This window comes from Pseudomonas sp. GM41(2012) (assembly GCF_000282315.2).
Taxonomy (GTDB): Bacteria; Pseudomonadota; Gammaproteobacteria; order Pseudomonadales; family Pseudomonadaceae; genus Aquipseudomonas.
In genome coordinates, this window is the sequence record NZ_AKJN02000008.1 from 801699 (window position 1) to 916485 (window position 114787).

The window sequence follows — 114787 nt, forward strand, 5'->3', positions numbered from 1 at the left end:
TGGCCGAAATCGAAGGCGCCGACCTGGCTCAACGCACCTACGGCATCGTCGGTGCCGGTGAAGTGGGCGGCCGGTTGGTCAAGGTGCTGCAAGGTCTGGGCTGGAACGTGCTGGTCTGCGATCCGCCAAGGCAAGCCGCAGAAGGTGGCGATTACGTCAGCCTCGAACAGATCATCGAGCAGTGCGATGTCATCAGTCTGCACACGCCGTTGAAGAAACACGGCGCCCAGTCGACCTGGCATCTGCTCGATAAAAACCGACTGAGCCAGCTCAAGTCCGGCACCTGGCTGATCAACGCCAGTCGTGGCCCGGTGGTGGACAACGCCGCTCTGCGCCAAGTGCTGCTGCAACGCGAAGACCTGCAAGCTGTGCTGGATGTCTGGGAAGGTGAGCCTGAGGTCGATGTGGCCCTGGCCGAACTCTGCGTGCTGGCGACGCCGCACATTGCCGGTTACAGCCTCGACGGCAGACAGCGTGGCACCGCGCAGATTTATCAGGCGTATTGCGATTTTCTCGGGCAAACCGCCCGGATCAACTTGAACGATTTGCTGCCCACACCCTGGCTGTCGCAAGTGACCTTGAACGCTAACAGCGATCCGGCCTGGTCGCTGGCCATGTTGTGCCGTGGCGTGTACGACCCGCGACGCGACGATGCGGATTTCCGCCGCAGCCTTGTAGGCAATGTGAACGAACAGCGTGCGGCGTTCGATTCACTGCGCAAACATTATCCGTTGCGGCGTGAGATTGATGGGTTGCAGGTGCGGATCGAGGGGGATTCGCCTGAGTTGCAGAAGATCGTGGCGGCGTTGGGTGCTTCTGCTGTCTGAGCATCGAGTCGGCCCCTTCGCGAGCAGGCTCGCTCCCACATTTAATCTCAGTCGTATACAGACGCTATATCCACTGGAGATCACTGTGGGAGCGAGCCTGCTCGCGAAGGGCCGCACTGCAATTTCTGGATCAGCAGCCATAAAAAACCCGGCCATCAGAGGCCGGGTCAAGAAGACGGTGGCTATATCACTTTTGTTCGGCAGGCTTGACCAATCGCTTTTCCAGTTCGCGGCAAGCGTCCTGGATCATGTCTTCAGTGATCGGTACTTCGCGCCCATCCTTATCGATAATTGAGCAACCCAGAGACTGGTCTGGCTGTGTGCGGATCACTTCAATCTTGTCTTCGCTGCTGTTTTGCAAGGACATGGCCTGTCTCCTCATCAGGTTGTGTGCTTACTATAGAACCGCCACGTGACCGGGCTGTGACAACTCCCTGCGATCTTTCCGGCGGAAACATCAGTCCACCAGAAATATGGCTGCGTTGCCACCCGGACTTTAGACCAATACCGTCTAGGACGTAGTCTTTGCGGTCATATTTATCCTGACTCATTATGATTTACAGCGTTCAATCCCATTGACCGGTGTAGGCTTGATCGCGTCAAACCCTACTGGTTGCGCCATCGAATGATCTCCATCCTCTCATCCCGTCAACGGCGCGCCATGCGCCTGGCCCTGCGTTTCATCGCGCCTTATCGCTGGCCGGCCGTCGGTGCCTTGCTCGCATTGATCGTCACGGCGGGCATCACCTTATCCATGGGGCAAGGGATTCGCCTGCTGGTGGATCAGGGCTTCATGACCCAATCGCCGCATTTGCTCAACCAGTCCATCGGCTTGTTTATGTTGCTGGTGGTCGGGCTGGCGATTGGCACCTTCGCGCGTTTTTACCTGGTCTCATGGATCGGCGAACGCGTTGTCGCGGACATCCGTCGTCAAGTGTTCAACCATCTGATCTATCTGCACCCAGGATTCTACGAAGACAACCGCAGCTCCGAGATCCAGTCGCGGTTGACCGCTGACACCACGCTGCTGCAATCGGTGATCGGCTCTTCGCTGTCGCTGTTTTTGCGCAATCTGTTGATGGTGATCGGCGGGATCGTCCTGTTGTTTATCACCAACCCCAAACTCACCAGCATCGTGGTGGTCGCGTTGCCGTTGGTGATCGCGCCGATCCTGATCTTCGGCCGTCGGGTGCGTAGCCTGTCGCGCCTGAGCCAGGACCGGATTGCCGATATCGGCAGCTATGTTTCCGAAACCCTGGGCCAGATCAAAACCGTGCAGGCTTACAACCATCAGGTCCAGGATGAGCAGCGCTTTGCCGCAACGGTGGAGGAGGCCTTCAACACCGCTCGCAAGCGGATCTTCCAGCGGGCCTGGCTGATTACCCTGGTGATCGTACTGGTGCTTGGCGCGGTCGGGGTGATGCTCTGGGTCGGCGGAATGGATGTCATTGCCGGGCGGATTTCCGCGGGCGAGCTGGCGGCGTTTGTGTTTTACAGCCTGATTGTCGGCAGTGCATTCGGTACGTTGAGCGAAGTGATCGGTGAACTGCAGCGTGCCGCCGGCGCCGCCGAGCGGATTGCCGAGTTGCTGCGCTCGGAAAATATCATCCGGCCACCGACCACTGACCTGGTGACCTTGCCTGAACGGGTAAAGGGTGACCTGGTGTTGCAAGACGTGCGTTTTTCCTACCCATCGCGCCCCGAAAGCTATGCGGTCGATGGTTTGAATCTGACGATCAATGCCGGCGAAACCCTCGCGTTGGTCGGGCCGTCCGGTGCCGGCAAGTCGACGGTGTATGACTTGCTGTTGCGCTTTTACGACCCCGCCGCAGGACGCATCCTGCTCGATGGCGTGCCACTGACTCATCTCGATCCGTTGGACCTGCGCCGCTGCTTCGCCCTGGTCTCGCAATCCCCGGCGCTGTTCTTTGGCAGCATCGAAGAGAACCTCCGCTACGGCAACCCGACGGCCACCCTGGCCCAGGTTCAGGAGGCGGCGAAAATCGCTTACGCCCACGACTTCATCGAACAAATGCCCAACGGCTACCAGACCCACCTTGGCGACGGTGGCCTCGGTTTGTCCGGCGGCCAACGTCAGCGCCTGGCCATCGCCCGGGCGCTGCTGGTGGATGCGCCGATCCTGCTGCTGGACGAAGCCACCAGCGCCCTCGACGCCCAGAGCGAACACCTGATCCAGCAAGCCCTGCCGAGCCTGATGAAAAACCGCACCACGCTGGTCATCGCCCACCGACTGGCCACGGTGAAAAACGCTGACCGGATCGCGGTGATGGATCAGGGGAAACTGGTAGCGGTGGGGACGCATCAGGAATTGATTGCGAGCAACACGCTGTATGCGCGGTTGGCGGCGTTGCAGTTCAGTGATGGCAAGGCTGAACTCGACATACACCCGTAGGCACTACCGCACCCCTTTTTGGAAGATGCGCTAACTCCTGTAGGAGCACGGCTTGCCGGCGATGGCGTTTTTGAGATCGCCATCGCGAGCAAGCTCAGCTCCTACAGACGTGGATTATTGATCGTCAAAATAGCGCTCATGCCAATCCACCAACGGCTGCGGTGAGTTGAGCTTCTGGCCGTAGATCACTGAGTACGACAGCACGTTTTGCACGTACTGGCGGGTTTCGTCGAACGGGATGCTTTCCACCCAGACGTCGAAGCTCAGGTGGTCCGCACCGCGCAGCCACTGGCGCACGCGACCGGGGCCGGCGTTGTAGGCGGCGGAGGCGAGGACGCGGTTGCCGTTGAACTGGCTGTGGACCTGGCTCAGGTAAGCGGCGCCGAGCTGGATGTTCTTGTCCGGATCGAACACTTGCTGCGGCGAGGCCAGTGGAATGCTGAACTTGCGCGCGGTTTCCTTGGCAGTGCCGGGCATCAGTTGCATCAGGCCGCTGGCGCCGACGCCGGAACGGGCGTCGTCCATGAAAGCACTTTCCTGGCGGGTGATGGCGAACACCCAGCTCGAATGCAGGCCACGAACCTTGGCTTCGCGCACCAGGGTTTCGCGGTGGGCCATCGGGAAACGGATGTCCAGGTCGTCCCAGTACTGCGCCTGACTGATGGTGCGGATCGCCGGGAAATACCATTTCAGGTCGTAGGCCAGTTTCGCCTGGGCGACCATTTCGTCGCGGCTGAAGTGGCGGCTGACGTGGTACCACTCGCGGCGACCATCGACGATTTGTCCGCGAGCATGAAACTCAAGCGCCCGACGCACGCCTGGGGTATTGCGGACCTTGTTGATCAGCGCCTGGCTGAGCACCAGCGGTTTGTTGTTCAGCGAGTAGGGCGACTGTGAGCGATCCGCCGCGAGGAAACCGTAAAAATCACGCTCGCGGGCGAGGCCCTTATACAGCGTCTGCGCTTCCGGGTTCTGCGGCTGCGCCAGTTCCAGGCTGCGGGCCTGCCAATAGCGCCAGCGATTGGTGGTCGCCAGATCCTGCGGCAGACGGCGAGTCAGCTGATAGGCATCGTCCCAGCGGGCCAGGCGCAGTAGCAGACGCAAACGCCATTCGGACACCGTGTTGTCACGCAGTTCCGGGTCGTACTTGGTCATCACGTCCAGCGCGCGGCTGTCGAAACGTCGTGCGAGGGTCAGCCCGATTTCCCGGGCGATGGCCACTTTTTCGTCACGCGAGAAGTGCATGCTGCTGGCATAACCGTCGAGCAGGTCCATGGCCTTGTCCGGATCTTGCTTGGCCAAGCGGCGCAGGCCGAGGCTGACGATGTCAGACATCGGTTCATCGGCCGGGGTGAAGCGCGACGGCTGGTTGAGCAGCTCGGGTTTTTGCGCCACATCAATCAGCAAGCGACCGCGAGGGGCGAGGGTGGTCAGGCCGTTGACCAGGCTGTTGGCCAGCGGATAGTTGCGCGCCTGGGCGGCAAGTTTGGTGCGCTCCCAGCGTTTCTGCTCGGTCAACTGGCCTTCGGCAGCCCATTGCCCGAACAGCGCATCGCACGCTTCGGGTTGGGATTTGCCGGTCAGCCAGAGTTTATTGGTGTTGGCGTAACCTTCGGCTTTCTGGTTATGCCCGATCTGATACTGCGCGTTCAGGCAGTCCAGTTCGGTGAAATTGAGCTTGGGGTCGTAGTACCTGACGAAAGTCGCCCAGTCGCCGCGTTCGGCCAGCCAGCGCAACCAGCGCAATTTCATCCAGTTGGCCTGGGGCAGGTCACCGTGCTCGGCGAGGAATTTCTCGATTTCGGCATTGCTTGCGGTTTTAAGGCGAGCGGTCAGTTCGTCATACGCCAGGTACGGCTCCAGCGGGTAATCGCTGAGGGCCTGGCTGTAACGGAAATAAGGACCGGTATCCCCCTTGGCGAGGGCACGCTTGGCTTCATCGTAATACTGGCGCTGGGTGGACAGGTCCACCGCCTGGGCGGTTTGAACGGCAGTGGCAGAAAGAAGAAAACAGGATAAAAGACTGAAAAGGCGACTGCGCATGAGACGTCCGGGCAGAGAAATCATGACAAGCGCGGGCAATGCCCGCGCTGAATTGTCTGTAGCTTAGCCTTTTGCCAGCAACGGGCGAAAGCTTTGCCGGCCTGTCAGCATCAGTTCGCAACATTTGTCATGCAGAGTGTCGCGAAGGTGAAATTGCCGGCCTTCTGAAGCCTCAAGTCAGGTAGAATGCGCGCCCGGTTTTTGGAGAAGCTCATGACCCTGCTCAAATTCAGCGATGTGTCCCTTGCTTTCGGCTCTACGCCGTTGTTGGACAAGGTGTCCTGGCAGATCGCCCGTGGTGAGCGGGTGTGCATCATCGGCCGCAATGGCACTGGCAAGTCCAGCATGATGAAGCTCGTCAAGGGCGACCAGAAGCCCGATGACGGCTCCGTTTGGCGCGCACCCGGCCTCAAGATTGGCGAATTGCCGCAAGAATTGCCGGTAGCCGACGAGCGGACCGTGTTCGACGTGGTGGCCGAAGGCCTGGACGGTGTCGGCGAACTGCTCGCGCAGTATCACCACCTCAGCCAGAACATCGTCACCGACGCCGACCTGGACAAGTTGATGCACGTCCAGCACGACCTCGAAGCCCGTGACGGCTGGCGTTTGCAGCAATTGGTCGACAGCACATTGAGCCGTCTGCAGTTGCCGGCCGACAAGACTCTCGCCGAATTGTCCGGGGGCTGGCGTCGTCGCGTCCTGCTGGCGCAGGCTCTGGTTTCCGAACCCGATCTGCTGCTGCTCGACGAACCGACCAACCACCTGGACATCGGTGCAATTGCCTGGCTCGAAGAAGCGCTGAAGGATTTCCAGGGCGCCGTGCTGTTCATCACGCACGACCGTTCATTCCTGCAGAACCTTGCAACCCGCATTCTCGAACTGGATCGCGGTGGCCTGATCGACTGGAACGGCGACTACGCCAGCTTCCTCGTGCACAAAGAAGCCTCCCTGGCCGCTGAAGACACCGCCAACGCGCTGTTCGACAAAAAACTGGCCCAGGAAGAAGTCTGGATCCGCCAGGGCATCAAGGCGCGCCGCACCCGTAACGAAGGCCGCGTCCGCGCCCTCAAAGCCCTGCGTAATGAGCGTAGCGAGCGTCGTGAGCGCACCGGCAAAGCCAACATCCAGCTGGATACCGCTGACAAGTCCGGCAAGCAGGTGATGGTCCTCGAGAACGTGAGTTTCGCTCACCCGGGCGGCCCGTTCCTGATCAAGGACTTCTCGATGGTCCTGCAGCGCGGCGACCGCATCGGTCTGCTGGGTGCCAACGGTACCGGCAAGACCACCTTGCTGAAACTGATGCTCAACGGCCTGCAGCCAACCAGCGGCACAGTGGAAGAGGGGACGCGCATCGACGTGGCCTACTTCGACCAGTTGCGCCATCAGCTGGACCTGGAAAAGACCGTTATTGACAACGTTGCGGAAGGTCGCGACTTCATCGATATCGATGGTCAGAGCCGCCACGTGCTGAGCTACCTCGGCGACTTCCTGTTCAGCCCGCAGCGTGCCCGCACGCCGGTGAAGGCGCTGTCAGGTGGTGAGCGTGCGCGTCTGTTGCTGGCGAAACTGTTCAGCAAGCCGGCGAACTTGCTGGTTCTCGATGAGCCGACCAACGACCTCGACGTCGAAACCCTCGAGTTGCTGGAAGAGGTCTTGCTGACCTTCAACGGCACCGTGCTGATGGTCAGCCACGACCGGGCATTCCTCGACAACGTGGTCACCAGCACCCTGGTCTTCGAAGGTGAAGGCAAGGTTCGCGAATACGTCGGTGGTTATCAGGACTGGCTGCGTCAGGGCGGCTCGCCGCGCCTGCTGGGCGTGACCGAGAGCAAGTCCGGCAAAGCCGACCTGACCTCCGCTGTCGTGACGGCCGAAGTTGCGCCAGTCGCTGCTGTAGCCGAAGCGCCGGTGGCGAAGAAGAAACTCAGCTACAAGTTGCAGCGTGAGCTGGAAATGTTGCCGGGTCAGATCGAAGTCATGGAGCAGCAGATCGCTACCGTTGAGGCACAAATGGCCGATGCCGGTTTCTATCAGCGTCCTGCTGCCGAGACCGCTGCAGTGATCGCTCAGTTGGAGCAGTTGCAGGCTGAGCACGACGTAATGGTCGAGCGTTGGGCCGAGCTGGATGCCTGATTGATCCCGCTATAAAAAAGCCCGGCTTCACTCACGTGAATGCCGGGCTTTTCGTAGGAGCTGCCGAAGGCTGCGATCTTTTGATCTTCAAGAAAGCCAGAATCAAAAGATCGCAGCCTTCGGCAGCTCCTACAGGGGTGTTGTGTTGTCAGCTTTTGATCAGGCGCACCGCGAGCACATCACAGGGCGCACCATGCAGCACGTCATTGGCAGTCGAGCCCAGCAGCAATGCCAGGCCGTGTCGGCCATGGCTGCCCACCACGATCAGGTCGCAGGTTTGTTCCTTGGCCAGGTGGTGGATCTCCTGGCGTGGCTGACCGTAGGTCAGGTGGCTGTATTCCTTGGAGAGTTCCGGATACTTCACGATCAGTCGGTCCAGGCGTTCCTTGGCCTGATCGAACTGCTGTTGTTGCAGTTGTGACAGGTCCATGGGGACGTCGCCGCCAAAGGCCATGGCCATTGGCTCGACAATGTGCACCAGGGACAATTTCGCCCCGTTACTCACCGACAGTTCGCGAGCGCGGTGGATTACAGGATCGCACTCTTCGGTTAGATCTACAGCGACCAGAATGTGGTTGTAGGGCATGAGGTGCTCCTCCTGAGGGTTGCAATATTGGTAAGTATGGCTGGTTTCAAGCGCATTGTTTTCAAAGTGACCCAATGCGCTCATCAAGAATCGGGAGTACAGATATGACGGTCTGGATAGTGGTGTCAATCCTGTTGGTGGTACTGAGTCCGCTGGCATGGTTGCGACCGTCGCGCCACCAGAGCGGCCGCATGGCCCTGCGGATGGAGGCGCGACGCATCGGATTGGCGATGCAGTTGGCGCCTCAGGACTGGCCGCACTGGTTGAGCAAGGAGCCGCCGAGCCCTTGCGCCCAATACCATCGACCACGGCGTGGCAATCGGCCGGCATGCTGGTGTTACTGGCAAAAAGCGCCGGGTGTCTGGGTCAATCAGTGGCAGGAGGTCTGCGAGGAGCCTGCGTTGCTGATTCATTTCGAAAAGTTGCCAGACAACGTCTACAAGGTCGAAGCAGACAAGCAGATGATCACGTTGTATTGGGGCGAGAAGGGCGAAGCGACGGTTTTGCAGGATATTGATGCGGTGCTGAAGGCGCTGGCATAAATCGCGGAAATTTCGCGCCGCAATGGCGCGAAACGTCTGGCAGACAGGCAATAAAAAGCCCGACATCATCATCGGGCTGGAGTTGGCCAGGCAGGCCGGTAATTCTGTGTGGCGCTGATATTACGCTGGGCGTTCGCCAAAAGCGTTGATGTTTTTTTCCTCAAGGTCCCGCCAGCGTAGCCTGTTAAACAAAGGCTGCAGTGAATTAGGGCGACTTTTCTAACTATTGATCCTATGAATGGCTTCACATGCAGCCGCGTGTTGCAGGTCTTCGTGTTACGGAAATGACCGGAAAGTCGCGTTTCAACCCGTATTTTGGGCGATTGACAATTGTCGGAAATTCCGTGAAGGTGACGTACCCAAATCAAACGGGCGTATGAATTGAGCGTTTGTATTACAAACAGCTCCTACAGAATCCCGACTATCGCGTTGGCGGGTGTGCCGGGTGAATGGGCGTAGCATTGACGTTAAACGTCCCTGCCGAGCCATTCGCCTGCGTCCGACGTGTACTGTTCAGCTTCCATATCGTGGAGATCAGTTGATGATTTACGAAGGTAAAGCCATCACGGTTAAGGCTCTTGAAAGTGGCATCGTCGAATTGAAATTCGACCTCAAGGGTGAGTCCGTCAACAAGTTCAACCGTCTAACCCTGAACGAACTGCGTCAGGCCGTAGACACCATCAAGGCAGATGCTTCGATCAAGGGTGTGATCGTCAGCAGTGGCAAGGACGTGTTCATCGTCGGCGCCGACATCACCGAATTTGTCGAAAACTTCAAGCTGCCTGATGCAGAGCTTGTTGCTGGCAATCTGGAAGCCAACAAGATTTTCAGCGATTTCGAAGACCTCAACGTCCCGACTGTCGCCGCGATCAACGGCATCGCCCTGGGTGGCGGTCTGGAAATGTGCCTGGCGGCGGACTACCGCGTCATGTCCACCAAGGCCAAGATCGGTCTGCCGGAAGTCAAGCTGGGCATCTACCCGGGCTTCGGCGGTACCGTGCGCCTGCCGCGCATTATCGGTGCCGACAACGCCATCGAATGGATTGCCGCCGGCAAGGAAAACCGCCCTGAAGACGCGCTGAAAGTCGGCGCAGTCGACGCAGTGGTTGCCCCCGAGAAACTGCAGGAAGCTGCTCTGGAGCTGATCAAGCGCGCCATCTCCGGCGAGTTCGACTACAAGGCCAAGCGTCAGCCGAAGCTCGAAAAGCTCAAGCTCAACGCCATCGAACAAATGATGTCGTTCGAAACCGCCAAGGGTTTCGTGGCCGGTCAAGCGGGCCCGAACTACCCGGCACCGGTCGAAGCGATCAAAACTATCCAGAAAGCCGCGAACTTCGGTCGCGACAAGGCGCTGGAAGTCGAAGCCAATGGTTTCGTCAAACTGGCCAAGACCTCTGCCGCGCAGAGCTTGATCGGTCTGTTCCTGAACGATCAGGAGCTGAAGAAGAAGGCCAAGGCCTACGACGAAATCGCCAAAGACGTGAAGCAGGCTGCCGTATTGGGCGCTGGCATCATGGGTGGCGGTATCGCTTATCAGTCGGCCTCCAAAGGTACGCCGATCCTGATGAAAGACATCAACGAGCACGGCATCGAGCAAGGTCTGGCCGAAGCTGCCAAATTGCTGGTGGGCCGCGTTGATAAAGGTCGCATGACCCCGGCGAAAATGGCCGAAGTGCTCAATGGTATTCGTCCGACCCTTTCCTACGGTGATTTCGGTCACGTCGATCTGGTCGTCGAAGCCGTTGTCGAGAACCCAAAGGTCAAGCAAGCCGTTCTGGCCGAAGTCGAAGGCAAGGTCAAAGAGGACACCATCCTCGCGTCCAACACCTCGACCATTTCCATCACCTTGCTGGCCAAAGCCCTCAAGCGTCCGGAAAACTTCGTCGGCATGCACTTCTTCAACCCGGTGCACATGATGCCGCTGGTTGAAGTGATCCGTGGCGAGAAGTCCAGCGAAGTGGCCGTTGCCACCACCGTTGCCTACGCCAAGAAAATGGGCAAGAACCCGATCGTCGTCAACGACTGCCCGGGCTTCCTGGTCAACCGCGTGCTGTTCCCGTACTTCGGCGGCTTCGCCAAACTGGTCAGCGCCGGTGTGGACTTCGTCCGTATCGACAAGGTCATGGAAAAATTCGGCTGGCCAATGGGCCCGGCGTACCTGATGGACGTCGTCGGCATCGACACCGGCCACCACGGTCGCGACGTGATGGCAGAAGGCTTCCCGGACCGCATGAAAGACGACCGTCGTTCGGCCATCGACGTGCTCTACGAAGCCAAGCGTCTGGGCCAGAAGAACGGCAAGGGCTTCTATGCCTACGAGACCGACAAGCGCGGCAAGCAGAAGAAAGTCGCCGATCCGTCGGTACTGGAAGTGCTCAAGCCGATTGTCTTCGAACAGCTTGAAGTCACCGACGAAGACATCATCAACTGGATGATGATCCCGCTGTGCCTGGAAACCGTGCGTTGCCTGGAAGACCGCATTGTCGAAACCGCTGCCGAAGCCGACATGGGTCTGGTCTACGGTATTGGTTTCCCTCCATTCCGTGGCGGTGCGCTGCGCTACATCGACTCGATCGGTGTTGCAGAGTTCGTTGCCCTGGCTGACCAGTACGCTGATTTGGGCGCGCTGTACCACCCGACCGCAAAACTGCGTGCAATGGCCAAAACCGGCCAGCGGTTCTTCGGTTAAGCGCCCCCAACTAGAGTGAGAGTGAATATATGAGCTTGAATCCTAGAGACGTCGTGATTGTCGACTTCGGTCGTACTCCGATGGGCCGCTCCAAGGGCGGCATGCACCGCAATACCCGCGCTGAAGACATGTCGGCGCACCTGATCAGCAAGTTGCTGGAACGCAACGTCAAGGTTGATCCGGGCGAAGTCGAAGACGTGATCTGGGGCTGTGTGAACCAGACCCTGGAGCAGGGCTGGAACATCGCCCGCATGGCGTCCCTGATGACTCAGATCCCGCACACCGCTGCCGGCCAGACCGTCAGCCGTCTGTGTGGCTCGTCGATGAGCGCTCTGCACACTGCTGCGCAAGCGATCATGACCGGCAACGGTGACGTGTTCGTGGTTGGCGGCGTCGAGCATATGGGTCACGTGAGTATGATGCACGGTGTCGATCCGAACCCGCACATGTCCCTGTACGCGGCGAAAGCCTCGGGCATGATGGGTTTGACCGCTGAAATGCTGGGTAAAATGCACGGCATTAGCCGCGAACAGCAGGACGCTTTCGGCGTGCGCTCCCACCAGCTCGCTCACAAGGCGACACTGGAAGGCAAGTTCAAAGACGAAATCATCCCGATGCAGGGCTATGACGAGAACGGTTTCCTGAAACTGTTCGACTACGACGAAACCATTCGTCCGGAAACTACCCTGGAAAGCCTGGCGGCTCTCAAGCCTGCTTTCAACCCTAAGGGCGGCACCGTGACAGCGGGTACTTCGTCGCAAATCACCGATGGTGCTTCGTGCATGATCGTGATGTCGGCGCAGCGTGCACAAGACCTGGGCATTCAGCCTCTGGCGGTGATTCGTTCGATGGCGGTGGCAGGTGTGGACCCGGCAATCATGGGCTATGGTCCAGTACCGGCCACACAAAAAGCACTGAAGCGCGCGGGTCTTGGCATTAACGATATCGACTTCTTCGAGCTCAACGAAGCTTTCGCCGCACAGGCCCTGCCAGTGCTGAAAGATTTGAAAGTACTCGACAAGATGAACGAGAAGGTTAACCTGCACGGCGGTGCGATTGCCCTGGGTCACCCATTCGGTTGCTCCGGTGCGCGTATCTCCGGCACTCTGCTGAACGTGATGAAGCAAAATGGCGGCACCTTCGGGGTAGCTACCATGTGCATTGGTCTCGGCCAAGGCATCTCCACCGTCTTCGAACGCATTTAAGCGTTTCGTCGAAGGAAGCCGGGGCCAAGTGCCCCGGTTTTTGTTTTTCTGAATTTATTTTTTGTTTTTATTTTTGAAAGATTTGAGCGAGGGCCAAACCATGCCGATACAACCTGGGCTCTACCAACATTACAAAGGTCCGCAGTACCGCGTATTCAGTGTTGCGCGGCATTCGGAAACCGAAGAAGAAGTGGTCTTCTACCAAGCCCTGTATGGCGATTACGGCTTTTGGGTGCGTCCCTTGAGCATGTTCCTGGAGTCGGTCGAGGTTGACGGCGAACAGGTGCCTCGCTTTGCTTTGGTGCAAGCCGAACCGAGCCTTTTTTCCAAGCCATAAGCTGAGTTCGCGCAAGACCCTGCGCTTGACCTCACCTTGTAGCCACTATATATAGCGGTGCCGCGTCAGGCGCCAACCGCCTTTCACTTCTAGAATTCAGGAATTTTCTGATCCATGGGCAAATCGCTGGTCATTGTGGAATCCCCGGCTAAGGCCAAGACCATCAACAAGTATCTGGGTAACCAATACGTGGTGAAGTCGAGTATCGGCCATATCCGAGACCTGCCCACCAGCGGTTCGGCTAGCGCCAGCAAAGAGCCAGCCGCCAAGCGCGGCAAGGCCGCCGCGGGTGAAGGTCCGGTGCTCACGCCGAAAGAGAAAGCGCGAAAGCAGCTGGTCTCGCGCATGGGTGTCGATCCCGATCATGGCTGGAAAGCCAAGTACGAGATTCTCCCGGGCAAGGAAAAGGTCATCGAAGAGCTGCGCCGGCTCGCCAAAGATGCTGACACCATCTATCTCGCAACCGACTTGGATCGCGAGGGGGAAGCCATTGCCTGGCACCTGCGCGAAGCCATCGGTGGTGATGACAGCCGCTACAAGCGCGTGGTGTTCAACGAAATCACCAAGAAGGCGATTCAGGAAGCCTTCTCCAAGCCGGGCGAGCTGGACATCGACCGTGTAAACGCCCAGCAGGCGCGTCGTTTTCTCGATCGCGTGGTGGGTTACATGGTTTCGCCGCTGCTGTGGGCCAAGGTCGCCCGTGGCCTGTCCGCCGGTCGCGTGCAATCGGTTGCCGTGAAGCTGGTCGTTGAGCGTGAGCGTGAAATCCGCGCGTTCAACCCGGAAGAGTACTGGGAAGTTCACGCCGACCTCGGCACCGCCAAGGGCGCAACCGTGCGCTTTGACGTGGCTCGCGAGAAAGGCGAAGCCTTCAAGCCGCTTAACGAAGCCCAGGCCATGGCTGCGCTGGAGAAGCTCAAGGCTTCCAGCTACAGCATCGTCAAACGCGAAGACAAGCCGACCAGCAGCAAGCCGTCGGCACCGTTCATCACGTCCACCCTGCAACAGGCTGCGAGTAACCGCCTGGGCTTCGGCGTGAAGAAAACCATGATGATGGCCCAGCGTCTGTACGAAGCCGGCTACATCACTTACATGCGTACCGACTCCACCAACCTCTCGGTTGATGCCGTGACGATGGCGCGTACTTATATTGAAGGCGAGTTCGGCAAGAAGTACCTGCCGGAAAACCCGAATGTCTACAGCAGCAAGGAAGGCGCACAAGAGGCTCACGAAGCGATTCGTCCCTCCGATGCCAATACCGAGCCAAGCAAGCTGTCGGGCATGGAGCGTGATGCTGAGCGGCTCTACGAGCTGATCTGGCGCCAGTTCCTCGCTTGCCAGATGCTGCCGGCCCAATACCTGTCGACCACTGTCACCGTCGGTGCCGGTGACTTCGAGTTGCGCGCCAAGGGCCGCATCCTGAAGTTCGACGGTTATACCCGTGTCATGCCGCAAATCGCCAAGCCTGGCGATGACGACGTGTTGCCGGACATGGCTCAGGGCGACGCGATGAAGCTGATCAAGCTTGATCCGACCCAGCACTTCACCAAGCCGCCGGCGCGCTACTCGGAAGCGAGCCTGGTCAAAGAAATGGAAAAACGCGGCATCGGTCGTCCTTCGACCTACGCGGCGATCATTTCGACCATCCAGGATCGTGGCTACGTAGCGCTGCACAACCGTCGTTTCTACTCGGAAAAGATGGGCGACATCGTTACCGAGCGTCTGGCCGAGAGCTTCTCCAATCTCATGGACTACGGCTTCACCGCCGGCATGGAAGAGAACCTCGATGACGTGGCCCAGGGTGAGCGCGACTGGAAAAACGTACTCGACGAGTTCTACGGCGACTTCAAGAAGAAACTCGAAGTAGCTGAAAGCGCCGAAGGCGGCATGCGCGCCAACCAACCAGTAATGACTGACATTCCGTGCGTATTGTGCGGGCGTCCGATGCAGATTCGTACGGCATCGACTGGCGTGTTCCTTGGTTGTTCGGGTTACAGCCTGCCGCCGAAAGAGCGCTGCAAGGCCACCGTCAACCTGGTGCCGGGCGACGAAATCGCGGCGGACGACGAGGGTGAATCGGAATCGCTGGTGCTGCGTGGCAAGCACCGCTGCCCGATCTGCAGCACGGCGATGGACGCTTACCTGCTGGATGAGAAGCGCAAGCTGCACATCTGCGGTAACAACCCGGATTGCTCTGGCTACGAAATCGAAGAGGGCACTTATCGCATCAAAGGCTACGAAGGTCCGAGCCTGGAATGCGACAAGTGCGGCAGCGAGATGCAGCTCAAGACCGGTCGTTTCGGCAAGTTCTTCGGCTGCACCAATGCGACGTGCAAGAACACCCGCAAACTGCTGAAAAGCGGCGATGCAGCACCGCCGAAGATGGATCCGGTGAAGATGCCTGAGCTGAAATGCGAAAAGGTCAACGACACCTACATCCTGCGCGACGGTGCTTCCGGCCTGTTCCTGGCGGCTAGTCAATTCCCGAAAAACCGCGAGACGCGTGCTCCGCTGGTCATGGAAATTGTGCCGCACAAGGATGAGATCGATCCGAAGTACCACTTCCTCTGCGAAGCGCCGAAGAAAGATCCGGATGGCCTGCCAGCTGTGATCCGTTACAGCCGCAAAACCAAAGAGCAGTACGTACAGACTGAAGTCGACGGTAAGCCGACTGGCTGGAAAGCGTACTACGACGGCGGCAAGTGGACGGTTGAAGACAAGCGCCCGGCGAAGACTGCCAAGGCTTAAAAGGCGCTGTACACAAAAGGCCGCATGACAACCCTCGGGTTTTCATGCGGCCTTTTTGTTTTGTGCTTGCGGGAAGCGGAGCTGATCCACGACACTGTCTGACCTGCGTGAAGCAATTATTTCGTTGTGGAGGCTGCCGTCATGGCCCACGAACTCTATACCCGTACCAACCAGAAGATTTACTTCGCCGGCCTGTCGCTGGAAGCGCTCGCCAGAGCCGAAGAGGGGCGGGCGATGAACTCCCTGGCGCTGATCCAGGCCGGGCGCGAGTCGGCCCTGTTTCACCTGTACGGTGCGTTGCTGGGACTGTGCCATGAAATCGCCGGTTTCTATCGCTTGCCTCAGGCCAGTGCGCCTCGGGCCGAGTTATTGCTGACGCGCGAGGTGCTTGAAGCCATCGCGATTCCGGAAATGGCCGAGATGGTCGAGTTGGCCAATAATTCGGAAACCTGGCTGGCCAAACTGCTGGCAGCCCATGCTGCGCTGTTTCAGCCGCCACGGGCGCCGCACAAGCCTAAGGGTGATGTGACGCAGCCGCTGATCCTGGCCGTTAACCTGGATGAAGAAGAGTCTCCGCAAGAGTTGAGTCGGGAAGAGCTGGAGAGCTGGCGTCAGAACCTCAAGGGGCTGGCGATTCGGTTTCGCGAAGGCCTGAACGAGTGCTGAGCACATAATCGCATCGGACACTACGTTACGTCGGTCACTTCAGGGATGAGTCATGTCTTCCATTTTGCACAACAAAAAACTACGTCAGTTATTTAAACAGTTAGACGCCCGTGTCGAAGCGGCAACCAGTACCGCAGATCTGCTTGAGGTGATAAAGCAGCTCCGGGCTTTTGGTGCGCCGCTGGCGTTCGATAACGCCACACCCAGACTGTTCCTTTATATCGGTTTGGGGTTGATCGCCGCCACCGTTCTTTTCGTACCTTTTGTCGTGCTGGGCATCGCTTTTCTATTGGGTGGCTGGCTTGTGATGGACCACAGGTCCGGTGTGATCGACGCACTTTCCAAAAAAATCACCCATAAATCTTCAATGATCACCTATGGGTTAAGGGCGTCGTTCAACCCGGATGTGCAAGTGCTGAAGAGTTTGGGTGGGGAGTTCAAGGACTTCCATCGAGGCTCCTACAGCCGACAGATTTTGAAATCGGTTCAAGGTACTTACCTTGGCGCGGTTCATGAGTTGCCTTTTACTTGCCAGTACTTGCAGTACGTTGATCGCGAAAGTTACAAGACCACCGTGCCAGACGGGGCAGGCGGTACCAAGGTTGAAACCAAGACGGTTGACCGCGAGTTTGACCGGTACAGCCTGGTACTGGATTTTCCGTGGATCGAGAATGTGGCCGTGCGCGGCGACAAGCATTGGGAGGTGGATCTTGAGGAGACTCTGGATACAGCATCCAGTGAATTCAATAGTGCGTTTCGCCTGACAGGCAGTACCCAGATGGCCTGTGCCGTTTTTGCCAAGCCCGCGACGGTACTGCACCTACTACAGCTTCATCAGCAATTGAGCGACTTCAATCTGGAGTTCTCGGAACATGGGCGGCTGTGCCTGAGTTTCAGCGATGCTGGATTGCTTGCGCCCAGCGCAACCGAGGGGCTCCAAAATCTGCAGGCCTTTGAGCAGCAAGTCGAGACGGGTATTCGCTTGCCTCGTCTGGACCTCTTGCTGTTATGGGTCCATCGATTGGCCGAGTTGCATGACGATAACTTCGCGCTTTCGCCGAAACCTTTAAAAAACATGGAGTATTAGACGATGGCGTTGTTATTGATTATCGCGGTGGTAGTCGGGATTACCTTCTTGACCTGTTACAACCGAATCATTGGGCGACATAATCGGGTTCAGCGCGCCTGGGCCGATGTCCTGGTTTATGAGCGGCAGAAAACCAGGGTGCTCGATTTGCTTGAGCAGCAGGTTGCAGGTTTCAAGGAGTACGAAGGTGCGCTGCTGGAAAAGATCACAGGTCTGCGCTCGGCCATCGGCAAACTGCCACAAGAGGCGAACGGGGACGCTCTACAGCCAGTGCAAAAGGGAACACGGGAATTGCTGGCGGGATTGACCGTGGCATTTGAAGCTTATCCAGAGCTCAAGTCCAATGAGTTGGTTAACAACTTCATGCGGGAAATCACTGAGCAGCAAGAAAACATCGGTGCGGCCATTACCATCTTCAATGGCGCGGTAGAGGTGTTCAATAACTCGATCCAGATGTTTCCTAACTCCTTTGTTAATGGCTGCCTCAACAAAAAATCGATAATCATTCCATTTTCCGACTCCCAGGCTTCCGCAGCATTTGAGTACAAGCCGAATTTTTAAAGGTGGGTGACGACAGGCTCGGTCAGTCTGGAATGTTCGCAAAAAGGTTTTTTGTAGCGGCTGGCTGATTACCGTTCCTCAAGATCCCGAGCGAAGCCTGGCCGATGCCTATATAATCCCCGCCTTTCGTGGAGAACAGACCTTTATGCCAACGTCCTTTCTAGAAATTGTCGAGTTACCAGACGGCCGTATCGAGCTGCGCAGGGCTGAGGACGAGGGTTCTCTGGTTACTTTGGATTTCTCCGAGGATGCCAAAGCGTTCCTGCAGGGCCAGCACGTGGAAGTCGCCAAGGCGATGTTGAGCGTTGGCGTTCAGATGGCCGGACGCTTGGTTGAAGGCGATTTCAATACGGACGAGGCGTCTCGGGTTCTTCATTGATCCCGCCCGTCGGTTTTTTGCTGATATCGCTACAGGTTGGCTTCTCTATCCTTGGAGAAGCCCCGCGCTGTTCAGCGCGCGCATTGTTTGTCAGTTAACCCAATCGAATGTTCAGGCTTTGTGCGTCCCCGATCCGGGCGGCGCTGATCAACTGTTGCCGTGAAGTTGTGCTCAATGGGTTGAGCCAGCTGACCACCGTGTGGCTGCGTCCCAGACGCAAGGCCTCGCAGGTCAACTGCTGAGCGCTCTGAGTGCCGCGCGGTTGCAGCAGCAGGATGCGTTCGCGGTTAAGGCCGGCGTCCCGCAACCAGGCCTGGGTCAGGCTGGCGGGCGGAGCGATCAGCGTCAGCCAGCGCGCGTCCTGGTCCTGGCTCAGTTCCCTGAGAATCGGTGCGAGAAGGTTCAGGCAGTTCCCGGCTGCACCACGCAGCGACAGCTCACTGAAGACTTCGGGCTCTGCGCTCCAGGGCGACTCGACCACGTCTTTCAGGATCGGCGCCAATGGCTGCACCATGAAAGCCTCGAACAACGGCAGTTGGGCTTGTTGTGATGTGTGTGGGAACTGCATAAAGCCTCCTTTAGCGGCGAATGACGCCGACACTCAAGCCTTCGATCACCAGTTCCTGATCTTTCAGGTTCACTTCGATAGGGGCGAATTCAGGGTTTTCGGCAATCAACCAGACCTTGCTGCCATCGCGCTTGAAACGCTTGACGGTCACTTCGTCGCCGATCCGCGCCACTACGATCTGGCCGTTGCGGGCTTCGCGGGTGGTGTGCACTGCCAGCAGGTCACCGTCGAAAATCCCCACATCCTTCATGCTCATGCCGTGAACCCGAAGTAGATAGTCGGCGCGAGGATGGAAGAACGACGGGTTGATGTTGCAGGACTCTTCGATGTGCTGCTGGGCGAGGATCGGAGCACCGGCAGCCACTCGGCCAATGATCGGCAGGGTGGACTCGTCGGCCTTGGCTTCGAAGCCGGGGATGCGAATACCACGGGAAGCACCGGGCGTCATCTCGATCGCACCCTTGCGGGCCAGCGCCTTGAGGTGTTCTTCCGCCGCATTGGGCGACTTGAAACCCAGTTCCTGAGCGATTTCCGCGCGGGTGGGCGGGTAGCCGTTGTCTTCGAGGCAGCGTTTGATGAAGGCCAGAATCTCTGCTTGGCGTGGCGTCAGCTTTAGCATATTGATCGCTCTGTCTTTTTATACAGTGACTGGGATTATATACAGTGAAACGGTCTTGGCAATGCTCCTTTTTTTGCCGACCGCCAGACGGTCGATGAGCCTGCTGATTCACGCTTGCGAGTTGTATGGTTAAATAGATGACCGACCATTCCCAAAACGAACCGTCAGGCTTGACAAGGCCTGGGCTGAAACGTATGTTTCAAACAAGTGTTTGTCAGGCGGAGTAGCCATGGCCCAGTCGGAAACCGTTGAACGCATTCTTGATGCTGCCGAGCAATTGTTCGCGGAAAAAGGTTTTGCTGAAACCTCATTGCGTCTGATCACCAGCAAGGCCGGTGTCAATCTGGCGGCGGTGAACTATCACTTCGGTTCGAAGAAGGCGCTGATCCAGGCAGTTTTCTCGCGCTTCCTCGGGCCGTTCTGCTTAAGCCTTGATAAAGAGCTCGAGCGGCGTCAAGCCAAGCCGGAGAACAAGCCGACGCTTGAAGAGCTGCTGGAAATCCTTGTCGAGCAAGCCTTGGTGGTGCAACCACGCAGCGGCAACGATCTGTCGATTTTCATGCGTTTGCTGGGCCTGGCTTTCAGTCAGAGCCAAGGGCACTTGCGGCGCTATCTGGAAGACATGTACGGCAAGGTGTTCCGTCGCTACATGATGTTGGTCAACGAAGCTGCACCGCGTATTCCGCCGATTGAGCTGTTCTGGCGTGTGCACTTCATGCTCGGCGCCGCCGCGTTCAGCATGTCCGGTATCAAGGCCCTGCGCGCAATTGCCGAGACCGACTTCGGCGTTAACACCTCCATTGAGCAAGTAATGCGTCTGATGGTGCCGTTTCTGGCAGCAGGCATGCGCGCCGAAACCGGTGTGTCCGACGCGGCCATGGCCACTGCGCAGCTGCGTCCGCGCAGCAAATCAACCCCGGTTGCCGCCAAGGTTTAACCGCACACGGGTGGGCGCGGCAGCTGACATCCGCTAAGCTAGCCGCCCATGCCGACTCTCGTTCTGAACCCGCTCCCCATTTTTATCGCCGACCTGCCGGGCACAGCCCATGGCGGCGATTTCGTGCGAGCCGGGTTTATCGTTATCAAGGAATCTCTATGACTGCTGGCCTGCAAGGCTCGTTGATGGTGGACGTCGCCGGTACCTGGCTGACGGCTGAAGATCGCCAATTGTTGCGCCAGCCCGAAGTGGGTGGCCTGATCATTTTCGCCCGCAACATCGAACACCCGCATCAGGTGCGCGAGTTGAGCGCCTCAATCCGCGCCATTCGCCCCGATCTGCTGTTGGCCGTCGACCAGGAGGGCGGCCGGGTTCAGCGTTTGCGTCAGGGCTTTGTACGACTGCCAGCCATGCGCGCCATCGCTGACAACCCGAATGCTGAGTACCTCGCCGAACAGTGCGGCTGGATCATGGCGACTGAAGTGCTGGCCGTCGGTCTCGATCTGAGCTTCGCTCCGGTGCTGGACCTCGACTTCCAGCGCAGCGCCGTAGTCGGCACCCGTTCATTTGAAGGTGATCCCGAGCGAGCAGCGTTGCTGGCGGGAGCCTTCATTCGCGGCATGAACAGCGCCGGCATGGCCGCCACCGGCAAGCACTTTCCGGGTCACGGCTGGGCCGAGGCCGATTCCCATGTTGCGATCCCTGTTGATGAGCGCAGCCTCGACGAAATTCGCGCCAATGACCTGGTGCCGTTCGCCCGATTGAGCAAGCAATTGGCTGCGGTCATGCCAGCCCACGTGATCTATCCACAAGTCGATTCCCAGCCTGCCGGCTTCTCCCGCCGCTGGTTGCAGGACATCCTGCGTGGCGAGCTGCAATTTGACGGCGTGATCTTCAGCGATGACCTGTCCATGGCCGGTGCCCACGTGGTCGGCGATGCTGCCAGCCGTATCGAAGCGGCGCTGACGGCCGGTTGCGACATGGGCCTGGTGTGCAACGATCGCGCGGCCGCTGAACTGGCCCTGAGCGCCGCCCAGCGTCTGAAGGTCAAGCCGTCCGAGCGCATCGCGCGGATGCGCGGCCAGTCGTACGCCAGCACTGAATACCGTCAAGACCCGCGCTGGCTGACAGCCGTGGGCGCGCTCAAAGATGCTCAACTGATTGATTGAGGACTTTTCGTGATGACGGTTTACGCGATTATCGGCGGCACCGGCCTGACTCAACTCGAAGGTCTGAGTATTCGTCAGTCGCTGGCAGTGGACACGCCGTACGGCGCGCCTTCGGCTGAAGTGCAGATTGGCGAGTACGCCGGCAAGGAAGTGCTGTTCCTCGCGCGCCACGGTCATCCTCACCGTTTCCCGCCGCATCAGGTGAACTACCGCGCCAACCTCTGGGCGCTGAAGCAGGCTGGCGCCGAAGCGATTCTCGCGGTCAACGCCGTGGGTGGGATTCATTGCGCGATGGGTACCGGACATTTCTGCGTGCCGCATCAGCTGATCGACTACACCAGCGGTCGCGAACACACCTATTTCGCGGATGATCTCGAACAGGTCACACACATTGACTTCAGCTATCCCTACAGCGAGCCACTGCGTCAGCAGTTGATTGCGGCGCTGGTGGCCGAAGGTGTCAGCTACAGCGGTCATGGCGTGTACGCCTGCACTCAAGGGCCACGGCTGGAAACTGTCGCTGAAATCGCCAGGCTGGAGCGCGACGGATGCGACATCGTCGGCATGACCGGGATGCCGGAAGCGGCATTGGCTCGTGAGCTGGAACTGGATTACGCCTGTCTGGCGCTGGTCGTAAACCCGGCGGCGGGCAAGTCGACGGCAGTGATTACCATGGCCGAGATTGAGCAGGCGTTGCGTGACGGGATGGGGAAGGTGAAGTCGATTTTGACTCGGGTGCTTAGAGGCTGAGCGGTCGCACACCGAGTTGACCCCATCGCGAGCAGGCTCGCTCCCACATTGGATCTGTGTTTGCCGACAACAATGGAGGCAAAACTAAACTAATGTGGGAGTGAGCCTGCTCGCGATGGCGATCTACCTGTCGCCGCTACTTTTCGAGCTTGTCCGGCAGCGGCGCAAACAACGCTTCAATATCATCACTCTGCAACTTCCAGTCCCCGGTCTTGCGTCCATCCAGCACGCCAGCCGCCAAGTCGGATTTTTCCTTCTGCAGATGCTGAATCTTCTCTTCCACCGTGCCCCTGGCAATCATCTTGTAGACGAACACCGGTTTCTCCTGACCAATGCGATACGCCCGGTCAGTCGCCTGATTTTCCGTCGCCGGGTTCCACCACGGATCGTAGTGAATCACCGTGTCGGCTTCGGTCAGGTTCAGGCCGACGCCACCCGCCTTCAGGCTGATCAGAAAGATCTGACGCTTGCCGCTCTGGAAGTCTTTGACCGGGGCGCGCCGGTCGCGAGTCTGCCCGGTCAGCAGTGCATAATCGACTCCGCGTTTTTTCAGCTCATCTTCAATCAACGACAGCATTGAAGTGAACTGCGAGAACAACAGAATCCGCCGACCTTCATCGAACAATTCCTCAAGCATCTCCATCAGGCTGTCGAGCTTGCCCGACGTGCTGCCGCGAGTGGGCAGGGTGGCATCGTTGACCAGACGCAAATCGCAGCAGACCTGACGCAGTTTCAGCAGCGCCTCAAGAATGATGATCTGGCTGCGCGCCACGCCCTTGCGGGTGATCTCGTCGCGGACTTTCTTGTCCATCGCCAGGCGCATGGTTTCGTATACGTCGCGCTGGGCTTCGTTGAGTTCGACCCAATGGATGATTTCGGTTTTCGGCGGCAACTCGGTGGCCACTTGTTCCTTGGTTCGACGCAGCAGGAACGGTTTTATCCGACCGTTGAGGTGCTGAAGTCGTACTTCGCTGGCGCGCTTTTCGATCGGCACGCGGTAATCGCGGTTGAAGCTTTTTACGTCACCCAGCCAGCCGGGCAGCAGGAAGTGAAACAGTGACCACAGCTCACCCAGGTGGTTTTCCAGCGGCGTGCCGCTCAGGCACAGACGCTGACGGGCATTCAATTCGCGGGCTGCGTGGGCGGCCTTGCTGTTGGGGTTCTTGATGTATTGCGCCTCGTCCAGAACCAGCACGTGCAAAGGCTGCGCGGCGAGACGTTCGACGTCCTTGGGCAGGAGCGCATAGGTGGTCAGGATCAGGTCGTAATCGGCCAGCGTGTCGAAATGCTTTTTGCGACTGGCGCCGTACAGCGCCAGCACTTTGAGTTGAGGTGTGAAGTGCGCCGCTTCATCCAGCCAGTTGGGGATCAGGCTGGTGGGCATCACCACCATGCACGGCCGATCGAGGCGTCCGGCGTTCTTCTCACTGAGAATATGCGCCAGGGTCTGTAGGGTTTTGCCCAGACCCATGTCGTCCGCGAGAATCCCGCCGACTTCCAGTTGTCGCAACGACTGCATCCAGCTCAAGCCTTCCAGCTGATAGGGGCGCAAAGTCGCGTTCAAACCGTCCGGTGCAATCGCGGTGAAGTCCTTGATGTCCCGCAGCCGCTGGGCAAAGGTGCGAATTTGCTCGCCGCCCTCCCAAAGCAGCGGCAGGTCTTCCAGTGGATTCAGTCGCGTGGCATCGGCCTTGCTCAGGCGCAGCGTCGTTTCGCCGGGCCCTTGCAGGTAGAACTCGCCGAGGGTCGCCAGTACCGGTTTCAATCGGCCGAAGGGCAGGGCGACTTGCAACGGGCCGTACTCGGAGTTCGGGCGGTTGGGAATGTTCACCAGGATCAACTCGTCGTCGCGACGTCGGGCCAGTCGCTCCGGGTTGAGGATCTCGGTGTGAGAGCGCATCAGGTTCAGCAGGATCGGCAGCAGGCTCAGCCGTTCGCCGTTGACGATGATTCCCAACTCCAGATCGAACCAGTCACGCTCCGGTGCCTGTTCTACGGTGGCGTACCAATCATCCACGGCAGTCAGGTCGAAACCGAAGTCTTCGTCGATCTGCAATTCCCAACCCTGGGTACGCAGCTTCGGCAGTTCATTGAGGGTGAAGGTCAGCCAGGCGCTGTCGTTGACCATCTCGAAAAGTTCGCCGGCGCTTTCCGGCAAGGCCTTGCTTTGCCGGGTGGCGACTTTGAAACCGAGGATTCGCAGCTGCTCCCTGTAGGTCTGTTCGACTTCCGGGTGGCGTTTTATCCGTAACGTTTGCGTCTCCTGACGAATCAGAATGTCGGCGTTCTTCTGCCCGGAAACGTATTCATCCAGATAGCTGAATGACAACGCCGCGCGATGCTGAATGTAGCGCTGCATCTTGCCATTGCGCGGTTCGAAGGCGCTGAACTCGATGCTCGCCAGCCACAAGCGCGGCACCGGTTGCACGTTATCCACCAGCACTTGCGGGGCCTTCGGGCTACGGTTTTCCAGTACAGCTTGAAGTTTCTCGAGCAGCTCGGCGTCTTGCGCGGCGGCTGGGTAGGCCAGGGTTTCCTGCACTTTCAGTAATACCGCTGCGCAATGTTTGCAGTTGCTGTGGACCGGGCAGGTGCAGGTGGCGTCAATCATCAGCAGCGTGGCTTTGGCTGACTCGCGCAGGCGAATGGTCTGACGGTAAACGTTACCGCCAGAGCCCTCGCAGGCGGCAATGATCGTGGCGTCGCCGGCCTCGACGATCCTGACGCGGTTCTCCAAAGCGTAGCGACGGCCACGCTCCAGGCTCTGTTCCTTGAATCGGCTGACCCAGGAAGGTGCCAGGGGTTTGCTCAGGGTCGCTGACATAAGGACTCAATCAGTCCGGAATTTCTTCGGGGACTGGCCGAGGCGCAGGGGCAGTCAGCGAGGTGATCTTGATCAACATGCCCAAGTGGCCGTTGTCGAGGAAGTTCAGCTGGCCGTTCTTGGTGTGGCTTTCCTGGTTCATGCGTTCGCTGGCGGTGACCATGCCATTGGCGTCGATCTGGTTGACCCAGAAGTCGGCGTCGACGTCGGTGAACCGTCCCAGTTTCATGCTCAGTGTGCCCTCGATCGGGAATTGGCCGAACTGTTCTTTGCCCTCGCTAATTGCAACTTTGCTGGCTTCTTCGCCAAGGTTCTGTTGCCAGGCCTTGTGCAGCAACACCGTGTATTCATTGCTGGCGGTGAGTTTTTCCACTTCAGCATTGAGGCTCGGTGTGCGCAGGCTGTCGGGGTTGATGGGCTGGGCTCCGGCAGCCCAGTCTTCCGGCGCGGCGCGGCTGACGATAGCGGGCACGGCGTTTTGGCGGACCAGAATCATTTCTATCTGATAGAGGTCATCGGCAAACGTCGTCGGCGCAACCAGGGTCATCAACAGGATCAGTGAGCGAAACAGGCGCATGCGGCGTCCTTCAAGCAGTTTTCGGAATGAGGTGCTCAAACAGCGCCTCTACAGTATTAAAGCGCTCTTCCGGGCGCTCCATCGGCACCTGGAATTTAAACATCGTGGCGCCTTCGAATTTGTAGCGTTTGGGCTGGCTCTGGATCAGTTTGATCAGCGTCAGCGGGTCGACCGGGGTTTGCGTCGCGAACTCGATTCGGCCGCCTTGCGGGCCGCCGTCGACTTTCTTGATGCCCAGTAGCTCGGCCTGCAATTTCAGCGCGGTAATGCGCATCAGGTTCTTGGTCGGCTCCGGCAACAGACCGAAACGATCGATCATCTCCACCTGCAAATCCTTGAGGCCTTCCTCGTCGGTGGCCGAGGCGATGCGTTTGTAGAGAATCAGTCGGGCGTGTACGTCCGGCAGATAGTCCTCGGGAATCAACGCCGGTACCCGCAGATTGACTTCCGGGCCACCGCCGAGCGGTTGATCGAGGTTCGGTTGTTCGCCCTTGCGGATCGACTTCACCGCGCGTTCGAGCATTTCCATGTACAGCGTGAAACCGACGGCCTGGATCTGCCCGCTCTGCCCGTCGCCGAGCAATTCACCGGCGCCACGGATTTCCAGGTCGTTGGTGGCGAGCACGAAGCCCGCGCCGAGGTCCTGGGTATTGGCGATCGCTTCCAGACGTTTTTCGGCGTCAGGCGTGATTTGCTGGCGCGGCGGCGTCAGCAAATAAGCGTAAGCCTGGTGGTGACTGCGACCGACCCGGCCGCGCAACTGATGCAGCTGCGCCAGGCCGAACTTGTCGGCACGCTCGATAATGATGGTGTTGGCGCTCGGCACGTCAATGCCGGTCTCGATGATGGTCGAGGCGATCAGCACGTTGAAGCGCTTGTGGTAGAAGTCGCTCATCACTTGTTCGAGATCGCGTTCGCGCATCTGCCCGTGGCCGATGCCGATCCGTGCTTCCGGCACCAGTTCGGCGAGGTCGGCGGCGCATTTCTCGATGGTCTTCACATCGTTGTGCAGGTAGTAGACCTGACCGCCACGCAACAGCTCACGGAGCAAGGCCTCTTTGACCGTGCTCTTGTTCTGCTCCATGACGAACGTCCGTACCGACAGGCGACGGGCCGGCGGCGTGGCGATGATCGACAGATCGCGCATGCCCGACACGGCCATGTTCAGCGTGCGCGGAATCGGCGTGGCGGTCAGGGTGAGAATGTCGACTTCACTGCGCAGGGCCTTGAGCTGTTCTTTCTGACGGACACCGAAACGGTGCTCTTCGTCGATGATCACCAGCCCCAGGTTTTTGATTTTCACGTCGTCCTGCAGCAGCTTGTGCGTGCCGATGACGATGTCGATCTTGCCTTCGGCCAGATCCGCAACCGCGGCGTTGACCTCCTTGGTCGATTTGAAGCGGCTCATCACTTCCACGCTCACCGGCCAATCGGCGAAGCGGTCGCGGAAGCTGTTGTAATGCTGCTGGGCGAGCAGGGTGGTCGGCACCAGAATCGCCACTTGACGACCGCCGTGTACCGCGATGAACGCGGCGCGCATCGCCACTTCGGTCTTGCCGAAACCGACGTCGCCGCAGACCAGACGGTCCATCGGTTTCGGCGCGAGCATGTCGGTGCGCACGGCGTCGATGGTGGTTTGCTGGTCCGGGGTTTCTTCGAACGGGAAGCCGGCGCTGAAGGTCGCGTAATCGGCTTTCGGGTCGGCGAACGCATAACCTTCGCGAGCGGCGCGGCGGGCATAAATGTCGAGCAACTCGGCGGCCACATCGCGCACTTGTTCGGCGGCTTTGCGTTTGGCTTTCTGCCAGGTCTCGGAGCCGAGGCGGTGCAGCGGGGCCAGGGCATCGTCGCTGCCGGTGTATCGGGCGATCAGGTGCAGGTTGGCCACCGGCACGTAAAGCTTGGCGTTTTCGGCGTATTCGAGGGTCAGGAATTCAGCGGCCTGACTATCGATTTCCAGAATCGTCAGCCCGAGATAGCGACCGACGCCGTGATCGATATGCACCACCGGCGCGCCTTCGCGCAGCTCGGTAAGGTTTTTGATCACGGCATCGTTGTTGGCGTCGGCGCGTTTCTCGCGGCGACGGCGTTGCATCACGCGCTGACCGAACAACGGGCTTTCGGCAACCAGGGCTAGCGCCGGGTCGTCGAGCACCAGACCTTCGTCGAGCGGCGCGATGGTGATCGCCAGGCGCTCCTTGCTCGCGACGAAGTCCGGCCAGCTGTCGACGGTTTTCGGTCGCAGCTTCAAGCGTTCCAGCAATTCCAGCAGCACTTCACGACGGCCCGCGGATTCGGCGGTAAACAGCACGCGACCGGGGAACTCGTCGAGGAAACCCGCAAGCGCCGCCAACGGTTGGGTAGCCTTGGCTTCGATGGCCAGGTTCGGCAACTCCCGAGCGGGAAAGCGCTCGCGGCCGACGCCGGTTTCCACGTCCTGTTGACTGGCGACCACGCGCGGCCAGTTTTTCAGGCGCGCAAAGCAATCTTCCACCGGCAGGAACAACTCGGCCGGCGGCAATAAAGGACGGGCCGGATCGACGCGGCGTTCTTCATAGCGATTGCGCACGTCGTTCCAGAAGTTTTCCGCCGCTTGCTCGATGCCCGGCAAGGAAAACACTTGCGTTTCCTGCGGCAGGTAATCGAACAGCGTGGAAGTTTCATCGAAAAACAGCGGCAGGTAGTACTCGATACCGGCCGGTGTAATCCCGCTGCTCAAATCCTGAAAGATCGGGCAGCGACGGAAGTCGACATCGAAACGCTCACGGAATCGCGCCTTGAAGCGGGTGACCGCATCCTTTTGCAGCGGAAACTCTCTCGCTGGCAGGAGGCGAACCGTTTCAACCTTGTCGATGGAGCGCTGGTTTTCCGGATCGAAGGTGCGAAGGGTCTCGATTTCGTCGTCGAACAGGTCAATTCGGAAAGGCAGTTTGCTGCCCATCGGGAACAGGTCGATCAACGAGCCGCGCACGGTGAATTCGCCATGCTCGTAGACGGTATCGACGTAGCGATAGCCGCTGGCCTCAAGCCGGGTGCGCATTTGCTCGACATCGAGCTTCTGGCCGATGTCCAGCACCAGGCTGCTGCCGAGCAGGAATTTGGTCGGCGCCAAGCGATGCAGGGCCGTGGTGATCGGTACGACCAGAACGCCATGACTCAGCTCCGGCAACCGATACAGGGCGGAGATTCGCTGGGAAATAATGTCCTGGTGCGGCGAAAACAGATCGTAGGGCAGCGTTTCCCAGTCCGGGAAATGCAGCACCGGCAAATCCGGGGCGAAGAAACTCAGCTCCTGTTCCAGCCGTTCGGCACTTTGGCTGTCGGCGGTCAGCAGCAGGGTGAAGCGCTTGGCAGCGCTGGCGGCCTCGGCAATAGCCAGGCTCAGGGCGGCACCGGGCAGGTTGCCCCAGTGCTGTTTACCTGCCGCGGCAGGGAGAAGCGGTAGACGCAGAACGGGCACGGAAGGTTGAGCTCCAAGCGTTGCGACAAAGTCGGTAATTGTAGCGGTCCCGGGTGCCGCCTGTCAGTTGCAGATGTGTCTATTACGCAGGTTGGGCGAAATGTAGTGGTAAAGACAAAATCGGCCCGTTTTTTAGTAAAAAAGACTGAATATGTAGTGGCAAAACGACTGAGTGTTACGGAGGGTTACAGACAAGACAGCGTTGTCTCCCAAAAAATGACTGCGCTGCAGGCCACGGTTTTATTGGGCTTGAGCCGTGCGTCATTTTTTTGAAGCGGATTTTGTTACTGGTCGCGCGACAAGCGCGCATTGCTACGGGAGGCACTCGGCGGCATAATGTAGCCCCTTTTTTCTGCCCCTACATGTGGAAGGTTCCCGTGACTCAGAAGCCCGACCAGTGTCTTGGTGAATGGATCGACCGTGAAGCACTCGCAGAAGCGATGATTCCGCTTATCGGTCAGCTCTACCGCAATAACAACGTGGTGAGCTCGATCTATGGCCGCAGTCTGATCAACCAGTCTGTCATCGCGATTCTCAAAGCTCACCGCTTTGCTCGCCATCGCCAGTCCGATGACAGCGAATTGTCCGTCCACGAAACATTCCCGCTGCTAAAGGCAATGAGCGAGCTCAAGCTCGGCGCTGCTTCGGTAGACCTGGGCAAGCTAGCAGTCAAGTTCAAGGCTGAAGGCAATGGCCGCACTGCCGAGCAGTTCGTCCGTGAAGAACTGGCTGACGTCGTTGGTCAGCAAAATGTTGCCGCCCGCAAAGGCACCGACGTTGTTCTGTACGGCTTCGGTCGTATCGGCCGTCTGCTGGCGCGCATCCTGATCGAGAAAACCGGTGGTGGCGACGGCCTGCGTCTGCGCGCCATCGTTGTCCGCAAGGGCGCCGAAAACGATCTGATCAAACGCGCCAGCCTGCTGCGCCGCGATTCGGTACACGGTTCGTTCAATGGCACCATCACCATTGATGAAGCCAACAACACCATCACCGCCAACGGCAACCTGATCCAGGTTATCTACGCGAAAAACCCGACTGAAGTGGACTACACCCAGTACGGCATCAAAGACGCGCTGCTGGTGGACAACACCGGTGTATGGCGTGACGCCGACGGCCTGGGCCAGCACTTGGCTTGCCCGGGTATCGATCGCGTTGTTCTGACCGCGCCTGGCAAAGGCAAGCTGAAGAACATCGTTCACGGCATCAACCACGGTGAAATCACCGCTGATGACAAGATCGTTTCCGCGGCTTCCTGCACCACCAACGCCATCGTGCCGGTGCTCAAAGCCGTCAACGACAAGTTCGGCATCATCAACGGTCACGTTGAAACGGTTCACTCGTACACCAACGACCAGAACCTGATCGACAACTTCCACAAAGGCGATCGCCGTGGCCGTAGCGCCGCGTTGAACATGGTGATCACCGAGACCGGTGCTGCCACCGCTGCTGCCAAGGCGCTGCCTGAGCTGGCCGGCAAGCTGACCGGTAACGCGATCCGCGTTCCGACGCCTAACGTGTCGATGGCCATTCTCAACCTGAACCTTGAGAAAGCCGCCACCCGTGAAGAGATGAACGAGTACCTGCGCTACATGGCGCTGCACTCCGATCTGCATAAGCAAATCGACTACGTCAATTCGCAGGAAGTGGTTTCCACCGACTTCGTTGGCTCGCGCCACGCAGGCGTGGTGGACGCTGAAGCAACCATCAGCCAAGACAACCGCGTTGTTCTGTACGTTTGGTACGACAACGAATTCGGTTACAGCTGCCAGGTGGTTCGCGTGATGGAAGACATGGCCGGTGTAAACCCGCCTGCATTCCCGCGCTAAGCGTTAGCTGCACATGAGAACGCCCCGACTTTGGTCGGGGCGTTTTTGTTTGTGTGGTTTGTCAGTTATAGGTGTGTTGTTTGTATTGGCCTCATCGCGAGCAGGCTCGCTCCCACATTTGATCTGCGGCGCACACAAATCCAATGTGGGAGCGAGCCTGCTCGCGAAGGCGATCTGTCAGGCGCCGCCGACCACAGCTGCCTGCGCCGTCCGCAATTCATGACGGTTGCCACGGAACAACACCAAGGTTGCAATCAGCCCCAACACCGCCGCGCCACTGAGCCAGATCCCCGGCGCAGCCTTGTTGTCCAGCACATGAATCAGGTACGTACACGCCGCCGGCGTAAAACCCCCGAAGGTCGCGGTTGCCAGGCTGTAGGCCAAAGAGAATCCAGTTGTACGAACTTCCACCGGCATGATCTCGGTAAGCGCCACCACCATGGCGCCGTTGTACGAGCCATACAGGAACGACAGCCACAACTCGACAATCAGCAGGTGGCTGAAGCTCGGGTTTGCTACCAGCCATGACAAGGCAGGGTAGGCGGTGAGGATCGCCAGAATCGTCGCCGCCAGCAGTAAGGGTTTGCGTCCGATCCTGTCGGAAACAGAACCCATGACCGGCAACCAGAAGAAGTTCGACAGGCCGATACATACGGTCACCAGCAAGGCGTCCAGATCCGACAAATGCAACTCGGCTTTACCGAAGGTCGGGGTGTAAGCGGTGATCAGGTAGAACGACACGGTGGTCATTACCACCAACGCCATGCCGGCGATGACGATGCCAAAGTTCTGCCCAATCGAACGAACGATGTCCCGCAGGGTAGGGCGATGTTTGCGCGCCTGGAATTCCGGCGTTTCTTCCAGCGAACGACGAATCACGAAGATCACCGGCACAATCATGCAGCCGATAAGGAACGGCACGCGCCAGCCCCAGTCGCCCATTTGTTCGGGGCTGAGCCAGTGGTTCAAACCCACGCCGAGCAGGCCGGCGAACACGACCGCCGCTTGCTGACTGGCGGACTGCCAACTGACAAAGAAGCCTTTGCGGCCCGGGGTGGAAATCTCGGCGAGGTAGACCGACACACCGCCCAGTTCCACCCCGGCCGAGAACCCTTGCAGCAAGCGACCGAACAGCACGATCAGCGGCGCCGCAACGCCCAAAGTGGCGTAACCCGGCACGCAGGCAATCAGCACCGTGCCAGCCGCCATCATCGCGAGGGTGATGATCAGCCCTTTGCGTTGACCATGGCGGTCGATATAGGCGCCGAGGAAAATCGCCCCCAATGGACGCATCAGGAAGCCTGCCCCGAAGGTGGCCAGGGACAACATCAGGGAGGCGAAAGCGCTATCGGCAGGGAAGAAGGTTTTGGCGATGGCCGTGGCGTAAAAGCCGTAGACCATAAAGTCGAACATCTCGAGAAAGTTACCGCTGACAACGCGAAAAATCGCTTTGCCTTTGCTCGTGTCTGAAGACATGTGTAGGTACTCACGCTGGTAAATCTTGTTTGAAACGCTGCACCTGTGGGAGTGAGCCTGCTCGCGATGGCGTGGGGTCAATCGGCATTGATGTTGGCTGACACACCGCTATCGCGAGCAGGCTCGCTCCCACAGGTTTCGCGTTTGACTGACGGGCGCTGGCAGACCTCGCTCTCGTGCGCTCTGAAGCCCATAATGGCGGGCGCGGTTTTGAGGGGGGATGAAGATTTGTTAACTGGACGGTGGACTTGGATCGTGATGCTGGCCGGTGTTTTGTCCGGTTGTGGCAACGGCGACAGCCTGGAACGCTTCGACGGCCCGACCATGGGCAGTCGTTATTCCATTCAATACGTAAGGCATTCCTCCACGCCGGGGCCGAAAGCGGTGCAGGCCGAAGTAGAAAATATCCTCGCTGAAGTGGATCGACAATTCTCGACCTATCGCAGCGACTCGGTTATCGAACGCTTCAACGCACTACCGGCCGGCCGCTGTCAGGTCATGCCTGGTCCGGTGCTCGAATTGATCCGTGTGGGCGAGCAACTGTCTTCGCAAAGCGAAGGCTCCTACGACCTGACCGTGGAACCGCTGCTCAATCTCTGGGGCTTTGGCCCGCAGGGCCGTGAGGAAAAAGTCCCGACTGCCGAAGCGCTCGCCGAAGTCAGGCAGCGCGTCGGTCATGCGCACCTGCGCATCGACGGCGATCAGTTGTGCAAGGACGCCGCGGTCGAGGTCGACTTCAACAGCATCGCCGCCGGTTACGCGGTCGATACAATTGCCGCAAAACTCGAAGCAATGGGCATCCGCAATTACCTCGCCGAAGCCACCGGCGAACTCAAGGCTGCCGGCAAAAAACTCGACGGTTCACCGTGGCGCATCGCTCTGGAAGAGCCCCGCGACGACCAGCAAGTAGCCGAGCGCATCATCGCCGTCGACGGCTACGGCGTTTCCACTTCCGGCGACTACCGCAACTATTTCGAGCAGGACGGTCGGCGTTATTCCCACACCTTCGATGCCCGCACCGGGGCGCCGGTCCTACACACCCTGGCGTCAGTCACGGTGATTCATCCTTCAGCGTTAATGGCCGATGGCTTATCGACGCTGTTGCTGATTCTGGGGCCCGAAAGGGGTTGGGACTATGCCGAAGCGCATGACATCGGTGCATTCTTTGTGATTCGTGCCGATACAGGATTCGTCACACGAACCACGCAGGCTTTTGAACGCCTGAGTGGCGGAAAAACCGAGTGATCGCGGCGATTCAAGCAGCAAAGACTGGCGTTGTAGTGCAGGCAAAACTAGCCTACGACGCGACCAAGGGTTAATGTGCGCGGCGTTGACGCTTATATAGACTGTGTCCGGGTTCTGCACTGGCCCCAAATTGTTCCTTCACGCCGCAGATCGGCGTGATTTAGCCGCAGGTGCCGAGGGCGCCGCGGCCTGTTCTGAGGAGTATGCATGGCTGTCTACAACTACGACGTGGTGGTGCTGGGTTCCGGCCCGGCGGGAGAAGGCGCGGCAATGAACGCCGCCAAAGCAGGGCGCAAGGTGGCGATGGTCGATAGCCGTCGCCAGGTCGGCGGCAACTGCACCCACCTGGGCACCATCCCGTCCAAGGCACTGCGTCACTCAGTCCGGCAGATCATGCAGTTCAACACCAACCCGATGTTCCGGGCCATTGGTGAGCCACGCTGGTTCTCGTTCCCGGACGTGTTGAAAAGCGCTGAAAAAGTCATCTCCAAACAAGTCGCATCGCGCACCGGCTACTACGCCCGTAACCGCGTTGACGTGTTCTTCGGCACCGGCAGCTTCGCTGACGAGCAAACCATTGAAGTGGTCTGCGCCAACGGCGTGGTCGAAAAACTGGTGGCCAAGCACATCATCATCGCCACCGGCTCGCGCCCTTATCGTCCGGCGGACATCGATTTCCACCACCCGCGTATCTACGATAGCGACACCATCCTCAGCCTCGGCCACACCCCGCGCAAACTCATCGTTTACGGCGCCGGCGTGATCGGTTGCGAGTACGCGTCGATCTTCAGCGGTCTGGGTGTGTTGGTTGAGCTGGTGGATAACCGCGGTCAGTTGCTCAGCTTCCTCGACTCGGAAATTTCCCAGGCGCTGAGCTATCACTTCAGCAACAACAACATCACGGTTCGCCACAACGAAGACTACGACCGCGTCGAAGGCGTGGATAACGGCGTGATCCTGCACCTGAAGTCCGGCAAGAAGATCAAGGCCGACGCCTTGCTCTGGTGCAACGGCCGTACCGGCAACACTGATCAGTTGGGTCTGGAAAACATCGGCGTGAAGGTCAACAGCCGTGGCCAGATCGAAGTCGACGAGGCCTACCGTACCTGCAAGCCGAACATCTACGGCGCCGGTGACGTGATTGGTTGGCCGAGCCTGGCCAGTGCTGCTCACGACCAGGGTCGTTCGGCCGCTGGCAGCATCGTTGACAACCAAAGCTGGCGCTTTGTCAACGACGTGCCAACTGGCATCTACACCATTCCGGAGATCAGCTCGATCGGCAAGAACGAGCAGGAGCTGACTCAGGCCAAGGTGCCGTACGAAGTGGGCAAGGCGTTCTTCAAGAGCATGGCGCGTGCACAGATCGCCGGCGAGCCTCAGGGCATGCTGAAGATTCTGTTCCACCGCGAAACCCTGGAAGTGCTGGGCGTTCACTGCTTCGGTTATCAGGCGTCGGAGATCGTTCACATCGGTCAGGCGATTATGAACCAGCCGGGCGAACAGAACACGCTGAAGTACTTCGTCAACACGACGTTCAACTACCCGACCATGGCCGAAGCCTATCGGGTAGCGGCATACGATGGTCTCAACCGGCTTTTTTGAGTGGCTCCGGCCGGTGGCCTGAGCCGGCCGGGGAGACCGATTTCAGCAATTCTCGAGCGTGGCGCTGGCCAAACCGGGAAAGTCTGTAATCAGGCTGTCAACGCCGAAGTCGGCGAGTCTGCGCATTAGCGCGGGCTCGTTGACTGTCCATACCGACACATGCAGCCCCTGACGCTGCGCCTTCTGCAGGCGTTCCGGCGTACACAAAGTCCAGTTAAGCGCCAGAATCTCACAGTCATAGCTTTGCGCGACCTTCAACGGGTCGAGCCAGGCGTATTCGGCGACCAATCCGCGGGACACATCCGGCACGAAGTCCAGCGCAGCTTTCAATACTTCCCGCGAACTCGAGGTGATCGTCACCTTGTCGAGCAGGCCGAAACGCTGAGCCATTTCGCGAATCGCCAGCACGGTTGTCGCGGCGCGGGTGCGTGAAGCGCTTTTGACTTCCAGTTGCCAGTGCTCGAAATCGCATTTCTCGAACAGTTCTTCCAGCGTTGGAATCGGGCACGGTTTGATCCAGCCCGGGCCGCCTGTGCGCGCATCGTAGGTCACCAGCTCGGCCGCCGTGTGCTCGACGACTTTGCCGCGACGGTCGGTGGTGCGCTTGAGTGTCGGGTCGTGGATGACCATCAGCTCGCCGTCCATGGACAGGTGCAGGTCCAGTTCGCAGCGGCGCACGCCGTGCTTGAGGCATTGCTGAAAACTGGTCAGTGTATTTTCCGGTGCTTCGCCCTTGGCGCCGCGATGGCCGTAGATGAGAGTCACGGTTCTTCCTTAAATTAAATGCCTGATTCGTTTTGTTCGCGGGCCAGACGTCGTTCCTGGGCCTGCTTCTGCAAAATGTAGCGGGCCAGCAATTGGCGCTGGGCATCGGTCGGGTACTCGAACTCGGTACCGACGTCGTAGCCGTCGCCTTTACGATCGCAGTGGGTGACGCGAGCCCGCAACAAGAGTCCAAGGGCTTGCGGCATCAGCACCAGTTTGACCGACAGGTGCGCGCCCTCGGCAATGGGCGTCGGATGCTGAAACTCGATCCCGCCTTCGGAAATAATCACCGGCTGCGGCTCGCCGATCTGCCCGAGTACGGTGATTGCGATCACCTGGCTCAGCAAATCGATGCGTTTATTCTGGGATTTCAGGAATGCGGCGAGGTTGCGGTCGCGCTCACTGATCTGGCGCAACAGGTGCTGCGACTCGAATTCGCTCAGGTGCAGTTCGCTGAGCAAGTTGAACAGAGGGGACGCATCCTGCAACACTTCCTGGCCTGCGGCTTCGGGAGCGGACAGGGTCCGAATTTCCAGTGCGATCGTGTCCTCGATACGGTAGTATTCGCGGCGATCTTCTTCATCTAATGTCGACATGGCGAACCCATGGTAGCGGCGGTGGTCTGAGTGTAAAGCTGGTTATCGACCCCCGCCACAAGGACGTTCCTTTTCCCTCCGAACAAGCCCCGACATGTTCAGACCTCTCTTCGTATTTATTGGCACGCGTTATACCCGTGCAAAGCGCCGCAATCATTTTGTGTCATTCATTTCCCTGACCTCGATGATCGGACTCGCCCTTGGCGTGGTCGTGATGATCGTGGTGCTGTCGGTCATGAACGGCTTCGATCATGAGATGCGCACCCGCGTGCTGGGCATGGTGCCCCACGCGACCATCGAGTCCGGTGAGCCGATCAGCGACTGGCAAAGCCTGGCCGCCAAGGTCAAGCAGAACCCGCAGGTGACGGCCGTTGCGCCGTTTACCCAGATGCAGGGGTTGCTGACCAACAACGGCAAGGTGTCCAAAGTCCTGCTCAATGCCATCGACCCTGCGCTGGAACGGCAGGTCTCGATCATTGATAACTTCATGCAGCAGGGCAAACTCGATGACCTGGCGCCGGGCAGTTTCGGTATCGTCATTGGGGACAAGGCCGCGGCGAAGTTGGGTGCGGCGATCGGCGACAAGCTGACGTTTGTGGCGCCGGAAGTCACCGTGACCCCGGCCGGGATGTTCCCGCGCATGAAACGCTTTACCGTGGTCGGCATTTTCCATGTCGGCGCCGGTGAACTGGACGGCTACCTGGGTATCACCAATCTGCAGGATCTGGCCAAGCTGCATCGCTGGAAACCGGATCAGGTCCAGGGCATCCGCCTGAAATTCGACGATTTGTTCCAGGCGCCACGCGTCGCGTGGACCATCGCCCAGCAACTTGGCGAAGACCATTTCTATGCCCGCGACTGGACGCGCACCCACGGCAATCTGTATCAGGCGATCCGCATGGAAAAAGCCATGATCGGTTTGCTGTTGCTGCTGATCGTCGCTGTTGCCGCGTTCAATATCATCTCCACGCTGGTGATGGTGGTGAACGACAAGAAGGGCGACATCGCGATTCTGCGCACCCTGGGCGCCACGCCGGGTTCGATCATGGCGATCTTCATGGTGCAGGGCACCGTCATTGGTGTGGTCGGGACGCTGATCGGCGCCGTGGTCGGGATCTTCGCCGCGCTGAACGTCAGCGCCGCGATCTCGGCCCTCGAAGGGCTGATCGGGCACAAATTCCTCAACGCCGACGTGTACTTCATCGATTACCTGCCGTCGCAAGTGCAGAGCCAGGATGTGTTGATGGTCTGCGCCGCCGCGTTGGTCCTGAGTTTCCTCGCCACCCTGTATCCAGCCTGGCGTGCCGCGCGCACCCAGCCTGCGGAGGCGCTACGTTATGAGTGAGTTGGGCATGAGTGATAAAGCAATCTTGAGCTGCCGCGACCTGGGCAAATCCTACGAGGAAGGCCCGGAGTCGGTAGAGGTTCTGGCCGGTCTGCAACTGGAGCTGCATCCGGGTGAACGCGTGGCGATCGTCGGTACCTCGGGCTCGGGCAAAAGTACCTTGCTCAACCTGCTGGGCGGCCTCGATACTCCGACCAAGGGCAGCGTCTGGCTGGCCGGCGAAGAGCTGTCGGCGCTGAACGAAAAGGCTCGCGGTTTGCTGCGCAATCGGTCGCTGGGTTTCGTTTACCAGTTCCACCACTTGCTGCCTGAGTTCACCGCGCTGGAAAACGTCTGCATGCCGCTGCTGATCGGCAAGACGGCTATCCCGCAAGCGCGTCAGCGTGCGACGGCATTGCTGGAGCGGGTAGGGCTGGGCCATCGCCTGGAACACAAACCGGCCGAATTGTCCGGTGGTGAACGTCAGCGTGTGGCCATCGCCCGCGCCCTGGTGAACAACCCAGGCCTGGTAATGCTCGACGAACCGACCGGCAACCTCGATTCCCACACCGCCCAGGGCATTCAGGATTTGATGCTGGAACTCAGCACCTCAATGCGCACGGCGTTCCTGGTGGTGACTCACGACATGAACCTGGCTCGCCAGATGGATCGCGTCCTGCATTTGCAGGAAGGTTACCTGACGCCCATCTGATTGACCGAAACCCGACGTACTGAACAGTACGTCGGGTCTTTTATTTTTATACGGTGCCCAGCGAATGTTCAGACCGTTATCGATCTTTATCGGCGCGCGCTATACCCGCGCCAAGCGCCGCAATCGCTTTGTTTCCTTCATCTCGATGACCTCGATGATCGGTCTCGCCCTGGGCGTGCTGGCGATGATCGTGGTGCTGTCGGTGATGAACGGCTTCCAGCGCGAAATGAGCTCGCGCATCCTTGGCATGGTGCCTCACGCGACGATCGTGGGCGTCAATCCGATCGATGATTGGCAGCCCGTTGCTGCGGCGGCCATGAAGAATCCTGAAGTGACGGCCGCCGTTCCGTTCACCGAGATGGAAGGCATGCTGTCCTACAAGGGGACGATGCAGCCGATCCAGGTCAGCGGCGTTGATCCGGCGCTCGAAGGCAAGGTGTCGATCGTCGCCCAGCACATTGTTCAGGGGCGTCTCGATGCCTTGAAGCCGGGTGAGTTTGGCGTGGTGATCGGCGAGATCACGGCACGCCGCTTCCGCTTGAACGTGGGCGACAAGATCACCCTGATCGTGCCGGAAGTCAGCACTGCACCGGGTGGCATCACCCCGCGCATGCAGCGGTTGAATGTGGTCGGCGTGTTCAAGGTGGGCGCCGAACTGGACGGTTCCATGGCGCTGATCCACGTGGCCGATGCCGCGCAGATGCAGCACTGGGCGCCGAATCAGGTACAGAGCGTGCGCCTGGCGGTAAAGGATTTGTACGCTGCGCCGAAGGTTTCCAGCGATATTGCTGGCGGCCTGGGCAGCGCTTACAAGGCTGATGACTGGACTCACACACAGGGCAGTCTGTTCAGTGCGATGAAGATGGAAAAAACCATGATCGGTTTGCTGTTGCTGATGATCGTTGCCGTGGCGGCGTTCAACATCATCGCAACCCTGATCATGGTGGTGAACGACAAAGGTGCGGACATCGCGATCCTGCGGACCATCGGCGCCACGCCGCGGCAGATCATGGCGATCTTCATGGTGCAGGGCACCGTGATCGGGGTTGTCGGTACGTTGATTGGTGGTGTGCTTGGCGTGATTGCGGCGCTGAACGTCAGTGAGCTGGTGGGCTGGATGGAGCGGGTCAGCGGGCAGCACATCTTCACTTCAGACGTGTACTTCGTCAGTAACCTGCCTTCCGAACTGCAGGGGGCGGATGTGCTGTTGATCTGCTCCGCCGGGTTCATCCTGAGCTTCCTCGCCACCGTTTACCCGGCGTGGCGTGCGGCGAAAGTCGAACCGGCTACTGCGTTGCGGTATTCGTAAGCCGTTATACCGCCATCGCGAGCAAGCTCGGCTCCCACAGGGTTCGGAGTCGGTCACACATTTGTGACTCAACTCGGTCAAGTGTAGGAGCCGAGCTTGCTCGCGATGAGGCCGGCCCTGCTGGCCTCAATCCCCCTTGGGCAACTCAATCACAAACCGCGTCCACCCGTTATCCGATTCACAACGAATCTGCCCGCCATGGGCGCGGATGATTGACTGAGTGATCGCCAACCCCAATCCCGCATGTTCACTACTGCCTTCCTGGCGTGCCGGATCAGCCCGGTAGAAGCGATCAAACAATCGCGGCAGCAACGCCCCGTCAATTCCGTCGCCACTGTTCTCAACGATTACATTCAACCCCTCAGGCTGATCAACAATCCGCACCCGAACCTCGCCTTCGACCGGCGTAAACCGCAATGCGTTGTCCAGCAAATTGGAGAGCGCCCGCCGCAGCATGCTGCGATCACCTTCCATGCGCGCACTGCCTTCACGACTCAACCTGACCTGAGCGTCCTCCGCCAACGGCGCAAAAAACTCCAGCAACAGATCCGCTTCTTCCGCCAGCTCCAGCGGTTCGCGCTTGGGCATCAACAGCCCGTGGTCGGCCTTGGCCAGGTACAACATGTCGTTGACCAGTTGCGCCATCCATTGCAGCTCTTCGAGATTGCTGTGCAGTGCTTCTCGGTAATCTTCAATGGGCCGTGGGCGGGTGAGGGTGACCTGGGTGTGAGTCAACAGGTTCGACAACGGCGTGCGCAATTCATGGGCGATGTCGGCGGAGAAGGCCGATAGCCGCTGAAAAGAGTCGTCGAGGCGTCCGAGCATGGCGTTGAAGTTGTGGGCCATTTCCGCGAGTTCTGGCGGCATGTTTTTTTCGGGCAAGCGTGCATTGAGCGATTGCGCTGAAACGCCGCAGGCAACCGCACTCATGCGTCGTAACGGCCGCAACCCACTGCGTGCTGCCCAGGCACCGAGCAGGGCGGTGGCCAGTGCCGACAAACCGACGGTCAACCAGATCAGGTGCTGCATGCGTTGCAGAAAGTGCTGGTGATGGGTGATGTCCAGCAGCAAGGTCAACTGCGGTGAGTCGGGTTTGTCGAGGTACAACGGAGCGTTGAGGACGCGGTAGTCGGTACCTTCGCTGCTCACCGTGGACAAACCCGACTGGGTAGGCAATTGCTGGGGCAGGCGCGTCGAACTGTCATACCAGCGCTTGCCGTCGCTGCCGGTGATCCGCAGCGACAGATCAGCCTGTCGGCTCAATTCATCGGCCAGTTTGACTTCGCTTTCACTCGATTGAATGTCATGAAGTGCTCGACGCAACCCAATCAACTTGCCGTCCAGCAGCTGTTGGTCGAGTTCAACGAAATGCGCTTCACTGGCCCGACTGAACAACACCCCGGCAAACAGCGACACCACGGCGGTGCACGCCGCAAACAGCAGCGCCAGGCGACTGCTCAATGAAAGTCGACGCATCAGGCGGGGCGCTCTTCAAGGACGTAACCCATGCCACGCACGGTGTGAATCAACTTGTTGGGGAATTCATCGTCGATCTTCAGGCGCAAACGACGGATCGCTACTTCGATGACGTTGGTGTCACTGTCGAAGTTCATGTCCCAGACCTGGGACGCGATCAACGACTTGGGCAGGACTTCGCCTTGCCTGCGCAGGAGCATTTCCAGCAGGGCGAATTCCTTGGCCGTCAGGTCGATGCGCTGACCGCTGCGTTCGACCCGACGGCGGATCAGGTCAAGGCGCAAGTCCGCCAGTTGCAGGCTGGTTTCCTGGGGTGTGGCGTTACCACGGCGCAACAGGCTGCGGACCCGGGCCAGCAGCTCGGAGAAGGCGAACGGTTTGACCAGGTAGTCGTCGGCGCCCAGTTCGAGGCCGTGGACTCTGTCCTCCACCGCGTCGCGCGCTGTCAGAAACAGTACCGGCGTGTCGAGGCCGGCACCGCGCACCGCTTGCAGAATCTGCCAGCCATCGCGACCGGGCAGCATCACATCGAGAATCAACAGCGCGTAATCGCCGGTCAGCGCCAGTTGCTGGCCGGTGCTGCCGTCCGCGACCAGTTCAGTATTGAAACCGGCCTCGGTCAGGCCTTGGCGCAAGTAGTGGCCAGTTTTCGGTTGGTCTTCGACGATCAGCAGTTTCATGGGCGACTCGAGGCAATTGAAACGAACGCTTTATACCGTGGGCGACGGTAATACAGGTCAACCTGACAAAGTTGTAATCTGGCTGTCAGGTTGCGGGCAGTCGCCGCAGTTTAGAGTTTTCCACAGGCTGAACCTTATCTTGTTGGAGTACGACTATGTTTTTGCGCAAATCACTGGTGCGCGTCGCGTGTTTGCTGGCGCTGAGCTCGCCGGCGTGGGCTGCCCCGGCGCATACCTACGACTTCGGCCAACCGGCCCCGGCGGCCAAGGCGACTCGCAGCGTTGAAGTCGTCATGGGCGACATGTCGTTCACGCCCAAGGCGATTGATATCAAGGCCGGTGAGACGGTTCGTTTTGTGTTGGTGAATAAAGGGCAGTTGTTGCACGAATTCAACCTCGGTGACGCGACAATGCACGCCAAACATCAGCAGGAAATGATGAAGATGCAGCAGAGCGGCATGCTCATGCCTACAGGCATGAAGGAAATGGACCACGGCGCCATGGCCGGTATGGGGCATGGAATGAAGCACGACGACCCCAACAGTGTGCTCGTCGAACCGGGCAAAACCGCCGAGCTGACCTGGACCTTCACCAAGGCCACCAACCTGGAATTTGCCTGCAACATCCCCGGTCATTACCAGGCCGGTATGGTCGGCAAGGTGACTGTCAGTCAGTAAGCACTCAAAGGCGGGAGCAAAGGCTGGTAGAATCCGCTGATTCTTCAGTCAGGTTTCCGCCATGCATCCCGCAGCCGAACACTCGCCGCTGGGCAAATCCAGCGAATACATCGCCACCTACATGCCGTCCTTGCTGTTCCCGATCCCGCGCACCGCGAAATGGGCCGAGCTGGGCCTGACGGCTGAAACCCTGCCGTACAAGGGTGTGGATTTCTGGAATTGCTTCGAACTGTCGTGGCTGTTGCCGTCCGGCAAGCCAGTGGTGGCGATTGGCGAATTCAGTATCCCGGCGGATTCGCCGAATATCATCGAATCGAAGTCGTTCAAGCTGTACCTCAACTCCCTGAACCAGACACCGTTTGCCGATACCGCGAGCCTCGAAGCGACGTTGGCGAAAGACCTGTCGGCCGCTGCCGGTAAACAGGTCGGCGTGCGGATTCGCAGCCTGAAGGACGTCGAAGCCGAAGGCGTCGTGGCGTTGCCGGGCGTGTGCATTGATGATCTGGATATCAGCGTCAGCAACTATGAGCATCCGCGCCCGGAACTGCTGCGTTGCGATGAATCGCGCATCGTGGAGGAGAGCGTGCACAGCCATTTGCTCAAATCCAACTGCCCGGTCACCAGCCAGCCCGACTGGGGCAGCGTGGCGGTGGAATATCGTGGCGCGGCGCTGGATCACGCCAGTTTGCTGGAATACATCGTGAGCTTCCGTCAGCACTCGGACTTTCATGAACAGTGCGTGGAGCGGATCTTTCTCGACCTGCAACGGTTGTTGAAACCGGAGAAATTGACGGTGTATGCGCGGTATGTGCGGCGCGGAGGGTTGGACATCAACCCGTATCGCAGCACTGAAACCGTTCAACTGCCAAACCACCGTCTGGTTCGCCAATAAAGAACCCCTGTGGGAGCGAGCCTGCTCGCGATGGGGCCAGCACATTCAACATTGATGTTGACTGACACTTAGCCATCGCGAGCAGGCTCGCTCCCACAAGGGATTGCATTGCAAATCCCGGATATGAAAAAGCCCCGCTATCACTGGCGGGGCTTTTTTGTATTCGGCGGGTTCAGATCCCCATGTTGGCCAGGGCTTGCACGATGTTGCGCAAGGTGCCAGCAAGGGTCGGGTGTTCGATTTCGAAGCGTTCAACGGCCAGGTTCACATTGTCGGCGAGGCTGGAGTCCTGGGTTTTGGTTTCGAGTTCCAGTTCCAGTTCGATCTGTTGCATCAGCGCGTGCAGGTCTTCGCGCTCGGCTTCGGTCAGCGGTGGATTCTGTTCCAATTGCTCGCGCAGAGTATTGAGTTGTTGTTGCAGTTCGCGGGCAGGCATGGCGTTCTTCCTTTTATCGATAGGCACTGGCATAGACCGCAGCAGCACGCCAAAGGTCTATGGCTTGCCCTTTAGATTAATCCACTCGCGCGCAACCTGCATGATCTCGATCAGGGCTTTTCGCCCTTGAGCCGGCGCAGACTGATGTCGGCCAGGCAGGTGTCGAGTTCACCGAGGTGATCGATCACCGAATGCACACCCAGGCCGAACAGTTGCATCGTTGCCTTGCCGCGTTTGAATTCCCGTTCCTGCTGAGTCAGCGCCTGCCACTCGTTGGGCGCCAGGCCGCAGAGTGAGCCGCAGGACGCCAGCCCAATTGTCCACAATCCGGCATTGAGCCCCGCTTGCAGCAATCGTGGTTCGCCGCTGACCAGCACGCAACCTTCCAGTCGTTCGACATTCAACGTCATCAGGGCTTGCCAACAGGCATGCGGTGCCGGCCATGGATTGTTTGTTTCGGGGTGTTGCGAGGGTTTGATCCATGAAGGCAAGGCAGCGGCCAGGGAATGGCTGAGGGCAGGGGGGAGTTCATCGAGCCAGGCACAGGGAATCTGCTGATGTTGCAAGCTGCGCAGGCTATCCAGCGCGCCGGGCGTAGCCTCAGCGTGTATGGCAGAGGGGATGCCCTGTGCGCGTGTGCGGGCACCGAAATCCACCAGGCAACCACTGAGGCCGAACAGGACGGCGGTCAGGCTGGGCGCAATGTGGGGCAAGGTTTCGGCGTGCGGCATATCAACGTCCCTGAAATAGCCTCAAGGCTAGGGCGCGACAGTGACAGTTGAGTGACACTGAAGTGAATCGCTCACAATCATCGCCAATGATCCGCAGGCTGCCTTGTGCGTGGTGCTGCCTAAAGCGGCTTTTCCGTCTTATACTAGCTCGCTTAACGCTTGGGCCAAGCGCCCGCGCCAGTACAATCCAAGGAGTTTTTCTATGCGCTGGAGCAATCATCTAGCTCAGTGTTGTGTGTTTACCAGCGTATTGCTGGTTCCGTTCGTTGCACAGGCAGCCTCGGAAGACGACCCTTGGGAAAGCATCAACCGCCCGATCTACAAGTTCAACGATGTGCTCGACACCTATGCGCTGAAGCCTTTGGCCCAGGGTTATCAGTTCGTGACGCCGCAGTTCCTTGAAGACGGCATCCACAATATGTTCCGCAACGTCGGTGACGTCACCAACCTTGCCAACGATATCTTGCAGGCCAAACCGGCCGCCGCAGGCGTCGACACCGCACGCTTGATCTTCAACACCACCTTCGGCTTGCTGGGCTTCTTCGATGTGGGCACCAAGATGGGCCTGCAACGCAATGACGAAGACTTCGGCCAGACCCTCGGCTACTGGGGCGTAGGCAGCGGTCCTTACGTGATGTTGCCGTTGTTGGGGCCAAGCACGTTGCGTGACGCGCCGTCCAAGTATGTCGACGGCTATACCGGGCCGTACCCGTACATCAACGACATTCCCGTGCGTAACTCGATCTTCGGCCTGAACCTCATCGACACCCGCGCCAGCCTGCTGTCCAGCGAGAAGCTGATCACCGGCGACAAGTACACCTTCATCCGCAATGCGTACTTGCAGAACCGCGAATTCAAGGTCAAAGACGGCCAGGTCGAAGACGATTTTTGATCTCGACCGGTAAAACGAAGAAGGCGGCCCAGTGGGCCGCCTTCTTTCGTTTGGCTTTCCTGACCGGTTTGGCTCGTGGGTTTTGAACCTTCCATTTCGTTACGGTTTTGCCGGTTCTTATAACTCCCGGTGATTTGAAATGGAAAGACGTCAAGCGACCATCGGCGTGAGCTTGAAACGCCCCGCGGATGGGAGTACCGTCTGCGCCTTAGAAGGGCACCTCTGGTGTACCTGTGTGTAGGGCAAACGCTCGAAAACAGTGCAGCAGAGAGGCTAGAAAGCGAATCCAGTAGTGTGAGCCGGGACAAAGCCCCTGCCTGCTACGCCAACCTAATTCTGGCGCCGTTTGCCCACATGCCAAAAACCAGTGCCACGCTGCTGATAATCGATGATGACGAAGTAGTGCGCGCGAGCCTCGCCGCCTATTTGGAAGACAGTGGTTTCAGCGTCTTGCAGGCCAGCAATGGCCAGCAGGGTCTTCAGGTATTCGAGCAAGACAAGCCCGACTTGGTCATCTGCGATCTGCGCATGCCACAGATGGGCGGACTCGAACTCATTCGCCAGGTCACCGAGCTGTCACCACAAACCCCGGTGATTGTGGTTTCGGGCGCCGGCGTGATGAACGACGCGGTCGAGGCCCTGCGCCTGGGCGCTGCGGACTACCTGATCAAGCCTCTCGAAGATCTGGCTGTGCTCGAGCACTCTGTGCGCCGGGCCCTGGATCGTGCGCGCCTGCTGCTGGAGAACCAGCGCTACCGCGAGAAGCTGGAAAAGGCCAACCGCGAGCTCGCCGCCAGCCTGAACCTGCTCCAGGAAGACCAGAACGCCGGTCGCCAGGTGCAGATGAACATGCTGCCGGTCAGCCCCTGGACCATCGACGAGTTCCAGTTTGCTCACCAGATCATCCCGTCGCTGTACCTGTCGGGTGATTTCGTCGACTACTTTCGTGTCGACGAGCGTCGGGTAGCCTTCTACCTGGCGGACGTTTCCGGTCATGGCGCCTCTTCAGCCTTCGTTACCGTGCTGCTGAAGTTCATGACCACGCGCTTGTTGTTCGAGTCCAAGCGCAGCGGTACATTGCCGGAATTCAAGCCTTCAGAGGTCCTTGGTCATATCAACCGAGGCCTGATCAGTTGTAAGCTGGGTAAACACGTCACAATGGTCGGTGGAGTCATCGACGAGGAGACAGGTTTGTTGACCTATAGCATCGGTGGTCATTTGCCGTTGCCTGTGTTGTACACGCCAGACAGTGTTCGTTATCTGGAAGGGCGTGGTCTGCCGGTAGGCCTCTTCAACGAAGCCACCTACGAAGATCACGTACTGGAGCTGCCGCCGACATTCAGCCTGACGCTGATGTCCGACGGCATTCTGGACCTTTTGCCAGAACCTACACTCAAAGAAAAAGAAGCGGCTTTGCCTCAACGGGTCAAGGCAGCGGGCGGCAGCCTGGATGGTCTGCGGCAGGTTTTTGGATTGGCCACGCTAGGGGAGATGCCGGATGATATCGCCCTGTTGGTGTTGAGCAGGAATCTTTAATGAGTACCGGTAGAATCCAGTTCGCCGAGCAGGATGGCACCTTCGTCCTGAAGTTCGTCGGTGAAGTTCGCCTGACCCTGTGTTCGGCGTTGGATGCGACTATTGAGCGGATCTTCACGGCGTTGAACTTCAACGCAATCGTGATCGACCTGACCGAAACCCGCAGCATCGACAGCACCACGTTGGGCCTGCTGGCCAAGCTGTCGATCCTGTCGCGGCAAAAGGTCGGCTTGCTGCCGACCGTGGTCACCACCCACGAAGACATCACCCGTCTGCTGCAGTCCATGGGCTTCGAGCAAGTGTTCAACATCGTTGACCGCCCGATCCCGTGCCCTGAGTGCCTGACCGACCTGCCAGACCAGGATCAGTCCGAAGAAGTGGTGCGGATCAAAGTGCTCGAAGCACACAAGATCCTTATGGGCCTGAACGACTCCAATCGTGAAGCGTTTCATGATCTGGTGAATGCCCTCGAGCGTCATTGATTGCTTGAAGTGATGTGGGTTCGAAGGCCCCATCGCGAGCAGGCTCGCTCCCACATTAGTCTTGCGTCGAACACACCATCCCGGCTCCCCCAAAAATCTCCTGTGGGAGCGAGCCTGCTCGCGAAGGCGCCATAACAATCACCATATCTTTTAGCGCGAAGCCACTACCCAAATTCAACGCAAAAAAAGGGCGAACCCATTAAGGTTCGCCCTTTTTGCATTTTCTTACTGGATCACAGCTTGGCTTGCAGCAACGCCTCAAGCTTTTCCTGGTCACGAGCGAACTGACGAATACCCTCAGCCAGTTTCTCGGTCGCCATCGCGTCCTCGTTGGACAACCAACGGAACTGCGCTTCATTCAAGCTCAAGCGGGCTTCACCAGCATGACCCGGCGCCAATTTGCGTTCCAGCTTGCCAGTGTCCGCCGCCAGCTTATCAATCAGATCCGGGCTGATGGTCAGACGGTCGCAACCGGCCAGTTGCTCGATCTGATTCAGGTTACGGAAGCTCGCACCCATGACCACAGTCTTGTAGTCATTGGCCTTGTAGTAGTTGTAGATGCGCGTCACCGACTGCACGCCCGGATCATCCGCGCCGGTGTAGTCGTTGCCATTGGCCTTCTTGTACCAGTCGTAGATGCGACCTACGAACGGCGAAATCAGGAATACCCCGGCGTCAGCACAAGCCGCAGCCTGAGCGAACGAGAACAGCAGCGTCAGGTTGGTCTGAATGCCTTCCTTTTCCAGAATTTCGGCAGCGCGGATGCCTTCCCAGGTGGAAGCGATCTTGATCAGCACGCGGTCACGGCCAATGCCGGCCTTGTCGTACAGGTCGATCAGACGGTGCGCACGCTTCAATACGGCGTCAGTGTCGAACGACAGGCGCGCATCCACTTCGGTGGAAATACGGCCAGGGATCACTTTCAGAATTTCTTGCCCTACCGCAACGCCGAAACGGTCGCTGGCCAGGCCCACATCGCCCTTGCAGTCGCTGACGCAAGCGTTCAGCAACTCGGCATAACCGGGAATGGCCGCCGCTTTGAGCAGCAGGGAAGGGTTGGTGGTAGCGTCCACGGGTTTAACGCGAGCGATAGCTTCGAAGTCGCCGGTGTCGGCAACTACGGTGGTCATTTGTTTGAGTTGTTCCAGCTTGGAAGTCATGGGCGTGCTCTGTCCTATGGGTCTAATGACATTACCCGAGCGCTGACAGCCACTCAAGGGTGCGTGTACGTATCGAGGGCCCCAGCGGCAACAACCTGAAAACGGCTGTTTGAATGGCGGGGCGCGGTATCGGTAAATACGATGCCAAATCAGACCACAGGTTCAACCTGGGTGACCATTAGCGCCCAGAAGGTCCACAGTCATGACTTCAGTTCGCCAATACGTCTCGGAAAACGTCAGGGCGAATAGCGGCGATATGAAGAAGTGATCGTGCAGCCCCAGAAGGGGACCGTCGTCCTTGTTCCCACTCCTGCAGAGTGCGTACGGAAACGCCCAGCAGCTCCGCAAACTTCGGTTGCGATAGACCGGTTTTGCTGCGGGCCTCTGCAGCCTCGGTTACTTCAACTTTGTGAACGTCGCCGTGTACGCCGGCTTTGACTTCAAGAATCGACGCCAACAGTTCTTCGCCAATATTGCGTTTGGCATCCCGTTCCATCAGTTCTTTTTCAGTTAGGGGCATGATTCAGCTCCTTTGCGATTTTGCGCAGTATATGCGCGGGGATGTTCTCTGTGGCGCCTTTGCCGTAGATCAGCAATGTGACCAAGGCGCCGCTGGCAAGTTGCGCGATGTAGATAATTCTAACCGCGCCACTTTTACCGCGACCATCCATGCTCCAGCGCACTTTTCGGCATCCCTCCGAGCCGGGGATCACTGCGCCTGCGTCCGGATTGTTCGCCAGATAGGACATGAACGCACCACGTTCTTCTTCAGTCCAGTAATCCGGCCAGAGTTTTGTAAATATCTTGGATTCAATGATTGTCAGCATGGTTGCGATCATACGTCTTTGACGTAGTGGCTGACAATTGGAGGCTAATTGCCTTTTATTAGATCCGGCGACGGGTTCGGGCTCACAACTCTTATCGTCTTGGACCGCTTGCAGATAAGACCTTTGAGCGCATGAACCGAGCCCGTCTTGGCCAAAAATTCAACGCTGCCGTCTCGCAACGTTACAAATTCGACGTGATCACCTGCGGCCAACCCGAGCGAGGTGCGAACCTGCGCCGGAATGGTAATTCGTCCTTGCGTCGTTAGCCTCGCAGTTGCCATCAATGACACTCCATTAACGTAGCTAGGGATTTTCCGGTTACCGCCCCTCCAACAACTCCGCCGCCTGATCCAGCAACACCAAAGGCTCTTTAGCCTTGTGAATATCCACCGACAACAACTGCCGAAACTTCCGCGCGCCCGGAAACCCGGTGCCCAGCCCCAGCACATGCCGAGTGATGTGGTGCATCGAGCCGCCCGCATCAATATGCGCCGCTATATAAGGCCGCAACTGCGCTAGCGCCTCCGCCCGGCTAATCACCGGCGCCGTGCTGCCGAACAGCTGCTGATCCACCTCAGCCATCACATAAGGATTGTGATAAGCCTCACGGCCCAACATAACGCCGTCGAACGTCTGCAAATGCTCGTGACAGGCTTCCAGCGTCTTGATCCCGCCGTTGAGAATAATCTCCAATTCCGGAAAATCCGTTTTCAACCGCGCCGCCACGTCATAGCGCAAAGGCGGAATGTCGCGGTTCTCCTTCGGCGACAACCCCTCCAGAATCGCAATCCGCGCATGCACCGTAAAACTCGTGCACCCGGCATCCCGAACCGTGCCGACGAAATCACACAATTCCTCGTAACTGTCCCGCCCATTAATCCCGATGCGATGCTTCACCGTCACCGGAATCGACACCGCATCGCGCATCGCCTTCACACAATCAGCCACCAACTGCGGATGCCCCATCAGGCACGCACCGATCATATTGTTCTGCACCCGATCACTCGGGCAGCCAACATTCAGATTCACCTCGTCGTAACCGTGCTCCTGCGCCATGCGCGCACACATCGCCAGGTCCAGCGGCACACTGCCGCCGAGTTGCAGCGCGAGCGGGTGTTCGGCTTCGTTGTGACGCAGGAAGCGGTCGTGATCGCCGTTGAGCAGCGCGCCGGTGGTGACCATCTCTGTGTAGAGGAGCGCGTGCTTGGAGAGCAGGCGCAGGAAAAAACGGCAATGGCGATCGGTCCAATCCATCATCGGGGCGACGGAGAAGCGGCGGGAGAGCGGGGCGGGTGTGGCGGTGATTGGGGGCATTGGCGGTTCTGAGATGGGTGAGGCTGGGAGGTGGGGAGTTTATCAGGATTGGGGTTGCAGGGTTTAGGCGAGCCTTGTTGCGATTGTTCAGGGCATCTGAGCAATCGCATGGGAGGAAATCGACTGGATCGCTACGAATAAATAAGTCTGTCCCCATTTTTGTTATTTTTGTTCATGCTCAACGAATTATCGGAATCACCGACGCGGGTGATGAGGGACTGATCGCGCTGGCCGCTTGCCAGGCGTATATCAGGGAAACTCTTCGTTGAGTACTGCGTAATGCACCCTTTCGGAACAGTTGGATGAGTTGCTTTACTCAAGAAAATGTCTAGTCTGTGGATATTTTTAAGGCGGTGAGTAGATTGAAAGAATTAGCATCAGTAAAGGGAGAAACGATTTCTGGTGTAAGAGGCGTTTCTGATGAAGAGTATGCGATTTACCGGGCGCACAGAGACGTGTTATCGAGTTTTAGTAGGGATTATGAGCTTTTAAAATTGGTCCTTGAGGGGCATCAAGATTTTTGTCAGGGTCTCGTTGATGTTAGTGGTTCGATGATTGGCGAGGTTAATATGATTAACCAAAATCATCTACATATACTGACATTTAAGACGAGCAGATTGATGCTTAATTTATTAGGATCAGTTCGGACGTTCCTTGATCATGCTCAAACGTCTGTATCTCGAAGGTATGGCTCCGCATCTGAGCAAATGGCGTATTTTAAATCTTTGACTGCGTTTCAGTTTGATAATGTTTTTTCCTATCGTTTTTTGTATAAGTTAAGGAATTACACGCAGCATTGCGGTATGCCCCCAGTGGGGTACTCTGTTGATATTGTTCCTGATGACGGCCTTAGAATGGATCTTCATTTTATTCGAAAGTATTTACTGGAAGAGTATAAAGAGTGGGGGGTCGTGGTAAAAAAAGAACTTGAATCCAGTGAGGGGCCTCTATCTGTATTAGGTCTTCTGGATGAGCATGTAAAAAGTGTGATTGGTATTTTTCTTGATTTTTATGATAAGTACAATTATGAAGAGGTGGGGCGGAGTAAGGGCTGGATGTGTGAGTTTCTTTCTGATTTGAGTCCTGATGATAAGTATTGTTTTCTAGGTGCTGAGCCTAAAGAAGTTCAAGGTGCTGAGGGCATGTCGTTCAAAATTGAGTGGGTGCCTACATTTATGGTTCGAGACGTACTGTGGGTTGAAGAGCAACTCAGAGTTGGGGGGCGGCGATAATCCCTGGGACTTAAAGCATGTTAAGGGTCGTTGTAGATCGAGAGATTGTTACGAGTTGCATATGTGCAAATTTCTATGGGGCAAGAATGGGGCAAGCCGTACGCCAATCTATGCCATTTAATGCCAATTGAGCGGAATTTCTGATTTTTAAGATAGCCCTACAGCCCTTGTTTTCTGGGCTGTAGGGCTTTTTTGCGTTAATACTCCAACATAATTGGCGTATGTTAGATACTAATTAGTTAGCGTTATTGATGAATATGCCGTCAGTTGATCCAAATCGAAAGGCTCGCGAACTCACCAGTCAATCGTTTGATGTTGGCGTGACCTATGGCCATTCCGACACTTGTCAATGTAAAAGATTTAATTTTTGAATTCTCCCATGAGTCAAAAACAGTCTCCATGAATGGGCGGATCGAGATGCACTTTTCTCGTATTTCCGGGTTACTCATTTTGCCCATGCTAAATAGTTCAATTATCTTTTCCTGGTCTTCTGTGCTGATATTGTGGTTGTTAAGATTTTGGTTCAGCATTGTAAGGTTGTTTGCGCGAACTTGGATCTTAGAAGAATCGTTTAGGCACGGTATAAAAAAATTACTATCAAGCCCAATTGAAATTTCTCTGCTTACAATTTCGCTTTGCTCAAAACCTTTAAGGAATAGTCCGCTGTAGTGGTGGTCAAGTATGTGCTCAAGCGGGGCTTCACCCGCTTCGATGCTGCCGCATCCCGTGAAATCTAAGTGTTGGTAACAAGCGTCATTTTTTACCAGCTTTGATGAAAAAGGCAGTACGTACCTATCCAAGTACTCTCCAAGTATTTGGTGATTGCCTATCCATTGACTTTGCGTGTACCTGAATAAAAAAATCATTGCCAATACTGCTAACTGTGAATCAGTAAGCTTTGGTGCCGTAGCAAGAGATTCGTTTAGAACGATTTGGAGAATGTCTCTCTGTTCTTGCTTGCTTCGATCAACAAGGAGATCGACCAGCAGATCGCCTAGATCCTTATCGCCGTTTCTAGCGTACTCTCGTTGCACGGTAAACAGTGCATGCTGAAAGTCTGGATCCTGACCCTTCCCAAAACCGTTAGGATTTTCCTGCTGGAGTTTCGTGAGGAAGTCTTCTGTGATTTCTTGTGCACGAGCCTTGGCAGTTTCCATGGCCGGACCTGCCAGCTGGAAAAAATTTGCTCGAAAAACATCGAGCGCTACATCGCGCACTTCTGAATATGATAGGCCGGTTTGGGTAATGAGGACGTCCCGTCCTGCCTGGATTGCAGTTGCGCCGTCTTCGACACTCTGATCTTGATTTGCTCCGAACATGCCTTGCCTCACTTCCTTATTTTTACGTCGCGGCCTGCTTGATAGGCGGTTGAGTTCGCGCCGACTTTCTGCGACTGGGTCGCCTCGGCCTTCTTGTCCGCAATGAACGCTCCTAGCAAAGTAGCAAGCGACACGATGGCTGCAGTGACGGAATCGAAGCCAGGCTTCATGATCACCCAGGCTACGCAGGCGACGAAAGCGGCAAAAAGAACGAGTTTGACAACGATGCGCATGATTGGAGTCCAATTTTAATTATTGATTGCGGGATTCTAGGGAGGGCGCTTAATAAAAGCACGTGCGGTACGCAGATGCCTTAATTGTCGTGGTACAAAATTGGTACGGATAAAATTGAAGGTTGCTGTAAGCCTGTGTTCTAAAGGGCTTTACGGTAAGTTGGTCCAATCCATCATCGGGGCGACGGAGAAATGGCGGTAGGGCAAGGCGGGTGTGACGGTGATTGGGGGCATTTACACGGAGCTTCTTTTCGCTGCCAGCTTCCGTGAATCCGAAGGGGCGTCCGGGTAGGGCGCCCCTTTGTGACGTCAGGACGGTTCAGCATCCATACGCCGCGCAACGACATCCAGCACATCACAACCATCGCGCAACGGTATGCAACAAAGCATTGCGAAGTCGCTGAGAATCACCGAGTCCGTGGTGATGTCACCGCGCATCGCGAGGTTTTCGAGGATCTGCGTTACCGCGCCAATTCGGTAGCGTGCGGTGCTAAGCAGTGAGTGTAGCGGTTGGGTGGTGTTTACATACAGCGAGGGAAGGTCGTCGGCGTTGCTGGTTAAAGCCATAAATTCTTTCATGAGTGATTCCATGTAGGAGAAAGACCTACCACTCAATCGTCGCCAAACAATAGGGTGGTAGCTGTGCGCGGGTTGGCGAACCGGACCATGGTAAAACCGGCAGACCCTAAGGTCTCCCACGCACAGCCACCAAAAAAAGGTAGCCAAGTGCGTTCAAAAGCGCTCCGAGAACTACTCGGAGGCTTCTGTACCAGGTCATCGAGTCGCCAAACCCGACACGCCATTTGGGCGTGGACCGGACTATAGGCTTCGTGACAAAGGCACAGCAATGCGCAAGTGTACGGACAATTCCCAGAGTCGTGTAGGACGGTGCTCTTTTGACAGTTTGTCTGGGGAACACCCTTTTTTTGCGTCAGGAAACCGCGGTACCTGAACCAGCGCTGTCGCCCAACAAAGTTTCATAATTCCTGGCGGGCTAGTGGCATAGGATGACTCCTTAAGGTCACCGCGCTTCCAACCCACAGGAAACTGAAAAATGATCTCGAATCTCTTAAAAGTCGCTCTGATCGCCGGCGCATTGCTATTGAGCGCCTGTTCGGGGGCAAGCACCCATAGCGAGTATTCGGAAGCCAACCTGCCGTCTGCCGGTTTTGGTCCGGGGCCTACCAACAACCCCAATAAGATGAATTTCCATGGCAGTGCGCTCGGCAACAGCTTCGGCGAGTACAGTTCGGGGTTGTTGCACGACGATTAACGGCGGAAGTGTTTCCGCCGTTTTGCGTTTTGCCTGATGTGCCGGGTGCTTTGGCGAAGAGGCGACTGCTGCGCAGTCGGACGCAGGCTTCGCCAGCTGGTGCATGGATCGGGTAGGTGGCGGCTATTTGGGCTCGGGCGTGGCTATCCACTGACTCAAAACTTTCTGGTAGTTGCCTGTCACCTTGGCCAGGTGTAGCCACTGATCGACGTATAACTTCCAAGTCATGTCATCGCGCGGCAGCAAGTAAGCCTTCTCGCCATACTGCATGAATTGCTTCGGGTTCACCGCGCACAGACCGGGTTTGAGTTTCTGCTGATAGAGCGCTTCCGAAGCATCGGTGATCATCACGTCAGCCTTTTTGTCCAGCAGCTCCTGGAAGATGGTCACGTTGTCATGAAGGCGCAATTGCGCCTTGGGCAGGAAGGCGTGAACAAAGGCTTCGTTGGTGCCGCCGGCTGGTTCGACCAGGCGAACCGAAGGCTGGTTGATTTGCTCGACGGTCTGATACAGCGCCTGATCTTCGCAGCGCACCAGCGGGATCTTGCCGTCGACGTCCAGCGTGGTGCTGAAGAAGGCCTTTTTCTGGCGCTCCAGCGTGACCGAGATGCCGCCGACGCCGATGTCGCATTTACCCGCGAGCATGTCGGGCATCAGGGTTTTCCAGGTGGTCTGCACCCACTCGACTTTGACTCCCAGGCTGTCGGCCAGCGAGCGGGCCATGGCGATGTCGATGCCCGAGTATTCGCCGTCTTCGGCTTTGACGGTATAGGGTTTGTAGTCGCCTGTTGTGCACACGCGCAGTTGGCCTTGTTGGATGACGTTGTCCAGATGCGATTGCTCTGCCTGAGCGGCAAACGATAGAGCGAGCAGGCCACCGAGCATCATTGTGCTTTTTATGTTTTTCATTGTCGTCGGGCTTTTGTGTGGAGTGGGTTTGACGGAGATGGAGTGTAGTGAAATGGTTTTCCCACGGGAGTGCTTTTTTAGCTTCAAGAAAACGTGGTCAGTCCCGATACCGTTGTGGTGGAGTTACCCGCTATCTCACTAGAGGTGAGGCACGATAAGTTCTGTGTCGATACAATCACTGCCGATCAATTTTGACTAAGGCGACGCCCTTGGATGCCGTAACAAATTTTGTGCTTACCCGGGCATTACCTGTAGCCAAAGAGGTTATTCGGGATTTCATTGAATTCTCGCGCAATAGCGATGCTTATTACGATAGGCAGGGAAAAAGTAATGTTCCTTGCGGTAAAGCCGCGCTGTTCGGCCTGATGATGGCGACGATGCTGATGGTGCTAGGCATTCCTGGATTGAGGCGGGCGGGAGTGGACGTCAGTACCGAGTTTTTGCTCCTGGGGGTGGTTCTCAACTGGATGCTGCTGGTGCTCTACGGCGGTATGTATTGGCTGGGAGGCAAGATCCTGTTCGGGCGCGGCGGTAGTTTTGCCACGATCAATTCGTTCTTCTTTCTTTCCGTTTTTCTGGTGTTTCTCAAAGTGATTGAGATACCCACTCGGTCCATGCGATTCAGTGCAATGGTGGCAAGTTGCACGGGAGATAGCGATTTCGCCGTCAGAGCAAGCCAAGCTATCTCGGGTGACCGCTCGTTACTGATAACCGAGTTTCTGGTGTTTGCAGGTTATCTCGTGTTCTTTTACAAAGCCTATCGCATGCAACGGGGCGTGCATGAGTTTGGCCGGGTACGGGGTTTTGTGTCCATGTTGGTTGGGTCACTATTGCTGATTGGTGTTGTGTCATTTGTTCAGGAGCCAGGTATGCGCATCTTGGTATGCGGGTACGTGAAGGGAGGGTAATTCGGCCACCCTCATAAAATGGGCAACCTCTACAGGTCGCCCACCTCCATTTCCGGACTCAACGTCCCTAACCAAGCCACCAACCCCACAATCAACACCGCCGCTGCCAATTCAACCACCACGCTGCGCCGCAACGTATTCGCTGCCACCCGATACTGGCCCTCACGCAACGACCGCTGCAAAAACGGCCCCAGATGAAACCGGTTCAACGCGGCGAGCACCAGCATCCCGGCAAACAACGCGATTTTGATGGACAGCAAAATCCCGTAGGTACTGAGCAATACATCGTCGAGCGTTGGGCCCACGATGAACAGGTAATTCACGATTCCCGTGACCGTGATGACGGCCACGATCACTGCACCCACCCCTTCAAATTGACGGACGGCCCGAGCCAGCAATCTGATGCGTTCTTCGGTTTGCAGCGCGTTGATCTTTGCCATCAAGGCAAGCGCGACCAGCGCACCGAACCAGGCCCCCGAAGCCAGCAGATGCGAGATGTCAGTGATGAAATGCCAGTAACGACGATCACCTTCATCCATCGCCCCGTGACCGCTCCAGGCGAGGCTGGCCAAGGCGATAGCGCCGGCAAAAGACGCGATCAGCAGGCTGAATCCGGGCGCACGTTGATTGAGCATCATCGCCAAACCGCCGACAACCAGCGCGACAATGCGCACGACCCAGGCCAGCCCGACATTCGTCTCAAACACCATCATCTCGATATGCGGGCGCAACTCGGCAAAGTCCGTCTCACCGCTCATGGCGCTCGCCATCATCACCATGCTGGCGATGGAAAACAGCGCACCCAGCAACGCTGCCCCCGTCAACATCGACCGAAACGGCAACACCGCGCCCGATATCCGTTCCTGTCCTTTAAGGCTATAGAGTCCAAACAGCGCCAGCCCAAACAACAGCATCAAATCCACATACAACCCAAAGCGCAGTGCAATGCTGACCGAGTCGCTCATCAATCACTTCACTTTGAACGTAACGTTGCCGGTGATCGGGTGTGTGTCCGAGGACACGGCGCGCCATTCGACTTTGTAGGTGCCGGCAGGCAGTGGCGAAAGCGGTGTGATGACCATGGTTTTCGGATCGCTACCCCCAGAGACTTTGGCTTTCATCGGCATGGGGGAGTGCGCCATGCCGGGCATTTCGGTCATGACCAATTTTGCGCCGGAGAACTGGGTCATGAGGTTTTCCGAGAAGTGCAGTTCGACGGTGCCGGGTGCCGCGCCATCCGCACCTTCGGCCGGGGTGGAGGACAGCAGTTTCGGGTGCGCTTGAGCGAGCGCGCTCATGAGCAGTCCAATGGCAACAGCGGTAGTTTTAATCATGCGCATGCAAGGCCTCTTACCGCTTTAAGCGGTTGTTTTTTTGGTTGTTGAGTTAATGCGTTTAGAACCACAGGCGAACACCGAGGACCAGGCGTGCTTCGCTGCGGTCTTCACCTTCGTCGTTGGCGTAGTCGGCGGTTTTGCCGTAGGTGCGGTTCCAGGTCACGCCGATGTAGGGCGCGATTTCCCGGCGGATTTCATAGCGCAGTCGCAGGCCGGCTTCAGTGTTGGATAACCCGGAACCGATCCCCCGTTGCGGATCGTTTTTGCCGTAGACGTTGAGCTCGGCGGTCGGCTGCAGGATCAGCCGGTTGGTCAGCAGGATGTCGTAGTCGCCTTCCAGTCGTGCGGCGGTTTGGCCGCCTTCGCCGATGAAGGCGGTGGCCTCGGCTTCGAAGTTGTACAGCGCCATCCCTTGCACGCCGAGCGCGGCCCAGGTTTGCGGGTCGCCGGGTTTGAAGTCCTGGCGAACGCCGGTCACCACGTCCCACCACGGGGAGATTGCGTGGCCCCACAGGGCCTGGATTTCGGCGTCTTCGGTTTTACCGTTGGTGCGTTCGCCTTCGGAGCGCAGCCACAGGCGATCGATGTCGCCGCCGATCCAGCCGGAGAGATCCCAGGCCAGGGTGCTGCCGTCGTCAGCGTCCTGCCATTCGAGTTTGTCGGCGAGGAAGTAGTAGTTGAGCGCGGTGTCATGCACCTTGTGACCGGACGGACTGGCATACGCGGCGGCGCGGTCGGCATCGGTCAGCGCCGGGATCGGCGTGCGGCTTTCGGTCGGCGCGGCGGGCTGCATCTGGCCGTCGTCCATGCTTTGCATTTGGCTGTGGTCCATGCCCGGCATCTGGCTGTGATCCATGTTCTGCATGTCGTCGGTGGCGGCCATCGCCGAAGAGAGTGTCAGGCTCGCGGTCACGAGTGCCAAAGAGAGGGGAGTGAGTCTGGTCATGGTTAGGCGCCTCATTCTTCCACCCGAACTTCACGGAACATGCCCATTTCCATGTGGTACAGGAGATGGCAGTGATAGGCCCAACGGCCGAGCGCATCGGCGGTGACCCGATAGCTGCGTCGGGAACCGGGCGGCATGTCGATGGTGTGTTTGCGCACCATGAACTCACCGTTCTCGTCTTCGAGGTCGCTCCACATGCCGTGCAGATGGATCGGGTGGGTCATCATCGTGTCGTTGACCAGCACCACCCGAACCCGCTCGCCGTATTTGAGGCGCACAGGTTCGGCGTCGGAGAACTTCACGCCGTTGAACGACCAGGCGAATTTCTCCATGTGGCCGGTGAGGTGCAGTTCGATGGTACGGCTCGGGTCGCGGCCGTCCGGGTCTTCGAAAGTGCTGCGCAGGTCGGAATAGGTCAGGACGCGGCGGCCGTTGTTGCGCAGGCCGAGGCCGGGATCGTCGAGTTTGGGGGTGGTGGTCATGGCTTGCATGTCCACCAGTGGGTTGTCTTTTTCCGTCTCGGGATGGGACTGCATGCCGGGCATGGCCATGGTGCTGTGATCCATGCCCGCCATGCTGCCGTGATCCATGCCGCCCATGCCCATGTCATCCATGGTCACCAGCGGTCGAGGGTCCAGCGACGGTACCGGCGCGGATAAACCCGCCTTCGCTGCAAGCGTGCCGCGTGCAAATCCCGTCCGATCCATCGACTGGGCGAACAAGGTGTAAGCGGCTTCGGTCGGCTCGACTATCACATCGAAGGTCTCCGCCACCGCAATGCGAAACTCATCGACACTCACCGGTTTGACGTGCAGCCCATCCGCAGCGACCACCGTCATTTTCAGCCCGGGAATGCGCACGTCGAAGTAGGTCATGGCGGAGCCGTTGATGAAGCGCAGGCGCAGCTTCTCGCCCGGCCGGAACACGCCCGTCCAGTTCGAGTTCGGCGCCTGGCCGTTCATCAAGTAGGTGTAAGTTGCGCCGCTGACGTCGGCCAGGTCGGTGGGGTTCATCTTCATTTCGGCCCACATCTTTCGGTCGGCGACTGTGGAACCCCAACCTTTCTCGCTGACGTCGTGGATGAAATCACCCACGGTGGGCTTGTTGTAGTTGTAGTAATCGGATTGCTTTTTCAGCGTCTTCATCAGGCCGACCGGATCTTCATCGGTCCAGTCGGTCAGCATCACCACGTAATCGCGGTCGTACTGGAACGGCTCCGGTTCCTTGGCGTCAATCACCAGCGGCCCGTAAACGCCGGACTGCTCCTGAAAACCCGAATGGCTGTGGTACCAGTAAGTGCCGTTCTGCCGGACCTTGAACTGGTAAACGTACATGCCATCCGGCTCGATGCCGTGAAAGCTCAGCCCCGGCACGCCGTCCATGTTGGCCGGCAGCAAGATGCCGTGCCAGTGAATGGAGGTGTTGGCGTTGAGCTTGTTCTTCACCCGCAGCGTCACCGTGTCACCTTCGCGCCAGCGCAGCAGGGGCCCGGGAATACCGCCGTTGATGGTCATCGCGGTGCGCGGGTTGCCGGTGATGTTGACCGGGATTTCGCCGATGAGCAGGTCGAAATTGGTGCCCGCCAAAACCTGAGGCTCGCCAGGACTGGTGACCGCCCAGACAGGCGTGCGCCATAACCCGAGGCCGCCGAGGAGCCCGCCCGCGGCCAGGCCCTTCACGAAGGTGCGTCTTGATGTGTTGGAATGCATTCCGTTTTCCCGGTCCGTCAGCGTGGAGAGAGCTTGACGACGAGGCTAACGGGCAGTGCCTTTCAGCAGGCTGAGGCGGGGATTACAGTTTTGACAGGTTCATGCCGTCTTTATTGGCGTGTGCCGGGCGTTGACGCGGCGGCCACAGTGCCGCCACCGCAATTGATATACGAAGACGACTTCAACCAGCGTTGATCCGGATAGTAAGAAAACAACAACTGCCCGTCTTTCATCGAATCAATCAACTTATGCGCAATCGCCGGCCGCACAGCCGGACAACCCAGGCTTCTACCGATCCGGCCATTCGCTCGGGCAAGAACCGGACTGACATAGGGCGCCCCGTGAATAACGATCGCCCGCTCATATGCGTTGTCATTGAACCCCGGCTCCAGACCTTCCATGCGCAAGGAATAACCGTTCTGGCCGACGTAGCTCGATTGGGTCCGATACAGGCCAAGGCTGGTGGCAAAGCTTTCATTCTGGTTGGAGAACTTGACCGCCATGTTCTCGCCGCTGTTGCGACCGTGGGCGACCAGTTCGTGGAACAGTAATTTACGTTTCTTCAGATCGAACACCCACAACCGTTGTTCGGTCGAAGGCAGTGAGTAGTCGATGACAGCGAGTCTTTGGACAGGGGCTTTACCTTGGGCCAAGCTGCATTGGGTAGCGCGTACGGCCAGCCCGATGACTTTGGCGTTGGCGCCAGGTGCTGCTTTGAGCAGCGCGGCTTCAAGCGAATCGGCGTAGGCTGCCGGTACCGAAACTGACGTCAGCAGCAGGGCCGTGAATAGGAAACCAAAGCGGTCTAGCGCCATATGTAAGTCTCACATTAATGTTTCGAGTCTAGCAGTGTGCAGGATGCTAGCCGTTGAATACGGGGCGATTAAGGATTATCCATGGGGCAGTTAACAAGGTTATTCGTCATAAGCCGCATCTTTTTTATGGGCTTTCTGATCAGCGGCGCAGCGTTTGCAGAAACTTCGCCGATTGAGGCGGTATCTGCCGGCATCAGCAGAACTGGCGCGGCACCTGACGATTACGTCGCTCAAACGATTCAGGTGGCACTTGAGCCATTGAGCTCATCGTTTCCACCCTTGCTCACTTCCCGTGGTTATCGACGGGTGGATCCGAGTCGTGTGGTCATGGATTTTTACATGCATCGGGGTTATCGCTCGGCCTGGGCGAACGACAGCGATGTCATCCAGTTATTGAAAAGCCTGAGCGAGACTCAGGCCGATGGGTTGGACCCTGCGGACTTTCATATTGATGAGTTGGCGAAGGCCAGAGCGTCGATGCAGGCAGCAGAGCCGACGGTGGCGCAACGGGCGGCATTCGATATCGCGGCCACCCGGACCTTTGTTACCGCGCTGCTGCAATTGCGGCGCGGCAAGGTTGATCCTTCGCGTCTGGACATCCATTGGAACTTCGACCCCGTCGGCGCCGATCCTCGTGGAGACATGAATAACTTGTTCGCCGCGCTCGATGCTCATGACGTGGCGCGCGCTTTCGCCGAAGCACCGCCACAAGAGGCGGTTTACCGCAGCCTGCGCGTGGGCCTGGCGCAACTGCGCAAGGTTCGGGACGCTGGCGGCTGGCCGAAGATTGCCGAAGGCCAATCGCTCAAGCCAGGCATGGATGACGCCTCTGTCGCGCAGTTGCGAGCACGTTTGGTGGCGGGTGGTTATCTGGCCCCATCAAAGAAGCCACGCACTGATTACGACGACAGCGTCACCGCCGCGGTGAAAAAGTATCAGGCCGAGCAATACCTGGGGGCGGATGGCGTGGCGGGGGCCGCGACACTGGCGGCGTTGAATGTGCCCGTAGAGGCGCGGATTGACCAGGTCCGGGTGAACATGGAGCGCGCGCGTTGGTTGCTGTACAAACTCCAGGGCACTTTTGTCGTCGTTGATATTGCGGGTTACAAGGTGGCGCTTTATCGCGACGGCAAGGCGATATGGCGTTCCCGGGTTCAGGTCGGTAAGCCGTTCCGCAGTACGCCGGTGTTTCAATCCGAGATTACTTACGTAACGTTCAACCCCACCTGGACCGTGCCACCGACCATCCTCCTCAAAGACATGCTGCCGAAGATTCAAAGAGATCCTGGCTACCTTGCCGCCAACCGTATAAGAGCCCTTGATCGAGAGGGAAATGTGCTCGATCCGTCGACCATCGACTGGGATAACGCGCGCGGTATCACGCTGCGACAGGATGCCGGGCCGGACAATTCGCTGGGGCAAGTGGTCATTCGGTTTCCCAATGAGTATTCGATTTACCTCCACGACACGCCGCATCGCGAGTTGTTTGCGCAATCGCGCCGTGCCACCAGTTCAGGCTGCATACGCGTGGAGAACCCACTGCAGTTAGTTGAACTGCTGTTCAACGACCCGGTTCGTTGGAACAGCGCCGGAATACAGGCCCAGTTGGCTAACGGCAAGACCGAAAACATCAGGCTTCCCGTCAAGGTGCCGGTGCTGTTGGCTTACTGGACGGTGGACCTGAGTAGCGATGGTCGAGTGATGTTTAAGCCCGATGTCTACGGGTACGACTCCGCGGTCCTGCGGGGACTGAATCTGCCTTCGGAACTGCCCGTCCTGGATGTGCGACGAGCAGGAACTTCCGCTGTTGCGACGGGGCAAAACCGGCAATGGCCGTGAAGGAAGCGGGACCTGCTATTCGTGTGTAACGGGCAGGTCATCGATGCGCCAACGATACAAGCGCTCTGCATCAACCTTTGCGCTCCGTCGCAGATTCGGGGGTTGGCGAAAGCCAAAAGGTTGGCTCACCTGTTGAAAACTATCACAATGCAAAATAGTCACCGATCACCGATCACCGATCACCGATCACCGATCACCGATCATCGATGTGAAGGGATGGGAAATTGAAGACGGATGTTGCGCAAAAAAAAACGTCACTCAACACAGGTATGCTTGATGTGCATGACCTCGATGAGTGCCGCAACATCCAAAAAGGGGCCGTGTTTATCATCGCCTCGGGGGCGTCCGCTAAAGATTTTCCGCTGGAAAAGTTTGCAGATGTTCCGATGATCACGATGAATGGCGCCATTTCCATGTTCTCCGGGACAGGTATCAAGCCGTTCTTTTATGCCTGTACGGATCAAGGTTTTTCCCGACAGCAACCCGAACTGTTTTCAGAGGCCATGCGCATCAGTCAGCGGGTTGCACTGTGGCAAGAGCACATCTGGCATACGACGGTAGCGCCTGAGGGCGAACTGTATTTACTCGGTCGAGCACCCAAGCTCTCCTGGACAGACCTGGTGTTCAGGGCCGATAAAGAACTCGTCAGAAGTCGCAAACTCGGAAATGGCCGCAATAGAACCCTTGGCTTCAGCAAGAACCTTAAACGCGGTTTTTTTGATGCCCGTACCGTGGCTTATCTGGCTTTGCAAATTGCGTATCACGTGGGGTTTACCAAGGTGTTTCTGGTAGGCGTCGACTTTAATCAGTCTGTGAGCCGTTTTTACGAAGAGGGTGACACGTTCGCCTCGCCATGCCTGCTTGATCAGCATTTTTATACGAGAATCCTGCCGTCGTTCGAGATCTTGTCCAAGTACGTCGTGGATGAAGATTTTCAGGTCTACAACCTGTCCAGTTCCTCAAGGATTCCGGGTGAACTCATTCCCCGAGTGACGCTGGATGAGATCGACAAGTTGATCTAAAGGTTGTTCCTGCTTTATTGAAATGGGCGCCCTCGAGGCTAATGCCGATCAGTTAAGCGCAATGCTATTTGTAGCAGCTGGCGAAGCCTGCGTTCGGTTCGGGCTGCGTTCGGACGAAGCAGTCGTGAAATCAGACGATGCGGTGTTTCAGGAAGACCGCAAACTCAGGTTTCAGCACACAGTGTGCTAATACGCCAGGGGGATGCAGAAAGTGCTCGGGCGCATTTGCACAGTGCGATGCGGCGGCTAGCCAAAGGACATTTGCCCCATACCCCCCCGTAGACTAAGCTCACAAAAAATAAGGGTTTTGGGGTGTTACCCATGCCTTACCCTTACAGGACGCGCTTTTGCCTATCCCTCTTCACGATCCGCACAACGCCACCGGCGTCACGTTGAAACGGTTACCTCTGCGCAAAGCAGCGGTACTGTTTATTGCGGTCGTGTGCCTGACCCTGTGCGGTTTGCTGTACCTGCAACTGGAGCAGTCGCGCCAGCATGACCTGGCCTTGGCACAAGTGGCGTCATCAAACCTGACGCGGGCCATGGCGCAGCAGGCCGAAGACACCTTCATGCAGGCCGATCTGGTGCTGACCAGTCTGGCCGACTGGATTCAGGCTGACGGTTTCGGCGCGCCCCAAAAGGCGCGCTTGCAGAAAACGTTCGCCCGGCGGGTGCAGGCGCTGAATCAATTGCACGGGATATTTCTATTCGACCAAAAGGGGCAGTGGGTCGTTACCTCTTTCGACGAACTGCCACGCGGACCGGGTGTGGGGGATCGCGATTATTTCAAGTTCCACCAGCAGAACGCCTCCTCCCTGGCGCACATCGGGCCGGCGATTCGCAGTCGGGTAAATGGCGAGTGGATCATCCCGATATCCAAACGGGTGAACGACAAGAATGGCAATTTCCAGGGCGTCTTGTTGGCCGGTATCAAGATGGCGTACTTCGATCAGTTCTTCAAAAGCTTCAGCATTGATGACAACGGTTCGATGTTTTTGGGTTTGACCGACGGAACACTGCTGGCGCGACGGCCGTTTGTGGAGTCGCAGATTGGCACATCACTGGCCAAGAGCGAGATCTTCGAAAAATTGCTGCCCAACGCGCCTTCCGGTAACGCGATGTTCAGCTCGCTGGTCGATGGTGTTGTGCGGTTGTATGGCTACCGTCAGCTCGACGCTTATCCGTTGGTCGTGTCTGCCGCCTCGTCCAGGGATTCAATTCTCAAGGATTGGAACGACACGGCGTTTCGCTCCACGGTCATCGTTGCCTTGGTGGTGCTGGGCGTGGGGTTGTTTGGTTGGGTGTTCCTTTATCAGGTGCGTGTCGGCGAACAGGTCGAGGCGGATTTGCGCAATGCAAAGGAAGCGCTGAAGCTGATCGCGACCCACGACAGCCTGACCGGCCTGGGCAATCGCCGGCTGTTCGAGGGCGCGCTGGACATCGAGTTCAGCCGAGGCGCCCGGCAGTCGAGTTCGCTGAGCCTGATCATGCTCGATATCGATTACTTCAAGCGCTACAACGACGCTTACGGCCACGTGGCAGGGGACCATTGCCTGGCTGAAGTGGCGCGGGCGGTGAAGGGGTGCTGCCATCGAAAAGCCGATTTGGCCGTGCGCTACGGCGGTGAGGAGTTTGCGGTGTTGCTGCCCGACACCGACATTCACGGCGCAATGGTGATTGCCGAGCAGATCCGCCGTAGTGTCATGGACAAGAACATCATCCACAGCGGTTCACCCTCGGGCTTCGTGACAGTCAGTCTGGGTTGTTATTCGTTTGTGCCGACGGGGCGGGACAGCATGGAAGTGTTCATCGAACGTGCGGATGCGGCGCTGTATCAAGCCAAGCATTCGGGGCGAAACCGCTCGGCAGTGCTGTCGATGGAGGGCGGTGTCGAGGCACTGCTGCGTTCGGATCGTTGAGGTGTCTCTCGAGATGTTTCACCCGCGCAACACCCCGGCAGCCGGCTGTCTGCCTGTCAGATCCCCTTCAATTGATCGTCTAGAGTTGCGGTAACGCTGCCAATCCCGGCAGGTCTCCCCACCGCACGGATGATCGTCTAAATGTTGATTACTCAAGCATTGACAGCCGTTGCTCTAACCGTAGCAGCCAGCGTCATTTTTCCGCTCGCGAGCCATGCTCAATCGAAAGTCACAGCCGACGAAGCACACGCCATCGGCGTGGATGCCTACGTTTATTTTTACCCGCTGTTGACCATGGATATCACCCGCAAGCAATTCACCAACATCGAACCGGGCAAGGAATTCGGTAAAGGTCCGATGAATATGTTTGTCAGCGTTCCGCAGTATCCACCTGCAGATTTCAAAGGGGTGGTGCGCTCGAACTTCGACACCTTGTATTCCATTGCCTGGCTGGATTTGACCGAAGAACCGCTGGTGATCGCAGCGCCCGATACGGCCGGGCGTTTTTACTTGCTGCCGATGCTCGACATGTGGACCGATGTATTCGCCTCACCGGGCTGGCGCACCACGGGCACCCAAGCGGGGCAGTTTCTGGTGACACCGCCGGGCTGGACCGGGACGGTGCCTGCCGGACTGAACCATCTGCCGGCGCCTACGCCCTTTGTCTGGGTTATTGGCCGCACCAAGACCGACGGCGCTGCGGACTACGCGGCCGTGCACAAAATTCAGGCTGGCTACACCGTGACACCGTTGTCCCGGCTGGGTAAAAGCGCCGAGCCGGTCAGCGTGAACATTGACCCGGCCGTGGACATGAAGACCCCGCCAAAGATCCAGGTTGACGCAATGTCGGCGGCTGACTACTTCGCCTACGCCGCCGAACTGCTCAAGGTGCACCCTGCGCACATCAGCGATCAACCGATCCTGGCGCAGATGAAGCGTATCGGTATCGAGCCCGGAAAATCCTTCAGCATGGATGCGCTGGACCCTGAAATCAAAGCAGCGCTGCAGACCGTACCCGAGGACGCGCAAGCGCTGATGACGTGGAAGGTTCCAACCCTCGCTCGCGTGGTCAATGGCTGGTCGATGAACACCGACACCATGGGCGTCTACGGCAACTACTACCTCAAGCGCGCGATCGTTGCGCAGATCGGGCTCGGCGCCAACTTGCCTGAGGATGCGATTTATCCGCTGAACATCGGCGATGTCGAAGGCAAGCCACTCGATGGAGCGAACAAGTACGTGCTGCATTTCGACAAGGGTAAAACGCCGCCGGTAAACGCTTTCTGGTCGATCACCTTGTACGACCCTGAGGGTTTCCAGGTCGGCAATGCGCTCAACCGCTTTGCATTCAGTAGCTGGATGCCGTTCAAGACTAACGACGACGGTTCGCTGGACATCTACTTCCAGCACGAAAACCCCGGCAAGGACCTTGAAGCCAATTGGCTGCCGGCACCGAAGGGCGGGTTCAACCTGACCATGCGTTTGTATGGGCCCAAGCCCGAGGTATTGAACGGCAAGTGGAACCCGCCACCGGTCAAGCCAACCTAGTTCCGCGTTTCAGGCCCAAAAGCAGCCGACGATCATCGGCTGCTTTTACGCGTCCAGCTGCCCGTCCCGCCGCCGGCACCGCCCGTTCCACCGCCCGCCGCGCCCGTGCCACCCCCCGCGCCAGAGCCACTGTTCCCGGCATTGCCACCATTTCCGCCACCCGACGAGTCCGATCCGCTATTGCTGCCGTTAGCGTTATGGTCGCTCGAGGGTTGGCCAGGGTTAATGTTGGGCGCCATGGTCGAGCCGCCGATTGAACCCGATCGGGGACCGGTCACATCAGCGCCATCGCCTGAGGCTGCAAAAATGCCGACGGACAGGGCGGACAGCACGCCAGCCAATAGCAGCGAGGTGACTTTGATGATCATCATGGTATGTCCCCAACGATGAGTCGTTACCTGATGTGGGTGTGAAGGGCTGGACGCGTGGTGCCGGTTGATTGACGAGTGGTCAGTGTGCGTTTCAGGCGAAAGCCTCGCACAGGTGTCAGCGAAGGTTCTATTCTGCCAGCTTCTGTTCGAGGTTCTGCCGCACCTGCGGCCATTCCTCATCAATGATGCTGAACCGCACCGAATTGCGCTTGCGGCCGTCCGGCATGATCCGCTCGTGGCGCATGATGCCTTCCTGCTGTGCGCCTAGCCTGAGGATCGCATTGCGCGACTTCTGGTTGTTTTCGTCGGTAGTGAATTGCACCCGCACGCAATCCAGCGTCTCGAAAGCGTATTGCAGCATCAGGTACTTGGCTTCGGTGTTGACGAAGGTTTTCTGCCAGCGGGCGCAGATCCAGCTGCTGCCTATTTCGAGCTTGCGGTTGAGTCGGTCGATTTTCCAGAAACGCGTCGAACCGATGACCTCGCCTGTGTCCTTGAGCACGATGACGAAGGGCAGCACAGTGCCAGCGTCGCGGCCGTCGAGGGCTTTCTTGAGGTAGCTGTCGACGGTGGTCGGGGAGGGCACAACGGTGACGGTCAGGTTCCACAGTTCACCGTCCTGCGCGGCATTGACCAGCGCATCAGCATCACTCAATTGCAGGGGGCGCAGGCAGATTCGTTGACCTTCCAGTGTGTCCATGAGCAGGCGTTCTCGGCTTCAAAAGGTACGCGGGTGTTACGTGCAATTACAGGGCAGCGGCCGTCGATTGGCAATGGTTGTGTCAACGGTTCTTCAATTGCTGCAATGGCTTGCGTTATCCAGGCGCCAGGGCACAGCATGGCTGCTATGTTCAATGAACGTTCGGCGAGTGCCCTGGTAAAAAAGCATTGCGAGCGTCGCATCCCGATCAGGCAATCGATTGACAGGATCAAGTGCATGGATATGACCGCCGTTACCACTGTCGCCGCGCCCCGTCATACGCCGATAACCCGTAACCTGGTGTTTGTCGTCGGCCTGCTGTTTGTTTTGGGTGTGCTGATCGCCCTGTTGGCCTTGTTCAACATTGCCGGGAGGCTGGACGCCCAGGACCTGGCCAAGACCACGTTCTACACCCAGCGTGCGCTGGAAAACCGCATCACCGCCTCGAAGAACTACGTCGCCAGTTATGCAAACTGGACGACCGCCTACGACCACTTGAACGGCCAGGTCGATGTGCAATGGGCCTACGTCGAGCAGAACCTGGGCAAAACCTTGTTCAGCATCGATCACTACGATGGCGTCTTCGTGGTCGATCATCAGCAAACCAAATACTCCGTGGTGCGCGGGCTTCAGGTAGAGGAGGCGGCGACCACCTATCTTTCGGCATCGATGGCGACGCTGATACAGGCAGTCCATAGTCAGGAAAGCCTCATTGATCCCGTCAGCCAGTTCACGCTGTTCGAGGGCAAACCGGCATTGCTGACGGCTGCCGCAATCGTCCCCAATGACGAAAGGCCGGCGGTCGATCCCCAAAGCACCTCGGTGCTGGTGTTCGTCGACCAATTAAGCCCTGACAAGCTCAGCGCCTTGAGCGCTGATTACGGTTTGCATGATTTAAACCTGGCGCCTGATAACGCTATCTCGCCCGGCAGGCCCGCCGTGGCACTGGCGGGCACCGGCTACAGCCTGGTTTCCCGACTTGAGCAACCGGGTCATCAGTTGCTCTGGTCGTTGCTGCCGCCATTGGGCGGCGCGCTGTTGGTGCTGGCGTTGTTAACGGCTTATTTCTTCCGGTATGTCTTGCGCACGTCCGGGCACGTGGATGCCAGCTACACCAGCCTCGATTTATCGAACCAGGCGCTGGAGGCCAGTGAGGAGCGTTTTCGTGCAGTGGCTGAGGCGGCTTCCGACTGGATCTGGGAAATCGACGACAAACATTGCATCTCTTATCTGTCAGGACGTTTCGCCACCGTCACCGGTTTTTCCGATCAACAATGGATAGGGCAGGACATCGGGCAACTGCTCAATTGCGACACGCTGCCCTTGTCGCTGTGGCTGCATAAGCTCAATGAAGAACAGCCCGTCAGCCATTTGCGCTGCTCCTATCGCGATCAGTCGGGGCAACAGCGTATTTGCCGGGTTTCGGCACGACCGATCCATCGCAAGGGCGCGGTGTTGGGCTATCGCGGAACGGCCAGCGACATCACCGATGAAGTCGCCGCCCATGCCCAGATCCAGCATCTGTCGTTGCACGATGCCCTGACGGGGCTGCCGAATCGCAACAAACTGGCGCGTTTCCTTGACGAGGCCCTGGCGCAGAAAGAGCATTCGGCAGCGCTGGTGCTGTTGATGATCGATCTGGATAACTTCAAGCCGATCAACGATTCCCTCGGTCACCCGGCCGGCGACGCCGTGCTGCTGGAAGTGGCCACCCGATTGCGTGAGTGCACGCGGGACATCGATCTGGTCGCCCGGCTCGGTGGTGATGAGTTTGTGCTGGTGCTCAACGGCATGGACAGCCACGCCGAAATCGACCGGTTCTGCGAACGTTTGCTCGAGAGCCTGCAGCAGCCGATTCATTACGAGCATCACACGCTGCACATCGGCGCGAGCATCGGTGTCGCCTTGAGTCGGCGTCAGGGGCACATTCCCAATGAACTGATCCGGTGTGCCGACATTGCGCTGTACCAGGCTAAATCCGACGGCAAGAAGACCTGGTGCTACTTTGCGCCGCACATGAACGATCAGATCCAGCACCGTCGGCAACTGGAAAACGACCTGCGCCGGGCGATCAAGAACAACGAGTTCGTGATGCATTACCAGCCGCGCTACAACATGGGCGGCAAGCAAGTGGTCTCGGTAGAAGCATTGCTGCGCTGGCAGCATCCGGAACAAGGGCTGCTGAGCCCCGACGAGTTTATCCCTTTGGCCGAGCAGACTGACCTGATCGTGCCTTTGGGGCGTTGGGTGTTGCGCGAAGCCTGTGAAACGGCCCTGACCTGGCCCGGTGCGTTGATGGTGTCGGTCAATTTGTCACCTGTTCAATTTGCCCGCAGCGATGTGGTGGAGGACGTCAGGGAGGCCTTGATCCAGACCCGTTTGCCGGCCAGTCGCCTGGAACTGGAAATCACCGAAAACGTCATGCTCATCGATGTGGAGGGCGCGTTGGCGACCATGAATGCGCTCAAGGAACTGGGCGTGCGGTTGAACATGGACGACTTCGGTACCGGTTATTCGTCCCTGGGTTACTTGCGCACGTACCCGTTCGACGGGATCAAGATCGACAAACGTTTCATCTCGTCCATGAGCGGCGGCGGCAATGACCGCGCCGTGGTGCAGGCGATCATCAACCTGGGCAAAGCCATGGGCCTGACCGTGACGGCAGAGGGCGTCGAGACCCTGGAGCAACTGGACTTCCTGGTCTCGGACCAGTGCCATGAGGTGCAGGGTTTCTACTTGAGTCGGCCTATGGAAAAGCAGGCGTTGCTGCCGTTGCTCAAGGCATCGCATGACGAGTTTCCAGTGTAGGGCCGCGCCTTTAGTCGCCTGACTCGCTCGTAGAGGCAACTGCCGGGGCGCACTCCCGGTCACAACTGGACATCGACCCTGCGTTGCGAGCGTTGGCCCATGAAGAACCTGAAAATCGCGACATTCAACGTCAACGGCATGCGCGCCCGACTGCCGAACTTGCTCGCCTGGCTTGAGCGAGAGCAGCCAGACATCGCCTGTTTGCAGGAGCTCAAGTCAGTCGACAGTGCATTCCCGGCCGCCGAGCTTGAGGCCGTTGGCTACGGCGCGATCTGGCAAGGTCAGTCTTCGTGGAACGGCGTGGCGATTCTGGCGCGGGATGCGCAGCCGCTGGAGAGTCGTCGAGGCCTGCCGGGCGATGACAGCGACACCCATAGCCGGTATCTGGAGGCCGCCGTGCACGGGATTCTGGTGGGCTGCCTGTACCTGCCCAACGGCAACCCGCAGCCGGGGCCGAAGTTCGATTACAAGCTGGCGTGGTTCGAACGACTGATCCACTACGCGCAGACGCTTCAGGCCAGTGATCATCCCGTGGTCCTGGCCGGTGACTACAACGTGGTGCCCACCGACCTGGACATCTACAACCCGCGATCCTGGCTGAAGGATGCGTTGCTGCAACCTGAAAGCCGCGAGTGTTATCAGCGCCTGCTGGCCCAGGGCTGGACCGATTCTTTGCGCCATCTGTATCCGGAGGATCGGCTCTATACCTTCTGGGATTATTTTCGCCAGCACTGGCAAAAGAACTCAGGACTGCGCATCGATCATCTGTTGCTTAACCCGGCGCTGAGCCCTTATCTGCAGGAGGCCGGTGTCGATGCCTGGGTTCGCAACGAGCCCCACGCGAGTGATCATGCGCCGACGTGGATTCGATTGAGTTCGCGCAAGCGGCGTTGAGATTGAAGTGGGTGGCGATTGGCTAAATCAATTGTCGGTCGAACCGCTTTTTCCCTTATACATGGCGCCCATCGGCGGAGAAATCCGGCCCCTGCATAAGGACTGAGCAATGAGCGAGCCACAGCTGACGAATCTTGCGTTGTACCTGCAGCGACTGGGCTTCGACGCGCCTCCGGCGCCGACCCTGGAAACCCTGCGCCACCTTCAACTGCGCCACACCGGCGTCTTCCCGTTCGAAAACCTCAGTACGTTGTCGGGGCAACCGGTGTTCATCGACCTGCCGTCCATCGAGCAAAAGGTCCTGCACGATGGCCGCGGTGGTTACTGCTACGAACTCAACAACCTGTTCCTGGCGTTGCTCCAGGCACTGGGCTTCGACGCTCGCGGCATCTCCGGCCGAGTGGTCATGGGCCAGCCTGAAGGCGCATGGTCCGCCCGTACCCACCGCTTGAGCCTGGTAACCCTGGACGGCGTGCGCTACATCACCGACGTCGGCTTCGGCGGCATGGTGCCCACCGCACCGCTGATGCTCGATACCCCGGCTGAACAGCTCACCCCCCACGAACCCTATCGCATCGAGCAGCACGAGGATGGCTACACCCTGCGGGCCAACGTCGGCGGCGAATGGCGGGCGATGTACATTTTCGACTTGCAGCGCCAGGAAGACATCGATTACGCCGTCGGCAACTGGTATGTCTCGACCCATCCGGAATCGTCGTTCGCCAGGCAGCTGATGGTAGCGCGCACCGGGGAAGGGTGGCGCCGCACGCTGAACAACGGCAGTTTTGCGATTCATCGGATCGGCCGTGAGACTGAACGGCGGCAGGTGGCGGATGTGGATGAATTGATGGGTTTGTTGCGCAGCGAATTCGACATTCGGGTGCCGCGGGAGGCGGCGTTGCGCCGGGTTATTGAAGGGCTGATTCAACAGCCCTGAACCTCACAGCTGCAGCCCCTCCTGCACAACGGAAAGCAGGGTGTCTTCGGTCATGGCGATCGCATCCGGTTGTTGCCCGGCTTGATCGATCGCCTGCAGCCACCACTGTGTCTCGCCGTGTTCGCTCACGGTTCGCAGCATCGAGAGTGCTTTCCCTTGGGTGCGGATCTCGACCCGCCCGGCACCATCCTCAGTGAAACGAGCGACGGGATCGAAGGTGATGCTGTGGTGGTTGCCTTCAATCAGTAACTGGTCGATGGCGTAGTCGTAGGTCGCCCCATCAGGATGACGCTCGAAGACGTGCGTCGGCACTCGCCGAATGTTCAGCCCGGCTTCGCTGAGTGGCGCCAGCCAGGCTTCGATGAGGTGGTACAGCTCGTAAACCTGTGCAGGCCAGCTGTCGATCTGCTGATCGGCACAGTGTGTCGTGTCGGCACTGGACTGCTGGGTTTGCTTCAGTTTCGCGGCGAGTTGGTCAGCCTTGCTCATGTCGATTTCCTATCGTGGTCTCAGTGAGAGCGTACCTCTATCAAGGTAGTGCACCTCTTGCCTTGCGTCATGTTGCCGGGAGGTTTTGGTTTCAAGATGGCGGTTTCCATGTCCGTAATCGTCCGCAAGGGCTGCGGAACGAGAGAGTTTTTCAGGGGCGGTGCGGGGCAAGTCTCGGGTGTGGAATGGCCATGTGTCCATAATCTGACTGGTTAGTTGTATACAACTCTATAGACATTTGTCCTGAGTCTTGCATACAGTGTGCGCATAACAAAAACCAGGGACCCCCCCAACCATGAAAACGCCCCATGTTTCACACCAACGGCCTGAGGACGAAAATCTCGGGATCGGCGCGAATATGGCTTACGGCCTGCAACACGTTCTGACCATGTACGGCGGCATTGTCGCGGTGCCTTTGATCATCGGCCAGGCGGCCGGGCTCTCGCCAGCGGACATCGGTTTGTTGATTGCTGCTTCATTGTTTGCAGGGGGGCTGGCGACATTGCTGCAAACCCTGGGCTTACCGTTTTTCGGCTGCCAATTGCCGCTGGTACAGGGTGTGTCGTTCTCTGGCGTCGCGACGATGGTGGCGATTGTCAGCAGTGGCGGGGAGGGCGGGTTTCAATCGATTCTCGGGGCGGTGATTGCCGCGTCGTTGATCGGCCTGCTGATCACGCCGGTGTTCTCACGAATCACCAGGTTTTTCCCGCCGCTGGTCACGGGCATTGTGATTACCACCATTGGCCTGACGCTGATGCCAGTCGCTGCACGCTGGGCCATGGGTGGTAACAGCCATGCCCCGGACTTCGGCAGCATGGCGAACATTGGTCTGGCGGCGGTGACGCTGGTGCTGGTGCTGCTGTTGAGCAAGATTGGCAGCGCGACCATCTCGCGTTTGTCGATCCTGTTGGCGATGGTTATCGGCACGGTGATCGCGGTGTTCCTTGGCATGGCGGACTTCTCGTCCGTCACTCAAGGCCCGATGTTTGGCTTCCCGACGCCGTTCCACTTTGGCATGCCGACCTTCCACTTCGCCGCGATCCTGTCGATGTGCATTGTGGTCATGGTGACCCTGGTGGAAACCTCGGCTGACATTCTGGCGGTGGGTGAAATCATCGGCACCAAGGTCGACTCCAAACGCCTGGGCAACGGCCTGCGTGCTGACATGCTGTCGAGCATGTTCGCGCCGATCTTCGGTTCCTTCACCCAAAGTGCCTTCGCCCAGAACGTCGGACTGGTGGCGGTGACCGGAATCAAGAGCCGCTTCGTGGTAGCTACCGGCGGTTTGTTTCTGGTGATCCTCGGTTTGCTGCCGTTTATGGGGCGCGTCATCGCTGCTGTACCGACTTCTGTCCTCGGCGGCGCCGGTATCGTGCTGTTCGGTACCGTGGCCGCCAGCGGTATTCGTACGCTGTCCAAGGTCGACTACCGCAACAACGTCAACCTGATCATCGTCGCTACCTCCATCGGCTTCGGCATGATCCCCATCGCTGCGCCGAACTTCTACGACCACTTCCCAAGCTGGTTCGCCACGATCTTCCACTCGGGCATCAGTTCGTCGGCGATCATGGCCATCGTGCTGAACCTGACCTTCAACCACCTCACTGCCGGTAACTCCGATCAGCAGTCGGTGTTCGCGGCCGGTACCGAGCGCGTCCTGCGTTATCAGGATCTGGCAGCGTTGCGCGAAGGGGATTATTTCAGCGAAGGCAAACTGCGGGACTGCGACGGGAATGAGATTCCGGTGGTGGAGGCGCTCCATGAGTCTAACGAGCATCGAGCGGCTCACACCAAAAGCAGTGAGCATGTCTGACAGTTGTATTCGCTGAAAAGGCTGGTAGGTCAAAAGATCGCAGCCTCGTTTCGCTCGACAGCTCCTACAGTGGAACGCAATTCTCTGTAGGAGCTGTCGAGCGAAACGAGGCTGCGATCTTTTGGCCACAAAAAAGCCCCTGAACCTTTCGATTCAGGGGCTTTTCGATATTGCTGTCTGGCTCCACGACCTGGACTCGAACCAGGGACCCAGTGATTAACAGTCACTTGCTCTACCAACTGAGCTATCGCGGAATGGCGTGTATGTTACTGATTCAAAAAGAGAAGTCAAGCACCTGTTAGCAATTTGACGGGTTCATGGGGACGGGCGGTGGTTTATCGACCGTGGGCGGTTACCAGAATCGCCTCAGAGGTCTACCATGGCCGCCCGGAAGTGGTTACACGCGCTGCCGGCCATTCGCCGAAAAGGTACGCGCCATGAATCACCCAACCTCCACACTTCGCCACAACGGGGTGTTCGCATGAGCATCGCTCAAATCAGCCTGCCCAAAGGCGTCGGCCCTCACGCCGAAAAACTGTTCGACGCAATCACTCAGGCCAGCACCGCTGATGAATTGAACCGTGCCGGTGGCAAGGCCGAAGGGTTTGTCCTGGGCCTGGAAAGCACCAAGGCGATCAAAAGCCAGGTCGCCGAATCGCTCTACGTCGCCTATGACGACGCTGCCAGCCAGCGCGCAACCGAACTGGCCTAACCGCCGAAAGTGACGGTGGCGAGCATCAGTTTGGCGTACAGCATCGTTGCGGCCAGCTGCACCAGCCACAAGGCCAGGCCGCCGAGAAACACGCCGGCAGCGACTTGCATCACCAGGTTGTTACCGCGTTTGGCCGGGGTGCGAGGCACGAAGTGGTCCAGCTCATCGCGGTCGGCGCGTAGGTCATCGTTTTTCATGTGGGTTCTCAAAAATTCTCGGGTGTACATAAAACCTGTGGGAGCGAGCCTGCTCGCGATGGCGGCGGCACATCTTGCATCTATATGACAGAAAGACCGCTATCGCGAGCAGGCTCACTCCCACATTTAATTTGTGTGGAGTTTAAAGGGCGCAGCTGCTGCTTTGAGATTTATCTGCGGCCAATAAAAACGGGAAGCCATTTGGCTTCCCGTTTTTTTATCACTCGACGATTCAGATCACCGCAACGATGGCCTTGGTCACAACGTCGATGTTGCTCTGGTTCAACGCGGCCACGCAGATGCGGCCGGTGTCCAGGGCGTAGATGCCGAACTCGCTGCGCAGGCGGGTCACTTGCTCAACCGTCAGGCCGGAGTAGGAGAACATGCCACGCTGACGACCGACGAAGCTGAAGTCGCGCTGTGGTGCGTTTTTCGCCAGCAGGTCGACCATCTGGATGCGCATGCCGCGAATCCGCAGACGCATTTCAGCCAGTTCTTCTTCCCACTGAGCGCGCAGTTCCGGGCTGTTCAATACAGCGGCGACGATGCTTGCACCGTGGGTCGGCGGGTTGGAATAGTTGGTGCGGATCACGCGTTTGACCTGCGACAGCACGCGCGCGCTTTCTTCTTTCGATTCGCTGACGATCGACAGGGCGCCCACGCGCTCGCCGTACAACGAGAACGATTTGGAGAACGAGCTGGAGACGAAGAAGGTCAGGCCCGATTCAGCGAACAGACGCACAGCCGCGGCGTCTTCGTCGATGCCATCGCCAAAGCCCTGGTAGGCCATGTCGAGGAACGGTACGTGACCTTTGGCTTTCACGACTTCCAGCACGTTGTTCCAGTCCGCCGGGCTCAGGTCCACACCGGTCGGGTTATGGCAGCAAGCGTGCAGCACAACGATGGAGCCGGACGGCAGGGCGTTCAAGTCTTCCAGCAAGCCAGCACGGTTCACGTCGTGGGTCGCGGCGTCGTAGTAGCGATAGTTCTGCACCGGGAAACCGGCCGTTTCGAACAGCGCGCGGTGGTTTTCCCAGCTCGGGTCGCTGATCGCCACGACGGCGTTCGGCAGCAGTTGCTTGAGGAAGTCGGCACCGATTTTCAGTGCGCCAGTACCGCCAACGGCCTGGGTGGTGATGACGCGGCCAGCGGCGATCAGTGGCGAGTCATTGCCAAACAGCAGTTTTTGCACGGCCTGGTCGTAGGCGGCAATACCGTCGATTGGCAAGTAGCCACGGGAAGCGTGTTGAGCGACGCGAATCGTCTCGGCTTCGACAACGGCGCGCAGGAGTGGAATTCGCCCCTCCTCGTTGCAGTAAACACCGACCCCCAGGTTGACCTTGTTGGTACGGGTGTCGGCGTTGAATGCTTCGTTGAGGCCCAGGATTGGATCACGTGGTGCCATTTCGACAGCGGAGAACAGGCTCATTTTGCGGCGGCTCTGAATGGAAAGTGGAGGGACGTGTCGCGCTCCAGCCGAATGCACTAGAGCGGTGCACAAACGGGGAGCTAGTATAGAGGCCATCTGCGATTGATGGCGACAGACGATTCGGCTTTTGCGGTAAGTTTTTCCGATTATTTCTCGACCGTTAGTCGATTGGCATCGTCAAAGGTTTTACCCGATGTAGGACGTTTGCCTTGAAAGCGCGGGCAATCGGCTCCACATTGAGCACAATCCAGTTTTTTCCTCGGGCGACATCGGTCGTTTGCGGTCTTTCCCGTTGCTGCCCGGTTCGCCCGGACAGGCGCGACTCCTGCTTCGAAAACCGAGAGGTATTTCATGTCTGAATTCCAGCTAGTCACCCGTTTCGAGCCCGCTGGCGATCAGCCGGAAGCCATCCGCCTGATGGTCGAGGGCATCGAAGCCGGGCTGGCACACCAGACGTTGCTCGGTGTGACCGGCTCGGGCAAGACCTTCAGCATCGCCAATGTGATCGCCCAGATTCAGCGTCCGACCCTGGTGCTGGCGCCGAACAAGACCCTGGCCGCGCAGTTGTACGGTGAGTTCAAGGCGTTCTTCCCGAACAACGCCGTCGAATACTTCGTTTCGTACTACGACTACTACCAGCCCGAAGCCTACGTGCCGTCATCGGATACGTTCATCGAGAAAGACGCCTCGATCAACGATCACATCGAACAGATGCGATTGTCCGCGACCAAGGCACTGCTGGAGCGCAAGGACGCGATCATCGTCACCACGGTGTCGTGCATCTACGGTCTGGGCAGTCCGGAAACCTATTTGAAGATGGTGCTGCACGTGGATCGCGGCGACAAACTCGATCAGCGTGCGTTGCTGCGTCGCTTGGCAGACTTGCAGTACACCCGCAACGACATGGAGTTTGCCCGTGCGACCTTCCGGGTCCGCGGCGATGTGATCGATATCCACCCGGCGGAATCCGATTTCGAAGCGATCCGCATCGAGCTGTTCGATGACGAAGTCGAGAGCCTGTCGGCCTTCGATCCGCTGACCGGCGAAGTGATTCGCAAGCTGCCGCGGTTCACGTTCTATCCGAAAAGCCACTACGTCACCCCGCGAGAAACCCTGTTGGATGCCGTCGAAGGGATCAAAGTCGAGTTGCAGGAACGCTTGGACTACCTGCGAACCAACAACAAACTGGTGGAAGCCCAGCGTCTGGAACAGCGCACCCGTTTCGACCTGGAGATGATCCTCGAACTGGGTTACTGCAACGGTATCGAAAACTACTCGCGCTACCTGTCCGGTCGCGAATCCGGCCAGGCACCACCGACTTTGTTTGACTACCTGCCGGCCGATGCCTTGCTGGTGATCGATGAATCCCACGTCAGCGTGCCGCAGGTCGGTGCCATGTATAAGGGCGACCGCTCACGTAAAGAGACGCTGGTGGAATACGGTTTCCGTCTGCCGTCCGCGCTGGATAACCGGCCGATGCGCTTCGACGAGTTCGAAAGCATCAGCCCACAGACGATCTTTGTCTCGGCCACGCCGGGCAATTACGAGGCAGAGCACGCCGGTCGCGTGGTCGAGCAACTGGTCCGCCCGACTGGCCTTGTAGACCCGCAAATCGAAATCCGTCCGGCGTTGACCCAGGTCGACGATCTGCTCTCGGAGATCGGTAAGCGCGTGGCGCTGGAAGAGCGGGTGCTGGTCACCACGCTGACCAAACGCATGTCTGAAGACTTGACCGATTACCTGGCCGACCACGGTGTGCGGGTGCGTTATCTGCACTCGGACATCGACACGGTGGAGCGGGTCGAAATCATCCGCGATCTGCGTTTGGGCACCTTCGATGTGCTGGTGGGGATCAACCTGCTGCGTGAAGGCCTGGACATGCCGGAAGTCTCGCTGGTGGCGATCCTTGATGCGGACAAGGAAGGCTTCCTGCGTTCCGAGCGCTCGCTGATCCAGACCATCGGCCGGGCGGCGCGCAACCTCAATGGTCGGGCGATTCTCTATGCCGATCGCATCACCGGTTCCATGGAGCGGGCGATCGGCGAGACCGAGCGTCGTCGCGACAAGCAGATTGCCTTCAACCTGGCCAATGGCATCACGCCCAAGGGCGTGTTCAAGGACGTTGCCGACATCATGGAAGGCGCCACCGTGCCGGGTTCGCGCAGCAAGAAGCGCAAAGGCATGGCCAAGGCCGCCGAGGAAAGCGCCAAGTACGAAGCCGAATTGCGTTCGCCGGGGGAAGTCGCCAAACGCATTAAAGCCTTGGAAGAGAAGATGTACGCGTTGGCGCGGGATCTTGAGTTTGAAGCGGCGGCGCAGATGCGCGACGAGATTGGCAAGTTGCGTGAGCGGTTGATAACCGTCTGAGATTGGTGGTGCCTGTCAGGCTGCCATCGCGAGCAAGCTCGGCTCCTACGGGTGATCACCTATCCTGTAGGAGCCGAGCTTGCTCGCGATGGGAGCGCCTCGGTCTCAATGTGCCTCGCCAGCCTTCAATCCCGCCGGCAACGCCTTGGTCAGCAACACCGCCAGCATGCTGATCCCCAGCGCAATCCCGACAAAGTGAAACGCATCGTTGTAAGCCATGATCGACGCCTGCTGATGCGCAATTTCACTGAGCTTGCCCAGCGCTGCCGTCTCACTGCCAAACCGATCCGTCAGCGACGCCATGCGCTCGGCCACCTGTGGGTTGGTCGGCACAATCGCTTCACGTAAATAATCAAAGTAAGTCTTGGTTCGCGCATCCAGCAGCGTGGCGAGGAGGGCGATGCCAATCGCGCCGCCGAGGTTGCGCAGGATGTTGAACAGGCTCGACGCCGAACCCGCGTCCTGCGGCAGGATGTACGCCGTGGCGATCAACGAGATGGTCACCATGATCAGCGGCTGGCCCAGCGCGCGAATGATCTGGATTTGATTGAACTGCGGCCCGGCGAAGTCCGGGTTTAACACCCCCGATGAAAAGCTCGCTAATCCAAATAGCCCGAAACCCAACGTGCACAGCCATTTCGGCGAGACGTACTTCATCAGCTTCGGCACCAGCGGAATCAGAAACAGCTGCGGCACGCCCATCCACATGATCACTTCGCCGATTTGCAGGGCGTTGTAGTTCTGGACCTGCGCCAGGTACAGCGGCAACAGGTAGATCGAGCCGTACAATCCGACACCCATCCCGACACTGGAAATACTCGATAAACCAAAGTTGCGATTGCGCAGGATGCCGAGGTTGATCAGCGGATTGGGCTTGGACGTCTGCACGATCACAAAGGTGATCAGGCTAACTAGCGCGATGCTGCCCAGGGTCACGATCAGGCTCGACTCCAGCCAGTCCTTGCGATGGCCTTCCTCCAGAAACACCTGCAAACAACCGAGGCCGACGCCCAGCGTGAGAATGCCCAGGTAGTCGGTGCTTTTCAGCAGTTCCCAGTGGGCTTCTTTCTTCTCCAGGCCGTACATCAGGCCGGCGATCATGATCAGGCCCGGCGGAATATTGATGTAGAAAATGTATTCCCAGCCCCAATTCTCGGTCAGCCAACCGCCGAGGGTCGGACCGATGGAGGGTGCGAACGTCGCGGTCATGGCGAACATCGCCATGCCTTTGGCGCGGTGGTGTTCGGGGAGTTTGATCAGCGTGAGGGTGAACGCCAGCGGGATCAGTGCGCCGCCGGTGAAGCCCTGCAAGGCGCGGAAGACGATCATGCTTTCCAGGCTCCAGGCCATGGAGCAGAGCAGGGAAGCGGCAAGAAATCCGAGGGATACCCACACCGCCAGTCGTCGCGCCGAGAGCAACTGCACCAGCCACGCCGTCAGCGGGATCATGATGATTTCCGCCACCAGGTACGAGGTGGAAATCCACGAACCTTCTTCCAGAGTCGCCGACAGCGCGCCTTGAATATCCTTGAGCGACGAGTTGGTGATCTGGATGTCGAGCACCGCCATGAAGGCGCCGAGCATCACGCTCATGACCGCGATCCAGTCCCGCCGGGTCGGTTCGCCGACCGGGCGGATCAGTTGATCACCGGCCATCGTCAGGGGTGTCTTTGATGTTCACTTTGGCGGTGACCGACATGCCCGGACGAATCTTGCCTTGCAGCGGATTGTTCGCGGCGAAGGTCAGTTTTACCGGAATCCGTTGTACGACTTTGGTGAAGTTGCCGGTGGCATTGTCCGGCGGCAACAGGCTGAACTGCGCGCCCGAGGCGGCAAACAGGCTGTCGACTCGCGCATCGATTGGCATGTCGCTGTAGGCGTCAAAGATCAGTTCGGCTTTCTGGCCGGGCTGCATGTGGCCGATTTGGGTTTCCTTGAAGTTAGCCTGAATCCAGATGTCCTGATCCGGCACGATCGACATCAAGTAAGCACCCGCCTGCACATACTGACCTTCGCGGGCGGCGCGCTGGCCGATCAGGCCACTGATGGGCGCGTGGATTTCGCTGCGGGTCAGGTTCAGTTCGGCCTGGGTCAGATCGGTTTTGGCGTTGGCGATCATGGCGTCGAGGCGTTTGATCTCGGCGCTCAGTGAGTTGATTTGTTGGCGCTGACTTTGTGCGTCCGCCTGGGCCTTGGTCACTTGCGAGCGGGCGATGTGGTTGTCGGCGGAGAGGGTGGTCACCCGTTCTTCCGAGACATAGCCGGGTTTGCGCAGGGTTTGCGCGCGAGACAAATCGATCTGCGAACGACCGAGGCTGGCCTGACTGGAGGCGACTTGCGCCTCGCTGGCGGCGATCAGGCTGGCTTGCTGAGTCAGTTTGCTTCGGGCTTGCAGGCGTTCGGCTTCACGGGTGGCGAGGGTGGCGTTGGCGCGGTCGACGGCGAGGTGGAAGTCATCGCCTTCGAGCTTGATCAGCAACTGGCCTTTCTCGACGTGCTGGTTGTCCTGCACCAGCACCTGATCGATGCGCGCGCCCAATTGACTCGACACACGGGTGATCTCGCCCTGGACATAAGCGTTGTCGGTGCTTTCATAGAATCGCCCCTTGAAGAACCACTGGGCAAAAAAGCCCCCGGCAACCAGCAGGACGATCAACAGGAAAATAAACAGGCGACGCTTGAGTTGGGCAGGCATGGGCAGACTGTAGTCGAGAAAATTGTAAGGAAAGTTATCAGTGGTCAAATCTGGCATACAGCGAATGATGGGTAAATGCCATCGGCTGATAATCGGCCATTCACCAACGCTAGAGCGCGTTATAGACGCAACCTTGGCTTAAATGCCCTGCTCACTGGAGCCGGGCGGCCAACGCCTGTTACCATTCGCCCTTTGTTTTATCTTCATTTCGAGACTTGCCATGACCACCGTCCGCACTCGCATCGCGCCATCGCCTACCGGGGATCCCCACGTAGGTACCGCTTACATCGCTTTGTTCAACTACTGCTTTGCCAAGCAGCACGGCGGTGAGTTCATCCTGCGGATCGAAGACACCGACCAATTGCGTTCGACCCGCGAGTCCGAACAACAGATTTTCGACGCCCTGCGCTGGTTGGGTATCGACTGGAGCGAAGGCCCGGATGTTGGCGGCCCGCACGGTCCTTACCGTCAGAGCGAGCGTGGCGATATCTATCAGAAGTACTGCCAGCAGCTGGTCGAAATGGGCCACGCTTTCCCTTGCTTCTGCACCGCCGAAGAGCTGGACCAGATGCGCGCTGAACAAATGGCCCGCGGCGAAACCCCGCGTTACGACGGCCGTGCGCTGTTGCTGTCCAAGGAAGAAGTCGCACGCCGCCTGGCCGCTGGCGAGCCGCACGTGATCCGCATGAAAGTGCCGAGCGAAGGCGTTTGCGTGGTGCCGGACATGCTGCGTGGCGACGTCGAGATCCCGTGGGATCGTATGGACATGCAAGTGCTGATGAAGACCGACGGTCTGCCGACGTACTTCCTGGCCAACGTCGTCGATGACCACCTGATGGGCATCACCCACGTTCTGCGCGGCGAAGAATGGCTGCCCTCGGCACCGAAACTGATTCTGTTGTACGAGTACTTCGGCTGGGAACAGCCGGAGCTGTGCTACATGCCGCTGCTGCGTAACCCGGACAAGAGCAAGCTGTCCAAACGCAAGAACCCGACCTCGGTGACGTTCTACGAGCGCATGGGCTTCATGCCGGAAGCGATGCTCAACTACCTCGGTCGCATGGGCTGGTCGATGCCGGACGAGCGCGAGAAGTTCTCGCTGCAGGAAATGGTCGATAACTTCGACCTGAGTCGTGTCTCCCTCGGCGGGCCGATTTTCGACATCGAGAAACTGTCGTGGCTCAACGGTCAATGGCTGCGTGACCTGCCGGTGGAAGAGTTCGCTTCGCGCCTGCAAACCTGGGCGCTGAACCCGGAATACATGATGAAGATCGCGCCGCACGTGCAGGGCCGCGTCGAAACCTTCAGCCAGGTTGCACCGCTGGCCGGTTTCTTCTTCGCCGGTGGCGTGAACCCGGACGCCAAGCTGTTTGAATCCAAAAAGCTGTCGGGCGATCAGGTGCGTCAGTTGATGCAGTTGATCCTGTGGAAGCTGGAAAGCCTGCGTCAGTGGGAAAAGGACAGTATCACCGCAACGATTCAAGCGGTGGTCGAATCCCTGGAGCTAAAGCTGCGTGACGCCATGCCACTGATGTTTGCCTCGATCACTGGCCAGGCCAGTTCGGTGTCGGTGCTCGATGCGATGGAAATCCTTGGCCCTGACCTGACCCGTTTCCGTCTGCGCCAGGCGATCGACTTGCTGGGCGGCGTGTCGAAGAAGGAAAACAAGGAGTGGGAAAAACTGTTGGGCAACATCGCCTGATTCTCACTGTAGGAGCTGCCGAAGGCTGCGATCTTTTGATCCTGCTCTTCGGCGGCCTTCAAAAGATCGCAGGCTTCGCCAGCTCCTACGGGCCTGCGTTCTTTCCCAAGCCCCCGGTTTACGGGGGAAGGGCGGTAAGTGATTGTTATGTCGGCAAAAAACTTTGAAATATTTTAAAAATAAGTTTGACAGCCTTCCGATGCGCCATTAAGATTCGCCCCGTCCTCAGCGATGAGGGGCTATAGCTCAGCTGGGAGAGCGCTTGCATGGCATGCAAGAGGTCGACGGTTCGATCCCGTCTAGCTCCACCAATTTACACTTCAGGGCCTGGCCACACCGGCCTTGAAGCGATCACCACTCAGCGGTGATCTGTTGTATAGAAGGGTTTGCGTCCCCTTCGTCTAGTGGCCTAGGACACCGCCCTTTCACGGCGGTAACAGGGGTTCGAGTCCCCTAGGGGACGCCAGTTTTACAGAAGCGATGTTGCAAGATGTCGCTCCGCCGCGAGGCGAAAAATCCGGGGCTATAGCTCAGCTGGGAGAGCGCCTGCATGGCATGCAGGAGGTCAGCGGTTCGATCCCGCTTAGCTCCACCAATTTTACAGTTCAAGGTCTGGCCACACCGGCCTTGAATCGATCAGCTCTCAGCACTGATCAGTTGTATAGAAGGTTTTGCGTCCCCTTCGTCTAGTGGCCTAGGACACCGCCCTTTCACGGCGGTAACAGGGGTTCGAGTCCCCTAGGGGACGCCACGATTACCCGCTCTGCGGGATTTTATAAGGGTCATTCAATTATTGAATGGCCCTTTTGTTTGTCTGGCGTTTGGCCAAATCCCTCTAATTCTTTCAAACTGTTCTTCAGACCAGCGGTCACATCCACGACTTGCGTAAAATTATTATGAGAATAATATTCTAGTCGTAATATTCGGAGGCAACGATGAACGATAAAAAAGCTCAAACCCGCGAACGCATCCTCAAGGCTGCCAGCGCAGCGCTGATTCAGCGCGGCCCGGCCGAGCCGAGCGTGGGCGAAGTGATGGGCGCGGCCGGCCTGACCGTCGGCGGCTTCTACGCGCACTTCGAAAGCAAGGACGCGATGATGCTGGAAGCGTTCAAGCAACTGCTCGGTCACCGGCGTGGCTTGATCGCCGACATGGATGCCGAATTGACCGGCGAAGAGCGTCGCGCGCTGGTTGCTGCGTTTTATCTGTCGCGCAAACACCGTGATTCCTCTGATTCAGCCTGCCCGATTCCGGCTTCTGTCGGTGAGCTGGGCCGTCTGCCGGACGCGTTTCGCGTGGCGTTGAATGAGCATGTGGAAATGATGGTCGCGCAGTTGGCGGCCAGCCCGGAAGACACCGACAAAGCCTTGGCCGACATGGCCTTGATGGTCGGTGGTTTGGCTTTGGCTCGCGCGTTGGGGCCAGGAGAATTGTCCGATCGATTGCTGCGCGCCGCCAAGTCTGCGGTGCTGTGACCTAAAGGCATTAGCCTGAGGAGTGAGAGCGATGAGCGCGTTAAAGTGGGTTCGTGGCGTTAATGGCACCTTGGGCTGGTTCGCACCAAAGCTGGTCGCGAGCAAAATGCGACTGGCATTCATGACGCCGCGGGAGCTGCCGCCGCGTGATTGGGAATTGCCGCTGCTGGCGAAGTCCGAGCGAATCACCCTACGCTTCGGCCTCTCGGCGCTGCGTTGGGGGCAAGGCCCCGCCGTGTTGCTGATGCACGGTTGGGAAGGCCGGCCGACGCAGTTTGCCAGCCTCATCACCGCGCTGGTCGATGCCGGTTACACCGTGGTTGCGCTGGACGGTCCGGCCCACGGTCGCTCGCCGGGTCGCGAAGCCAATGTGGTGCTGTTCGCCCGGGCCATGCTGGAGGCCGCTGCCGAGTTGCCACCGCTGCAAGCCGTCATCGGCCACTCCATGGGCGGCGCCAGTGCCATGCTCGCCGTTCAGTTGGGCTTGCGTACCGAAACCCTGGTCACTATCGCAGCTCCGGCGCGAATTCTCGGCGTATTGCGTGGTTTCGCCCGCTACGTGCGGCTGCCACCGAAAGCCCGCTCGGCGTTCATACGTCAGGTCGAAAGAGACGTCGGCATGCGCGCTGCGGCACTGGATGTCGCGCACTATCAGCTCGATATGCCCGGCCTGATCGTTCACGCCGAAGACGACTGCTACGTTCCGGTCAAGGAATCGCAGTTGATCAACGAGGCCTGGTTCGACAGCCGTCTGTTGCGCCTGCAAGAGGGTGGTCATCAGCGGGTACTGGCTGACCCTCGGGTGATCGAAGGTGTTCTCTCGTTGCTCGCCGGTCGCAGTCTGCAATCGCGCCAATCGGCCTGAGCATCCGTTACACTGCCCCGGTGAAAATTTTCTGACCGGGAGTGGGGCATGGGCTGGGATCGGGCAACGCCATTTATCATTGATCTGGAAGTCGGCGCAGAGGACATCGATGGGTTGGGTCACGCGAACAACGCGGTGTACGTGACCTGGCTCGAACGCTGTGCCTGGCGCCATTCCCAGCGGCTTGGCCTGGACCTGGTCGAGTATCGTCGGCTGGATAGGGCGATGGCGGTGGTGCGGCACGAGATCGATTACCTGGCGGCCGCCTATGAGGGCGATGAGTTGCAATTGGCGACCTGGATCGTCGATTGGGACCAGCGCCTGAAAATGACCCGACACTTCCAGTTGAAGCGCCCCAGCGACAACTCCACGTTGTTGCGGGCGCAGACCACCTTCGTCTGCATCGAACTGTCGACCGGCAAGCCCAAGCGCATGCCGGCGGAGTTCATCGAGGGCTACGGCCCCGCGTTGCAAATCTTGGACACAACCAAAATCTAATGTGGGAGCGAGCCTGCTCGCGATAGCGTTGTGTCAGCCAACAGTGATGCTGCTGATGCACCGCTATCGCGAGCAGGCTCACTCCCACAGGGGAATCTGCGATGTTCTGCAGATTTTCCGCGCAATCCAGTAAACTGCCGCACGTTTTTCGTTGAGTGTGTTTTTCATGCAAATTGCTTTGGCGCCCATGGAGGGGTTGGTCGACAACATCCTGCGGGACGTGCTGACCCGTGTGGGCGGTATCGATTGGTGCGTGACCGAGTTCATTCGGATCAACGATCAACTGCTTACGCCTGCCTATTACCACAAATTCGGCCCGGAACTGCTGACCGGTGCCCGCACCGCCTCCGGCGTGCCGCTGCGGGTGCAGCTGCTCGGTTCCGATCCGGTGTGCCTGGCGGAAAACGCTGCGCTGGCCTGTGAGCTAGGATCCGAGGTCATCGACCTGAACTTCGGCTGCCCGGCCAAGACCGTGAACAAGTCCCGTGGCGGCGCGGTGCTGCTCAAAGAGCCTGAGCTGCTGAACCAGATCGTCGAGCACGTGCGTCGCGCCGTTCCGGCGCATATTCCGGTGACTGCCAAGATGCGCCTCGGTTTCGACAGCCCGGACGGTGCGCTAGTGTGTGCCACGGCCCTGGCCGAAGGTGGCGCAGCGCACATCGTGGTTCACGCGCGGACCAAAACTGACGGCTACAAGCCGCCGGCCCATTGGGAATGGATCCCCCGGGTGCAGGATGTCGTCAAGGTTCCGGTGTTCGCCAACGGCGACATCTGGAGCGTCGAAGACTGGCGTCGTTGCCGTGAAATCAGCGGCGTCGAGGACATCATGCTCGGTCGCGGCCTGGTTTCGCGCCCGGACCTGGCAAGGCAAATCGCAATGGCGCGGGCTGGTGAGGACGTCGTCGAGATGACCTGGGCCGAGCTGCTGCCATTGATTCAGGACTTCTGGCTGCAAGCCAAGGCGCAGATGACGGCACGCCAATCGCCGGGTCGCTTGAAGCAGTGGCTGGCGATGCTGACCCGCAATTATCCCGAAGCGGTCGAGCTGTTCACCGTGCTGCGTCGTGAGACCGAACTGGATCATGTCTCGCGTTTACTGGGGCTTCAGGTGTCCGAAGCCGCCTGAAAAAAATCTGTAAATAATCTCTTGAAAAGCAATCAGCGGTCCTTATTTAAGGATTACGCGATGCCGAATTCGGGTCGCGGAGACAAAAAAACTTGCTGATATGTTTCAGGAGATTTGAATCATGAGTACTGCATTTTCCATGGCACCACTGTTCCGTTCCTCGGTAGGTTTCGACCGTTTCAATGACCTGTTCGAAACCGCCCTGCGCAACGAGCCAGGCAGCACCTACCCACCCTACAACGTGGAAAAACACGGCGACGACCAATACCGCATCGTCGTAGCGGCCGCCGGCTTCCAGGAAGAAGACCTGGAGCTGCAAGTGGAAAAAGGTGTGTTGACCATCAGTGGCGGCAAGCGTGACGCGACCGAAGACGTCACTTATCTGTACCAAGGCATCGCACAGCGTGCCTTCAAACTGTCCTTCCGTCTGGCGGACCATATCGAAATCAAGGCCGCCGGTCTGAGCAACGGTTTGTTGAGCATCGACCTGTTGCGGGTAATTCCGGAAGAGGCGAAAGCCAAACGCATCCCGATCAACGGGACGCAAAAGCCAGCGCTGCAGCACTAAGGCAGAGCAATGAAAAGGGCGCCACTGGCGCCCTTTTTTGTGCCCGTCACTTGAGCAGTTTCTGGAAGTCCTCCACCGGCAGCGGCGGGCTGTGCAAATACCCCTGATAGAAATGGCAGCCCAGCCCCTGCAAAAATTCCAGCTGCTCCGGCGTCTCTACCCCTTCGGCAATCACTTTCAATTCCAGGCTGCGGGCCATGGCAACGATGGCGCGGATGATCTCGGCGTCGTTGGGGTCGGTGGTGGCGTCGCGGATGAACGATTGGTCGATTTTCAGGGTGTCGACCGGCAGACGCTTGAGGTAGGTCAGCGAGGAATAACCGGTGCCGAAATCGTCCATGGCGAAACTCACGCCGAGTTTTTTCAGGCTACGCATTTTGTTGATGGTGTCTTCCAGGTTCTGGATCACGATGCCTTCGGTGATTTCCAGTTTCAGCAGCGAGAAGGGCAGGCCGTGGCTTTCGAGGCTGTGTTCGATGCGTTCGACAAAGTCATTCTGACGAAATTGCCGCGGGCTGATGTTGACGCACAGGCTGAAGTCCAGCGGATCGACCAGGCCTTTGGCGATCAGTTGTTTGAAGGCACTGCAGGCTTCGTCGACGATCCAGGTGCCCACTTCCAGAATCAGCCCGCTGTCCTCCAGCACCTTGATGAACTCGGTGGGCGATTGCTCGCCGAGTTCCGGATGGCTCCAGCGCACCAGTGCCTCGGCGCCGACGATGCGGTCGTTCCGGGCGTCGACCTGCGGCTGGTAATGCACGCGGAACTCGCCCCGGGAAAGGGCCAGGCGCAGATCGGTTTCCATGCGCAAGCGTTCGCTCGCCGCCTTCTGCATGGTGTTGTGGTACATCTGCGCGGTGTTGCGGCCCGAATCCTTGGCCCGGTAGAGGGCGATGTCGGCGCGTTTGAGCAGGTCGGTCGGGGTCGAGCCGTGATCGGGAATCAGCGCGATGCCGATGCTCGGGGTTACTTGCAGGCGTTGTCCGTCGAGGAACATCGGCTCCGACAGCAGTTCACGCAAGGTGTCCGCCAGTTGCAGGACTTGCTCGCTGACCTCATTGCGCGAGCCTTCGAGCCCGCTGAGCAGCACCACGAATTCGTCACCGCCCAAACGCGCGACGGTGTCTTCCATGCGCACGCTGGCTTCAAGGCGCGCGGTGATGATTTTCAGCACGGTATCGCCCACCGGATGACCGAGCGAATCATTGATGTGCTTGAAGTGATCAAGGTCGAGAAACATCAGGGCGCCGCGCAGGTTGTGGCGCTTGAGCAGGGCAATCTGCTGACTCAGGCGATCCATCAACAGGGCGCGGTTGGGCAGGTTGGTCAGCGGGTCGTGGTAGGCCAGGTGGCGGATCTGCGCTTCGGCGTTTTTCAGCAGGCTGACGTCCCGTGCGGTCAGCAGCAGACAGGCGGTTTCGTTGAGGGTGATCGGTTCTATCGAGACTTCGACGGTCAGCAACTCGCCGCGTTTATTGCGCCCGAGCATTTCCTGGTGATGCACCCGGCCCTTGATCTGGAGTTCGGCGAGCAGCGCCGAACGTTGTTTTTCCTCGGCCCAGATGCCGACCTGATACACCGTGCGACCCACCACTTCATCGGCGCGGTAGCCGGTCAGGCGGCAGAAGCCATCGTTAACCTCCAGATAACGGCCGGTGTCGCGCTCGGTGATGGTGATCGCGTCGGGGCTGGAGTGGAATGCCTTGGCGAACTTCTCTTCACTGGCCTTGAGCGCGGCTTCCGAGCGTTGCTGCTGAGTGATATCGCGCAGGGTGGTGACGATGCACGGCTGGTCGCCGACGCTGATCTGGCGGCTGGAAATCACGCAGGTCAGGGCTTGCCCGTCTTTGTGCTGAACGAGGATCGCCACGTTGTTCAGACCCTGTTCGCGGATGACCTGCTCAATCCGTCGCAGGCTTTGCGCCGAAGCGTCCCATAGTCCGATTTCGTCGGCGACGCGGCCAATCACATCGGCGGCGCTCCAGCCGAAGGTCTGGGTGAAGCTGGAGTTAATCTCGATAAATTGGCCGGTGTCCTGACGGGTCACGCAAATCGGGTCCGGGCTGACCTGGAACAGGGTGGCGAACTTCTCTTCGGACGCCACCAGCAGCTGTTCGCGCTCCACCTGATCGGTGATGTCGAGCAGGGTGCCGGCCATGCGCAGCGGAGCACCGTTTTCATCGCGATAGAGTCGAGCGCGGCTCTCCAGGTAGCGCGAGCTGCCGTCCGGCAGTTGCACGCGGTAGGTCAGTTGATAATTGCCGGCCGGGCCTTCTCGCAGGCTGCGATAGGCGTCACGCATGGAGCCACGTTCTTCGTCGGGCACGCCTTCGAAAAACTCGTCGAAGGATTCATGGAAGGGTATGGCTTCCAGCCCATGTAACTGGGCGGCGCGAGCCGAGCCGTACAGCATGCCGCTGGGAATGTGCCAGTCCCAGGTGCCGAGTTGCGCTGAATCCAGCGCCAGGTCGAGGCGCTCCTGGCTGTCTTTCAGGGCATGTTCGGCGGCTTTGCGTTCGGTGGTGTCCAGGAACGTACTCAGCAGATAAGGCTGGCCTTCGAGCTCGACCTTTTGCGCGCTGAGGATGCCGTCGTGGATCTGGCCGTTGCTGGCACGAAATTGCACCTCCATGTTGATCAGTTCGCCCTTGGCCTTGGTGGCTTTGACGAGTTGCGCCCGTTGCTCCGGATGCACCCAGAGGCCCAGTTCCAGGGTGGTGCGACCAATAGCGTTCTGTACTGGCCAGCCAAACAGGCTTTCGAAATACTGGTTGGCTTCGCTGATCAGGCCGTCTTCCTGGCGAGTCAGCAGAACCATGTTCGGACACAGGTGGAACAGCGTGGCGAAGCGTTTTTCCGAGCTGCTCAACGCCTGTTCGCGCTGGCGCTGGTGGGTGATTTCACGGATGACGCCGATCATGCGTGGCCGGCCGTGTTTGTCCGGCAGCAGGCTGCCGTTGATTTCCAGCCAGTGCAGGCTGCCGTCGGGCCAGCGGATGCGGTGATGCATCGCCTGTTCCAGCGGGGCGCCGGCGATCACCGCGTCGAAGGCGCGAATGGTTTTCGCCCGATCCTCTGGCGGCAGCAAGTCGAGGTATTCCAGATCCGCCGGCAGCGGTTGCCGGGGATCAAAGCCGAACAGCGCCTGGGTACCCCGCGACCAACTGATCTGCCCCCGCTCGATGTCCCAATACCAGGCGCCCAGACGTGCACCGTTGAGGGCGGCCAGCAATTGTGGGGCGCTTTCCCAGCTCTGCTCGGACCGTTTTGGGTCAAGCGCCTGTATACGCGGCATCGGCGGAATACGGTCAACAGATTTCGGCATTGGCAAGCCTTGGCTGAGTGAGGTGTCAGGTCAGTGACTCGAGGCCCTATAGACGTAGCACAGCTTAGCCGAGAGTTCCTGGCAGATCGATTTGTGCATCCAGCAAGGCCATGAAGGCTCGCGCCGCATTCGATAGCGTCCTTTCCGTATGCAGGATATAGCCTAGCTGGCGAGTGAGTTGTATGCCCGGTAAAGGTATTCGGGCCACTTGATCGTCAAGCATAGTGCGCGGTAACACGCTCCAGGCCAGGCCGATCGAGACCATCATCTTGATGGTTTCCAGATAATTCGTGCTCATGGCGATGTTTGGCGTCAGACCTTGAGCTTCGAACAGACGCCGGACGATGTGGTGAGTAAAGGTGTTGCCGCCGGGGAAAACCGCCGGGTGCAGGGCAATGTCCGCCAGGCTGACCGGGCCGTGGCTGATCAGTGAGTGCTCCGGAGCGACCACGAAGTCCAGCGGGTCGTCCCACACAGGCGTGGCCTTCACCAGTGCATGGGGCTCCGGCGCCAGGGTAATGACCGCCAGTTCGGCGCGGCCATGGAGGATTTCTTCGTAGGCCACTTCCGAATCGAGGAACTGAATATCCAGCGCCACTTGCGGGTAACGTCGGGTGAACTCCCTTAATAAGGGGGGCAAGCGGTGCAGGCCGATGTGGTGGCTGGTGGCCAGGGTCAGGCGGCCGGTCACTTCGCCGGTCAGGTTGGTCAGGGCGCGGCGCGTGTCATCCAGCACATTCAGAATCTGATAGGCCCGCGGCAGCAAGGCGCGTCCGGCCTCGGTCAAACTGACTTCACGGCCCAGGCGATCGAACAGGCGCACCTTCAATTGCTGCTCCAGCCCGGCAATGCGCTTGCTGATGGCCGGTTGCGTCAGGTGCAGCCGTTCGCCAGCGCCGGAGAAGCTCCCGGTCTCGGCAATCGCGATAAAAGCATTGAGGTTGGCGAGGTCCATTGCAGTATTCCAGTTGGTTATCCAAAGCATGAAAAATATGAATTTGAGTTATTTAATGTAACCCCCTAGGATCGACCTCACAAGCCAAGGGGTTATTGAATCTCTCAAAATCCAGGGCATAGAAACACGCTGATGAGGACCGTCTGATGGCCGGCAAAACGCTTTACGACAAGCTTTGGGATTCCCATGAAGTGAAACGGCGCGACGATGGGTCGTCGCTGATCTATATCGACCGCCACATCATCCATGAAGTGACTTCGCCCCAAGCTTTCGAAGGCCTGCGACTGGCCGGGCGCAAGCCTTGGCGCGTCGACTCGATCATCGCGACCCCGGACCACAACGTACCGACCACTCCGGATCGCAAGGGCGGCATTGAAGCGATTACCGATCAGGTCTCGCGTTTGCAGGTTCAGACCCTTGATGACTACTGCGACGAATATGGCATCACCGAATTCAAAATGAATGACGTGCGTCAGGGCATCGTTCACGTGATCGGTCCGGAGCAGGGTGCCACCTTGCCGGGCATGACCGTAGTTTGCGGCGATTCGCACACCTCGACCCACGGCGCGTTTGGCGCATTGGCCCACGGTATCGGGACTTCCGAGGTCGAGCACGTGTTCGCCACGCAATGCCTGGTCGCCAAGAAAATGAAAAACATGCTGGTGTCGGTCGAGGGCAAGTTGCCGTTCGGCGTGACCGCCAAGGACATCGTGCTCGCGGTGATCGGCAAGATCGGCACCGCCGGCGGTAACGGCCACGCTATCGAGTTCGCCGGCAGCGCCATTCGCGATTTGTCCGTCGAAGGCCGCATGACCATCTGCAACATGTCCATTGAAGCCGGCGCTCGTGTTGGCCTGGTGGCTGCCGACGAAAAAACCGTGGCTTACGTCAAGGGACGTCCATTTGCCCCGAAAGGCGCGGAATGGGACATGGCGGTCGAAGCCTGGAAAGACCTGGTGTCCGACGCTGACGCCGTGTTCGACACCGTGGTCGAGCTCGACGCTACTCAGATCAAGCCGCAAGTCAGCTGGGGCACTTCGCCCGAGATGGTCCTGGCGGTTGATCAGAACGTGCCGGACCCGGCGAAGGAAATGGACCTGGTCAAGCGCGGTTCCATCGAACGCGCCTTGAAATACATGGGTTTGAGCGCCAATCAGGCGATCACAGACATTCAACTGGATCGCGTGTTCATTGGTTCCTGCACCAACTCGCGGATCGAAGACTTGCGCGCTGCGGCGGTGATCGCCAAGGGCCGTAAAGTCGCTTCGACCATCAAGCAAGCCATCGTGGTGCCGGGCTCGGGCCTGGTGAAGGCGCAAGCCGAGGCCGAAGGCCTGGACAAGATTTTCCTCGAAGCCGGTTTCGAGTGGCGTGAACCGGGTTGCTCGATGTGCCTGGCGATGAACCCGGACCGTTTGGAGTCGGGCGAGCATTGCGCCTCGACCTCCAACCGCAACTTCGAAGGGCGTCAGGGCGCCGGTGGCCGTACGCACCTGGTCAGCCCGGCCATGGCCGCGGCGGCTGCCGTCCACGGTCGTTTCATCGACGTTCGCGAACTGATCTGAGGAACCGCACATGAGAGCTTTTACCCAACACACCGGTTTGGTCGCCCCCTTGGACCGTGCCAACGTCGACACCGACCAGATCATTCCGAAGCAGTTCTTGAAGTCGATCAAGCGCACCGGTTTTGGCCCGAACCTGTTCGACGAATGGCGCTACCTGGACGTGGGCTATGCCTACCAGGACAACTCCAAGCGTCCGCTGAACAAGGACTTCGTTCTCAACGCCGAGCGTTATCAAGGCGCCAGCGTGCTGCTGGCCCGCGAGAACTTCGGCTGCGGCTCCAGCCGTGAACACGCGCCATGGGCGCTGGAAGAGTACGGCTTTCGCAGCATCATCGCGCCGAGCTACGCCGACATCTTCTACAACAACAGCTTCAAGAACGGCTTGTTACCGATCATCTTGACCGACGCTGAAGTGGATGAGTTGTTCCAGCAAGTCGAGGCGAATCCCGGCTACGAGTTGACGGTCGACCTGCAAGCCCAGACCGTGACCCGGCCTGATGGCAAGGTCTACAGCTTTGAACTTGACGAGTTCCGCAAGCATTGCCTGGTCAACGGCCTGGACGACATCGGCCTGACCTTGCAGGACCATGAGGCGATTGCGGCGTTTGAAGCCAAACACCGTGCGAGCCAGCCGTGGTTGTTTCGCGACGTTTGATTCTGCGTAAGGCGACATGACGCCATCGCGAGCAAGCTCGGCTCCCACAGGTTATGTGAGTGCCACAGATCCCGTGTGGGAGCGAGCTTGCTCGCGATGACGGTAGCCCATACAACACAAAATATCAGGACATTACGATGACCAGCACCGCCCACAGCCAAGTCGTACAAAAGCAATTCGGTGAACAAGCCTCGGCCTATCTGAGCAGCGCTGTACACGCTCAGGGCACCGAATTCGCGCTGCTACAGGCTGAACTGGCAGGGCAGGGCGATGCCCGGGTGCTGGACTTGGGCTGCGGCGCCGGTCACGTGAGTTTTCACGTAGCGTCGCTGGTCAAGGAAGTGGTGGCCTACGATTTGTCGCAGCAGATGCTCGACGTGGTGGCCGGTGCCGCCGTCGATCGCGGTCTGACCAATGTGTCCACCGTGCTGGGCGCCGCCGAGCGCCTGCCGTTCGCCGATGGCGAATTTGATTTCGTCTTCAGCCGTTATTCGGCGCACCATTGGAGCGATCTCGGCCTGGCCCTGCGTGAGGTTCGCCGGGTGCTGAAGCCGGGCGGCGTGGCGGCGTTCATCGACGTGTTGTCACCGGGCAGTCCGTTGTTCGACACTTACCTGCAAAGCGTCGAAGTGCTGCGCGACACCAGCCATGTGCGCGATTATTCCGCCGGCGAGTGGTTGCGTCAGGTCAGCGAAGCGGGGTTGTATACCCGCAGCACCACCCGTCAACGGCTGCGCCTTGAATACACCTCCTGGGTCGAGCGCATGCGCACACCAGAAGTAATGCGCGCCGCGATTCTGGAGTTGCAGCAATCGATGGGCAACGAAGTGCGCGAATATTTTGAGATTGAGGCCGATGGCTCGTTCAGTACAGATGTACTGGTGCTGATGGCTGAAAGATAAGCATCAAACGAATTTTTCCGGGCGTGCCCCGCGGGCGCACCGACTGATGACATGAGGAAAGCATGAGCAAGCAGATTCTGATTCTCCCAGGTGACGGTATTGGCCCGGAAATCATGGCCGAAGCCGTCAAGGTTCTGGAACTGGCCAACACCAAGTACAGCTTGGGCTTCGAGCTGAGCCATGACGTGATCGGTGGCGCTGCCATCGACAAACACGGCGTGCCGCTGGCCGACGAAACCCTGGACCGTGCACGCGCAGCCGACGCTGTACTGCTGGGCGCCGTGGGTGGCCCGAAATGGGACACCATCGAGCGTGACATCCGCCCTGAGCGCGGCCTGCTGAAAATTCGTGCGCAACTGGGCCTGTTCGGTAACCTGCGTCCGGCGATCCTGTACCCGCAACTGGCCGAGGCTTCGAGCCTGAAGCCTGAAATCGTGGCGGGCCTGGACATCCTGATCGTTCGCGAACTGACCGGCGGCATCTACTTCGGCGCGCCACGTGGCACTCGCACCCTGGAAAACGGTGAGCGTCAGGCTTACGACACCCTGCCGTACAGCGAAAGCGAAATCCGCCGTATCGCCCGTGTTGGTTTCGACATGGCCATGGTACGCAGCAAGAAGCTGTGCTCGGTGGACAAGGCCAACGTGTTGGCTTCCAGCCAGCTGTGGCGTGAAATCGTCGAGCAAGTGGCCAAGGATTACCCTGAAGTCGAACTGAGCCACATGTACGTCGACAACGCCGCCATGCAACTGGTGCGCGCACCGAAGCAATTCGACGTGATCGTCACTGACAACCTGTTCGGCGACATTCTTTCCGACCAGGCGTCGATGCTCACCGGTTCCATCGGCATGCTGCCGTCGGCGTCCCTGGATACCAACAACAAAGGTATGTACGAGCCGTGCCACGGTTCGGCGCCGGACATCGCTGGAAAAGGCATTGCCAACCCGTTGGCGACCATTCTGTCGGTGTCGATGATGCTGCGTTACAGCTTCAATTTGCAGGATGCGGCCGATGCGATCGAGAAGGCCGTCAGTCTGGTATTGGACCAAGGCCTGCGTACGGGCGACATCTGGTCGGCCGGTTGCACTAAAGTCGGTACGCAGGAAATGGGCGACGCAGTAGTCGCCGCGCTGCGGAATCTGTAATCTCTCGGGCCCGCTGCAACTTTCACTCTTGAAAGCAGCGGCCCACTTTTTAAAGAAGGTGTAGTTGCGATGAAACGTGTAGGTCTGATCGGTTGGCGCGGTATGGTCGGTTCCGTGCTCATGCAGCGGATGCTGGAAGAGCAGGATTTCGATCTTATTGAGCCGGTGTTTTTCACCACTTCCAATGTCGGTGGCCAAGGCCCGTCCGTGGGCAAGGACATTGCTCCGCTCAAGGACGCTTACAGCATTGATGAGCTGAAAACCCTCGACGTGATTCTGACCTGCCAGGGTGGCGACTACACCAGCGAAGTGTTCCCGAAGCTGCGCGAAGCCGGCTGGCAGGGTTACTGGATCGATGCCGCTTCCAGCCTGCGCATGCAGGATGACGCGGTGATCGTGCTGGACCCGGTGAACCGCAAGGTCATCGACCAGCAGCTCGACGCGGGCACCAAGAACTACATCGGTGGCAACTGCACCGTCAGCCTGATGCTGATGGGCCTGGGCGGTCTGTTCGAAGCCGGTCTGGTCGAGTGGATGAGCGCCATGACCTATCAGGCGGCTTCCGGTGCCGGCGCGCAGAACATGCGCGAACTGATCAAGCAAATGGGCGCGACCCACACCGCTGTCGCCGATCAACTGGCCGACCCGGCCAGCGCGATCCTCGACATCGACCGCCGTGTGGCTGAAGCCATGCGCAGCGACGCGTACCCGACCGAAAACTTCGGCGTACCGCTGGCCGGCAGCCTGATCCCGTGGATCGACAAGGAATTGCCAAACGGTCAGAGCCGCGAAGAGTGGAAGGCCCAGGCCGAGACCAACAAGATCCTGGGTCGCTTCAAGAGCCCGATCCCGGTCGATGGTATCTGCGTGCGTATCGGCGCCATGCGCTGCCACAGCCAGGCGCTGACCATCAAACTGAACAAAGATGTGCCGATCGCCGATATCGAAGGGCTGATCAGCCAGCACAACCCTTGGGTCAAACTGGTGCCGAACAGCCGCGAAGCCAGCATTCAGGAACTGAGCCCGACGAAAGTCACCGGCACCCTGAACGTACCGGTTGGCCGTCTGCGCAAGCTGAACATGGGCACGCAGTACGTCGGCGCGTTCACCGTCGGCGACCAACTGCTGTGGGGCGCGGCCGAACCGCTGCGTCGCATGCTGCGGATCCTGCTTGAGCGCTGATCGGTTGAAGTAATAAAAGAACCCGTGCCTTGAAAGAGGTGCGGGTTTTTTGCTTTTGCGGTGCCTGTGAGGCCGCTATCGCGAGCAAGCTCGGCTCCTACAGGTTTGCATATACCCTTGTAGGAGCTGAGCTTGCTCGCGATGAGGCCGGCGCAGGCACCACAAATCCCCGGCAGAATTGCCTGCATGCCAACCACCCGGTAAAGTGCCGCTCCCCCCGTTTCGCCAGAGGTAGAACCATGAGCCAGTCCTTTGATATTGCCGTGATCGGCGCCACCGGTACTGTCGGCGAAACGCTCGTGCAGATTCTTGAAGAGCGCGACTTCCCGGTCGGCAATCTGCACCTGCTCGCCAGCAGCGAATCGGCCGGGCATTCGGTGCCGTTTCGCGGCAAGAACGTGCGGGTGCGGGAAGTCGATGAGTTCGACTTCAGTAAAGTCCAGCTGGTGTTCTTCGCTGCCGGCCCGGCGGTAACCCTGAGTTTCGCTTCGCGTGCCACGGCCGCCGGTTGCTCGCTGATCGACTTGTCCGGCGCCTTGCCGGCTGATCGGGCGCCACAGGTCGTGCCTGAAGCCAACGCGCAGGTGCTGGCCAGTTTGAAAAAGCCGTTCCAGGTCAGCAGTCCAAGCCCTTCGGCCACCACACTGGCGGTAGTGTTGGCGCCGTTGCTCGGTTTGCTCGATCTGCAACGCATCAATTTGACCGCCAGCCTGGCCGTCTCCGCCCAGGGCCGCGAAGCCGTCACCGAGCTGGCACGGCAAACGGCCGAACTGCTCAATGTACGCCCGCTGGAGCCGACCTTCTTCGATCGGCAGATGGCCTTCAACCTGCTGGCACAAGTGGGCAAGCCTGATGATCAGGGCCATACGCTGCTGGAAAAGCGCCTGGTACGCGAGCTGCGTCAGGTCATGGCGCTGCCTTTATTAAAGATTTCCGTGACTTGCATTCAAGCCCCGGTGTTTTTTGGCGATAGCTTTAACGTGACCTTGCAGTCATCGAGCGATATCGACCTGGCAAAAGTCAACGCTGCCCTGGAAGACGCGCCCGGTATCGAGCTGGTGGAAGCCGGCGATTACCCGACGCCGGTAGGCGATGCGGTAGGGCAGGACGCGGTCTACGTTGGTCGGGTTCGCCACGGGATCGACGACCTGTCGGAACTTAATTTGTGGCTGACGTCAGATAACGTACGCAAAGGCGCCGCGCTCAATGCTGTGCAGGTGGCTGAATTGTTGATAAAAGACCTGCTGTAAAAGATACTTGGCAACAATTTGTCGAATGAATCCAGCCGGGCGCTATGCTTGGCCGGACTGCTGAAGGCGGGCTCCCTGTGGGGCTTCGCGTGGCATGAATGAAATGATCGCGCGCGACAGACTCTTCGCCGCCGCGCGCAATGCCTTACGGCAGCGACTATCAACACCTTCTCGCTGGCCGAGGAATGTTCAAACAAAGGATGAGGCTATGGTTCAAGTTCGCAAACTGGTGTTAGCAATAGCGGCCGCCTCGGCGCTGTCCTCCGGTATGGCGCATGCCCTCGGGCTTGGGGAATTGACCCTGAAGTCGACGCTGAACCAGCCCCTGGTGGCAGAAATCGAGTTGCTCGACGTCAAGGATCTCACCGCTGCCGAAGTGGTGCCGAGCCTGGCTTCGCCCGAAGATTTTGCCAAGGCCGGTGTCGACCGCCAGGCGTTTCTCAATGACCTGACCTTTACCCCGGTGCTCAACGCCAGCGGCAAAAGCATCCTGCGTGTGACATCCAGCAAACCACTCTCCGAACCCATGGTGAAATTCCTGGTTCAGGTGATGTGGCCCAACGGTCGCCTGCTGCGCGATTACAGCGTGCTGCTCGATCCGTCCAAATTCTCGCCGCAAACCGCTGAAGCGGCTGCGCAGCCTGCACCGACGCAAACCGTCACCGCACCGGTGACCGGTGGCACCAAACCCACCCAATACACCACCGCATCGCGCGATACCCTGTGGGAAATCGCCGAGAAGACGCGCAATGGCGGCTCGGTCCAGCAAACCATGCTGGCCATCCAGGCGTTGAATCCGGATGCCTTTATCGACGGCAACATCAACCGGTTGAAAGCCGGTCAGGTACTGCGTCTGCCGGATCAGGCGCAGAGCACCAATCTGCCGCAACCGAAGGCCATTGCCGAAGTCTCCGCGCAGAACACCGCGTGGCGTCAGGGTCGTCGCTACGTGGCGAAGCCCGGGACCGGACAGCAGCAGCTCGATGCCACCAAACGCGCTCGCGGTGAAGGCCCTTCGTCGCAAACGGCGACAGACAAGCTGAGCCTGGTCTCTGCCGAGTCCGGCAAGGCCGGTGGCAAAGGCGCTGCGGGTGATGCCAAGAATTTGAGCAACAAGCTGGCCGTGACCCAGGAAAGCCTCGACACGACCCGTCGTGACAACGCCGAACTGAAAAGCCGCATGACCGATCTGCAAAGTCAGCTGGACAAGCTGCAACGCCTGATCGAACTGAAGAACAATCAACTGGCCAAGTTGCAAGCGGAAGGCGCGGCGGGTGCGCCGGCACCAGGTGCGACCGCTCCGGCGATGTCAGCCGAACTGGCGGCCAATCCTGATGCAACGCCTGCACCTGCGCCTGAAGCGGCTGCTCCTGAGGCCGCTGCGCCTCCGGCCGAGCAGCCTGTCGAGCCGACGCCGGCAGCGTCCGACGATCAGCAATTCAAGGAACTGCTGACCAATCCGTGGCTACTGGGTCTGGCAGGGGGCGCCGCCGTGGTGGCGCTGTTCCTGCTGCTGTTGCTGGCGCGTCGCCGCAAAGCCCAGCAAGAAGCCGAGAAGCATGTGCGCATGGCCCGTGATTTGGCCGAGGAGCAGGCGTTCTCCGCTGAACTCGACCTGCCAAAAGGCATCTTCGATGATCTGGAAGTGCCGCCGCCGAGCGTGAAGCTCGCTACCGCGCCAACCCCAACCCCAACCCCAACGCCACCGCCTGCACCCGCCAAGGCTCCCGCGCCGGCCCCGGTCATTGCTCCGGTTGTGGTAACGCCACCGATCGCTGCGCCATTGGTTTCGCCTGCTGGCGAGCGCGATGACGACGTATTGACCAAGGCGCAGTCGCACATCACTGCCGGTCGTCTGAATCAGGCCGGTGCCTTGCTGGAAGACGGGATCAAGCAAGAGCCGCAACGCAGCGACTTGCGCCTCAAGCTGATGGAAGTCTACGGTCAGCAAGGCGACCGCGATGCATTCGTTGCCCAGGAGCGCCAACTGGTGGCCAATGGTGACAACTTTGCTCAGGTCGAAAAACTCAAGAGCCGCTTCCCGGCCATGGTCATTGCGGCAGCCGGTGGTATCGCAGCCGCTGCGATCGCTGCCGAACTGGACGCGCAATACGTCAAGGATCTGCTGCTGGACGAGCCTGAAGCGCCGGCACCGGCAGTGCCCGATGACTTCGACACTGCGTTCGATTTGAGCCTGGATGATCTGGAATCTGCCGCTCCGGCAGTGGCTGCACCAGAGCCGGAGGCCGAGCCCGACGACTTCGACACTGCCTTCGATTTGAGCCTGGATGATCTGGAAGCTGCCTCTGCGGCGGTGGTTGCACCAGAACCAGAGCCAGAAGCAGAGTCCGATGACCTCGACAGTGCCTTCGATTTGAGCCTGGATGATCTGGAAACGGCCTCTCCGGCAGTGGTTGCACCAGTACCAGAACCAGAACCAAAAGCAGAGCCAGTGTCTGCGGCTGAGCTGGACGCGTTCCCGCTGGACGACGACCTGAGCTTCGAGTCGGTGTTGCAGCAGCAGGCCGACATCAAGGAAAGCCTCGATGACCTGTCGGACTTCGACCTGGATATGGATCTCGGTGGGGATGCCTCGCCGGCGACCCTGGCCGAAGACGACTTCCTGTTGAGCCTGGATGACGGCGTCAAGGACCTGGATATACCTGTCGCTGAAGCGCCGGTTGTTCCCGAGGTTGCGCTGGACGATCTGGAGCTGCCAGCCGATTTCGACCTTTCGCTGGCTGACGAAATGGACGCGCCAGACGCGTTTGCCGCCGAACTGGACGACGTCAACGCCGAACTGGATCGTTTGTCCCAGAGCCTTGGCGAGCCGAGCTTCACGGCGGAAGACGCGATGGCCTCCGCCGCTGACGAGCCGGAATTCGATTTCCTTTCCGGCACCGACGAAGTCGCTACCAAACTCGATCTGGCCCAGGCCTACATCGACATGGGCGACGCCGACGGCGCCCGGGACATCCTCAATGAAGTGGTGACCGAGGGTGATTCAGGTCAGAAGACCGAAGCCAAGGAAATGCTTTCGCGTCTGGCTTGATTGATCGGTAAGGCGTAAACAAAACGGCAGCCCATTGAGGCTGCCGTTTTTGTTTCAGCGGGGATGAGCTGGCGTCTGTCGGGCCGCCTTCGCGAGCAGGCTCGCTCCCACATTGGATCTGTGGTGTTCACAAACCCCCTGTGGGAGCGAGCCTGCTCGCGAAGAGGCCGGCACTTCCAACATAACTATCGACCCGACAGGCCACAAACAACACACGGCTCTGGCATCCCCGTCCGACAGCCTTATAATGCCCGCCTTTGCGTACATCAGCAGGCTGTCACTCCTTGGCAAATATAGATAATCCGGCCGCCGAAATGGTGGCCGAGGGCTTTTTCCGGATCGCGTTGGGCGTTGAATACAAAGGCTCGCGCTATCGCGGCTGGCAGCGCCAGGCCTCCGGCGTACTCACCGTGCAGGAGACGCTCGAAAAAGCCTTGTCCAAAGTCGCCGACTCACCGGTGTCGCTGCTCTGCGCCGGGCGTACGGATGCCGGCGTGCATGCGTGCGGTCAGGTGGTGCATTTCGATACTCAGGTCGAGCGTTCGATGAAAGCCTGGGTCATGGGCGCCAATATCAATTTGCCCCACGACGTCAGTGTCAGCTGGGCCAAGGTCATGCCGGCGCATTTCCATGCGCGGTTCAAGGCCATTGCCCGGCGCTATCGCTACGTGATCTACAACGATCAGATCCGTCCGGCGCACCTGAACGAAGAAATCACCTGGAACCACCGTCCGCTGGATGTCGAGCGCATGGCCGAGGCGGCGCAGTACCTGGTCGGCACCCACGATTTCAGCGCTTTCCGTGCCGGCCAGTGCCAGGCCAAGTCGCCGATCAAGGAGCTGCATCACCTGCGCGTCACGCGCCACGGCAAGATGATCGTGCTGGACATCCGCGCCAGCGCCTTCCTGCACCACATGGTGCGCAACATTGCTGGCGTGCTGATGACCATCGGTGCCGGCGAGCGTCCGGTGGAGTGGATGAAAGAGGTTCTGGAGAGCCGCATTCGCCGTTCCGGTGGGGTGACGGCGCACCCGTACGGCCTGTACCTGGTGCAGGTCGAGTACCGCGACGAGTTCGAATTGCCCGAGCGTTACATCGGGCCGCACTTCCTGACCGGTTTCTCGGAACTTGACGGCTGACGCCTTCGAACGCTTTTGTTACCATCCGGGACTTTCTCGGATTTACCTTGGGGTTCTATCGACATGTCGGCCGTTCGCAGCAAGATTTGTGGGATTACCCGCATAGAAGATGCGTTGGCGGCGGTTGAGGCCGGGGCTGATGCGATCGGATTTGTGTTCTACGCCAAAAGCCCTCGGGCCGTGACGTTTCAGCAGGCGCGCTCAATCATCGAGGCGTTGCCGCCGTTCGTGACCACCGTAGGGTTGTTCGTCAACGCCAGCCGCTGCGAGTTGGGGGAAATCCTCGACGCCGTGCCGCTGGACCTGTTGCAGTTCCATGGCGACGAAACGGCGGCCGAGTGCGAAGGCTGGCACCGTCCGTACATCAAGGCGCTGCGGGTCAAGGCCGGTGACGACATCGTGGCCGCATGCGATGCGTTTCCAGGCGCCAGCGGTATCCTGCTCGACGCCTACGTTGAAGGCGTACCCGGCGGAACCGGTGAAGCGTTTGACTGGTCTCTGATACCGCAAGGCTTGAGCAAACCGATTATCCTGGCGGGTGGCTTGACGCCGGACAACGTCGCCGAGGCGATTGCAAGGGTTCGGCCTTATGCCGTGGACGTCAGCGGCGGGGTGGAGGCGAGCAAGGGCATCAAGGATCACGCAAAGATTCAGGCATTCATTAAAGCGGTACGCGGAAGCTGATGTGACGGCTGGCACACTGCCGCCGTCCACAGGCATGGCTGAGGGTTTTTGGGGTTGTACGCAGGTCACGCTTCACTGACCCGGCACCCCATCGATCATCGCCACACACATGAATTTAGCTCAAGGGCATACGCGGGGCTGCGAACCAGAGCGTTCGGGCCGCCGGTACTGGAGAAAGAAAGCATGAGCAACTGGTTAGTAGACAAACTGATCCCTTCGATCATGCGTTCCGAGGTCAAGAAGAGCTCGGTGCCTGAAGGTCTGTGGCACAAATGCCCGTCTTGCGAGGCTGTGCTGTATCGTCCGGAGCTGGAAAAGACCCTGGACGTTTGCCCCAAGTGCAACCACCACATGCGTATCGGCGCCCGCGCCCGCATCGATATCTTCCTCGACGCTGAAGGCCGTGCCGAACTGGGCGCGGACCTGGAGCCGGTTGACCGTCTGAAGTTCCGCGACGGCAAGAAGTACAAGGATCGCCTGACCGCTGCGCAGAAGCAGACCGGCGAAAAAGACGCACTGATCTCCATGAGCGGCTCCCTGTTGGGCATACCGGTAGTGGTGTCGGCCTTCGAATTCTCCTTCATGGGTGGTTCGATGGGCGCCATCGTTGGTGAGCGTTTTGTTCGCGCTGCCAACTACGCGCTGGAAAACCGTTGCCCGATGATCTGCTTCGCCGCTTCCGGCGGTGCGCGGATGCAAGAAGCCCTGATCTCTCTGATGCAAATGGCCAAGACCTCTGCGGTGCTGGCGCGTCTGCGTGAAGAAGGCATTCCGTTCATCTCCGTACTGACTGACCCGGTCTACGGTGGTGTTTCCGCCAGTCTGGCGATGCTCGGCGACGTGATTGTCGGTGAGCCGAAAGCCCTGATCGGCTTCGCCGGTCCGCGCGTGATCGAGCAGACCGTGCGTGAAAAACTGCCGGAAGGCTTCCAGCGCAGCGAATTCCTGCTGGAACACGGTGCGATCGACATGATCATTCACCGTCAGGAACTGCGTCCGCGTCTGGGCAATCTGCTGGCACAAATGATGGGCCTGCCGACGCCGAAATTCGTCGCCGCGCCAATCGAGCCAATCGTGGTTCCACCGGTACCCGCCAACATATGATCGAACGTACCCTTGGCGAGTGGCTCGCCTACCTTGAGCAGTTGCACCCTTCGGCCATCGATATGGGCCTGGAGCGCTCGCAACAGGTAGCGTCCCGCATGGGACTGGGCAAGCCGGCGCCTCGGGTGATCACGGTCACCGGCACCAACGGCAAAGGTTCTACCTGCGCATTCGTGGCGTCGTTGCTGCGGGCGCAGGGCCTGAGCGTCGGTGTCTACAATTCTCCGCACCTGCTGCGTTACAACGAGCGGGTGCAGGTCAATGGCGTCGAAGCCACTGATGCCGAGCTGTGCGAAGCCTTTGCTGCGGTCGAGGCGGGCCGTGGCGACACTTCCCTGACGTACTTCGAAATGGGCACCCTCGCGGCGTTCTGGCTGTTTCAACACGCCAGTCTCGATGCGGTGGTGCTGGAAGTCGGGCTGGGCGGGCGTCTGGACACGGTCAATGTGGTCGATGCCGATATGGCGCTGGTCACCAGCATCGGTGTGGATCACGCGGACTATCTGGGTGATACCCGTGAATCCGTAGCGTTCGAAAAGGCCGGCATCTTCCGCCAGGGCGCGCCTGCGCTGTGTGGCGACCTGAATCCTCCACAGCCTCTGCTGGATAAAGCGCGCGAGCTCAATTGCCCGTTTTTCCTGCGTGGGCGCGATTTCGACCTCGGTATCACCGATCACAACTGGCAATGGCGCGGTCTTGACGCTCAAGGGCGTGTGGTCGAGCTGCATGATCTGCCGTTGCTCGATCTGCCGATGGAAAACGCCGCGCTGGCGTTGCAGGCTTACCTGTTGCTCGGGTTGCCTTGGGCGGATGCACACATTATTGCTGCGCTGAAAGCTACTCGGGTGGTCGGTCGCCTCGATCGCCGTCAGTTTGACTGGCAGGGCAAGCGCCTGAACCTGTTGCTGGACGTGGGGCATAACCCCCATGCGGCAGAGTATCTGGCTCGCCGTCTGGCCAGCCGTCCACCGGCCGGCAAGCGTCTGGCAGTGTTCGGACTGTTGGCAGACAAGGATCTGGATGGTGTTGTCGGTGAATTGAGTGCTAGTGTCCAGCATTGGGCCGTCGCGCCGCTGGATTCACCGCGAGCACGCCCGGTTGCCGATTTGCACGCGGCGTTGCACAACCTTGGTGCCTCGGTAACGTCCTATGACAGCGTGGCCGCCGCCCTGGAAGGGCAGTGCGCGCTGGCGACGAGCGACGACGAGATTCTGTTGTTCGGATCATTTTATTGTGTCGCCGAGGCCCTCGAATGGCTGGCCCGGCGCTCCACGGAGGAAGCGGCAAATGGCATTGCTGGATAAGGCATACAAACAGCGCATGGTCGGCGCCCTGGTTCTGGTAGCGCTGGCGGTAATTTTCCTGCCGATGCTGTTTTCCCGTCAGGATGAACAGCGTCAAGTGACGGTTGAAGCCCCGGCCGCGCCGCAAGCGCCTGCGGTGCCGCAAGTTCAGGTCGAGCCCGTGGTGGTGCCTGAGCCGCAAGCGCTGCCTCAGGAACCTGTGCCGAGTGATGATGAAATCGCTCAGCAAGAAGCACCGTCGACAGCGATTGCCCCGAGTGTACGGGTGGCGCCTGCACCTGCCGCCAAACCGGTCGCGCCAGCACCTGCGCCGGTCAACAAACCAACGGTTGCACCTAGCCAGCCCATCACGGCTGCACCGGGCAAGCCGGACACGACTCAAAGCCGCGTCGATGCCAATGGCCTGTCGGTCAGTTGGTCGGTGCAACTGGCCAGCCTGTCGAGCCGTGAAAGTGCAGAAAGCCTGCAGAAATCCCTGCGTAGCCAGGGCTATAACGCCTACATTCGTACTGCCGACGGCAAGAATCGGGTGTTTGTCGGACCGCTGATCGAGCGGGCAGAAGCTGATCGTCTGCGTGACTTGTTGAGCCGCCAGCAGAACCTCAAGGGTTTTGTTGTGCGTTTCCAGCCTGAGCGTGGCTAAAACTATCGACCTGATTTGAAATGCACTGACAATCGCAGCTTACCGATAGCCATGCGCTCTGCTAAAATGCGCCGCCTTATCCGTCTGTAGGCTGCACTGTGCCATTTACCTGGGTTGACTGGGCGATCGTTGCAATCGTCGCCATCTCCGCATTGATCAGTCTGAGCCGCGGCTTCGTCAAAGAAGCATTGTCGCTGGTGACCTGGATCATCGCAGGAGTCGTCGCCTGGATGTTCGGTGGTTCATTGTCCGAGTACCTCGCCGGATACATCCAAACGCCGTCGGCCCGTGTGATCACGGGCTGTGCCATCATGTTTGTCGCCACGTTAATCGTAGGCGCGATGATCAATTATCTTATCGGCGAATTGGTTCGCGTCACCGGGCTGTCCGGGACCGATCGATTCCTCGGCATGGCCTTCGGCGCCGCGCGTGGCGTGTTGCTGGTGGTCGTGGCGGTCGGGCTGTTGAGCCTGGGGCCGGTACAGCAGGACGGGTGGTGGAAAGAGTCACAGCTCGTGCCAAAATTTCTATTGGTTGCAGACTGGTCCAAAAACCTGATTCTGGGGTGGAGCAGTCAGTGGCTTGCCAGCGGTATCAGCGTACCCGCTGAGATACCGTTCAAGGAGCACCTCTTGCCGATGGCCAAAACGCCTCAGTGAGTTGTGTTCAGTTCAGATCCATTAAGTAGGGGTTGCGTCGCATGTGTGGCATCGTCGGTATCGTCGGTAAGTCGAACGTCAATCAGGCGCTGTATGACGCGCTAACCGTCCTCCAGCACCGCGGCCAGGACGCTGCCGGTATCGTGACCAGCCATGATGGCCGGTTATTCCTGCGCAAGGACAATGGCCTGGTACGTGACGTGTTCCATCAGCGTCACATGCAGCGCCTGGTCGGTCATATGGGTATTGGCCATGTGCGTTACCCGACCGCGGGCAGTTCGACTTCGGCCGAAGCCCAACCGTTTTACGTCAACTCGCCTTACGGCATCACCCTGGCGCACAACGGTAACCTCACCAACGTTGAGCAGCTGGCCAAGGAGATTTACGAATCTGACCTGCGCCACGTCAACACCAACTCCGATTCGGAAGTGCTGCTCAACGTGTTCGCTCACGAACTGGCCCAGCGCGGCAAGTTGCAGCCAACCGAAGAAGACGTGTTCGCCGCTGTAACTGACGTGCACAACCGTTGCGTCGGTGGTTATGCGGTTGTGGCGATGGTGACCGGTTACGGCATCGTCGGTTTCCGCGACCCGCACGGCATCCGCCCGATCGTCTTCGGTCAGCGTCACACCGACGAAGGCGTCGAGTACATGATCGCCTCCGAAAGCGTTTCCCTGGACGTGCTCGGTTTCACCCTGATTCGCGACCTGGCGCCGGGCGAAGCGGTCTACATCACTGAAGACGGCAAGCTGCACACCCGTCAGTGTGCGACCAACCCGTCCCTGACCCCGTGCATCTTCGAACACGTCTATCTGGCGCGTCCGGACTCGATCATCGACGGCGTGTCGGTCTATAAGGCACGCCTGCGCATGGGCGAGAAACTCGCCGAGAAGATTCTGCGCGAGCGTCCGAATCACGACATCGACGTGGTCATCCCGATTCCGGATACCAGCCGTACCGCGGCCCTGGAGTTGGCGAACCACTTGGGCGTCAAGTTCCGCGAAGGCTTCGTGAAGAACCGCTACATCGGCCGGACCTTCATCATGCCGGGCCAGGCTGCACGGAAAAAATCCGTACGCCAGAAGCTCAACGCCATCGAGCTGGAATTCCGCGGCAAGAACGTGATGCTGGTGGACGACTCCATCGTTCGCGGCACCACCTGCAAGCAGATCATCCAGATGGCCCGCGAAGCCGGCGCCAAGAACGTCTACTTCTGCTCCGCAGCACCGGCCGTTCGTTACCCGAACGTCTATGGTATCGACATGCCGAGCGCTCACGAGTTGATCGCCCATAACCGTTCGACCCAGGACGTGGCTGATCTGATCGGCGCTGACTGGTTGATCTATCAGGACTTGCCTGACTTGATCGAAGCGGTCGGTGGCGGCAAGATCAAGATCGAGAAGTTCGATTGCGCGGTGTTCGACGGCCAGTACGTCACCGGCGACGTCGACGAGGCTTACCTGAACAAGATCGAGCAGGCACGTAACGATGCCTCCAAGGTCAAGACGCAGGCAGTCAGTGCGATCATTGATCTGTATAACAACTGAGTAAACGAACGGCCTGTAGGAGCGAGGCTTGCCCGCGAAGCTTTTGGCGTTCCCAAAGGCCCCTTCGCGGGCAAGCCATGCTCCTACAGGCCGGTTTTGTATCCATTACCGAGTAGGGCAAGGAGTGACAGCATGAGTCAGGATTGGGATGCCGGTCGGCTGGACAGCGACCTCGAAGGCGTAGCGTTCGACACTCTGGCCGTACGCGCCGGTCAGCACCGCACGCCGGAAGGCGAACACGGTGATCCGATGTTCTTCACTTCCAGCTACGTATTCCGTACCGCCGCCGACGCGGCGGCACGTTTTGCCGGTGAAGTGCCGGGCAACGTTTACTCGCGCTACACCAACCCGACCGTGCGCGCGTTCGAAGAGCGCATTGCCGCGCTGGAAAGCGCCGAGCAAGCCGTGGCCACGGCGACCGGCATGGCCGCGATCATGGCGGTGGTGATGAGCCTCTGCAGCGCCGGTGATCACGTGCTGGTATCGCGCAGCGTATTCGGTTCGACCATCAGTCTGTTCGAGAAGTACTTCAAGCGCTTTGGTATTGAAGTCGATTACGTGCCTCTGGCGGACCTGTCCGGCTGGGATGCGGCGATCAAGGCTAATACCAAATTGCTGTTCGTCGAGTCGCCATCCAACCCGCTGGCTGAGCTGGTGGACATCGCCGAGTTGTCGAAAATCGCTCACGCCAAAGGCGCGATGCTGGTGGTCGACAACTGCTTCTGCACCCCGGCGTTGCAGCAGCCGCTGAAGATGGGCGCGGACATCGTCGTGCACTCGGCGACCAAGTTCATCGACGGCCAGGGCCGTTGCATGGGCGGTGTTGTGGCCGGTCGTAGCGAGCAGATGAAAGAAGTCGTCGGTTTCCTGCGCACTGCCGGGCCGACCCTGAGCCCGTTCAACGCCTGGATCTTCCTCAAGGGCCTGGAAACCTTGAGCCTGCGCATGAAGGCTCACTGTGCCAATGCCCAGCAACTGGCCGAATGGCTGGAGCAGCAGAAAGGCATCGAGAAAGTCCATTACGCCGGTCTCAAAAGCCATCCGCAGCATGAGCTGGCGCTGCGTCAGCAGAAAGGCTTTGGTGCGGTCGTGAGTTTCGAGGTCAAGGGCGGCAAAGAGGGCGCCTGGCGCTTTATCGATGCGACCCGTCTGATTTCCATCACCGCCAACCTCGGTGACAGCAAAACCACCATTACGCACCCAGGCACCACCTCTCACGGCCGTCTGGCGCCGCAAGAGCGTGAAGCCGCGGGCATTCGTGACAGCCTGATCCGCATCGCGGTCGGTCTGGAAGACGTGGCAGACCTGCAAGTCGATCTGGCGCGCGGGTTGGCTGCCTTGTGATCGAGTTGTCCACGCCAGGCACTGGCACCAATGGCCGCGTTGCACTGGTCACGGGTGCTGCGCGGGGCATTGGTCTGGGGATCTCGGCCTGGCTGATCAGCGAAGGCTGGCAGGTGGTGCTGACTGATCTTGATCGAGTGCGCGGTTCGAAAGTGGCGAAGGTGCTCGGCGACAACGCCTGGTTCATCGCCATGGACGTCTCGAACGAAGGGCAGGTGGCATTGGGCGTCGCCGAAGTGCTGGGGCAGTTCGGGCGTCTGGATGCGCTGGTGTGCAACGCGGCGGTTGCCGATCCGCACAACATCACCCTTGAGAGCCTGGATCTGGCGTACTGGAATCGGGTGCTGGCGGTGAACCTCAGTGGGCCGATGCTGTTGGCCAAGCACTGTGCGCCGTACCTGCGTGCTCACAGCGGCGCGATCGTCAACCTGGCCTCGACCCGCGCCGGGCAGTCGGAACCCGACACCGAGGCTTATGCGGCGAGCAAGGGCGGTCTGTTGGCCCTGACTCATGCCTTGGCGATCAGCCTCGGGCCGGAAATCCGCGTCAATGCGGTCAGCCCGGGCTGGATCGATGCGCGGGATCCCTCCGCACGTCGTGCCGAACCTCTGACCGATGCCGATCATGCCCAGCATCCGGCGGGCAGGGTAGGGACGGTCGAGGATGTGGCAGCGATGGTCGCCTGGCTGTTGTCGAAGAACGCCGGTTTTGTCACGGGCCAGGAGTTCGTGGTCGATGGCGGCATGACCAAGAAGATGATTTACAGCGAGTAATTCGAGCAGGAGCCGCGACAGCGGCGGCTTGAGGTTGCAGGCGGCCATTGGCAGCGTTGCGGGAAATGACATGATTTTGTCTTTTTCAGAAAAACTTCAAGCGGGGTATTGACTTAGCTTCGGTACCTGCGTAAATTTCGCGGCCTCGGAGATGCAAACGGGTGATTAGCTCAGCTGGGAGAGCGTCTGCCTTACAAGCAGAATGTCGGCGGTTCGATCCCGTCATCACCCACCACTTCCGAGAGTCTTGCGAAAGCAAGATGGAAGCTTTTAAAAGCCTCCACCGACGCGCAGCGGTAGTTCAGTCGGTTAGAATACCGGCCTGTCACGCCGGGGGTCGCGGGTTCGAGTCCCGTCCGCTGCGCCATATTTTCCGAGTCAGAGTTTGTTCTGGTTCGAGATTGAAAGCCTCGAAGCTTTCAGTCAGACGAGTTACTTGGACGCAAGTCCAAAGCGATACGCAGCGGTAGTTCAGTCGGTTAGAATACCGGCCTGTCACGCCGGGGGTCGCGGGTTCGAGTCCCGTCCGCTGCGCCATATCTGCCTCAAGGCCCGCTGAACGCCTTGGAGCTACGAAGAAAGCTGCTGGTAAAGCCAGTGTCTACTTCGAGTCGATAGCAAAGACCCTGGTCGAAAGACCGGGGTTTTTTGTGTCTGCGATTTGGCTTTTCTCCTTGCCCCGCAACCATGGGCATTCGCATCTGCCAGCCAAATGCGGCCGTGTATCGATTTCTTACTCCTCTCGACAATTTCCCTCAATAACGCTCGGCCCTGACTAACCGGTGGCTGCGTGGCAGAAACCCCAGTCTTTCATTCGCGTATTCAAGTTTTTCCTCGGGGCAAAACGCATAAAGCGCTTGGTTTGACGTATCAACACTAATTAGAATGAGTCGCATTTAAAATATTTCTTCGCGCAGGGTTCCTTTAGATGAGTGATGCAGCGATGCCGGCGGCGCAAACCTTCCACGACCTGTACCGCGACCATCGTGGCTGGCTCGAAAGCTGGTTGAGACGACGCATGAGCAATGGCCATGATGCGGCGGACTTGAGCCAGGATACGTTCGTGCGTTTACTCGCCAGCTCCCAGCACATCGCTGACCTGCAAGAACCCCGCGCCTATCTGGCGACGGTCGGCAAGCGACTGCTCACCAATTTCTATAAGCGCCGCAGCCTGGAACAGGCCTACCTCAGTGCGCTGGCGCTGCTGCCTGAGGACTGCGTGCCGTCTCCCGAGCAACGCTGGTTGCTGCTGGAAACCCTGCAAGCCCTGGATGAATTGCTCGATGGATTGCCGACTGCGGTGCGACGAGCGTTTCTCTGGAGCCAGTTGGAGGGTTTGGGCTATCACGAGATTGCTGAACGCCTGCAAGTCTCGGAGCGCACGATCAAGCGCTACATGGCGCAAGCCTATGAACATTGCCTGCTGGTGGAATTGTGATCGGTTCGCCACCTTCGGCTGAAGCCCGGCAAGTCGTGCGGGCTGCCGCTCAATGGCTGGCACTCATGGAATCAGGCGCCGCCAACGAACGCGATCATGCCAATCTGCAGCACTGGCGTGACAGCCATCCCAGTCACGAACAGGCCTGGCAGAAAGCTCAGCTTCTGCGCCAACGCTTTGCCGACCTGCCGTCGGCACTGGCCATGGCCAGCCTGGATCGGCCGCAGACGAGTCGGCGCACGGTGCTCAAGCGCGCCGTCGGGGCGGTGGCGCTGGTGCCAACTGCCTGGCTGATCAGCCGGCAGCTACCTCTGGACGTCTGGCGCGCTGACCTGCGAACCGCGACCGGGGAGGGTAAAAAAGTCCAGTTGGCGGATGGCAGCTCGCT

Annotated in this window: 101 protein-coding genes, 8 tRNA genes and 1 pseudogene (2 of these 110 only partly in view); 71 read left to right on the plus strand and 39 right to left on the minus strand. The window is 58.8% G+C overall.

Features of this window, described 5'->3' with window-relative positions; all coding sequences use genetic code 11:
• Positions 1-827, plus strand: the 3' portion of a protein-coding gene (gene pdxB, locus PMI27_RS04780; protein ID WP_008151436.1) for a 4-phosphoerythronate dehydrogenase PdxB. It extends 316 nt beyond the left edge of the window; the window shows 827 of its 1143 coding nt (coding positions 317-1143); its start codon lies beyond the left edge, outside the window; its stop codon occupies positions 825-827.
• Positions 828-1014: 187 nt separating this feature from the next.
• Here pdxB and PMI27_RS04775 read toward each other — a convergent pair whose 3' ends face one another.
• Complete coding sequence (locus tag PMI27_RS04775; RefSeq protein WP_008151434.1) at positions 1015-1194, minus strand: PA1571 family protein; 180 nt, start codon at positions 1192-1194, stop codon at positions 1015-1017.
• Between the two features lie 258 nt (positions 1195-1452).
• Here PMI27_RS04775 and PMI27_RS04770 point away from each other — a divergent pair, with 258 nt between their 5' ends.
• On the plus strand, positions 1453-3240 hold the full coding sequence (locus PMI27_RS04770; RefSeq protein ID WP_177327879.1) for an ABC transporter transmembrane domain-containing protein: 1788 nt from the start codon (positions 1453-1455) through the stop codon (positions 3238-3240).
• A 114-nt stretch (positions 3241-3354) separates the two neighbouring features.
• Here PMI27_RS04770 and PMI27_RS04765 read toward each other — a convergent pair whose 3' ends face one another.
• Positions 3355-5283, minus strand: a complete 1929-nt coding sequence (locus PMI27_RS04765; protein ID WP_008151430.1) for a transglycosylase SLT domain-containing protein — start codon at positions 5281-5283, stop codon at positions 3355-3357.
• A gap of 213 nt (positions 5284-5496) precedes the next feature.
• On the opposite strand from PMI27_RS04765, the gene PMI27_RS04760 reads away from it, so the two are divergent.
• Positions 5497-7416, plus strand: coding sequence for an ATP-binding cassette domain-containing protein (locus tag PMI27_RS04760; RefSeq protein ID WP_008151427.1), 1920 nt, complete (start codon positions 5497-5499; stop codon positions 7414-7416).
• A gap of 148 nt (positions 7417-7564) precedes the next feature.
• Here PMI27_RS04760 and PMI27_RS04755 read toward each other — a convergent pair whose 3' ends face one another.
• Positions 7565-8002: a universal stress protein gene (locus PMI27_RS04755; protein WP_008151425.1), complete on the minus strand. Its 438-nt coding sequence runs from the start codon at positions 8000-8002 to the stop codon at positions 7565-7567.
• A 104-nt stretch (positions 8003-8106) separates the two neighbouring features.
• Here PMI27_RS04755 and PMI27_RS04750 point away from each other — a divergent pair, with 104 nt between their 5' ends.
• From PMI27_RS04750 to PMI27_RS04710, 9 genes are all read left to right on the plus strand, one after another.
• Positions 8107-8544, plus strand: a complete 438-nt coding sequence (locus PMI27_RS04750; protein WP_008151424.1) for a hypothetical protein — start codon at positions 8107-8109, stop codon at positions 8542-8544.
• Between the two features lie 541 nt (positions 8545-9085).
• Positions 9086-11233 carry a fatty acid oxidation complex subunit alpha FadB gene (gene fadB, locus PMI27_RS04745; protein WP_008151423.1) on the plus strand — a complete coding sequence of 716 codons (2148 nt, stop codon included), beginning with the start codon at positions 9086-9088 and terminating at the stop codon, positions 11231-11233.
• Between the two features lie 29 nt (positions 11234-11262).
• The gene (gene fadA, locus PMI27_RS04740) at positions 11263-12438 is read left to right on the plus strand and encodes an acetyl-CoA C-acyltransferase FadA (RefSeq protein WP_008151421.1); all 1176 of its coding nucleotides are present in this window, start codon (positions 11263-11265) and stop codon (positions 12436-12438) included.
• 100 nt (positions 12439-12538) lie between these two features.
• On the plus strand, positions 12539-12775 hold the full coding sequence (locus tag PMI27_RS04735) for a DUF1653 domain-containing protein (RefSeq protein ID WP_007953059.1): 237 nt from the start codon (positions 12539-12541) through the stop codon (positions 12773-12775).
• 114 nt (positions 12776-12889) lie between these two features.
• Complete coding sequence (topA, locus tag PMI27_RS04730; protein WP_008151419.1) at positions 12890-15523, plus strand: type I DNA topoisomerase; 2634 nt, start codon at positions 12890-12892, stop codon at positions 15521-15523.
• A gap of 141 nt (positions 15524-15664) precedes the next feature.
• Positions 15665-16189 (plus strand): DUF6586 family protein, encoded by a 525-nt coding sequence (locus PMI27_RS04725; protein ID WP_008151418.1) that lies wholly within the window; start codon positions 15665-15667, stop codon positions 16187-16189.
• Between the two features lie 52 nt (positions 16190-16241).
• The gene (locus tag PMI27_RS04720) at positions 16242-17276 is read left to right on the plus strand and encodes a hypothetical protein (RefSeq protein WP_008151416.1); all 1035 of its coding nucleotides are present in this window, start codon (positions 16242-16244) and stop codon (positions 17274-17276) included.
• Positions 17277-17279: 3 nt separating this feature from the next.
• Complete coding sequence (locus PMI27_RS04715) at positions 17280-17837, plus strand: LemA family protein (protein ID WP_008151414.1); 558 nt, start codon at positions 17280-17282, stop codon at positions 17835-17837.
• Between the two features lie 145 nt (positions 17838-17982).
• Positions 17983-18216, plus strand: a complete 234-nt coding sequence (locus tag PMI27_RS04710; protein WP_008151412.1) for a hypothetical protein — start codon at positions 17983-17985, stop codon at positions 18214-18216.
• Positions 18217-18310: 94 nt separating this feature from the next.
• On the opposite strand, the gene sulA is transcribed toward PMI27_RS04710, so the two are convergent.
• A complete protein-coding gene (gene sulA, locus PMI27_RS04705; protein ID WP_008151409.1) occupies positions 18311-18784 on the minus strand; it encodes an SOS-induced cell division inhibitor SulA in 474 nt (157 codons plus the stop codon).
• A 10-nt stretch (positions 18785-18794) separates the two neighbouring features.
• Complete coding sequence (lexA, locus tag PMI27_RS04700; RefSeq protein ID WP_007933171.1) at positions 18795-19403, minus strand: transcriptional repressor LexA; 609 nt, start codon at positions 19401-19403, stop codon at positions 18795-18797.
• Positions 19404-19632: 229 nt separating this feature from the next.
• On the opposite strand from lexA, the gene PMI27_RS04695 reads away from it, so the two are divergent.
• The 3 genes from PMI27_RS04695 (at position 19633) to PMI27_RS04685 (ending at position 22259) form a co-directional block, all read left to right on the plus strand.
• A complete protein-coding gene (locus PMI27_RS04695) occupies positions 19633-20340 on the plus strand; it encodes a TetR/AcrR family transcriptional regulator (protein WP_008151407.1) in 708 nt (235 codons plus the stop codon).
• Between the two features lie 170 nt (positions 20341-20510).
• On the plus strand, positions 20511-21509 hold the full coding sequence (gene nagZ / locus PMI27_RS04690; protein WP_177327886.1) for a beta-N-acetylhexosaminidase: 999 nt from the start codon (positions 20511-20513) through the stop codon (positions 21507-21509).
• A gap of 12 nt (positions 21510-21521) precedes the next feature.
• Positions 21522-22259, plus strand: coding sequence for an S-methyl-5'-thioinosine phosphorylase (locus tag PMI27_RS04685; RefSeq protein WP_008151403.1), 738 nt, complete (start codon positions 21522-21524; stop codon positions 22257-22259).
• Between the two features lie 136 nt (positions 22260-22395).
• Here PMI27_RS04685 and PMI27_RS04680 read toward each other — a convergent pair whose 3' ends face one another.
• The 3 genes from PMI27_RS04680 to mfd are packed head-to-tail and all read right to left on the minus strand — an operon-like array spanning position 22396 to position 29120.
• A complete protein-coding gene (locus tag PMI27_RS04680) occupies positions 22396-25083 on the minus strand; it encodes a DEAD/DEAH box helicase (RefSeq protein WP_008151402.1) in 2688 nt (895 codons plus the stop codon).
• 10 nt (positions 25084-25093) lie between these two features.
• A complete protein-coding gene (locus PMI27_RS04675; RefSeq protein WP_008151400.1) occupies positions 25094-25660 on the minus strand; it encodes a CsiV family protein in 567 nt (188 codons plus the stop codon).
• Positions 25661-25670: 10 nt separating this feature from the next.
• Positions 25671-29120 (minus strand): transcription-repair coupling factor, encoded by a 3450-nt coding sequence (gene mfd / locus PMI27_RS04670; protein WP_008151398.1) that lies wholly within the window; start codon positions 29118-29120, stop codon positions 25671-25673.
• A gap of 362 nt (positions 29121-29482) precedes the next feature.
• Here mfd and PMI27_RS04665 point away from each other — a divergent pair, with 362 nt between their 5' ends.
• Positions 29483-30946: a glyceraldehyde-3-phosphate dehydrogenase gene (locus PMI27_RS04665; protein WP_008151396.1), complete on the plus strand. Its 1464-nt coding sequence runs from the start codon at positions 29483-29485 to the stop codon at positions 30944-30946.
• Between the two features lie 177 nt (positions 30947-31123).
• Here the strand turns inward: PMI27_RS04665 and PMI27_RS04660 are convergent, their stop codons facing one another.
• Positions 31124-32422 (minus strand): MFS transporter, encoded by a 1299-nt coding sequence (locus tag PMI27_RS04660; RefSeq protein WP_008151393.1) that lies wholly within the window; start codon positions 32420-32422, stop codon positions 31124-31126.
• Between the two features lie 258 nt (positions 32423-32680).
• On the opposite strand from PMI27_RS04660, the gene PMI27_RS04655 reads away from it, so the two are divergent.
• On the plus strand, positions 32681-33667 hold the full coding sequence (locus tag PMI27_RS04655; protein WP_008151391.1) for an FAD:protein FMN transferase: 987 nt from the start codon (positions 32681-32683) through the stop codon (positions 33665-33667).
• A 207-nt stretch (positions 33668-33874) separates the two neighbouring features.
• A complete protein-coding gene (gene sthA / locus PMI27_RS04650; protein WP_008151389.1) occupies positions 33875-35269 on the plus strand; it encodes a Si-specific NAD(P)(+) transhydrogenase in 1395 nt (464 codons plus the stop codon).
• A gap of 42 nt (positions 35270-35311) precedes the next feature.
• Here sthA and PMI27_RS04645 read toward each other — a convergent pair whose 3' ends face one another.
• Complete coding sequence (locus PMI27_RS04645) at positions 35312-36034, minus strand: glycerophosphodiester phosphodiesterase (RefSeq protein WP_008151386.1); 723 nt, start codon at positions 36032-36034, stop codon at positions 35312-35314.
• A gap of 14 nt (positions 36035-36048) precedes the next feature.
• The gene (locus PMI27_RS04640; protein ID WP_008151384.1) at positions 36049-36630 is read right to left on the minus strand and encodes a PilZ domain-containing protein; all 582 of its coding nucleotides are present in this window, start codon (positions 36628-36630) and stop codon (positions 36049-36051) included.
• Between the two features lie 94 nt (positions 36631-36724).
• Between PMI27_RS04640 and PMI27_RS04635 the strand changes: the two genes are divergently transcribed.
• The 3 genes from PMI27_RS04635 to PMI27_RS04625 all read left to right on the plus strand — a co-directional run bounded on the left by PMI27_RS04635 (position 36725) and on the right by PMI27_RS04625 (position 39975).
• On the plus strand, positions 36725-37975 hold the full coding sequence (locus PMI27_RS04635) for a lipoprotein-releasing ABC transporter permease subunit (protein WP_008151382.1): 1251 nt from the start codon (positions 36725-36727) through the stop codon (positions 37973-37975).
• A gap of 7 nt (positions 37976-37982) precedes the next feature.
• Entirely contained in the window at positions 37983-38666 is a 684-nt protein-coding gene (gene lolD, locus PMI27_RS04630) for a lipoprotein-releasing ABC transporter ATP-binding protein LolD (protein WP_165353274.1), read from the plus strand.
• A gap of 64 nt (positions 38667-38730) precedes the next feature.
• A complete protein-coding gene (locus tag PMI27_RS04625) occupies positions 38731-39975 on the plus strand; it encodes a lipoprotein-releasing ABC transporter permease subunit (protein WP_008151377.1) in 1245 nt (414 codons plus the stop codon).
• Between the two features lie 126 nt (positions 39976-40101).
• Here PMI27_RS04625 and PMI27_RS04620 read toward each other — a convergent pair whose 3' ends face one another.
• Both PMI27_RS04620 and PMI27_RS04615 read right to left on the minus strand, forming a co-directional pair.
• Positions 40102-41451 carry a heavy metal sensor histidine kinase gene (locus PMI27_RS04620; RefSeq protein ID WP_008151375.1) on the minus strand — a complete coding sequence of 450 codons (1350 nt, stop codon included), beginning with the start codon at positions 41449-41451 and terminating at the stop codon, positions 40102-40104.
• Positions 41451-42131, minus strand: coding sequence for a heavy metal response regulator transcription factor (locus PMI27_RS04615; RefSeq protein WP_008151374.1), 681 nt, complete (start codon positions 42129-42131; stop codon positions 41451-41453). Before PMI27_RS04615 ends, PMI27_RS04620 begins: the two co-directional genes overlap by 1 nt.
• A gap of 155 nt (positions 42132-42286) precedes the next feature.
• On the opposite strand from PMI27_RS04615, the gene copI reads away from it, so the two are divergent.
• Positions 42287-42808: a copper-resistant cuproprotein CopI gene (copI, locus tag PMI27_RS04610; protein WP_008151372.1), complete on the plus strand. Its 522-nt coding sequence runs from the start codon at positions 42287-42289 to the stop codon at positions 42806-42808.
• 61 nt (positions 42809-42869) lie between these two features.
• A complete protein-coding gene (gene queF, locus PMI27_RS04605) occupies positions 42870-43700 on the plus strand; it encodes an NADPH-dependent 7-cyano-7-deazaguanine reductase QueF (protein ID WP_008151370.1) in 831 nt (276 codons plus the stop codon).
• Positions 43701-43872: 172 nt separating this feature from the next.
• Here queF and PMI27_RS04600 read toward each other — a convergent pair whose 3' ends face one another.
• On the minus strand, positions 43873-44136 hold the full coding sequence (locus tag PMI27_RS04600; RefSeq protein WP_008151367.1) for a DUF4404 family protein: 264 nt from the start codon (positions 44134-44136) through the stop codon (positions 43873-43875).
• 110 nt (positions 44137-44246) lie between these two features.
• Positions 44247-44867, minus strand: coding sequence for a hypothetical protein (locus tag PMI27_RS04595; RefSeq protein WP_008151365.1), 621 nt, complete (start codon positions 44865-44867; stop codon positions 44247-44249).
• Between the two features lie 202 nt (positions 44868-45069).
• Here PMI27_RS04595 and PMI27_RS04590 point away from each other — a divergent pair, with 202 nt between their 5' ends.
• The 3 genes from PMI27_RS04590 to rssC all read left to right on the plus strand — a co-directional run bounded on the left by PMI27_RS04590 (position 45070) and on the right by rssC (position 47777).
• Complete coding sequence (locus PMI27_RS04590) at positions 45070-45759, plus strand: MlaA family lipoprotein (protein ID WP_008151361.1); 690 nt, start codon at positions 45070-45072, stop codon at positions 45757-45759.
• Positions 45760-46113: 354 nt separating this feature from the next.
• Positions 46114-47295, plus strand: a complete 1182-nt coding sequence (gene rssB / locus PMI27_RS04585) for a two-component system response regulator RssB (protein WP_010456296.1) — start codon at positions 46114-46116, stop codon at positions 47293-47295.
• On the plus strand, positions 47295-47777 hold the full coding sequence (gene rssC, locus PMI27_RS04580; RefSeq protein ID WP_007935262.1) for an anti-sigma factor antagonist RssC: 483 nt from the start codon (positions 47295-47297) through the stop codon (positions 47775-47777). Before rssB ends, rssC begins: the two co-directional genes overlap by 1 nt.
• A 233-nt stretch (positions 47778-48010) precedes the next feature.
• On the opposite strand, the gene tal is transcribed toward rssC, so the two are convergent.
• The 5 genes from tal to dusA all read right to left on the minus strand — a co-directional run bounded on the left by tal (position 48011) and on the right by dusA (position 51078).
• Positions 48011-48937: a transaldolase gene (gene tal, locus PMI27_RS04575; RefSeq protein ID WP_008151357.1), complete on the minus strand. Its 927-nt coding sequence runs from the start codon at positions 48935-48937 to the stop codon at positions 48011-48013.
• Positions 48938-49145: 208 nt separating this feature from the next.
• Positions 49146-49457, minus strand: coding sequence for a helix-turn-helix domain-containing protein (locus PMI27_RS04570; protein ID WP_008151355.1), 312 nt, complete (start codon positions 49455-49457; stop codon positions 49146-49148).
• Complete coding sequence (locus PMI27_RS04565) at positions 49444-49764, minus strand: hypothetical protein (RefSeq protein ID WP_008151354.1); 321 nt, start codon at positions 49762-49764, stop codon at positions 49444-49446. Before PMI27_RS04565 ends, PMI27_RS04570 begins: the two co-directional genes overlap by 14 nt.
• A gap of 44 nt (positions 49765-49808) precedes the next feature.
• Positions 49809-50045 (minus strand): AbrB/MazE/SpoVT family DNA-binding domain-containing protein, encoded by a 237-nt coding sequence (locus PMI27_RS04560; RefSeq protein WP_008151351.1) that lies wholly within the window; start codon positions 50043-50045, stop codon positions 49809-49811.
• A 37-nt stretch (positions 50046-50082) separates the two neighbouring features.
• Positions 50083-51078 (minus strand): tRNA dihydrouridine(20/20a) synthase DusA, encoded by a 996-nt coding sequence (gene dusA, locus PMI27_RS04555; RefSeq protein ID WP_008151348.1) that lies wholly within the window; start codon positions 51076-51078, stop codon positions 50083-50085.
• A gap of 173 nt (positions 51079-51251) precedes the next feature.
• Between dusA and PMI27_RS32185 the strand changes: the two are divergent.
• Both PMI27_RS32185 and PMI27_RS31630 read left to right on the plus strand, forming a co-directional pair.
• Positions 51252-51347, plus strand: a pseudogene (locus PMI27_RS32185) (lysis protein); the annotation flags it as partial.
• A 93-nt stretch (positions 51348-51440) separates the two neighbouring features.
• On the plus strand, positions 51441-52310 hold the full coding sequence (locus tag PMI27_RS31630; RefSeq protein ID WP_008151347.1) for a hypothetical protein: 870 nt from the start codon (positions 51441-51443) through the stop codon (positions 52308-52310).
• Between the two features lie 263 nt (positions 52311-52573).
• On the opposite strand, the gene PMI27_RS04550 is transcribed toward PMI27_RS31630, so the two are convergent.
• The 3 genes from PMI27_RS04550 to PMI27_RS04540 form a co-directional block, all read right to left on the minus strand.
• Positions 52574-53629: an LPO_1073/Vpar_1526 family protein gene (locus PMI27_RS04550; protein ID WP_008151345.1), complete on the minus strand. Its 1056-nt coding sequence runs from the start codon at positions 53627-53629 to the stop codon at positions 52574-52576.
• A gap of 8 nt (positions 53630-53637) precedes the next feature.
• Complete coding sequence (locus tag PMI27_RS04545) at positions 53638-53862, minus strand: hypothetical protein (protein ID WP_008151343.1); 225 nt, start codon at positions 53860-53862, stop codon at positions 53638-53640.
• Positions 53863-54171: 309 nt separating this feature from the next.
• Entirely contained in the window at positions 54172-54441 is a 270-nt protein-coding gene (locus PMI27_RS04540) for a hypothetical protein (protein WP_008151340.1), read from the minus strand.
• Between the two features lie 475 nt (positions 54442-54916).
• Between PMI27_RS04540 and PMI27_RS04535 the strand changes: the two genes are divergently transcribed.
• Positions 54917-55135: a hypothetical protein gene (locus PMI27_RS04535; RefSeq protein ID WP_008151337.1), complete on the plus strand. Its 219-nt coding sequence runs from the start codon at positions 54917-54919 to the stop codon at positions 55133-55135.
• Between the two features lie 123 nt (positions 55136-55258).
• Here PMI27_RS04535 and PMI27_RS04530 read toward each other — a convergent pair whose 3' ends face one another.
• On the minus strand, positions 55259-56044 hold the full coding sequence (locus PMI27_RS04530; protein ID WP_008151336.1) for a transporter substrate-binding domain-containing protein: 786 nt from the start codon (positions 56042-56044) through the stop codon (positions 55259-55261).
• A gap of 209 nt (positions 56045-56253) precedes the next feature.
• Between PMI27_RS04530 and PMI27_RS04525 the strand changes: the two genes are divergently transcribed.
• The gene (locus tag PMI27_RS04525; protein WP_008151334.1) at positions 56254-56952 is read left to right on the plus strand and encodes a hypothetical protein; all 699 of its coding nucleotides are present in this window, start codon (positions 56254-56256) and stop codon (positions 56950-56952) included.
• A gap of 29 nt (positions 56953-56981) precedes the next feature.
• Here PMI27_RS04525 and copD read toward each other — a convergent pair whose 3' ends face one another.
• From copD to PMI27_RS04500, 5 genes are all read right to left on the minus strand, one after another.
• The gene (copD, locus tag PMI27_RS04520) at positions 56982-57917 is read right to left on the minus strand and encodes a copper homeostasis membrane protein CopD (protein WP_008151331.1); all 936 of its coding nucleotides are present in this window, start codon (positions 57915-57917) and stop codon (positions 56982-56984) included.
• 3 nt (positions 57918-57920) lie between these two features.
• Positions 57921-58292 carry a copper homeostasis periplasmic binding protein CopC gene (copC, locus tag PMI27_RS04515; RefSeq protein WP_008151329.1) on the minus strand — a complete coding sequence of 124 codons (372 nt, stop codon included), beginning with the start codon at positions 58290-58292 and terminating at the stop codon, positions 57921-57923.
• Positions 58293-58347: 55 nt separating this feature from the next.
• The gene (locus tag PMI27_RS04510) at positions 58348-59235 is read right to left on the minus strand and encodes a copper resistance protein B (protein ID WP_008151328.1); all 888 of its coding nucleotides are present in this window, start codon (positions 59233-59235) and stop codon (positions 58348-58350) included.
• 11 nt (positions 59236-59246) lie between these two features.
• A complete protein-coding gene (locus PMI27_RS04505) occupies positions 59247-60944 on the minus strand; it encodes a copper resistance system multicopper oxidase (RefSeq protein ID WP_008151326.1) in 1698 nt (565 codons plus the stop codon).
• A gap of 110 nt (positions 60945-61054) precedes the next feature.
• Positions 61055-61759: a murein L,D-transpeptidase catalytic domain family protein gene (locus PMI27_RS04500; protein WP_008151324.1), complete on the minus strand. Its 705-nt coding sequence runs from the start codon at positions 61757-61759 to the stop codon at positions 61055-61057.
• Between the two features lie 81 nt (positions 61760-61840).
• Between PMI27_RS04500 and PMI27_RS04495 the strand changes: the two genes are divergently transcribed.
• The 4 genes from PMI27_RS04495 (at position 61841) to PMI27_RS04480 (ending at position 68087) form a co-directional block, all read left to right on the plus strand.
• The gene (locus PMI27_RS04495) at positions 61841-63598 is read left to right on the plus strand and encodes a L,D-transpeptidase family protein (RefSeq protein WP_008151322.1); all 1758 of its coding nucleotides are present in this window, start codon (positions 61841-61843) and stop codon (positions 63596-63598) included.
• Between the two features lie 269 nt (positions 63599-63867).
• Complete coding sequence (locus tag PMI27_RS04490) at positions 63868-64620, plus strand: hypothetical protein (protein WP_008151320.1); 753 nt, start codon at positions 63868-63870, stop codon at positions 64618-64620.
• 347 nt (positions 64621-64967) lie between these two features.
• Complete coding sequence (locus PMI27_RS04485) at positions 64968-66539, plus strand: sensor domain-containing diguanylate cyclase (RefSeq protein WP_008151319.1); 1572 nt, start codon at positions 64968-64970, stop codon at positions 66537-66539.
• Positions 66540-66680: 141 nt separating this feature from the next.
• A complete protein-coding gene (locus tag PMI27_RS04480) occupies positions 66681-68087 on the plus strand; it encodes a DUF1254 domain-containing protein (protein WP_008151317.1) in 1407 nt (468 codons plus the stop codon).
• A gap of 32 nt (positions 68088-68119) precedes the next feature.
• On the opposite strand, the gene PMI27_RS04475 is transcribed toward PMI27_RS04480, so the two are convergent.
• Entirely contained in the window at positions 68120-68458 is a 339-nt protein-coding gene (locus PMI27_RS04475) for a hypothetical protein (protein ID WP_008151315.1), read from the minus strand.
• A gap of 127 nt (positions 68459-68585) precedes the next feature.
• Positions 68586-69158, minus strand: coding sequence for a GNAT family N-acetyltransferase (locus tag PMI27_RS04470; protein WP_008151313.1), 573 nt, complete (start codon positions 69156-69158; stop codon positions 68586-68588).
• A gap of 237 nt (positions 69159-69395) precedes the next feature.
• Here PMI27_RS04470 and PMI27_RS04465 point away from each other — a divergent pair, with 237 nt between their 5' ends.
• The 3 genes from PMI27_RS04465 (at position 69396) to PMI27_RS04455 (ending at position 73797) form a co-directional block, all read left to right on the plus strand.
• On the plus strand, positions 69396-71966 hold the full coding sequence (locus tag PMI27_RS04465; protein WP_033053574.1) for a bifunctional diguanylate cyclase/phosphodiesterase: 2571 nt from the start codon (positions 69396-69398) through the stop codon (positions 71964-71966).
• 99 nt (positions 71967-72065) lie between these two features.
• Positions 72066-72860, plus strand: coding sequence for an exodeoxyribonuclease III (gene xth, locus PMI27_RS04460; RefSeq protein ID WP_008151309.1), 795 nt, complete (start codon positions 72066-72068; stop codon positions 72858-72860).
• Between the two features lie 109 nt (positions 72861-72969).
• The gene (locus PMI27_RS04455) at positions 72970-73797 is read left to right on the plus strand and encodes an arylamine N-acetyltransferase family protein (protein WP_008151306.1); all 828 of its coding nucleotides are present in this window, start codon (positions 72970-72972) and stop codon (positions 73795-73797) included.
• A gap of 3 nt (positions 73798-73800) precedes the next feature.
• Here the strand turns inward: PMI27_RS04455 and PMI27_RS04450 are convergent, their stop codons facing one another.
• A complete protein-coding gene (locus PMI27_RS04450; RefSeq protein WP_008151304.1) occupies positions 73801-74286 on the minus strand; it encodes a hypothetical protein in 486 nt (161 codons plus the stop codon).
• Between the two features lie 295 nt (positions 74287-74581).
• On the opposite strand from PMI27_RS04450, the gene PMI27_RS04445 reads away from it, so the two are divergent.
• A complete protein-coding gene (locus PMI27_RS04445) occupies positions 74582-76099 on the plus strand; it encodes a nucleobase:cation symporter-2 family protein (protein ID WP_008151303.1) in 1518 nt (505 codons plus the stop codon).
• A 178-nt stretch (positions 76100-76277) separates the two neighbouring features.
• Here the strand turns inward: PMI27_RS04445 and PMI27_RS0229795 are convergent.
• Positions 76278-76353 (minus strand) — tRNA-Asn (locus PMI27_RS0229795).
• 227 nt (positions 76354-76580) lie between these two features.
• On the opposite strand from PMI27_RS0229795, the gene PMI27_RS0229800 reads away from it, so the two are divergent.
• Entirely contained in the window at positions 76581-76811 is a 231-nt protein-coding gene (locus PMI27_RS0229800) for a hypothetical protein (RefSeq protein ID WP_008007186.1), read from the plus strand.
• Here PMI27_RS0229800 and PMI27_RS04440 read toward each other — a convergent pair.
• Both PMI27_RS04440 and PMI27_RS04435 read right to left on the minus strand, forming a co-directional pair.
• Complete coding sequence (locus PMI27_RS04440; protein ID WP_008151298.1) at positions 76808-77008, minus strand: hypothetical protein; 201 nt, start codon at positions 77006-77008, stop codon at positions 76808-76810. The genes PMI27_RS0229800 and PMI27_RS04440 overlap by 4 nt on opposite strands.
• Before the next feature lie 232 nt (positions 77009-77240).
• Positions 77241-78437, minus strand: a complete 1197-nt coding sequence (locus tag PMI27_RS04435) for an amino acid aminotransferase (protein WP_008151296.1) — start codon at positions 78435-78437, stop codon at positions 77241-77243.
• Between the two features lie 351 nt (positions 78438-78788).
• Between PMI27_RS04435 and uvrB the strand changes: the two genes are divergently transcribed.
• Entirely contained in the window at positions 78789-80804 is a 2016-nt protein-coding gene (uvrB, locus tag PMI27_RS04430) for an excinuclease ABC subunit UvrB (protein ID WP_008151295.1), read from the plus strand.
• 105 nt (positions 80805-80909) lie between these two features.
• Here the strand turns inward: uvrB and PMI27_RS04425 are convergent, their stop codons facing one another.
• Both PMI27_RS04425 and PMI27_RS04420 read right to left on the minus strand, forming a co-directional pair.
• Positions 80910-82460, minus strand: coding sequence for an MDR family MFS transporter (locus PMI27_RS04425; RefSeq protein WP_008151293.1), 1551 nt, complete (start codon positions 82458-82460; stop codon positions 80910-80912).
• On the minus strand, positions 82450-83499 hold the full coding sequence (locus tag PMI27_RS04420; RefSeq protein ID WP_033053575.1) for an HlyD family secretion protein: 1050 nt from the start codon (positions 83497-83499) through the stop codon (positions 82450-82452). The genes PMI27_RS04425 and PMI27_RS04420 overlap by 11 nt, the downstream gene beginning before the upstream one ends.
• A 220-nt stretch (positions 83500-83719) precedes the next feature.
• On the opposite strand from PMI27_RS04420, the gene gltX reads away from it, so the two are divergent.
• The 10 genes from gltX (at position 83720) to PMI27_RS04390 (ending at position 89733) form a co-directional block, all read left to right on the plus strand.
• Complete coding sequence (gltX, locus tag PMI27_RS04415; protein WP_008151288.1) at positions 83720-85201, plus strand: glutamate--tRNA ligase; 1482 nt, start codon at positions 83720-83722, stop codon at positions 85199-85201.
• Positions 85202-85436: 235 nt separating this feature from the next.
• Positions 85437-85512: transfer RNA gene (locus PMI27_RS0229805), tRNA-Ala, on the plus strand.
• A gap of 79 nt (positions 85513-85591) precedes the next feature.
• Positions 85592-85667, plus strand: a tRNA-Glu gene (locus PMI27_RS0229810).
• A 53-nt stretch (positions 85668-85720) separates the two neighbouring features.
• Positions 85721-85796 (plus strand) — tRNA-Ala (locus PMI27_RS0229815).
• A gap of 80 nt (positions 85797-85876) precedes the next feature.
• Positions 85877-85952: transfer RNA gene (locus tag PMI27_RS0229820), tRNA-Glu, on the plus strand.
• A gap of 184 nt (positions 85953-86136) precedes the next feature.
• Complete coding sequence (locus PMI27_RS04410) at positions 86137-86676, plus strand: TetR/AcrR family transcriptional regulator (protein WP_008151286.1); 540 nt, start codon at positions 86137-86139, stop codon at positions 86674-86676.
• Between the two features lie 31 nt (positions 86677-86707).
• Positions 86708-87541, plus strand: coding sequence for an alpha/beta fold hydrolase (locus PMI27_RS04405; RefSeq protein WP_008151283.1), 834 nt, complete (start codon positions 86708-86710; stop codon positions 87539-87541).
• Between the two features lie 48 nt (positions 87542-87589).
• Complete coding sequence (locus tag PMI27_RS04400) at positions 87590-88039, plus strand: acyl-CoA thioesterase (RefSeq protein ID WP_008151280.1); 450 nt, start codon at positions 87590-87592, stop codon at positions 88037-88039.
• 166 nt (positions 88040-88205) lie between these two features.
• Positions 88206-89165: a tRNA dihydrouridine synthase gene (locus tag PMI27_RS04395; RefSeq protein WP_008151277.1), complete on the plus strand. Its 960-nt coding sequence runs from the start codon at positions 88206-88208 to the stop codon at positions 89163-89165.
• A 121-nt stretch (positions 89166-89286) separates the two neighbouring features.
• Entirely contained in the window at positions 89287-89733 is a 447-nt protein-coding gene (locus PMI27_RS04390; RefSeq protein WP_008151276.1) for an Hsp20 family protein, read from the plus strand.
• Positions 89734-89779: 46 nt separating this feature from the next.
• Here the strand turns inward: PMI27_RS04390 and PMI27_RS04385 are convergent, their stop codons facing one another.
• Positions 89780-93058 carry an EAL domain-containing protein gene (locus PMI27_RS04385; RefSeq protein ID WP_008151273.1) on the minus strand — a complete coding sequence of 1093 codons (3279 nt, stop codon included), beginning with the start codon at positions 93056-93058 and terminating at the stop codon, positions 89780-89782.
• Between the two features lie 64 nt (positions 93059-93122).
• Positions 93123-94013 (minus strand): LysR family transcriptional regulator, encoded by an 891-nt coding sequence (locus PMI27_RS04380; RefSeq protein WP_008151271.1) that lies wholly within the window; start codon positions 94011-94013, stop codon positions 93123-93125.
• A 146-nt stretch (positions 94014-94159) separates the two neighbouring features.
• Between PMI27_RS04380 and leuC the strand changes: the two genes are divergently transcribed.
• The 21 genes from leuC to PMI27_RS04290 all read left to right on the plus strand — a co-directional run.
• Entirely contained in the window at positions 94160-95578 is a 1419-nt protein-coding gene (gene leuC / locus PMI27_RS04375) for a 3-isopropylmalate dehydratase large subunit (protein WP_008151269.1), read from the plus strand.
• 10 nt (positions 95579-95588) lie between these two features.
• On the plus strand, positions 95589-96233 hold the full coding sequence (leuD, locus tag PMI27_RS04370; protein WP_024164598.1) for a 3-isopropylmalate dehydratase small subunit: 645 nt from the start codon (positions 95589-95591) through the stop codon (positions 96231-96233).
• Between the two features lie 137 nt (positions 96234-96370).
• Positions 96371-97135: a class I SAM-dependent methyltransferase gene (locus tag PMI27_RS04365; protein WP_008145585.1), complete on the plus strand. Its 765-nt coding sequence runs from the start codon at positions 96371-96373 to the stop codon at positions 97133-97135.
• A 62-nt stretch (positions 97136-97197) separates the two neighbouring features.
• Positions 97198-98280, plus strand: coding sequence for a 3-isopropylmalate dehydrogenase (leuB, locus tag PMI27_RS04360; protein WP_008145586.1), 1083 nt, complete (start codon positions 97198-97200; stop codon positions 98278-98280).
• 69 nt (positions 98281-98349) lie between these two features.
• On the plus strand, positions 98350-99462 hold the full coding sequence (gene asd / locus PMI27_RS04355) for an aspartate-semialdehyde dehydrogenase (RefSeq protein ID WP_008145587.1): 1113 nt from the start codon (positions 98350-98352) through the stop codon (positions 99460-99462).
• A 239-nt stretch (positions 99463-99701) separates the two neighbouring features.
• Positions 99702-100712, plus strand: coding sequence for an aspartate-semialdehyde dehydrogenase (locus tag PMI27_RS04350; protein ID WP_008145588.1), 1011 nt, complete (start codon positions 99702-99704; stop codon positions 100710-100712).
• A 208-nt stretch (positions 100713-100920) separates the two neighbouring features.
• The gene (locus tag PMI27_RS04345; RefSeq protein ID WP_008145589.1) at positions 100921-103764 is read left to right on the plus strand and encodes a FimV/HubP family polar landmark protein; all 2844 of its coding nucleotides are present in this window, start codon (positions 100921-100923) and stop codon (positions 103762-103764) included.
• A gap of 314 nt (positions 103765-104078) precedes the next feature.
• Entirely contained in the window at positions 104079-104903 is an 825-nt protein-coding gene (truA, locus tag PMI27_RS04340) for a tRNA pseudouridine(38-40) synthase TruA (RefSeq protein WP_033053534.1), read from the plus strand.
• Between the two features lie 63 nt (positions 104904-104966).
• On the plus strand, positions 104967-105587 hold the full coding sequence (locus tag PMI27_RS04335) for a phosphoribosylanthranilate isomerase (protein WP_008145592.1): 621 nt from the start codon (positions 104967-104969) through the stop codon (positions 105585-105587).
• Positions 105588-105770: 183 nt separating this feature from the next.
• Positions 105771-106691, plus strand: coding sequence for an acetyl-CoA carboxylase, carboxyltransferase subunit beta (accD, locus tag PMI27_RS04330; RefSeq protein WP_008145593.1), 921 nt, complete (start codon positions 105771-105773; stop codon positions 106689-106691).
• A complete protein-coding gene (folC, locus tag PMI27_RS04325; RefSeq protein ID WP_008145594.1) occupies positions 106688-107995 on the plus strand; it encodes a bifunctional tetrahydrofolate synthase/dihydrofolate synthase in 1308 nt (435 codons plus the stop codon). The genes accD and folC overlap by 4 nt, the downstream gene beginning before the upstream one ends.
• Positions 107979-108638, plus strand: a complete 660-nt coding sequence (locus PMI27_RS04320) for an SPOR domain-containing protein (protein WP_008145595.1) — start codon at positions 107979-107981, stop codon at positions 108636-108638. Before folC ends, PMI27_RS04320 begins: the two co-directional genes overlap by 17 nt.
• Positions 108639-108736: 98 nt before the next feature.
• Positions 108737-109297 (plus strand): CvpA family protein, encoded by a 561-nt coding sequence (locus PMI27_RS04315; RefSeq protein ID WP_008145596.1) that lies wholly within the window; start codon positions 108737-108739, stop codon positions 109295-109297.
• A 41-nt stretch (positions 109298-109338) separates the two neighbouring features.
• On the plus strand, positions 109339-110844 hold the full coding sequence (gene purF, locus PMI27_RS04310) for an amidophosphoribosyltransferase (RefSeq protein WP_008145601.1): 1506 nt from the start codon (positions 109339-109341) through the stop codon (positions 110842-110844).
• Between the two features lie 132 nt (positions 110845-110976).
• A complete protein-coding gene (locus PMI27_RS04305) occupies positions 110977-112188 on the plus strand; it encodes an O-succinylhomoserine sulfhydrylase (protein ID WP_008145602.1) in 1212 nt (403 codons plus the stop codon).
• Positions 112185-112961: an SDR family oxidoreductase gene (locus PMI27_RS04300; protein WP_008145603.1), complete on the plus strand. Its 777-nt coding sequence runs from the start codon at positions 112185-112187 to the stop codon at positions 112959-112961. The genes PMI27_RS04305 and PMI27_RS04300 overlap by 4 nt, the downstream gene beginning before the upstream one ends.
• A gap of 159 nt (positions 112962-113120) precedes the next feature.
• A tRNA-Val gene (locus tag PMI27_RS0229825) sits at positions 113121-113196 on the plus strand.
• Positions 113197-113251: 55 nt separating this feature from the next.
• Positions 113252-113328: transfer RNA gene (locus PMI27_RS0229830), tRNA-Asp, on the plus strand.
• Between the two features lie 93 nt (positions 113329-113421).
• A tRNA-Asp gene (locus tag PMI27_RS0229835) sits at positions 113422-113498 on the plus strand.
• Positions 113499-113889: 391 nt separating this feature from the next.
• Entirely contained in the window at positions 113890-114399 is a 510-nt protein-coding gene (locus tag PMI27_RS04295) for a sigma-70 family RNA polymerase sigma factor (protein ID WP_008145604.1), read from the plus strand.
• Positions 114396-114787 carry the 5' end (the start) of a FecR domain-containing protein gene (locus PMI27_RS04290; protein ID WP_008145605.1) on the plus strand. It continues 559 nt past the right edge of the window, so 392 of the gene's 951 nt are visible here — the first part of the coding sequence; it begins with the start codon at positions 114396-114398; its stop codon lies off the right edge, out of view. The genes PMI27_RS04295 and PMI27_RS04290 overlap by 4 nt, the downstream gene beginning before the upstream one ends.

What these genes read in the sequence shown, in the direction of transcription:
- PMI27_RS04400 (WP_008151280.1), top strand. Translation starts at nt 87,590, where the DNA reads ATGGGCTGGGATCGGGCAACGCCATTTATCATTGATCTGGAAGTCGGC.
- PMI27_RS04295 (WP_008145604.1), top strand. Translation starts at nt 113,890, where the DNA reads ATGAGTGATGCAGCGATGCCGGCGGCGCAAACCTTCCACGACCTGTAC.
- PMI27_RS04590 (WP_008151361.1), top strand. Translation starts at nt 45,070, where the DNA reads ATGCGCTGGAGCAATCATCTAGCTCAGTGTTGTGTGTTTACCAGCGTA.
- PMI27_RS04385 (WP_008151273.1), bottom strand. Translation starts at nt 93,058, where the DNA reads ATGCCGAAATCTGTTGACCGTATTCCGCCGATGCCGCGTATACAGGCG.
- PMI27_RS04600 (WP_008151367.1), bottom strand. Translation starts at nt 44,136, where the DNA reads ATGCCTGCCCGCGAACTGCAACAACAACTCAATACTCTGCGCGAGCAA.
- PMI27_RS04410 (WP_008151286.1), top strand. Translation starts at nt 86,137, where the DNA reads ATGAACGATAAAAAAGCTCAAACCCGCGAACGCATCCTCAAGGCTGCC.
- leuD (WP_024164598.1), top strand. Translation starts at nt 95,589, where the DNA reads ATGAGAGCTTTTACCCAACACACCGGTTTGGTCGCCCCCTTGGACCGT.
- PMI27_RS04655 (WP_008151391.1), top strand. Translation starts at nt 32,681, where the DNA reads ATGCTGGCCGGTGTTTTGTCCGGTTGTGGCAACGGCGACAGCCTGGAA.
- PMI27_RS04425 (WP_008151293.1), bottom strand. Translation starts at nt 82,460, where the DNA reads ATGGCCGGTGATCAACTGATCCGCCCGGTCGGCGAACCGACCCGGCGG.
- PMI27_RS04545 (WP_008151343.1), bottom strand. Translation starts at nt 53,862, where the DNA reads ATGCGCATCGTTGTCAAACTCGTTCTTTTTGCCGCTTTCGTCGCCTGC.
- PMI27_RS04390 (WP_008151276.1), top strand. Translation starts at nt 89,287, where the DNA reads ATGAGTACTGCATTTTCCATGGCACCACTGTTCCGTTCCTCGGTAGGT.
- PMI27_RS04620 (WP_008151375.1), bottom strand. Translation starts at nt 41,451, where the DNA reads ATGCGTCGACTTTCATTGAGCAGTCGCCTGGCGCTGCTGTTTGCGGCG.
- queF (WP_008151370.1), top strand. Translation starts at nt 42,870, where the DNA reads ATGCATCCCGCAGCCGAACACTCGCCGCTGGGCAAATCCAGCGAATAC.
- lolD (WP_165353274.1), top strand. Translation starts at nt 37,983, where the DNA reads ATGAGTGATAAAGCAATCTTGAGCTGCCGCGACCTGGGCAAATCCTAC.
- PMI27_RS04765 (WP_008151430.1), bottom strand. Translation starts at nt 5,283, where the DNA reads ATGCGCAGTCGCCTTTTCAGTCTTTTATCCTGTTTTCTTCTTTCTGCC.
- PMI27_RS04635 (WP_008151382.1), top strand. Translation starts at nt 36,725, where the DNA reads ATGTTCAGACCTCTCTTCGTATTTATTGGCACGCGTTATACCCGTGCA.
- PMI27_RS04335 (WP_008145592.1), top strand. Translation starts at nt 104,967, where the DNA reads ATGTCGGCCGTTCGCAGCAAGATTTGTGGGATTACCCGCATAGAAGAT.
- PMI27_RS04455 (WP_008151306.1), top strand. Translation starts at nt 72,970, where the DNA reads ATGAGCGAGCCACAGCTGACGAATCTTGCGTTGTACCTGCAGCGACTG.
- PMI27_RS04365 (WP_008145585.1), top strand. Translation starts at nt 96,371, where the DNA reads ATGACCAGCACCGCCCACAGCCAAGTCGTACAAAAGCAATTCGGTGAA.
- PMI27_RS04625 (WP_008151377.1), top strand. Translation starts at nt 38,731, where the DNA reads ATGTTCAGACCGTTATCGATCTTTATCGGCGCGCGCTATACCCGCGCC.
- PMI27_RS04480 (WP_008151317.1), top strand. Translation starts at nt 66,681, where the DNA reads ATGTTGATTACTCAAGCATTGACAGCCGTTGCTCTAACCGTAGCAGCC.
- folC (WP_008145594.1), top strand. Translation starts at nt 106,688, where the DNA reads ATGATCGAACGTACCCTTGGCGAGTGGCTCGCCTACCTTGAGCAGTTG.
- gltX (WP_008151288.1), top strand. Translation starts at nt 83,720, where the DNA reads ATGACCACCGTCCGCACTCGCATCGCGCCATCGCCTACCGGGGATCCC.
- truA (WP_033053534.1), top strand. Translation starts at nt 104,079, where the DNA reads ATGGTGGCCGAGGGCTTTTTCCGGATCGCGTTGGGCGTTGAATACAAA.
- PMI27_RS04395 (WP_008151277.1), top strand. Translation starts at nt 88,206, where the DNA reads ATGCAAATTGCTTTGGCGCCCATGGAGGGGTTGGTCGACAACATCCTG.
- PMI27_RS04640 (WP_008151384.1), bottom strand. Translation starts at nt 36,630, where the DNA reads ATGTCGACATTAGATGAAGAAGATCGCCGCGAATACTACCGTATCGAG.
- copD (WP_008151331.1), bottom strand. Translation starts at nt 57,917, where the DNA reads ATGAGCGACTCGGTCAGCATTGCACTGCGCTTTGGGTTGTATGTGGAT.
- PMI27_RS04505 (WP_008151326.1), bottom strand. Translation starts at nt 60,944, where the DNA reads ATGCATTCCAACACATCAAGACGCACCTTCGTGAAGGGCCTGGCCGCG.
- asd (WP_008145587.1), top strand. Translation starts at nt 98,350, where the DNA reads ATGAAACGTGTAGGTCTGATCGGTTGGCGCGGTATGGTCGGTTCCGTG.
- PMI27_RS04440 (WP_008151298.1), bottom strand. Translation starts at nt 77,008, where the DNA reads ATGAAAAACGATGACCTACGCGCCGACCGCGATGAGCTGGACCACTTC.
- rssB (WP_010456296.1), top strand. Translation starts at nt 46,114, where the DNA reads ATGCCAAAAACCAGTGCCACGCTGCTGATAATCGATGATGACGAAGTA.
- PMI27_RS04470 (WP_008151313.1), bottom strand. Translation starts at nt 69,158, where the DNA reads ATGGACACACTGGAAGGTCAACGAATCTGCCTGCGCCCCCTGCAATTG.
- PMI27_RS04735 (WP_007953059.1), top strand. Translation starts at nt 12,539, where the DNA reads ATGCCGATACAACCTGGGCTCTACCAACATTACAAAGGTCCGCAGTAC.
- PMI27_RS04345 (WP_008145589.1), top strand. Translation starts at nt 100,921, where the DNA reads ATGGTTCAAGTTCGCAAACTGGTGTTAGCAATAGCGGCCGCCTCGGCG.
- PMI27_RS04535 (WP_008151337.1), top strand. Translation starts at nt 54,917, where the DNA reads ATGATCTCGAATCTCTTAAAAGTCGCTCTGATCGCCGGCGCATTGCTA.
- PMI27_RS04775 (WP_008151434.1), bottom strand. Translation starts at nt 1,194, where the DNA reads ATGTCCTTGCAAAACAGCAGCGAAGACAAGATTGAAGTGATCCGCACA.
- sthA (WP_008151389.1), top strand. Translation starts at nt 33,875, where the DNA reads ATGGCTGTCTACAACTACGACGTGGTGGTGCTGGGTTCCGGCCCGGCG.
- PMI27_RS04490 (WP_008151320.1), top strand. Translation starts at nt 63,868, where the DNA reads ATGCTTGATGTGCATGACCTCGATGAGTGCCGCAACATCCAAAAAGGG.
- PMI27_RS04660 (WP_008151393.1), bottom strand. Translation starts at nt 32,422, where the DNA reads ATGTCTTCAGACACGAGCAAAGGCAAAGCGATTTTTCGCGTTGTCAGC.
- PMI27_RS04565 (WP_008151354.1), bottom strand. Translation starts at nt 49,764, where the DNA reads ATGCTGACAATCATTGAATCCAAGATATTTACAAAACTCTGGCCGGAT.
- leuC (WP_008151269.1), top strand. Translation starts at nt 94,160, where the DNA reads ATGGCCGGCAAAACGCTTTACGACAAGCTTTGGGATTCCCATGAAGTG.
- PMI27_RS04550 (WP_008151345.1), bottom strand. Translation starts at nt 53,629, where the DNA reads ATGTTCGGAGCAAATCAAGATCAGAGTGTCGAAGACGGCGCAACTGCA.
- PMI27_RS04495 (WP_008151322.1), top strand. Translation starts at nt 61,841, where the DNA reads ATGGGGCAGTTAACAAGGTTATTCGTCATAAGCCGCATCTTTTTTATG.
- rssC (WP_007935262.1), top strand. Translation starts at nt 47,295, where the DNA reads ATGAGTACCGGTAGAATCCAGTTCGCCGAGCAGGATGGCACCTTCGTC.
- PMI27_RS04465 (WP_033053574.1), top strand. Translation starts at nt 69,396, where the DNA reads ATGGATATGACCGCCGTTACCACTGTCGCCGCGCCCCGTCATACGCCG.
- PMI27_RS04380 (WP_008151271.1), bottom strand. Translation starts at nt 94,013, where the DNA reads ATGGACCTCGCCAACCTCAATGCTTTTATCGCGATTGCCGAGACCGGG.
- PMI27_RS04710 (WP_008151412.1), top strand. Translation starts at nt 17,983, where the DNA reads ATGCCAACGTCCTTTCTAGAAATTGTCGAGTTACCAGACGGCCGTATC.
- copI (WP_008151372.1), top strand. Translation starts at nt 42,287, where the DNA reads ATGTTTTTGCGCAAATCACTGGTGCGCGTCGCGTGTTTGCTGGCGCTG.
- PMI27_RS04350 (WP_008145588.1), top strand. Translation starts at nt 99,702, where the DNA reads ATGAGCCAGTCCTTTGATATTGCCGTGATCGGCGCCACCGGTACTGTC.
- PMI27_RS04725 (WP_008151418.1), top strand. Translation starts at nt 15,665, where the DNA reads ATGGCCCACGAACTCTATACCCGTACCAACCAGAAGATTTACTTCGCC.
- PMI27_RS04510 (WP_008151328.1), bottom strand. Translation starts at nt 59,235, where the DNA reads ATGACCAGACTCACTCCCCTCTCTTTGGCACTCGTGACCGCGAGCCTG.
- PMI27_RS04675 (WP_008151400.1), bottom strand. Translation starts at nt 25,660, where the DNA reads ATGCGCCTGTTTCGCTCACTGATCCTGTTGATGACCCTGGTTGCGCCG.
- fadB (WP_008151423.1), top strand. Translation starts at nt 9,086, where the DNA reads ATGATTTACGAAGGTAAAGCCATCACGGTTAAGGCTCTTGAAAGTGGC.
- PMI27_RS04540 (WP_008151340.1), bottom strand. Translation starts at nt 54,441, where the DNA reads ATGAAAGAATTTATGGCTTTAACCAGCAACGCCGACGACCTTCCCTCG.
- fadA (WP_008151421.1), top strand. Translation starts at nt 11,263, where the DNA reads ATGAGCTTGAATCCTAGAGACGTCGTGATTGTCGACTTCGGTCGTACT.
- PMI27_RS04405 (WP_008151283.1), top strand. Translation starts at nt 86,708, where the DNA reads ATGAGCGCGTTAAAGTGGGTTCGTGGCGTTAATGGCACCTTGGGCTGG.
- lexA (WP_007933171.1), bottom strand. Translation starts at nt 19,403, where the DNA reads ATGCTAAAGCTGACGCCACGCCAAGCAGAGATTCTGGCCTTCATCAAA.
- PMI27_RS04615 (WP_008151374.1), bottom strand. Translation starts at nt 42,131, where the DNA reads ATGAAACTGCTGATCGTCGAAGACCAACCGAAAACTGGCCACTACTTG.
- PMI27_RS0229800 (WP_008007186.1), top strand. Translation starts at nt 76,581, where the DNA reads ATGAGCATCGCTCAAATCAGCCTGCCCAAAGGCGTCGGCCCTCACGCC.
- PMI27_RS04500 (WP_008151324.1), bottom strand. Translation starts at nt 61,759, where the DNA reads ATGGCGCTAGACCGCTTTGGTTTCCTATTCACGGCCCTGCTGCTGACG.
- PMI27_RS04665 (WP_008151396.1), top strand. Translation starts at nt 29,483, where the DNA reads ATGTGGAAGGTTCCCGTGACTCAGAAGCCCGACCAGTGTCTTGGTGAA.
- PMI27_RS04695 (WP_008151407.1), top strand. Translation starts at nt 19,633, where the DNA reads ATGGCCCAGTCGGAAACCGTTGAACGCATTCTTGATGCTGCCGAGCAA.
- PMI27_RS04305 (WP_008145602.1), top strand. Translation starts at nt 110,977, where the DNA reads ATGAGTCAGGATTGGGATGCCGGTCGGCTGGACAGCGACCTCGAAGGC.
- topA (WP_008151419.1), top strand. Translation starts at nt 12,890, where the DNA reads ATGGGCAAATCGCTGGTCATTGTGGAATCCCCGGCTAAGGCCAAGACC.
- PMI27_RS04770 (WP_177327879.1), top strand. Translation starts at nt 1,453, where the DNA reads ATGATCTCCATCCTCTCATCCCGTCAACGGCGCGCCATGCGCCTGGCC.
- tal (WP_008151357.1), bottom strand. Translation starts at nt 48,937, where the DNA reads ATGACTTCCAAGCTGGAACAACTCAAACAAATGACCACCGTAGTTGCC.
- PMI27_RS04320 (WP_008145595.1), top strand. Translation starts at nt 107,979, where the DNA reads ATGGCATTGCTGGATAAGGCATACAAACAGCGCATGGTCGGCGCCCTG.
- PMI27_RS04750 (WP_008151424.1), top strand. Translation starts at nt 8,107, where the DNA reads ATGACGGTCTGGATAGTGGTGTCAATCCTGTTGGTGGTACTGAGTCCG.
- PMI27_RS04680 (WP_008151402.1), bottom strand. Translation starts at nt 25,083, where the DNA reads ATGTCAGCGACCCTGAGCAAACCCCTGGCACCTTCCTGGGTCAGCCGA.
- purF (WP_008145601.1), top strand. Translation starts at nt 109,339, where the DNA reads ATGTGTGGCATCGTCGGTATCGTCGGTAAGTCGAACGTCAATCAGGCG.
- PMI27_RS04720 (WP_008151416.1), top strand. Translation starts at nt 16,242, where the DNA reads ATGTCTTCCATTTTGCACAACAAAAAACTACGTCAGTTATTTAAACAG.
- PMI27_RS04760 (WP_008151427.1), top strand. Translation starts at nt 5,497, where the DNA reads ATGACCCTGCTCAAATTCAGCGATGTGTCCCTTGCTTTCGGCTCTACG.
- copC (WP_008151329.1), bottom strand. Translation starts at nt 58,292, where the DNA reads ATGCGCATGATTAAAACTACCGCTGTTGCCATTGGACTGCTCATGAGC.
- PMI27_RS04530 (WP_008151336.1), bottom strand. Translation starts at nt 56,044, where the DNA reads ATGAAAAACATAAAAAGCACAATGATGCTCGGTGGCCTGCTCGCTCTA.
- sulA (WP_008151409.1), bottom strand. Translation starts at nt 18,784, where the DNA reads ATGCAGTTCCCACACACATCACAACAAGCCCAACTGCCGTTGTTCGAG.
- PMI27_RS04755 (WP_008151425.1), bottom strand. Translation starts at nt 8,002, where the DNA reads ATGCCCTACAACCACATTCTGGTCGCTGTAGATCTAACCGAAGAGTGC.
- PMI27_RS04595 (WP_008151365.1), bottom strand. Translation starts at nt 44,867, where the DNA reads ATGCCGCACGCCGAAACCTTGCCCCACATTGCGCCCAGCCTGACCGCC.
- PMI27_RS04475 (WP_008151315.1), bottom strand. Translation starts at nt 68,458, where the DNA reads ATGATGATCATCAAAGTCACCTCGCTGCTATTGGCTGGCGTGCTGTCC.
- PMI27_RS04435 (WP_008151296.1), bottom strand. Translation starts at nt 78,437, where the DNA reads ATGAGCCTGTTCTCCGCTGTCGAAATGGCACCACGTGATCCAATCCTG.
- dusA (WP_008151348.1), bottom strand. Translation starts at nt 51,078, where the DNA reads ATGCCCCCAATCACCGCCACACCCGCCCCGCTCTCCCGCCGCTTCTCC.
- PMI27_RS04685 (WP_008151403.1), top strand. Translation starts at nt 21,522, where the DNA reads ATGACGGTTTACGCGATTATCGGCGGCACCGGCCTGACTCAACTCGAA.
- leuB (WP_008145586.1), top strand. Translation starts at nt 97,198, where the DNA reads ATGAGCAAGCAGATTCTGATTCTCCCAGGTGACGGTATTGGCCCGGAA.
- uvrB (WP_008151295.1), top strand. Translation starts at nt 78,789, where the DNA reads ATGTCTGAATTCCAGCTAGTCACCCGTTTCGAGCCCGCTGGCGATCAG.
- PMI27_RS04445 (WP_008151303.1), top strand. Translation starts at nt 74,582, where the DNA reads ATGAAAACGCCCCATGTTTCACACCAACGGCCTGAGGACGAAAATCTC.
- PMI27_RS04570 (WP_008151355.1), bottom strand. Translation starts at nt 49,457, where the DNA reads ATGCCCCTAACTGAAAAAGAACTGATGGAACGGGATGCCAAACGCAAT.
- PMI27_RS04420 (WP_033053575.1), bottom strand. Translation starts at nt 83,499, where the DNA reads ATGCCTGCCCAACTCAAGCGTCGCCTGTTTATTTTCCTGTTGATCGTC.
- accD (WP_008145593.1), top strand. Translation starts at nt 105,771, where the DNA reads ATGAGCAACTGGTTAGTAGACAAACTGATCCCTTCGATCATGCGTTCC.
- PMI27_RS04450 (WP_008151304.1), bottom strand. Translation starts at nt 74,286, where the DNA reads ATGAGCAAGGCTGACCAACTCGCCGCGAAACTGAAGCAAACCCAGCAG.
- PMI27_RS04560 (WP_008151351.1), bottom strand. Translation starts at nt 50,045, where the DNA reads ATGGCAACTGCGAGGCTAACGACGCAAGGACGAATTACCATTCCGGCG.
- xth (WP_008151309.1), top strand. Translation starts at nt 72,066, where the DNA reads ATGAAGAACCTGAAAATCGCGACATTCAACGTCAACGGCATGCGCGCC.
- PMI27_RS04715 (WP_008151414.1), top strand. Translation starts at nt 17,280, where the DNA reads ATGGCGTTGTTATTGATTATCGCGGTGGTAGTCGGGATTACCTTCTTG.